This is a genomic window from Parasutterella secunda (assembly GCF_016901835.1).
In the GTDB taxonomy this organism is placed as follows: Bacteria; Pseudomonadota; Gammaproteobacteria; order Burkholderiales; family Burkholderiaceae_F; genus Aphodousia; species Aphodousia faecavium.
This window is the reverse complement of the sequence record NZ_JACJKX010000005.1, coordinates 1-109,004: the sequence shown is the minus strand read 5'-3', so window position 1 is coordinate 109,004 and position 109,004 is coordinate 1. Positions and strand designations below refer to the sequence as shown.

Genomic DNA, 109,004 nt, shown 5'->3' with positions numbered 1-109,004 from the left:
ACACCGATACGGCCGGAACGGCCGTGCGCTGGAAAAGGAAGCGATTCCTTTTTGAAGAGTTCCCCCGAGGAGAAACCCGTCGGTGCGGGTTCCTCGGCGAGAGGCTTGAGCCTGAACGGCTCAAGCGGGTCGCGCGAAGCTCCGTCCTTTTAGGACAGTGTAGTTCACTGAGCGGCCATCATGGCGCAGGCTGTATCGAGCATGCGGCAAGAGAAGCCCCATTCGTTGTCATACCAAGCCGTCACCTTCACCAAACGAGTGCCGGAGACTTTCGTCAACGTGGCATCAAAGATCGAAGAGTGAGCATCGTGGTTGAAGTCGATGGACACGAGAGGTTCATCGTTGTAGCCCAGAATGCCTTGGTTTTCAGGCAATTCTGAAGCAGCCTTCATCACGGCGTTGACTTCTTCAACCGTCACGTCACGCTTGGCCTCAAACGTCAGATCAACGAACGAAACGTTAATCGTCGGAACACGAACGGCAAAACCGTCAAGCTTACCGTTCAAATCCGGCAACACAAGACCCACGGCAGCGGCAGCACCGGTCTTTGTCGGGATCATGGAGTGCGTAGCAGAACGAGCGCGGCGCAAATCCTTGTGATAAACGTCTGTGAGAACCTGGTCGTTGGTGTAAGCGTGAATGGTCGTCATCAAACCACGTTCCACACCGATCGCCTTATGCAAAGCGTTGACAACCGGAGCCAAGCAGTTCGTTGTGCAGGAAGCGTTGGAAACAACGGTCATATCCTTGGTGAGAACGTCCTGGTTAACACCATAAACCACCGTTGCGTCAACACCCTTACCCGGAGCAGAAATCAAAACCTTCTTGGCACCGCCTTCCAAGTGAGCCAAGCATTTTTCCTTCGTGCGGAAAGCACCCGTGCATTCGAGCACCACATCCACGCCCAATTCCTTCCACGGGAGGTTGCGGGGATCGCGGTCGCAGAACACGCGCATACGGTCGCCATCAACAATCAGATACTTTTCGGTATCGGAAACTTCTTCAATCTGGACATCATGGTTGAAATGTCCGTGAACCGTATCATGACGCAATAAATGAGCATTGGTCTTAAGGTCACCCATGGCGTTAATGGCCACGATTTCGATATCGTGCTTTTTGCCCAATTCGTAATGGGCACGCAACACGTTACGACCGATGCGGCCAAAACCCGTAATGGCAACTTTAATGGTCATTTTGAATATCCCCTCTTAAGAATTAACGATTAATAGCTTTCATAGCGGCTTCAACGACGCGATCAACGGTAAAGCCGAATTTTTCCCAAAGCACAGCGGCAGGAGCCGATTCACCGAATGTATCGATACCGACTACTTCACCGTTTTTAACGTACTTGTACCACAGACCCGTTACGGAAGCTTCAATAGCAACCTTCGGGGCATCCGTGAGAATGGCGTGCTGTTCTTCACTAGACAGTTTATCGAAAAGTTCAGTACACGGCATAGAAACCACGCGAGTGCCGATTCCCTTTTCTTCAAGTGCTTCACGAGCTTTCACGGCTAAGGGGACTTCAGAACCGGTTGCAATCAACACGCAATCGATTTGTTCTGCACCCTTACCCGATTCCTTCATCACATAAGCACCGGCATGCAAAGCCTGAGCCGCATCGGCTTTAACTTCGTCAACATCACGAGCGATGAATTCAATATTTTGACGAGAACCGATAATAATCGAAGGCGCATGGCGCGAGTCAATCGCACTTTGCCAAGCCACCAGCGCTTCAACCGTATCACACGGACGCCAGACATTTAAATTCGGGATCAAGCGCAAGCTCGGAATATGTTCAACGGATTGGTGCGTCGGACCGTCTTCACCCAAACCGATTGAGTCATGAGTGAAGACAAAAATCGAGCGTTGCTTCATCAGTGCTGCCATACGGATGGCATTTCTCGAATAATCCGAGAAAGTGAGGAAGGTGGCACTAAACGGAATAAACCCACCGTAAAGCGCAATACCGTTTTGAATGGCCGACATACCGAATTCACGCACACCGTAATTGATGTGACGACCCAGATAGGTATCCGGGCGCATGGCCTCCACTCCGGTCCAATTCGTGAGATTGGAACCCGTTAAGTCAGCCGAACCGCCGAGAAGACCGGGAAGGTGCGGGGCAAAGGCATTCAAAGCCTTCTGACTGGCTTTACGAGTGGCCACGGTTTCCTGAGCTTGAGCAGCCTTGGCAATCGCTTCTTGCATGACTGCGTCGAAATTGGCCGGCAAATCGCCCTTCAAGCGACGAGAGAGCTCCTGACTCAATTCGGGGTAAGCCTGGGAATAACGAGCAAACATTTCGTTATAGTCGCCCTCAAGCTTTTGACCGGCTGCACGAGCATCCATGGCGTCATAGATTTCCTGAGGAATCACAAACGGATCCCAGGTCCAGCCCAGAGCTTCTCGGGTGAGTTTCAATTCCTCTTCACCCAAGGCTTCACCGTGCACTTTGCTCGTACCCTGACGATTGGGAGAGCCCTTACCGATTACCGTACGGGCGATAATGAGCGTCGGCTTATCCTCGCTTTGCTTAGCCTGAGCAATCGCGACATCCATGGCGTCAATATCGTGACCGTCCACCGGACCGATGACATTCCAACCATAAGACTCAAAGCGTTCGCGAGTGTTATCCGAGAACCAATTGATCACCTTGCCGTCAATGGAGATACCGTTGTCATCATAAATAACGATGAGCTTATTGAGTTTCCAAGTACCGGCCAACGAGCAGACTTCGTGGCTGATGCCTTCCATCAGACAGCCGTCACCCAAGAAACAGTAGGTGTAGTTGTTAATAACATCAAAACCCGGGCGATTAAATTCAGCGGCCAACATTTTTTCAGCCAACGCCATACCGACGGCGTTGCCGATCCCTTGACCCAAGGGGCCTGTGGTGGTTTCCACCCCAGGTGTCACATCCACTTCAGGGTGACCCGGCGTCTTGCTGTGCCATTGACGGAAAGCCTTCAGATCTTCAATCGTGAGATCGTATCCGGTCAAATGAAGCAGCGCATACTGCAGCATAGAACCATGACCGTTACTGAGAATGAAACGGTCACGACCGATCCATTTCGGATCGACCGGGTTGTGGCGCAAATGTTTTGTCCACAGAGCCACGGCGATATCAGCCATGCCCATCGGCATACCCGGGTGACCGGACTTGGCTTTTTGAACGGCATCCATAGCCAACGCACGGATAGCATTGGCCATCAACTGAGGAGTGACATTACAGGTCATGTTATTCAACCAATATCAAAGGGAAAAACCATTGAATAGACAAAGAAATTTTTGTCCGACTTAAACAATTAGATTGTACTGAAATTGCGCGGTAATACAGTTAATTTTCGTAATCTTTTTTCTACGAGAACGATTCTCATCGCTCCTTTTTCAGAGTCTTGACAATACGGATAAATCCCTAGGCGTTTTCCCGCTCAATCTAAGTACTTCGGCGTAGGATATTGGGCGGCTGGGTGACCTCTGACTCAGCCGAAAATTTGAGGAGTATTTCATGTTTAAAAAAGCTGCATTAGTGGCCTCTGTTTTGGCCGCTTTTTCTTCGATGAGCTTGGCTTGCACGACCGTTTTGGTCGGTCCTGAAGCAACCGCTGACGGTTCTTTCTTTGTGGGCCGCAACGCCGACAGCGATGCTTTAAAAGCTCAACATATGGTGATTCACCCCGCCAAGAAGAATCAGAAGGGTATGTACCGCACACAAGACTACAAGGGTGCCACCAATTTTGAATATCCTTTGCCTGAAAACGCCATGCGTTACACGACCGTTCCGAACTGGAAGACGCAATTGCACGGTGCTGTAGGCTTTAACGAAGCCGGCGTCGGTATCTCCGGTACGGAATCCATCTACGCAAAGGATGAACTGCTGAAGCTTGACCCCTACAATGAAGCCACCGGTATCACCGAAGACGACATCTTGGATGTGATTCTGCCTCGCGCTAAGACCGCCCGCGAAGGCGTCCAAATTCTCGGCAGCATTGTTGAATCGATCGGCGCAGGCGAAGGTTTCGGTGTGGCTTTCGTTGACGAAAAAGAAATGTGGTACCTCGAAACCGGCACGGGCCATCAATGGATTGCTCAACGCATCCCGCGTGACCAATACTTTGCCTCCGGTAACCAAGGCCGTCTGCAAGCCTACGATCCGAAGAGCGAAGACTTCATGGCGAGCAAGAACCTCGTGAAGTGGGCTGCTGACAACGGCTTCTATAACGAAAAGAAAGACGGTGCTTTCAATTTCGCCAAGGTTTACACGCGTGACGATGAACGTGACCGTGTGTACAACGACCCGCGCGTCTGGCAAGTTCAAAAGATCCTCACGCCGAGCCTGAAGCAACCGGTTCAAGAAGGTCGCTCCTTCCCGGTCTACGCCAAACCCGACAAGAAGGTCACGCTTGAAGACATGAAGTCGATTCTTCGTAACCACTACGAATCCGGCGAACTTCAAAGCCACGACCCGTACACGAAGGGCTTGCGAGGTGATGAAGAATTCCGTCCGATCAGCGTCTTCCGCACCTACGAATCTCACGTGATGCAAGTGCGTCCCTGGATGCCGCGCGAAATCGGTTCTGTGATTTATGTGGCCATGGGTATGCCGAATCTGTCGGTCTATGTCCCGTACTATCACGGCCTTGACGCCTACCCGGCCCACTATGGCATGGGTACGAACGAAGCCGACAGCCAATCGGTGTACTGGAAGTATCGTAAACTTCAAACGCTCGTGATGACTGACTATCCGAAGTTGGCTCCGATCGTTGAAAAGGCTTACCACGAGTTCGAAGCCGACACGGCTAAGAAGCAAAAGGCCTTTGAAGAACAATATCTGAAGACCTACAAGAAAGATGCCAAGAAGGCCGATAAGATGCTCAATGAATTCAACCTGGGCATTATGGCCAGCGCTGAAAAGTTAGCCGAAGATTTGACCAATCAGATCTTTACGATCCGTACGGCTGACATTCAAAAGGCCAACTTCTTTGCTAACCGCAGCAAGAAAGACTAATTGATCTTAGGCTTTAAACTGTAGTTTGAGCGGGCTCGTGAAAACGAGCCCGTTTTTTTGATATGCTCGTCAGAGCGCAAAAAAGCCCGAATCGTAATCCAAAGATCCGATCCAGGCCCAAACATGACTTTTGTCTCTATGAGGACTACTTCAAAAAGTCACGTTTAACCCAGGCAAAAAGCAGTGCCGCGAGCAAAATGGCATAGCACACGCATGCGAGCATGCAGCATTCGGCCATGTCCATAAACTTCCACTGCGGGAACAGATACCAGCCGTCGCTCGCCTGATAAATCTCAATGAGCCAACGCTGGAACTCTCCCAACTGCGTCCCATCGGGCACTACCGGTGCATCGTAGCCGCAGTCACCGGTTTGCTTAAACCATTCCGGCCACCACTTATCAAGCGGCAGACCGAAGTGATACGTGGGTTCTGTCGAGCAGCCCTGCATCCCGAACATTGCCAACGGATCATCCGAGTGCACCGCGTCATGAATGCCCATCAATTTCCACGAGCACATCATCGTGTAAATGAGCCCGTAGAGGAACACACCGATGCCCACAATCTTCGACCAAATCACCTTAGGTTTGATCGCCACGATAAAGCCGCCGATGGCCATTACGATGTTGCCGTAGCGGATGTATACACACTGCTCGCACGGCAGCATGTGCAGCCAGTTCTGAAACAGGTAGTGTGCCAGGAGCACCAAAATGATGGACGTGACGGCAAAAAGCAACCACGGCTCACGCGTATCCTGCCACGCAGCCAGCGTCCCCATGGGATCTTTTTTAAAGCTCGAACAAAACCCTTTCATCGACTCATTCCTTATTTCTTAGCCAATTCACGGATGTTTTCAACCATGCTGTCGATCGACGTGATCGAGGCGGTCTTCAACAGATACTTGCCGTTGACGACAAAAGCGGGAACGCCTTGAATCTTGGCAACGTCATACGTGCAGTCTTTCCAGGACTTCACAAGAGCCTGCACCTTGGGGTCAGTCTTTTTCTTATCGAAGTCGGCTCGGCTCATGCCTGCAGCATCCAGAGCGGTCTTGATGAAAGCATCTTCACCGGCGTCCCAGCGTTCTTTTTTGTCGTGATAGGCCTGATAGAGGGCAAACTTAGCTTTCTTGTGCAAAGAGCCTTCATCGGTGGGATCGCGCCCTGCAGCTTCGTCTTCGACCCAAAGCACAGCGAGGACATCATCGCCTTGATTGCCGTACTTACCTTTGGTGTGAAGGTGATAGTCCTTGAAGGTGAGTTCCTTGCCGAGCTTTTCTTTCAGAATCGGTACCACACCCTTGTCATAGCGGTAGCAGAAGGGGCAGTCGTAGGAATAGACCTTGATGAAGGTGTTTTCGGCATTGACAATCGGTTTTTCCAAAACTACATAATCTTTGCCTTCAACCGGGGCGGCAGAGGCAGAAACGGTGAAAGCCAGACCGACAGCAGCGGCAGCGGCTAAAAATTGACGACGCAACATGTTTACATTCCTTTCTTATTCAATACAAACTTCTATCGATGGGGCGAAGATACCCATCCCCGCCCCTTCGGTTTGATGACGATTACTTCGTGTTAAAAGCCTTGTTTACATCAATCGGCATAGCCTGGTAGCCTGAAACGTTGTGCAATTGAATTTCAAGAGACGGTTCCTTGGCACCCCACTTGAATTCTTCAATGAAGGGATTCGGAGCCGATTCAAATGCACCGCTTTGCAGGTTATACGTGGCACCGGCTGTGGCGGAATACACAAAGATGGAATCCTTATCCTTGTGGTATTCGGTCAAAGAGGTCACCGGGCTGTACCATTCATGACCGCGTTCCTTGCCGTATTCCCAAACCTGTTGAACAGTCATCTTCTTTTGGTCAATCTTGTAGACCACGGCACGGCTGTACTTCATGGACGGAATAGCAGGTTGTTCCATGCCGCGGGCATCACCGTTGTCGAACACGCTCAGATAGAAGACATTCTTGTCAGACTTGGAGTCAATACGCCAACCGGTATGCTGCGTCCAGGTCCAATCGAACGTGCCTTCGCACTTGCTGTTTTCACACTTGATCTTCTTGCCGTTCTTATCAACCGGTGTGAGCACTTTCTTGGCGAAGTCGCCCTTCCAACCTTGCGGAGAACCCATGATCCACTTCACCTTCTTGTCGCGACCGATCTTGATCACAGCCGATTGGTGACGAGAGGAAATGATGATGGAGTCATCGGTCGGGTCATAGTCAACGGAATTGATGTGAGCCCAGTTGCGGCCCGGGCCGGAACCCACGATATCGCCGAAGCGGTCGGATTCGTCCATCTTGGCAAGGTCTTCAGCGCTTAAAGTCTTACCGGCTTGGCTCGCGTCAATATTGAGGCACACGGCGCCTTGGTCAAGCACCTTCAACACATCGTCACGATACGGATCGAGAATGTCGAAGAGGCGCCACTCGTCAACCACTTCACCCGTGGGACTGACTTCAATGATCACGTCACGGACGGTGCGAACGTGTTTACCGTCACCGCGCAATACATCAGAGGAAGCAACACGCAACAGGAAGTTGCCGTTTTGCATGGCATCCATGGCGTGAGAAAAATCGTTATAGCCGTCGGGCAAACGACGATTGAAGATTTCGCGACCCATCAAGTCATACTTGGCATAGCGCTGACCATAGCCCCAGGAGAGTGCACCGTCTTCATTCTGTCTGAAGCCCATCATGATGCCGGCCTTGTAGATATTGGTCGCATCGTAAATGGCATCCGGATCCATGTACCAACGAATTTCACCCGTGGTATCGATGATGGCGTTTTGTGCACCGTAGTTCCATTCAAGAGCGCCGCCCATCGGGTTATTCCAAACCACTCGAGAAGCGTTGGCAGCCGGATCAGCAGCCAAGTTGTTAATGAGAATCAAGCGGTCCTTAAATTCCGGATCCAATTTCTTAACGGTCGCCTTAAAGAGCGGTCCGACGGCAGAACCCGGTTGTTCAAGAGAGAAGGGCTGAGCGTAGATCTTGTAGACTTCTTTTTCTACGCGTTCGCTCTTACCGTGATTGGTACGCGTGTAAGAAACTTCCACAGAGTTGACATAGTCGGGATAAAGACCGAAGACCGGAATACCGCCGTGCGTGCGGACTTGCTTATCGCTGACTTTGTAGGCAATCTCTTGACCGTTTTCTTTCGGCACGATGCGAACAGAAACATCGGTCACCACATAGCCGCCGTTACGGATCACAGCAGTCAGGGGAGCGATCTTGTAAGGATTCATAATGACCGCACCCAACTTCCCCTTAACCGGATAGGTAACCTTGGGACCGGAAGCACCGCCGATAGCAAAAGCCGACGAGGCAAAGGCAAAAGTCGCTGTCACAATAGCGCCGGCGATAAGCGATTTTTTAAACATAAAGACTGTCCTCCAAAGACAAGAAAAGGCTCGCGAAACACGAGAACAAAAAGCTTGAGCTACTAAGCGGAGATCCATTAAAACTGCGCTTTAGAGCTGTTTCTCAGTGTAAAATGAGGCTGTGAATTTAAAAATTCTGACTTAAACCCAGACAATTTCGAGCTGTGACAATAAGCAGTTACCAAAAAACGAAAATCTGTTCTCTGTCGTTTCCGGAATTGGAGTTTTTTCTTCGTTTATACGAACTTCGATCCATCACGGAAGTTGCTAACTGCATGCATCTGACGGTGCCGGCGGCTTCACGTACACTCAAAAAACTCCGGACAACGTTTGACGACACCCTGTTTATTCGATCCAATCCCCTGTTCTTGCCTTCAGCAAAGGCCAATGAGCTTTACCCTCAGGTCAAAGATATTTTGCAAAAACTGGGGCAACTCATCGATCCGGAGGAGTTCTCTCCACAGCGCTTAAAAAGAACGTTTCGACTCGGTGTGGTCGATAATGCCATCCACACTGTGCTGACTGAATTTATTGAGAATTTTTATAAAATCGCCCCCGATTGCACGTTGGAATTTCAGTATCTAGACTCTCGAATTTTTGACAAACTGGAGGACAACCGGCTGGATGTGGCCATTTTGCCTACAACCGAAGAAGTGCGCGGCAAAATCCGTCAGTTTTTACTTTATCCAAACCACTTTGTACTCTGCGTCAGACGTTGGCATCCGCTTGTTCAGTACTATAAAGAGCACGGTTCAGTTCCTGCCTCTGAAATTGCCAAATATCGAAAAGTGATTGTTTCAAACTGCCTGGATGTGGCTAAAAGAACGTACACGATGGACGAGACGACGTTTGATGACGAATTCAAACAGGAAATCGCCTGCAGTACGCCTTACTTCACGTCAGTGCCCAACTTTCTGATTCATTCGGACTTTACGGCTTTCCTGCCCGATGACACCGCCTTCTTGTTTAAAGAACTCTATGGTGCAGACATCGAGATTTTGCCCTTTACCGATAGTGAAAAATTTACCTACCATACAAGGCTCATTTGGCACGAAAGAACCGACAACGACATGGTTATGCAATGGTTCAGAAGTTTATTCGCTCTTTATGCGGGTAAATCGTTTCTTCTTCGGGCAATCTCTCGTCCCTACACGAAGATGTATGCGAAAACTGCCTCAAACGAAAATTTATTTTCTCAACCTGTGTCCGGCACTACCCATAAAAAAACAAAAAGTCCGATAAAAACACGATTAACGCAAAACAAAAAATCTTAACTTTTGTCTTCACCGCATAAAATGGCTCCACGATTTTACGTTGACTCTGAATTCAAACCCGATAGCGTTCTGGTTTTACCTGAAAAGCCGGCTCACCATGCTTCACGCGTGCTTCGTATGCGAGACGGTGACTGCGCTCACTTATTTAACGGTAAAGGAATCGAAGCCCATGCAGTGTTGCATTTTTTCTCAGATCGAACCGAAGCACATATTGATTCAGTGACCCAAAGTGAGACGGAAAGTCCCTTACACACGGTGCTGATTCAGTCTTTGGTCTCTCAGGAAAAGTTGGATTGGATTCTCGAAAAAGCCACCGAACTCGGCGTCGTGAAGATTGTTATCGCGCCGAGCGAGCGCAGTGTCACAAAACTGGACGAAAAACGTCTTCAAAAGCGTCTGCTTCAATGGAAAAATACCGTAATCAGTGCTTGTGAACAATGTGGCAGAGGACTGATTCCCGAAGTGTTTTTCTGCGGTAAGCTTGAGTCTGCTTTGACCGAACACAAAAGCGAAAAAAATCTGATTTTAGCGCCCTCGGCTCACAAAACTTTTTCCCTTGAGAATGTTCATAGCGTCACGTTTGCTGTGGGCCCCGAGGGAGGATTTAGCGAAGAGGAAATAACACTGGCCCAACAACTGGGCTATGATTCGACCCTTCTCGGACCGCGAGTATTAAGAACAGAAACCGCAGGATTAGCTGCTCTGGCTGTTGCGCAAAGCCTGGCGGGCGATTTTCGTTAGAAGAACAGGCCTGCAAGCCCCAGGAAGATTAAAAAGCCGCCGCTATCAGTGATAAAGGTCAGGAGTACGGAACTGCCCATAGCCGGGTCTTTGTCGAGCTTTTTCAAAGTGAGAGGAACAATTAAACCCACAAGAGCCCCCACAATGATGTTAAGCATCATGGCAAGAAACATCACGAGCCCCAACTTCATTCCAAAAGCGGAGTCATAATACAAAAGCCAAGCGCCCAGACCTGCGACTGCTCCCCACATCAGGCCGTTGATGATAGCCACACATAATTCTTTTTTAAAGAGATCAATGGTGTTGCTGTCGGTGACCTGCCCCATGGCAATAGAACGAACCAAAAGCGTTAACGTCTGATTACCGGTATTGCCGGCAATATTGGCTGCAATAGGCAGAAGCGCTGCCAAAGCAACCACCCGAGAAATCGTTCCTTCAAAGCAGCTGATCACGCGCGAGGCAACAAAAGCTGTGCAAAGGTTCACGCCCAACCAAATCCAACGGCTCTTGGCAGCTTCCCAAACGCTTCCGAACAAGTCTTGCTCATCGCTCAAACCGACGGCTGCGTAAGCGTCTTCGTCGCTACTTTCACGAATCACGTCCATCACTTCGTCGACGGTAAGGCGCCCCACCAAGCGTCCGGTTTCATCCACGACCGGAGCACTGACCAGGTCATAACGTTCAAAGGCCTGTGCCGCATCGGTGGCTTCATCCAAAGGATTCAGTGTGAGCACGTCGCTTTTCATCAATTCGCGAACGCTTCGCTCCGGATCACTGATGACAATCTTTGAAACAGGCAAAGCCCCTTTCAATTTCTGATTGCGATCAACCACAAAGACCATATCGGTCAATTCGGGCAGTTCTTCAAAACCTCTCAGATAGCGAAACACCGTTTCAAGCGACCATTCTTCCCGAACGGAGACAAATTCGAAATCCATGCGCGCACCCACGGTCTCTTCCGGGTAGCTCATGGCCGCGCGCAACTGTGCGCGCTCTTTGGTGGTCAAGCCTTCTTGAACTTCTGCCACCACATCAGGCGGCAGGTCTTCGACCAAGTCAGCGATCTCGTCCGTGTCCAATGTTTCCATGGCATCGACGAGTTCTTCGCGATCCATGGCGTCAATCAAGGTTTCACGAACGCCGTCATTGACTTCCACCAACACATCGCCGTCTTGGTTATTGCGGACCAAGTCCCAAACTAACAGACGATCATCGGTCGGAAGGGCTTCAAGAATATAGGCAATATCGGCAGGATGAAGGGGCGCAAGAATCTTGGCGATTTCTGCCTTAATCTGGATATTGAAGCTGTCTCGGATTTCAGCTTCTTGTTCGTTGGTGAGTGCGCCGCTTGCGCTGATTCGATGGCGCTGATCCTCAGCCTTTTCTATGCATTTTTGAATGCGAGCGAGGGCGCGACTTGCGAGTTCAGGCTCGCGAGCCGAAGCAGACGGTTGAGCAGCCACTGCTGCCGAGCCAACCGTTTTGTTTTCCATGTCTCGTGCTTGTTCAGCCATCGAGGCACCCCGTCATTCATCGTCAATCACCATCAAGTGAAAAATACTAAAGCCTTGGGATTGTACCACTGAGTCGAGAATACTCCCCCATATTTCAACCAAACAGGGCCAAATTTCACCGAAATTTCATAGTTTGCTGCAAAAGTCAGTTATTTTGAGCAATGACAGGCCGCCTGACTGATCGCGACTCCTCCGTCTAATGACGGGCAAAACCCGACGAGTACTTTAAACATTTCCGTACCATACTTTTCAACACCGTCGTGCAACGTATTAAGCACACAAATATCGCCGGCAATGCCGCAAATTTCAATCTTTTCAATGTCGAAATCTTGAATCAGACGATTCAGTTGTTGAGCCGAACTTTCATTCTTAAAAATGGAATACTCTTCAAGCTCTTCTTTATCGCCTTTGTACAGGCATACGACCTTTCCACTTGTTTGGAAAAGAGCTTCAAAAAGTGGTCCAAAAATCGCAGCACCTGCTGTGTTTTGAACACAATGTCTGGGCCATTGACCACCGTTATCTTGGAAAGAACAATGACCGTATGGATGCCAATCCATGGTCACGACTTTGAGTCTATAGTCTCCATCCTTTTGCCGAACATAACGGGCGAGTTCAAGCATTTTTTCTTCTGCTTTTTCTACCGCTAACGTTCCGGAAATGAAGTCTACTTGAGGATCAACCACCAAAAGCATTTTGTTCATCACGGTTCTCCTCACAACACCGCCTCGGGAATTTTTTCTCGAGGCGGCGTTGTCTACATACGGACAGTTAGATCAAACTTTCAGTCGCTTATTTGACAATTTTCACGGTATCAAAAGCGGCAATCGGTTCTCCGTCAACTTTGGTGAAGAGAACGAGTTCGGTCTTAACGTCCTTAAAGGTCGTTGCAACAGCGCCCTTCACAGGGAACGTAATCACGGCGTCTTTCAAACCGTCGCCATCAACGTCTTTGAAGACCACCTTAACGGGTTTGGCACGTTGACGATTGAGTTCGTCTTCGCCGTCAGACCAAGCTGAGCCGAATTCAGTGACGGATTGATCAAGCTTAGTTGCATCAAAACCCTTTTGAGACAGAAGCACCACATCCACCGTTCCCTTTTCATCCGACAGGCTCAACGTATCCTTCATGATCACGATGTCCTGTCGATTGACCTTTTGCAGGATCTTGGAGGCGGCGCCCAATGCTTCGTTGTAATTGAGCACATTGAAGTTGTGCATGAATTCAACTGCACGATCGGGGTCGATCGCAGCCAGGGATTGAGCACGGGCTTCAATCGCACCCAATTCTTCAGCCTTGCGTTCTTCATAGTCCTCGATGTCGTCAATGACGTCTTCGCGAGCATCCGGCATCCAATCAAGGAATTGTTGTGCCAAGACAAACGTGAACACGTTCTTATCCAACGAGAAGCTCATCTGCTCGGGCGTGGCATGGAATTGTGCACGCGTGCCTACTGCCGGGCTCATAAAGGCTTGAGCAGCTGCAGGTTTTGCAAGCGGGAAGGAAGGCACAAACGGTGTTTCATACGGACGTGCGTTGCTTCTCCAGGAAACCGTCAGAAGCGGATTCTTCGTGAGTTTGAAGACTACGCTGTCGTGCGTGTCAATATTGCCGATGTCGCGCAAGTCATAGAGATGCCAACCGGTCACAGAGCGATCAACCTGATCGGACTGAGCACGCATAATCTTTTGCACATCCCAGGGCGTGACCTTTTCTTTCGGAATAATGGACTGCGGAATCGCATTGTGGTCTTCAATGTGTTCACCCGTCATGATCTTCATGAAGGTTTGTACACGTTGCTTATTCCAATCGGCCGCACGACGGCGATCGGGTTGATAGGCTTCGCGGAAGTTGAAGTCAGAGTAGTCACCAGCCTTAGCGGGTTTGTAAGTACCCATCTTGATGGCGTGTTCCACTAAGTCCGGAGAAGCAATGACATTTTCCTTGTCATTGAGATCCACATTCGTCAACGAGTAGGAGTTGGCAAGGAACGCGACTTCGTTGTCTTTAACCTTGCGGGCAAGATAGCGGTGTCCGCGCAGGATGGCCATTTGCCAAGCTTCATTGTGGTCAGCAAAAGTATAAGTGCGGCCTTGGTGCGTGTAGCCATACTTTTCAACTAACTCGATCGCAATCTGCACAGCTTCGCGAGCCGTGTGAGCGCGTTCTGCCGTGATACGACGAATACCGTAACCGATACCGCCGTTTTTCACCTTCTGATCCTTCTCGATCGTGTCGCCGCAGTTATTGGACGTGATCAAAACGCCCGCTTCATTGAAGAAACCGTCCGAGAAGCTGTAGCCTTCCGGAGCCAACGTTTGAGTCCACCAATAACCCAGAGTCTTAGACACTTGAGGAATCTTAGCTGCCGTCGGTTCGTACTCAATCAACGTTCCTTTTTTGTGCGTTGCTGCCGGCACCCAGTACTGGCTCATCAAAATACGACGATCGTTATCTTCGTTGTGACCGATGAGAATTTCACCGGTTGAAGAAGCATCCTTACCGACAATAACAGTAAAACAAGCTTGAGCAGACATTGCCGTCCCCAACATAAGAGCTGCAACAGATGCAGCCATGAGAGTTTTTCGAAGGATCATAAGTAAACTCCTCTAATCGTTTTTTGGCCAAATGCCTCTGCTAGTGTATGCCTAAAGCGAACTATTTAGGCTATTGATATAGGAGGAGTTTCCCTGATTGCTTTTAAGAATTTTCGTCTTTTTCAGTGCCTTGAGCTGCTTCAGATTCAGCTGAGACCTCTTCAACCGCGTCCTCGTCTTCAAGAGCCTCTTCGTCGGTTTCATCGAGCACTTCTTTGAGTCTAGCCTCCAGGAGCACATCAACATAATCGACGCCCAAAATATCGAGCAGGATCTTCTGCCCCCTCGGCAACTCGGGCAATCCGGGCATTCTTTGCATGAAAGGCAAGCCTTCGATGCGAATTAATTCGCCCTTGACAACAACGGCCTCGATGGTCTTGAGTCCTTCTTGCTCAATCCAGCGCAAGCTCCAGTAGCGCTCCATCTTGCGTTGGAACTCTGAATAAGCACCGTACGTTAACGTGAAATTGGAAACGATCGTAAAAAGATCGGTGTCACTGGGACGATAGCTCGGCGTGCGATCGAGCGCCGCACTGATTAATTGACGTTGATTGACAAGGTCAACATACCGGCGCAAGGGCGACGTACTCCAAGCATACTGAGCCACTCCCATTCCATCGTGGGGCCCCGGCGTAGTGCTCATTTTTACGCGACCCATGCTTTGAGAGCGGTAGATACCTGCAACATTCATTTCCTCGAGCCAGCCGCCCCAAACCGTATTGGCAAAAATCATCAATTCGCCTACGGCCAAGTCCAAGGGCGAACCCCGGCGACGGGATTTCAGATGAATGATCGCGTTCTCGTCTTCGCCTTCAAGATCAAAGCTCCATTCCACTCGACCGAGGATTTCAGGCTTACCTCGTACGGCCTCGCGGTCAGCCAGACATTTTTTGGCAAACTTCCACAACCAGGTAATTTCTTCGGCAAAGGGATGATTAACAGTGCCTGCTAAAAGTTTTTCTTCGGAAAATTCGTCTTCAATCTGATCGTATCGGATGTTGCTTGCAACACGGATTCGTTCCAAGTGCGTTTCGGTGGCACTGACTTCGAGCGTGTCTTTATCCACGAGTGCGTAAAGCGACAGGCACGGCACGGCTCGCCCCTCATCAAGGGAGAATTCCTTAATCCAGCTTTCGGGCAACATGGTCGTTTTGATGCCGGGCGCATAAACCGTAGATAATCTGCTACGCGCAACCCGATCGATGTCGCTGTCACGCTCAATTCCAAGGCCCGGAGCAGCGATATGAATGCCGATACGAAGAAGCTTGTCGCTTACATGCTCCACGCTTGTTGCATCGTCAATTTCCGTAGTTGAGGAGTCATCGATCGAAAAAGCCTTTACATTGGCAATCGGCAAATCTTCCCAACCGTTCTCTGAAGGTAAACTCAGATCGGCAGAAAAGCCCTTTCCCTTCGGGAAGTACTGAGCATAAAAACTGTCTACGTGCCAGCGATAGGCCGAACCGATTGCTCCTAGCGACAAAAGAAGTCTCAGAGGCGTCATACGAGATTCGCTTGCCGCATCCGAGAGCGCTTTCCAGATATTGCTGTTTTTATCAGGTGAAACCAAAAGGGTGATCGCTTGAGAAGCAATTTCTTTAGGCACGGTCATTTCATCGACCATCTGCCGAACCCAGGCCTTTTTCTGCTCTTCTGCCAGACGTTTTTTCTCAACCGCAGCAAGGGCGGCTTTCAAAATTTCCTCAGGGGCCTTGCGGTAATTGCCGCGACCTTTTCGGTGAAAATAAACCGGATGACCATGAAGCGTCAGCAACGTTGCGATGCGTTCAATAACGCCAGCCTCTTCTCCGAAATAGTCTCCTGCAAGAGATTCAAAACGGAACTCTCCGTCCGGTGCCACTTCCCAAAGAAACTGCGGATCCATCTCTGCTGCCGTTTGCTCGGCTTTAGCCATCACTTCGGAGGCCGCGGGCGACTCAAACTCAAAAAAGACGTGACCGCCTTTGACCTTCGTGCGGCGTCCTGTCACAAGTTCCACCTGATAGGCACTGCCCGTCTGCGATAAAACGGTGCCGACCTTAAAGGTGCCGTCTTCTTCAAAAAAGAGATACATCAAATCGCCCCTTTCAGCGTTGTCTGGATAAATTGAGTAATACCGGTTAAAAACATTTGGACGGCCATTGTAGCCAAAATCAAACCCATGAGACGTTCAAAAGCGGCTGTCGTTCTTTCTCCGACCAACTTTTGCACTCTTTCGGCAAATACCAAAATAGCGGCACTGATGGCGCACGTTAACACGACAATAAGAAGCCACTCGGTGATTCGTGTGGGGTCGCTGCCGACCAAAAGAAGAATGGTAGCAAGTGTTGAGGGCCCGGCAATAGCGGGCACAGCAAGGGGCACAATAAAAGGCTCTCCGCCCGGCGCTTCTCCAAATACACCTTCCTTGGAAGGAAAGACCATTCGGATCGCCATCAAGAGCACAATCAATCCACCGCCGATGGAAAGAGCCGCCTGACTCAGTCCCAACGAATCCAAAAACGCTTTGCCGCCGAAAGCGAAAATACACAAAATGACCGCTGCAATAAAGCACTCACGGATCACCACCATCGAGCGCCTGTTCTCAGGAACGGACTTCAACGAAGAAATAAAAATCGGGATATTTCCCAAAGGATCTGCCATCAAAAACATCAGCAACAAGGCAGAAACAAAAGAGTGTTCCATTTCAATGAGCCTTTATCGAGGGGTTTCAACCAAGAATTTTTCAATTTCCGGCAAACACTGTTCAAAATGATTGATTTCATGTGTATTGCCGGGCAAAAGAATTTGAGGGCAATCAGCGTATTTTTTCTGTGCTTTTTTCCAATCCAACACTTCATCAGCGGTGGACAAAAAAACCAAATACCGTTCAGGATGAATGCGCTCGCAATTCATCTGTCGCGCCTGTTGGGCAAACTCAGGCAGAACCTCAATCGTGCGATCGGTGTTGGCAATCGTTTGCACACCTAAATAATCATTGATCACACACCAAGGTTCTGTTGCCGGATTCAAAAGCACGGCTCTGCAGCTGATTCTTTCGGCAAGCCACGTTGCATAAAAGCCCCCTAAGCTTGATCCCACCAAACACAATTGTGAAGGATCCAGGTTTTGGGTAGCCTCAATCAAAATCTTCTGAGCCTCTTTCGGTCCAACATTCAAATCAGGCGCTTCAAACGTGAGTTTTTCTGAAAACGCCTCACGCATGATCTGTCCTTTTTTACTAAAGGGGGTCGAGCGAAACCCATGCAGGTACATTAAAACCATGTCAAGCACCTTTTTTCAGAAGACCTAGGATTTTCCAGTGAATGCCTCCGAATCCACCGTTACTCATCACGAGTATGCTGTCACCGGGAGCAGCCAAGCGTGAAGCCACAACGGCCGTCTCATCAATGCTGTGAAGTACATGAAGCTTTTCGCCCAAGGGAGCCAAAGCTTGTTCGGCATCCCAACCGAGCTTCGGGTCGGCGTAACAAACCACTTGATCGGCCTCTTTTAAACTGCCGGGCAAACGATCTTTCATCGTACCCATTTTCATGGTGTTACTTCTGGGCTCAAGCACCGCGATAATTTTCCCACTATCTCCCATTTTGCTGCGCAAGGCCGCGATGGTTTCGTAAATAGCGGTCGGGTGGTGAGCAAAGTCATCGATGACTGTGACACCGTTTACCTCACCCTTAACCTCCATACGACGTTTGACGCCTTGGAAAGTCTTCAACGATTCAATCGCGTCTTGTGGCTCAATACCGATATGAGTAGCGGCAGCCACGGCCGCACTGGCATTTAAAAGGTTGTGATGACCGGGCAGGGCCAACTTGAGCTCACCGAAAGACTTATCTTTATAAAAGAGTTCTTTCCCTTCCAAATGCCATCCACGCTGATCATTAAAGTAAACGCATTCGCTGTAAAGTCCCCGGTCAAGTACCCGCCCTAAAGCTTCGCATTGTCCGTTAACCACCACTCGGGCATTCTGCGCCATGGTTCGCACCAAGTGGTGAAACTGCGTTTCAATGGCGTGCAAATCCGGGAAGATATCTGCGTGATCGTATTCAAGGTTATTTAAAACGGCAGTTTTGGGTCGGTAGTGCACAAATTTTGAGCGTTTATCAAAAAAGCAGGTGTCGTACTCATCGGCTTCGATAACAAAATAGCGAGAGTCAGTGAGTCTGGCTGAATGACCGAAATTAGCAGGGACCCCTCCGATCAAAAAGCCGGGATTTTTTCCGCAAGCTTGCAAAATCCACGTCAGAAGTGAACTGGTGGTGGTTTTTCCATGAGTGCCTGCCACAGCCAGGACATGATGCGAGCGCAGCAGGGTTTCTCCGAGCCACTGCGGACCTGATGTATAAGGAAGCTGATCGTTGAGGATTTTCTCCAAAAGGGGATTACCTCGGGAAATGGCATTACCGATGACATATAAATCAGGTTTAAGAGCAGTCTGCGCGGGATCAAACCCTTCGATCAAATCAATACCGGCAGCCACCAACTGATCACTCATCGGCGGATAAACATTGGCGTCACACCCGGTCACTCGGTGACCGGCTGCACGAGCCAACTGTGCCACCCCACCCATAAATGTTCCGCAGATACCCAAAATGTGAATATGCATAAGAAAAGCCCAAAACCATTGAAAAACTTGAGTATTTTATCGATTTTTTTTGAACATATACTGAAATATCTTCAATGACAAACAACAAAACGGTACTCGGAAACTGATCGTCCTTGTCGCTTCTATTGTCGCCTGTATTAATATCGGTAGCTCAACAAATCTGCGAGAAGCCATCACTGCTTAAATATTATGCAACATGCCCAAAATATCAGCACACCGATGGACAATGCAGCAAACTTGTCGTTATTTCCCGTCAATTCTCACGATTTTCTTTAACACAGATTCACACCGTCCGAATAGTCGAATACGTCAGGACTACCATAAATGGGTGATCGAAAAATAGAGAAAAATCGAAAAATTAAACGAAATTACTAGACTTTTAGCGAAAAAAGCATGAAAATGCAGTTTAAATACTGTTTTATTAGCCCGACGAGTCCAATTATTGCTTCCCTGAAAGAGATGACGTCGGAGCATTACATTTATATGAGGTCTGTGAAATGGATTTACGCAAACTGAAAACGTTGATCGACTTAGTAGCCGAAAGCGGTATCTCTGAGCTGGAGGTCACCGAAGAAAACGATAAAGTGCGTATTGTCAACAAAGTCCAAACCGTGGCTGTTGCGGCTCCCGCTGTTGCCCCGGTTGTCGCCGCAGCTCCGGCTGCTGCCCCCGCTGCCGCCCCTGCCCAACCGGAAGCGGCTGCTGAACCCGTTGTGCAAGGCACAACCGTGACCTCTCCGATGGTGGGTACGTTCTACCGTGCTCCGAATCCGGGTGCCGAACCCTTTGTGAAGGTAGGCGATCACGTCGAAGCCGGTCAGACCTTGGGCATCATTGAAGCCATGAAGCTTTTGAACGAAATTGAAGCGGAAACCTCCGGCACGATTAAAGAAATTTGTGTTGAAAACGCTCAACCTGTCGAATTCGGTCAACCCCTCTTTATCATCGGCTAAAGACTATGTTCGGAAAAATCTTAATCGCCAACCGCGGTGAGATCGCTCTGCGCATTCAAAGAGCTTGCCGTGAAATGAATATCAAGACGGTGGTGGTGCACTCCACGGCTGACGTGGATGCCAAGTATGTCCGCTTGGCAGACGAGTCTGTCTGCATCGGACCGGCTCCCTCTGTTGACAGCTACTTAAATATTCCTGCCATCATCAGCGCCGCAGAAGTCACCGATGCAGAAGCCATCCACCCGGGTTACGGCTTTTTGTCTGAAAATGCTGACTTTGCCGAAAGAGTTGAACGCTCAGGTTTTGCCTTCATCGGCCCTCGCCCGGATTCGATCCGCATCATGGGCGATAAAGTCTCGGCCAAGAAGGCCATGATCGAAGCCGGTGTTCCTGTCGTTCCGGGCTCTGACGGTGCACTGCCTGACGATCCTGATGAAATCATCCAGATTGCCCGCAAGATCGGCTATCCCGTCATTATTAAAGCATCCGGTGGCGGCGGCGGTCGCGGTATGCGTGTGGTGCGCACCGAAGCTGCTTTGATCAATGCGGTATCCATGACCCGTCAGGAAGCACAGGCCGCTTTCGGCAATCCGACGGTTTACATGGAAAAATTCCTTGAAAACCCGCGTCACATTGAAATTCAGGTGCTCGCGGACAATTTCCACAATGCCATCTATTTAGGTGAACGCGACTGCTCCATGCAGCGCCGCAACCAAAAGGTACTCGAAGAAGCTCCCGCTCCGGGCATTCCCCGCAAACTGATTGAAAAAGTAGGCGAACGCTGTGTTGAAGCCTGCAAACGCATCGGTTACCGCGGCGCAGGTACTTTTGAATTCCTCTATGAAAACGAGCAGTTCTATTTCATTGAAATGAACACCCGTATTCAAGTGGAACACCCTGTAACCGAACTTATCACAGGTGTTGACCTCGTTCGTGAACAAATCCGAGTGGCTTACGGCGAACGTTTGCAATACAAGCAACGTGATATTCAAATTCGCGGCCATGCCATCGAATGCCGTATCAACGCTGAAGATCCTTTCACGTTTGTTCCGAGCCCCGGACGAGTCACAGCCTGGCACACCCCCGGCGGTCCCGGCATTCGCTTTGACAGCCACGTGTATTCCGGCTACTTTGTGCCGCCTTACTACGACTCCATGATCGGTAAGCTCATCGCTTACGGCGATGACCGCGAAACGGCCATTGCTCGTATGAAGATCGCTTTGTCGGAAATGGTCGTCACCGGAATTAAGACGAACTTGCCCTTACACCGTGAATTGATGATGGATGAGAAATTCCGCCAAGGCGGCGCCTCCATCCACTATCTGGAAGAACGGCTTAAGGACCTTCAAAAACAACGCACCACCCACGAGGACAGCCTCTAAGATGCGTGAGATTACTTTATTAGTGAATGACCGGGCCGCGGAAGTACTGGGCGATGCCCTGATGGATGCCGGCGCTTTATCTGTTTCTATTGAAGACGCAGACGCCGATACGCCTGATGAACAACCGCTTTACGGTGAACCGGGACTTGAGCCTACCAAACTTGCTTGGAAGAACTCATACCTGAAAGTTCTGGTTAACGATGACTTCGATTTCGATCTCGATATGGCCATTGCCGTTAAGGGATTAGGAATTGAGGAACCGAAGCTTGTGAGCGATGAACAGGTTGAAGATGCGGACTGGGTACGCATCACTCAAGCTCAATTCCAGCCGGTTCGAGTTTCCGACCGTTTGTGGATTGTGCCGACCTGGCACGAGCCGCCCGCAGGCGACACCGCCATCAACATCCGCTTAGATCCGGGCGTTGCTTTCGGCACGGGCAGTCACCCAACCACTCATCTTTGCCTGCAGTGGCTTGATGCCAACGTCAAGGCCGGTGAAAGTGTTTTGGACTACGGCTGTGGCACGGGTATCCTCGCTATTGCCGCCAAGAAAGTCGGAGCCGGCGAGGTCTTGGGCACGGACATTGATCCTCAGGCTGTCGAAGCCGCTGTCGACAATGCCAAGGCTAACGATGCGCCCGCTACTTTCGTTTTACCGAAGGATATGCCCGAAGGGACATTTGATATTGTGGTGGCCAATATTTTGTCTAATCCACTCAAGCTGTTGGCCCCTGCCCTCTTGGCTCGCGTCAAGCCCCAAGGCCACTTGGTGCTCTCCGGTGTTTTGGCTCGTCAGGCCCAAGAAGTCATGGATGTTTACAAAGAACACGATCCTTCTGTGAAGCTTTCCGTATGGAAAGAAAGTGAAGGATGGGTTTGTATCGCCGGTCAAAAACAATAGCAATATCGAATCCGTAGAAGGCGGCCATTGCTTGATGCGGTGGCCGTTTTCTTTTGCAGACTGAATTCTTGTATTTCCTTCGTTGAAAAAGTTTTCTCAAAGGACACACTTCGTGCACAAAATCAGTATGATGATTCGTCGTTAATGGTGTAGTCCAAATAATTTTTTTCTTGTGTAGCTATGACGGTTTATATCACTCGTTGCCCGGCTTGCCAGCAGGCTTTCAAAATCACCGAAAATGTTCTTCAGGCCAAAAGCGGTAAGGTTCGTTGCGGCTTTTGTCAGAATGTTTTCAATGCTCGTGAACATTTGTATAAATCCATTGACCTCGAAGGCAGTTTAAACCGCATTGAACGTGAAGCCGAAGTCGAGCGCCAAGGTATTGCCAGCATGAAATCTTTGGCCGACCAGTTAAAAGGCTTTGACTCCGTCGATGATAATCAAGGATTAGTCGGTATCCGAAGTGAAGTGCGTAACGGCCCCGAAAGATTGGATATCATCAACGGCGGCTCCAACATTAAGGTCATCAGTCATCCGGCTCCCTCTGCTGCGACGAGTGAAAACAACAGTGACAGCGCCGCTTATGAAACGGACGATGAAGAGCAGGAAGAAAACGAAAAGAAATTCTCTTCCAAGACGTGGCTTTGGGTGATTATTGCGCTCGTAGCCGTGATCGGCATCGCTGTCAAACTGCTCGCTTCTAATCAAAATGCCGTATTAAATAAAATTCCGCAGGCTGAGCCGCTTTTTAATTTACTGTGTGAAAACATCACGTGTGAACCGCGCCGAACACTCACGCCTCTTGATGCCCCTGTTAAGAATGAGGCAACGGAAAGTCAGCCCTCAGCAGATCAAGGAGCTGCTACTGCTGCCGAGACCGCCCCGGTTTCTATCCTTTCTCATCAACTCAATCAAGTTGAAGGCAATCGGTATGCGATCTCCGTTGAACTGAAAAACAACACCGACAGCGCCCAAGCCTTTCCGATCTTAACGGTTGTACTCAAAGGTGAAAAAGAAGACATCATCACCCGTCGCCGGATCAATCCGAGTGAATACCTCACGGATGTCAATCAAACGATTGCTCCTCAAGCTTCACAAACCGTATCCATCGCTTTTGATATGACCGACGGTGATCCGGCAACACTTGCTGTTGAAATTGAACGTATTCTTTAATTTTTTCTCTCCCGTTTACTTGTGGTAAGCGGGATTTTTTTACCATGAGTATTTTTATTTCCGGCTCCGTTGCCTATGACACTATTCTGAGTTTCAACGGTGTATTTGCCGATCACCTTCTTGAAGGCAGTCTTGAGAAAATTAATTTGACTTTCCAGACGCCTGTCATGAGCAAAAATTTCGGCGGCTGCGCGGCCAATATTGCCTACGGCCTTAAAGCCGCAGGGGGCGAACCGCTCATTGTCACAGCAGTCGGAAAAGACTCGGCAGAATACTTCAATCATCTTAAAGAGCTTGGTATTCGTACCGATGCCATCAAAGTGATTAATGAGGCGTTTACCCCTCAGGCCTTCATCACCACAGATAGCCTTGGCAACCAAATGACGGCTTTTCACGAGGGCGCTATGGCCTTTGCCGATCAGGCGCTCCCCGCTGAAGATGAAAAGCTTGACTTCGGTATCATCACGCCGACCGACACTCGGGTAATGAAGGCTCATACCCGGTATCTCAACTCACACAACACTCCCGTAATCTGGGACATGGGGCAAGCCAGTGCCTATGTCACAGGCGAGGACATCGAATGGTTTATTGAGCATGTCGATATCGTGACGCTTTCAGCTTATGAGTGGGACGTTCTCAGTCATAAAACCGGTCTGTCTCAAAGAGCTGTCGCCTCCCGTCTTCGTGCACTCATCATGACTGAGGGAGCTCAAGGCGCAACACTTTTCACAAACGGCGATTCTTTTCACTTTGACGCTTTGCCCGTGCAAGGACCGATTTATCCTGTCGGATGCGGAGATGCTTTCAGAGGAGGACTCTTGCGAGCCCTGAGTCTGAGCCTTGATTGGGACGATACCATGCGCCTGGCATCTTTAATGGGCGCCATAAAAGCCCAACATCCTCAAGCACAAGGGTATTGCGCGAACACAAATGAAATTGCGCGCCTTTTCAGACGCGCATTCAATAAAGAGATTTCGCTTTAGACTCGTCAGAACCAGGCGCTAACAAAGTAGCCTTGAGAGAGCGGTGTCACCCAATATAAAAGGGCGTTAACGATGAGGAAAATCACGATCGGTGAAAGGTCAAAACCGCCCAAGCGCGGCATGCGCTCGGAAATCGGCCCTAAAATCGGATTCATCAGGCGCCAAACCATACCGTAGGCAGGCGAAGAGGGTTGCAGCCAGGATAAAAGCACGTAAATAATCGTGCCCCACAACACCAACTCCAGCACCCAGCGAAGTAACAAAAAGACCGCACAGACGGGTACTCCCAGCCAGCTAAGCGGTAAGCCAGTGACCTGGCGGGTGACAACCGCCACAACGGCAGCCATCACAAAAGCCGATACAACCGAGGCCCACTCCCAACGTCTTCCCGGTCTGACCAGACGCGAAACCGGTATTACCAGCCAATTGGTACCGAACCAAGCCAGGCGAGCCACCGGGTCAAAAATAGAAAGACGTTGATAGAAAATATAGGTGCGCAGAATCAACAGGCAACCGACAAAGGTCGTCACCATATTGAAAATAAAGGCAATGAAACTGGCTAACATGGTTCTTTTTCAAATAATTGTGTAGTCGAATATTTTAGCTTTTTTGCCAACTCGGGGTTTCGCAGCGCCCTTGCCCAATCAAAATAAGGACCCGGATCAGTCTTTCGGCCCGGGGCAATGTCACTGTGACCGGTGATATAAGCCAATTGCGGCTCTGCTGCAACCAGCGCTCGTAAAAGATTTTCTAACGCATCGTACTGCTTAAGAGCAAACGCGACAAAGTCCGACCCTTCCATTTCAATACCGATGGAAAAGTCATTGCAACGACTCATTCCCTGAAAAGTTGAAACGCCTGCGTGCCAGGCTCGCTTTTTTGTACTGACAAATTGCGTGATGCGACCGGCTCGATCGATGAAAAAATGAGACGAGACTTTTAATCCCCGCAAAGACTCAAATCCGGCAATTTCCGTCTCTAAAAGCTCTCCTTTAAAAAGAGCCTGAACGTAACCCAAGCCAAAAACGCCGGCAGGCAATGAGATGTTATGAATTACCACTAAATCAGTGGGGCGGGTACCCTCACGCTCATCAAAAAAAGGGCTCGGAATGCTCTGCACTCCGTCCCCTTTAATCCAACCGTCAGAATCAATCGTGATCATGAGCGGGCCTTTGCTTTATCTGCACATTGCCCGCTGCAATACATCTTCCCGTTGTACCAGACCCCGTCCACTTCCGCAAAATGCACGCCACAGATCGGACACTGAACCATTTTCTTTGCTTCGGGAACCTTTTTGACAGGTTCTTCGCGTCGAATTCGAGCAACACGCTTTTTCTGCCAAAGAACAAACAGCAGCAACCCCAGCAAAATAAAGAAAATCAGTTTACTCAGCATATCGCCACCTTATTGAAGTACATCCAGTACAAAACGGTAAGCGAAGAAAGCAATGACCTGAAGCGCCACGGCAATCCAGAAAATGGTGAGCGCCTTTTTGCTTCGCCAGCCCAAAAGCTTGCGCCCCAGAAGCAAAATACCGAAGACCGTCCAACTTAAGATCGTCAAAACAGTTTTGTGGTCAAACGCAAGGATTGCATCAAAGTAATGAGCCGTAGAAACCATTCCCGTCAGAATGGTTAAAGACAAAACCACCCAGCAAGCCAGAATCACTCGAAAGAGGATTTTCTCCATGGTCATCAGGTTCGGCATGGAGGCAACAATTCCTTCGGGCTCATCGAGAGCAGCGTGGCTTTTCAGACGAGAGTCCAGAATCCCCATCAGAACAGCCTGAACCACACTCATCAACATAAAGCTGTAAGCGAGCAGGCCGAAAGCAATATGCAGTCTGAAGCCGAAGGTTGAACCGACGATGGGCTGAGCCTCGGACGGAAAAAGCAACGGGCTCCAAATCCCGAATCCAGCTACTATCAAAATGATGCCGTAGAGTGCGTGCACACGTGAATAAAGGGCACCGAAAAAGAGAATGAGCGTACTGAAAAAGCACATGGCCGAGACGGAGTTACCGAACGTGACCAAAATGGTTTCAGGTGCACAGAAAATATTGGACTGCAAAACCCAGAAATGCGCCACAACGGCCGCCGCAATCACCGGCAATGACCACATGGGGGCCTGATCACCGCGTTTTTTAAACGTGCTGACAATTTTTCCGCCCACAAGCAGATAAAAAATTGACGCAACACCGTACAATATGATGTTTAAATCCATTTGACGAGCTCACCTATCCGACATTGTCGCTGATATGTGTTTTTGACAGTGTCTCATTGTAAGGGATCGGGCCGTCATTGTTGTGCACTTATTTCCAATTATTTGAAACGAAATGCTCAATACGTTAAGCCAACGCCTCTCGCGCGTCATCAAAACCATGCGTGGTCAGGCCCGCCTGACCGAAGAAAATACCAAGGAGATGCTCCGAGAGGTGCGAATCGCGCTGCTTGAAGCTGACGTTGCCCTGCCTGTGGTGCGCGAACTGATTGCTCGCATCAAGGCCAAAGCCATGAACGAAGAGGTGATCGGCAATTTGAACCCCGGTCAAGCCTTAGTGGGCATTGTTCAGAAGGAATTGACCAACATCATCGGCGGCAGCCTCTCGGAAAAAGAAAAAGAATTGAATCTGGCTACTCAGCCGCCTGCGATCATTCTGCTCGCTGGCTTACAGGGTGCCGGTAAAACGACCTCGGCCGGTAAGTTGGCCCGCTACCTTGTTGCAGACAGAAAGAAAAAAGTTCTGACCGTCTCCACCGACGTTTACCGTCCGGCCGCTGCCGATCAATTAAAGGTCATTACCGAGCAAGCCGGTGCGGACAACTTCCCGATGGATGCCTCGTTGAAGCCCTTGGCCATTGCGCGCGATGCGCTTGCTCATGCCAAGCGCTACTTCTACGATGTGCTCATTGTCGATACGGCAGGTCGCCTCTCAATCGATGAAGCCATGATGAATGAAGTGGCCGAGTTGCACGATGACTTAAAACCGTCGGAAACGATGTTCGTGGCCGATGCCATGCTCGGTCAAACCGCCGTACAAGCCGCTCAAGCTTTCAATGAAAGGCTTTCATTGACGGGCGTCATCCTCACCAAGCTTGACGGCGACAGCCGAGGCGGTGCGGCGTTATCCGTTGCATACACAACGGGTAAGCCCATCAAGTTTGTCGGTGTCTCTGAAAAAATTGACGGCCTTGAACCCTTTAACCCCGAGGGTATGGCGAGCCGCATTCTCGGCATGGGCGACATTGTCGCTTTAGTCAAAGAAGTTCAAAAAGCCGTTGATGTCGAACAAACGCAAAAACTGGCTCAAAAGATGAAGTCAGGGAGCAAGTTCGACTTAAACGACTTTAAAGCCCAATTGGCACAGATGAAAAACATGGGTAGCTTCTCAGGCCTGATGGAAAAACTGCCTTCCCAATTTGCCGAGGCAGCTTCCAAAATCAATGACGAAGACGCTCAAAAAGCCATTGCTCGCACTGAGGGCATCATCAATTCGATGACACCTTTTGAACGCACGCATCCGGACATCATCAAGGCAAGCCGCAAGCGGCGCATTGCCGCCGGTGCCGGCGTTCCGGTGCAGGAAGTCAACAAGTTACTCAAGCAATTTGAACAAACCCAAGCCATGATGCGTACGATGCAAAAAGGCGGTCTGGGTAAAATGATGCGAGCCTTAGGCGGCTTGAGCAAATTCGGAGGCGGCTTAGGGGGCTTGGGCGGTTTCGGTAATTTCGGCAGGCACTAGATCGTGAGCGATCGGGTTCGAATCATGGGCGTGGACCCCGGTCTTAACCACACGGGGTTCGGTGTGATTGACGTCACAGGCAGTGAACTCAAATTTGTCACCGCCGGCGTCATCAACGTTCCCAAAGGCGAGTTGGCCGAAAGACTGCGCTTTATTTTTAACGAAGTCGGAAAAATTGCCCGCGAAACAACGCCCAGTTTTGCTGCGTGTGAAAAAGTGTTTGTGAACATGAATCCGTACACAACGCTTTTGCTCGGCCAGGCAAGAGGAGCCGCATTAACTGCGCTCGCTAATGAAGATCTTCTGGTCAATGAATTTACGCCGACAGAAATCAAGCAGGCGACAGTTGGCACAGGCCGAGCCACTAAAGCCCAGGTTCAGGCCATGATGTCGCATATGCTGGGGCTGCCTGAAAAAATTCAGGCCGACGCTGCTGATGCCCTGGCCTGTGCGGTCTGTGCGGCCCAATCTTTCAGGATGATGGGGGCGATGAAGGCTCCTAAAACCAGTGCCGGACACGCCAGACGCCATTCGGGCGCCAAGAACCGCGCAGCTTGGGAAGTGCATTTAGGACTATCTAGGAAAGAATAAAATGATCGGACGTATTAAAGGACAATTGGTTGAAAGCAATCCCCCGCATATTCTCGTTGATGTGCATGGAGTGGGCTACGAAGTCGATGTCCCGATGTCAACCTTTTATAACCTCCCTGCTCTCGGCTCTGAGGTCACGCTTCTCACGCATATGGTTGTCCGTGAAGATGCACAACTGCTCTACGGTTTTCTCACCGCTGAAGAACGGGAAACTTTCCGTCAACTTTTAAAGGTCTCGGGAATCGGTGCGCGTACGGCTCTGTCGATTCTTTCGGGCATGTCCGTAGCTGATTTGGTCAACGCTGTTGCTCTGCAACAGGCCTCTCTTTTGACCCGCGTGCCCGGTATCGGTAAAAAAACAGCCGAGCGCCTGATTCTGGAACTTAAAGACAAACTCACGGCAACCTTATCCGGTGTGACACCCTCGGCTACCAACTCCAATACCGCTGATATCATCAATGCCTTGATCGGTTTGGGCTACAGTGAACGGGAAGCTAATCTGGCTGTTAAGAAATTGCCTGAAGACATCTCGGTCTCCGACGGCATTCGAATGGCCTTACAAAATATGTGAGAGTGAGTGTTTATGCAAACTGTCGAAAGAATTGTCACTGCACAATCGACTTCTCCGAACGAAGAAAGTGTGGATCGTGCGCTGCGCCCGGTGCGTTTGGCTGACTACGTCGGTCAACCCAAGGCTTGTGAGCAGCTCTCTGTTTTCATTAAAGCGGCCAAATCCCGCCACGAAGCGTTGGACCACTTGTTGGTTTTCGGTCCTCCGGGATTGGGTAAAACGACACTTGCTCACATTGTGGCCAATGAAATGGGGGTTAATCTTCGCCAAACATCGGGCCCTGTGTTGGAGCGCCCCGGAGACTTAGCCGCCATTTTGACCAACCTTCAGGAAAACGATGTGTTGTTTATCGACGAAATTCATCGTTTATCTCCTGTTGTTGAAGAAATCCTTTACCCGGCGCTGGAAGATTTTCAAATTGACATCATGATCGGTGAAGGACCTGCTGCGCGCTCGATCAAGCTCGATTTGAAACCGTTTACTCTGATCGGCGCCACCACCCGTGCGGGGATGCTCACCAATCCTCTTCGGGCACGCTTCGGTATCGTGGCTCAGCTTCAGTTCTACAGCAACGAAGATCTCGCAAAGATCGTCAGACGAAGCGCCAAACTTTTAAATGTAAAAATTGATGATGAAGGGGCCTTTGAAGTAGCCCGCCGCAGCCGCGGCACCCCTCGTATTGCCAACCGTCTTCTTCGCCGAGTCCGTGACTACGCTCAAGTCAAGTATGACGGCATTGTCACTCGGGAGGTGGCCGATAAAGCCCTTCAGATGCTTGACGTGGATCCCCTGGGTTTTGACCTCATTGACCGAAAGTTCCTTCTGGCGATTATTGAAAAATTCAACGGCGGTCCGGTCGGTATTGATAACTTGGCAGCCGCAGTGGGTGAAGACCGAGAAACCCTCGAAGATGTCGTCGAGCCCTACTTAATCCAACAGGGACACTTGCAACGTACCCCTCGGGGGCGTGTGGCCACCATGTTGGCATATCGCCATTTCGGTTTTGAAATGCCGGGGTCTGCCGGACAAACTTCGTCACTTTTTTAACAAAAACAACCTGTTATAATGCCTAACCTTGTTTCTAAAGAATTTTTATGGGATGCCCGTGTCTACTTTGAAGACACCGACGCGGGCGGCGTGGTTTATCACGCCAACTATCTCAAATTTTTCGAACGGGCACGCACGGAGTTTCTTCGCAGCTTAGGCTGGAGCCAGCGTGACCTGTTGGAAATGAAAACGTGTGCTTTCGTGGTATCGGATTTGTCCATACAGTTCAAGCGTCCTGCGAAGCTCGACGATGAACTGCAAATCCGCACGACACTGAACACTTTAAGGCGAGCCAGTTTTGTGTTCGATCAACGCGCTTTCAAAGGTGATACTTTGATGGCTGCAGCGCAAGTGCGAGTTGTTTGCATTGATCCGACCAAGGGTTTGCCCACGGCGATTCCGTCGCCCATTTTTGACACTATTGAACGATTGTTGACCGTTGATTGCCCGCAATCAAAATAAAAAAGGATTTTTATGAACGCCAGTGCCGATATGTCAATTCTGTCCTTGCTCACACACGCCAGCGTGGTGGTGCAGGCTGTTTTGGCCATTTTGATTATCCTGTCTTTGGTCAGTTGGACTCGAATCTTTCAGAAATTCTTCCAACTCAAACAAGCCAAACGTTTAAGTGAAGACTTTGAAAGCCGCTTCTGGAGCGGGGCTGAGCTCAATAAGCTCTATGAGCATGCTCAAAATCACCGGGAACATTCGGGCACGCAAGAAAGAATTTTTGCCTCCGGCATGACCGAATTTTTGAAACTCTCCACCCGAGGTTCAGCCGAAGCCTTGGACGGTGTGCGCCGCGCCATGCGAGCCACTTATCAACGTGAAATGGACAATCTTGAGAGCGGCTTACCGACCTTGGCTTCCATCGGTTCGGTCTCGCCGTACATCGGTTTGTTCGGCACCGTTTGGGGCATCATGAATGCCTTTACAGGTCTGTCTGCGCTTGATAACGCTTCCCTTGCGACCGTGGCTCCCGGTATTGCCGAAGCACTTGTTGCCACCGCTATCGGTTTGTTTGCCGCCATTCCGGCAGTAGCGGCCTATAACCGTTTTGCCAACGACGTGGAACGCTTATCAAACCGTTACGAAAGTTTTGCTGAAGAGTTCCAAAACATCCTTCAGCGTCAAAGAGGCTGATCATGGAAGGTTTGCGTTCATCACGCCGCTCCTCTCGCCGTCTGATGGCCGAAATTAACGTCGTTCCCTATATCGACGTGATGCTCGTGCTCGTGGTCATTTTGATGGTGGCCGCTCCGTTTGTGAACCCGTCACTGGTGAATTTGCCGAGCGTGAAAAAAGCTGAAAAAGCGCCAGAAGCCATCGTCGAAGTGATCGTTCACCCGACCGGCGCCATGTCTGTGAGAAAAGGCAAAGAACTTCTGGCCGTAGACATGCCGGGGTTAATTGCTACCGTGAAAAAAGCCCAGGAAGGCAATGCTGACATTCCTGTTGTCATTGCCGCCGATAAAGTGGTGCAGTATGAACAGGTGGTCAATGTTATGAAGCAGCTTCAAGCAGCCGACATTGCCCGCGTGGGTCTGTCATTGAAAGTTGAAAAGTAAGCCGTGAATCCTCTTAAGAAAAAGAACAAACCGGCGGTTTCTCAAACCCAAGCTCAAGACAACCGCCCGCAACAAGAGCGCGAGCCCAACGGTTGGGGCTTGCCTTTTGTGCTTGCTTTGTTCATGCATGCGATTCTCTTCGTAGGGCTTTTCTTTGTCTTTCAATGGAACACGGAAAGCACTGAGGTGATTTACGCAGAGCTCTGGTCTCCCTCTCAGATGAGTGCGACCACTCCCGTCACACCTCCTAAAGAGCTTGAGAAACCCCAACCGGTCAAAGAAGAACCCGAGCCTGAACCGGAGCCGGAACCGGAACCTGAACCCGAGCCCGAACCTCAGGCCCAACCCGAAGAACCTCCTCCTGCGAAAGTAGAAGAGGCTGCCAAGCAAGTGCCTGACGAAAATGTCATTCGTCAACAGGAAGAAGAAAAGAAAAAGCTCGAAGAGCAGAAAAAATTAGAAGAACAAAGAAAACTTGAAGAGCAGCGTAAGCTTGAGGAGCAAAAGCGACTCGAGGAACAAAAACGCCTGGAAGAACAAAAGCGTTTAGAAGAGCAAAAGCGCATTGAAGAAGAAAAGCGTAAAGCTGAAGAGAAGAAACGCCAAGAAGAGGCTCAGCAGCGCCGTCGCGAACAGGCCAAACGCCTGGCTCAACAGATGCGTAACGAACAATTAAAAGAGTTGCAAGCGTCTTCACAGCAAAATGCTGCCGGTGTCACGGTACAGGCCGGAGGACCGCAATCGGCCCTTTACAGCTCCCGTATCATCGCCTGCATCCGCCCCAATATTGCCTTTGCGGTTTCCCCCAACATGAAACCCGGTCAATATAAGGCGGTCTATGAAGTGCACCTTCTCAATGACGGACGACAAGCCGGCGCACCGCGCCTGATTCGCCCGAGCGGCTTACCCGCATTTGACCGAGCGGTTGAGCGCGCCATCCAGGCTTGTGATCCGTTCCCGAATCATCCGACGGGCAATCCCCCGAAGACGATTCAATTGACATTCGATCCGGTCGACAGTAAACATTAATTTCATTAGGTTAAAAATGAGCAAAATCGTCACCAACCAATTTGCAGAAGACTTAGGTTATACGTTCGGAGGCAGCATCCGCGACCTGGTTCGCTTCACAGCCCGTGAAGCTGCCCGCATTTCAAAAGCCAAGCTTCCCCTGTTTGATTTCTTAAATCCCGGGCCCTTCATTATGTTTAAGGCTTTGTGGAGCGCGCTTTTGCAGGCTGTGGCCATTCGGGTCACATTGGACAATTGCCCGGAATATTTGGAAAACGAAAAATTATTGAAAAAAACGCTTTTTCAAATGAATTACCACGGCGAAGAAGTCATGGCGGACAAAATCTTCAAGCGTTTAAGTGACGATCAACTCAACGAGTACGAAGAAGCCAAACGCAAGTTGATTGCCAAAGCCATTAAACCGGATACGGTCAAAGGGGAGCTGTCGGACCTTTTCCTTGAAATTCTGCACGCTAAGGATCCGAGCCGCATCAATGAAAAGACTCGAGCTGCCGTACTCAAGCACGTGATGCTTTCAGCTGAAACATTCCGTCGCTTAGTTGAGGTTTCTAAGAAGAATCCCTCGTTAACGAAAGCGGTTGCCAAGTGAACTACACCGTCCTGAAAGGGCGGAGCTTCGCGCGACCCGCTTGAGCCCCCGTGGCTCAAGCCTCTCGCCGAGGAACCCGCACCGACGGGTTTCTCCTCGGGGGAACTCTTCAAAAAGGAATCGTTTCCTTTTCCAGCGCACGGCCGTTCCGGCCGTATCGGTGTTTGTCTGATTCTGAGAGCTTTACCCAATGACGTAAGTTTCGCGCGGCTGCCTCATCCCGGTCATGCTTGCTACCGCATTTCGCACAGCACCACTCACGCTCCTTCAATGTCAAACTCTCTTTCTTAGTCCCGCACTCCGGGCACCGTTTACTGGACGGGTACCACCGACCCGCCACAATCAGGTTCTTTCCGACCGCCTCTAATTTGTATTGAAGCGTCCGGTAGAAGTTGCCGATCCCAACATCAGATACCGCTCGAGCAAGGTGATGATTCTTAACCATCCCTTTTAAATCCAGATCTTCAATCACATAGGTTGTCACTTGGCTATCGATGACTAACCGATGAGTGATTTGATCGATCCAGTTCTTTCGACTATGGCGAATTCTCTCATGAGTGCGGGCTAACTCTTTTCTCACCTTCTCATAGCGTTTTGAGACGGTGACTTCCTTAACTTTTTCTCCTTTTTCATTTTTCTTAACGTTGACGATACGCAGACATCGAGCCAATCGCTTTTGTTGTTTTTCAGTTGCTCCGAATGCTTTTTCAAAAACGTCGGATTATCAATTTTTTCTGTTCCGCTCTGACTGACTACAGTAAAGGCCGTTTTAATGCCGGCATCTATGCCTGCTGTACGTTCAAAATCAACCGTATCCGGTGTAACTTTGGGTTGTGCATTATCAACCAGAACACTGGCGAAATACTTGCCTGATGCTTCCCGGACAACTGTCACCGTTTTGACCGTACCGTTGAATCGCCGATGCAAAATAGCTTTGACCGGACCGATTTTGGGTAAAACGATATGACCTTTTGTTCCTATTTGCGGGAATAGAACTTTACAGTTCTGAGGACAATGAAAAGACTGCCTGCCGGAATGTTTGCTTTTAAAACGAGGAGGTTGAGCTCGTTTTTCAAAGAAATTCACAAAGGCGCGATCAGCGTTGCGGGCTGCCATTTGAAGCGATTGTGAATTGACTTCCTTGAGCCATGGGTATTCTTTTTTCAATTTGACCAAGCGAACAATGAAATCGTTACACCGCATGGCTTTACCGGTTTGTTTGTAACAATCATCAGCCTCAGAGAGGTAACGGTTGAAAACCCAACGGGTGCAACCGAAGTGATCAACCAGAGATTGACGCTGCAGGCTGTTTGGATAGATCCTAAAACGATACGATACATATGACATAGTACAATCGTATCATAATCAGATCTTAGAATTCAACAGGCTTTACTTTAAAACAGATTTAGATTACATTTTCCGTTTATTGCAATCCTTTGGATTGCCGTCTTATATCCACCGCATAAATGCAGTGGTTTTACGACGATGGTGATAATCTTTTCGACTCAAGAAAGCGCTCGGATACATCCGGTTTCTGAGCGCTTTTTTCAACCTCAAATCTCAACCGAAAGCCCGCCAAATAGGCCATCGGCTGAATTCGCTGTCTCCTTTTTGCGACATTTTTTCTGTCTATTTAACGTATATCAATAAAAATGAGGGTTTATAGGCCATTTTTTCGCGCAACCCTCTGGTTTTAAAGGGAATAGATGGAGTATATTAGGGTTGTTCATCGTTAAGATGCTCATTTTTTTAGGAGAATTCCAATGAACAAGCAAGAACTCATCGCCATCGTTGCTGAAGAAAACGAATTGTCTAAGGCTCAAGCCGGTCGCGTTGTTGACTCCGTGTTTGACGCCATCGTTAAGGCTGTTGCCAAGGGTGACGGTTTCCAATTGATCGGTTTCGGTACGTTTAAGGCTGTTAAGCGCGCCGCTCGCGAAGGCCGCAATCCCTCTAACGGCGAAACGATCAAGATCCCGGCCACGACGTTGCCGAAGTTCACCGCCGGCGCCGCCTTCAAGGCCGCTGTTGCTTCCAAGAAGAAGTGCTGCAAGCGCTAATTCAGCGACGAATTATTAAAAAACCGCCTGAGTGTTCGGGCGGTTTTTCTTACATTGAAAAGCCTCCTAACCAAAACGGCCGGAGGCTTTTTTTTTAGGTTTCAAAAGCAATTAGCGATTCAGAATAAAATCAACAATGGCTTCAGTCTTCACCATTTGTTTTTCTTTAATGGTACGACGATAAGCGTATTCGACCTCACCGTTCTTTAAGCCTCGTTCGCCCACGACGATGCGGTGCGGTACACCGATCAGTTCCCATTCGGCAAACATGACGCCAGGACGCATTTCACGGTCATCCAAAATCACGTCCACTCCGGCGGCCTTGAGATCCTCGTAGATCTTGTCGGCTGCTTCACGAACCATTTCGCTCTTGGAGTAATTCATCGGACAGATAACAGTCGTAAAGGGTGCAATGGATTCAGGCCAAATAATGCCCTGCTCATCGTGTCCTTGTTCGATGGCTGCACCTAAGAGGCGAGACACACCGATACCGTAGCAGCCCATTTCCAATACCTGGGGCTTACCGTTTTCATCCAGATAGGTCGCATTCAATGCTTGGGAGTACTTCGTTCCCAGGTAGAAAACGTGACCGACTTCGATACCGCGTTGCAGTCTGATGGTACCTTTACCATCGGGGGAAGCGTCGCCTTCAACCACGTTACGAAGATCGGCGACCTTGGGTTCGGGCAAATCTCGTCCCCAGTTCACACCCGTAATGTGATAGCCCTCTTCGTTGGCTCCGCAAATAAAATCGCTCATCTTGGCTGCCGTCAGATCGGCATAGACCACGATGTCACTCTTGATACCCACCGGTCCGAGATAGCCCGGCTTGCAGCCGAAAGCCTTAATGATTTCGGCATCGGTTGCAAAACGGAATCCGTCTTTCAATTCGGGCAACTTACCGGCCTTGACTTCGTTGAGATCATGATCGGCGCGCAGCAAAATCATAACGATCTGCGGTTCAACGGCTTCACCTTTTTCGTTAAATCGCTCGGCAGCGAGCACAACGGACTTCATGGAACTCGTCAACTCACGACCGAGCAACTCCACCACCGCTTCGCACTTTTCACGACCGGGCGTGGGCACCTTTTGCATGGCTTCTTTGGGCTCTTCACGCTTTTCAATCACGCACGGAGCCGGAGCCAATTCAATATTGGCTGCGAAGTCACTGTCCGGGCAGTAGGCAATCAGATCCTCGCCGGTATCGGCAATGACCTGGAATTCATGCGAGCGGTCGCCACCGATCGAACCCGTATCGGCTGCCACAGCACGGAACGTTAAGCCTAAGCGCGTGAAGATACGCTGGTAGGCAGCGTACATTTTGTCGTAAGACTTCAGGGCTCCTTGCTGATCACGGTCAAAGGAGTAACCGTCTTTCATCGTGAATTCACGGCCGCGCATCACGCCGAAACGCGGACGACGTTCGTCACGGAATTTCGTTTGAATCTGATACAGATTGACAGGCAGTTGGCGCCAGGAACGAATTTCCTGACGGGCAAAGTCTGTGATCACTTCTTCGGACGTCGGTTGAATGACGAAGTCGCGTTGGTGGCGGTCCTTGAAACGCAAAAGTTCAGGGCCGTACTTTTCCCAACGACCGGACTCCTGCCACAATTCTGCCGGCTGCACCATCGGCAAGAGCAATTCAATCGCGCCCGCGCGATTCATTTCTTCGCGGATGATATTTTCAATCTTGCGCAATGAACGCAAACCCATCGGCATGTAGGTATACACACCGGCGGCCAGCTTTTTGATCATGCCGGCGCGAATCATCAACTGTTGGCTCACGATATCGGCATCAGCCGGAGCCTCTTTCAAGGTAGAAATAAAAAAGGAACGAGCGCGCATTGTTTTCTCGCTAATTAAGGTACAATTTTTCGATGTGACTTTTTACCACGCATTGGGTAAAAGTAAAAGAGTAATTTTAGAGATTTTGAGGCCTTTCATGTTGGACAGTGACGGTTACCGTCCGAATATCGGCATTATTTTAACGAATGCCGACAAGAAGGTATTTTGGGCCAAACGGTTGAGAAAGCCCGCTTGGCAGTTCCCACAGGGAGGCATTGACGAAGGGGAAGACATTGAGACGGCGCTTATGCGCGAACTCAATGAAGAAATCGGTTTAACGGCCGATGATGTCGAGATTATCGCTCATACCAATGAGTGGCTTTACTACGATGTGCCCGAACCCTTCAGACGTGCCGACCGGTCCATATACCGCGGACAAAAACAAATTTGGTTCTTACTGAAATTGGTGGGACCGGAATCAAAGATCAACCTCTTTGCTTCCAACCACCCGGAGTTTGATGCCTGGCGCTGGAACGATTACTGGGTGCCGCTCAGAGACGTCATTGATTTTAAACACGACGTCTACCGAAAAGCCCTGGCAGACCTCGCTCCCCACCTTTTCGGCCAGAACGACCGACGGTCAAAACCCAGCCAAGATTGGTTACTGTACGGTTTTTAATTTCTCCGACCCGCCTCATCCGGCGGGTTTTCTTTTACCCAAAAATCCTCTGACATTTTTGCGAAATCAAAGATAAATAATTCCTTAATCTTTGCAAAACAATATATTTTTACATAAATATATCTATTCAATTTCGCTATATTTTGAAATTAATATTTATTATTTATCAAATAGTTATATTTGTTAAATCTTAATATAATGCAAAATACTTATTGACACAAAAATAGCGAAGTCGTAAATTCTATTCATCGCAAAATCCGCCATTTTTGCTTTGAGGAGCGACTTTATGTCCATTCATCAGGATCCGAACAAAATCATTATTTTTGACACCACTCTCAGAGACGGCGAGCAAGCCTTGCCGCAAAGTTTGAGTACGCAGCAGAAACTGCAAATTGCCATGGCGCTTGATCAGTTGGGAGTTGATGTCATTGAGACAGGATTTCCGATTTCGTCCGAGGGAGACTTTCAGTCGGTTCAAACCATCTCGAAAAGCCTCAAACATGCTATTCCCTGCGGCCTTGCCCGTTGCGTGCCTAAAGATGTTGACGCCTGTGGCAACGCTATGAAAGGTGTTGATCACTTCCGCATCCACACCTTTATTGCTACGTCCGATATTCACGTGCAGGATAAACTCAAGAAAAGCCGCGATGACATCATGGCTATGGCCACGGCCTGCATCAAACAAGCGAGAAACTACACCGACGATGTGGAGTTTTCCTGCGAAGATGCCGGCCGCACGCCGATTGACTACCTGTGCCGAATGGTTGAAAACGCCATTAAGGCCGGAGCCACTACCGTCAACATCCCTGATACCGTGGGCTACACCCTGCCTGAAGAGTTCGGTGCCATTATCACCAACCTCTATAACCGCGTCCCCAATATTGATAAGGCCGTGATTTCCGTTCACTGTCACAACGATTTGGGTATGGCGACGGCAAACTCCCTGACGGCCATCAGGCACGGAGCCAGACAGATTGAATGCTGCATGAACGGATTGGGCGAAAGAGCAGGCAATTGCTCACTTGAAGAAGTCGTGATGGCGATTAAACTTCGTGAAAAATTCCTCAATGGTCTCTACACCGATATCGTTGCGAAAAATATCGCCCGAACGTCTACCCTTGTCTCCAAGATCTGTAACGAACCCGTTCCGCCTCACAAAGCCATTGTCGGCTCCAACGCCTTTGCTCACAGTTCCGGCATCCATCAGGACGGTGTGCTCAAAAATCGCGAGACTTATGAAATTCTCACTCCTGAAAGCGTGGGCTTTACGGGCAACACCATGCACATGACCGCCCGCTCGGGCCGCCATATGATTCGTGCCTGCTTGAGAAACCTGGGTTACGAAGACGACAGCTACGATCTCAATGAAATCTACGATCGATTCCTGAAACTTGCCGACCGCAAAGGTCAGGTTTTTGATTATGACCTCGAAGCGCTGCTCTTTTTCCAGAAACGCGACCATGAGCAAGAAAATTATTTCAAACTCGACACGATCAATGTCATGAGCGGCGGTGCCCACGGTGCAATCCCCACAGCGAGTGTGCGACTTAAAGTCGGCAAGCGTACCCGTACGGAATCAAGTATCGGTAACGGCCCGGTTGACGCGGTTTATAACTGCATCACTCGTCTGACGGGCATTCGCTGCAAACTCACAAGCTACACCATTAAGGCAAACGGCGCCGGTATGGATGCTTTGGGTCAGGTCAATGTCAATGTCGATTATGAAGGGCGAATTTTCCATGGTATGGGGCTTTCCACCGACGTAATTGAATCCTCTGCCCTGGCGTTAATTGATGCTTGCAACAGTATCGAGAGAGCGCGAGAAATCGAGAAAAAACGCGAAAAGAAAAGTGCCTAACCAATCCCGAATAAAAAGGAATGCCCATGTCCAAGAATTACCATATTGCAGTGTTGGCCGGTGACGGCATCGGCCCCGAAGTGATGCGCGAAGCCATTAAAGTGATGAACGCTGTCGGTCAGAAGCACGACTTTACCGTCACGTATGAAGAATGCTTCGTGGGGGGCGCGGCTATTGATCACTGCGGAACCCCGCTGCCAGAAGAAACCATTAACGCATGCGACAAAGCTCAGGCGATTTTGTTCGGTAGTGTCGGCGGCCCGAAATGGGACCACTTGCCTCACAGCCAGCGTCCCGAAGCCGGAGCCTTGCTTCCCCTTCGTAAGCGTTACGGGCTCTTTTGCAATCTGCGCCCGGCTCGAATCTTTCCGGGATTAAATGCTTTAAGTCCGCTTCGCGCAGATATCTCCGCTCAAGGTTTTGATGCCATGGTCGTGCGCGAGCTCACGGGCGGCATCTATTTCGGCACACCCAAGGGCCGGGAAGGCGAAGGTGACAATGAACGGGCTTTTGACACGGAAGTCTATACACGAGCAGAGATCGAACGCATTGCTCGCGTCGCCTTTAAGGTCGCAATGGGACGCAAAAAGAAAGTGACTTCCATTGATAAATCCAATGTCCTGGCCAGTTCCGTTTTGTGGCGTGAAGTGGTCATGATGGTGGCGGAGGATTTCCCCGAAGTCACGCTTGAACATCTCTACATTGACAACGCCACCATGCAGCTCATTAAAAATCCGGCTCAGTTTGATGTGGTGCTCTGCTCGAATATGTTCGGTGACATCCTCTCGGATGAATGCGCCATGATCACCGGCTCCATGGGGCTGCTTGCCTCTGCCTCACTGGCCTCAGGCAGTTTCGGTCTTTATGAACCTGCAGGCGGCTCAGCTCCCGATATCGCCGGTCAAGGTATTGCCAATCCGATTGCCCAGATTCTTTCGATGGCTTTAATGCTCAGACACTCTTTCGGAGAAATCGAGGCGGCCGAAGATGTTGAAAAGGCCGTTGCGCGAGCGCTTAAGGATCAAATCGTCACAGCCGATCTGGCTCGAGCTATGCCCGACGCTCACATAGTCAATACCGTTCAAATGGGTGATGCAATCGTTGAGCGCTTAGGAGACTAAAAATGGGAAAGACGCTTTACGAAAAAGTCTACGACGCACACGTCGTTTATGAAGCCGAAGGGGAACTGCCGCTTCTTTATATCGACCGACATATTGTCCACGAAGTCACCAGTCCGCAGGCATTTTCGGGACTGCGTGAGGCCGGCCGCAAATTGCGCCGACCGGAACTGATGATGGCGACGATGGATCACGATATCTCCACCCAGGAAGCGACGATTGAAGCCTGCTCGTGCGTAGCCAAAAAGCAAGTGACGACGCTTATGAAAAACTGCGAAGAGTTCGGAGTTGAACTCTTCGGGCTGGGTCACCCCAATCAGGGCATTGTGCACATCATCGGACCGCAAACAGGTTTTACGTTGCCCGGAACAACTTTGGTGTGCGGAGACTCCCACACGGCTACGCACGGCGCATTCGGCGCATTGGCTTTCGGTATCGGTACCAGTGAAGTCGAACACGTTATGGCCACGCAAACCCTCAAACAAGCCAAACTTAAAACGATGCGCATCAACTGCGTCGGCAAACTCTCAAAAGGGGTTTACGCCAAAGATCTGATTTTGGAAATCGCTCGGGTGCTCACCACCGCGGGCGCAACCGGATATGCCATTGAGTTTGCCGGTGACGGAGTCACCTCATTGTCGATGGAAGGTCGCATGACATTGTCCAATATGGCCATTGAGATCGGTGCTAAAGCCGGAATGATTGCACCGGACGAAACAACTTTCGAATACTTAAAGGATCGCCCCTTTGCTCCTAAGGGAAAAGATTGGGAAGAAGCAGTCCAATACTGGAAATCACTGAAAACAGACGACGATGCCGTTTTCGATAAGGAAATCACGATTGACTCCGGGCACTTGATTCCGATGGTCACCTGGGGCACCAATCCCGGTCAGGTCTGCCATATCACCGATAACGTTCCCGATCCCGCTCAGTGTAGCAACGAGCAGGAACGACACGGTATCGAGGCGGCTTTGTCCTATATTCAGATTGAGCCCGGTCAACCGATCGCCGGCGTAGCCATTGATACGGTATTTATCGGCTCGTGCACCAACGGGCGAATCGAAGATTTCAGAGAAGCTGCCAAGGTACTGAAGGGTAAACATGTGGCCGAGGGTGTCCGTGCACTGGCTGTACCGGGTTCGATGGCTGTCAAAGCGATGGCCGAAGAAGAGGGGCTCGATCAAATTTTCAAAGAAGCTGGCTTTGAATGGCGTCTGCCCGGCTGCTCGATGTGTCTGGGCATGAACGATGACATTGCAGCACCCGGCTCTCGCGTGGCTTCGACCTCTAATCGAAACTTTATCGGCCGACAGGGACGAGGCAGTCGCACACACCTGATGAGTCCGGCGATGGCCGCTGCTGCAGCCATCAATGGCAAAATCGTTGACGTTCGCGATTATCTGAAATAAGGAGCAGCTTCATGCAAAAATTTACCAAACTGACTGCTGTGGCGGCTCCGATGGACGCCTCCAACATCGATACCGACCAAATCATTCCCAAACAGTTCTTATTAGCTGTTGATCGCAAGGGGTTCGGTAAGCACCTTTTCCATAATTGGCGCTACCTCGATGAGGCCGAAACGATGCCTAATCCCGACTTTGTGCTCAATAAACCGTGTTATCAAAACGCGAAATTTATTGTGGCCCGCAACAATTTCGGTAACGGTTCAAGCCGTGAGCATGCACCATGGGCCTTACTGGATTTTGGCATTCGGGCCATTATTGCATCGTCTTTTGCGGATATTTTCTCCAACAATTCTTTAGGTAACGGTCTGCTTTTAGTCCGCTTAAGTGAAGAAGAAATTGAAGAAATTATGCAAGCACTCAATGATCAGCCCGGAATGGAAATTTCGGTTAATCTTGAGGATTGCGCGGTAACGGTGGGAGCCAAGCACTATAGCTTCACCCTGGATCCCTTCAGAAGACACTGCATTTTGGAAGGGCTCGACGCCATTTCTCTGACGCTTGAACACGAAGAGGCCATCGCACAATATGAAGCCCGACGGCCGACTTGGATGAAAAAAGGCATTCTTTCTTAATTGAAAGAAATCGAAAACCTCGCGTTTGTTTAGGAAGGCAAACGCGAGGTTTGTGTTTTTACTGATTAATTAATTTTTTGAATTCTTCGATGTGGCTGCAAGCCTGATCCAGGCACTGGTTCCAGAAGTCCGGAGTCGTTGCATCCAACCCCATGTGCTTGGCAATCAGCTCATCGACCGTCATACGACCTGTATCACGCAAGAATTCGCGATAAAAACGCGGGAAATCCTTGCCACGCTTTTCCTGCTCCCGACACAGACCTTGAGACAGGAGGTAGCCGATCGTATAGGCATAGTTGTAGATGTACTGGTCGGTCATGTAAAAATGCAATTTGTAGCACCAGAGATACTCATCACAGTCTTCAATGGCATCGCCCATGTACTCGTGCCAAACTTCCCGCATGATCTGTTCAGCCTCAGCCTGTGTCACCAATCCCTTTTGGCGCTTTTCAATAAACCGCGTTTCAAAGCCCATGCGGATCGGCAGTTGCAGACAGAAGTTTGCGCAGCTCACCAATTCCTGCCACAGGATCGCCAGGCGTTCCTCTTTACTTTGGCTATTGGCCGCACAGTAACGGCGAACATTGGCTTCGTTAAAAGTACTGGCCACTTCGGTGAGCGTCATCGGAAATTCCGTTTCATTGGTCGGCATATCACGCATCACCCAATAGTGGAATGCATGTCCCAATTCATGAGCCTGCTGCAACACAGAACCGAAACTGCCCAAATAGGTCGTGAAAACACGAGGCTGCTTCAGTCGATTAAAGCGGGAATAAAATGCGCCGCCCGCCTTCTTCGCATCGACTCGGGCATCAAGCCAATGGTTTTGAAGCATCATGTCGATAAAGGCCGGAATTTCTGGATTAACCTCTACCAAAGATGCTTTCACGGTTTCAATAGCTTCTTTGTACGGAATATAAGGAGCCTTCCCTTGAGATTTCACAGGAACGGGAGCGAAAAAGTCACAGGCCTTCATCACCGGACGACCGAAAAACGGCGCCCGAACTTTAATAGCCTCTTGAATTTCTGCCTGACGATTTTTAATGGCATTAAGAGCCGCCTCAAGGGCTTGGCGACTGATACGGTTTTGTTCAAGGCTCGGTCGCATCCAATCGTCGAGCCCCGCCAATTCAAACTGGGTCTTTCTGAAACCGTGCAAGAGATTGAGTAAGTCCACATAAAAACCGGCATGCTCTCTGTACCACTCGTTGACCGCCGTTTGTGCAGTTTCTCTCAACACGGGATCATCGGCCCCCTTTAAAACGCCTACGCACTGCGAATGCGTCAAAGTGACGGTTTCCCCGGCACTGTTTTTAGCCTTAACCAACATTGATTTGTTTAAGCGCTTATACATGGCGTCGACCGGGAAAAAGTTGGTAGCCGCAAAGGCGTTGATTACGGCGTTATCCTGAGAGGACAGTTTGGCGCGCCACGAGTTCTTCTTTTGCATTGCACCGAAGCGCCAGTGGCTTACTTCCTTGCGGCTCCAGAATTCATCCTTTTCATCAATTTTTCCCAAAGCGGAAAAAAGCGGTTTTGCAGTGGCTTCGAGTTCTGCCCAAAGACTTTGCATCTGAGCATAAGCGGCCGAAGCGGCCGTATCGGAAATATCTGCACTTGAGGCACAGTAAGAAAAGGATATTAAGGATGAGATGCTTTCTGCTGCATCTTCGTAGATCGGCATCAAAACCGCAATGTCGTCTTTTTGAGGTTCTTCAACCAGGGCTTTTTGCAGTTCACCCATTCGTTTATGAGCGTTTTCAAGTTCTTTTTTATATCGCTCATCGCTCACGCTTCCGTAGGCATCCTCGAGTGTCCAGGCCGGCAGTAATTCTTGATCTGTAGTGGGCATTTTTTTCTCCGCTTTTGAGTTGAACGCCCAAAATTCTAAAAAGAAAGGGAGTACTCGCGCACCCCCTTTTCTAAAAATAGGTAAAAATACTTACTAGTTATGCTTCAATGAGGCGCACCTCATCGTCTTCAATCTCAATGCGCTCATCGCCCATGTATTGATTTTCACGACGTCGTTCCGAGTCCAGATATTCGGCAATAGCCGATACCAATTCCGGACAACCTTCGCGAGTGGCTGCAGAAATGACAAACACTCTTTCGTCAGCCGGAACTTCAAGTGCATCCAATAAGTCATTGATGCGCTCTTCCTGCTCTTCTTCAGCAATTAAATCGACTTTATTGAGCACCAACCAACGAGGCTTGTTATAGAGCTCTTCATCGTACTTTCTAAGTTCTTCAACAATGGCCTTGGCTTCGAGTGCGGGATTAACACTTTCATCAAAAGGTGCCATGTCAATCACGTGCAAAAGCAGCTTCGTGCGGGAGAGGTGTCTGAGGAACAAATGACCGAGTCCAGCCCCTTCCGAAGCCCCTTCAATCAAACCGGGAATATCGGCCACGACAAAGCTTTGCTCAGGACCGACTCGAACGACACCCAATTGAGGATGCAATGTGGTAAACGGATAGTCGGCAATCTTCGGACGAGCGTTAGACACCGCAGAAATAAAGGTGGACTTCCCGGCATTAGGCATCCCTAAAAGACCGACGTCGGCCAAAACCTTCAATTCAAGATTGAGGAAGCGATGCTCGCCTTCTTCACCGGGCGTGCACTGTCTGGGGGCGCGATTAGTACTGGACTTAAAGTGCAAATTACCCAAACCGCCTTTGCCGCCCTTAGCAAGGAGATAGCGTTCCCCATGGCGAGTGAGGTCAGCGACCAATTCACCGGTATCGGCATCGGTCACCAGCGTTCCCACCGGCATTCGCAGTTCAATATCATTACCGGCTGCACCGTAGCAGTCCGAACCGCGTCCGTTTTCTCCGTTTTTGGCGAAATGTTTGCGAGCATAGCGGTAATCAATCAATGTGTTGATATTGCAATCAGCCACTGCATACACATCACCGCCGCGACCGCCATCACCGCCGTCGGGGCCACCTTTAGGAATAAATTTTTCACGGCGAAAAGAGGCAACTCCGTTGCCGCCCTTACCGCCGGCGACTTCAATGCGCGCTTCGTCGACAAATTTCATTTCTACCTCGATGCGATTTATTTTCGCTGAGTATATTGGGAATAATTTCAGACTTTAACACACAGAAAAAGCCATGTCACCGACATGGCCTTTTCGTTTTTAAACAGTTTCTCGGATGAAACCAATCATCCGATTCGTGTCGCCGTCAATTAAGCGGGGATCACTTTGACGAAACGATGATTTTGAGGTCCCTTGACTTCAAACTTCACCGTGCCGTCCACCTTGGCAAACAAGGTGTGGTCACGACCCATACCGACATTGTCGCCGGGATGGAATTGCGTGCCGCGTTGACGAACGATGATGCCGCCAGCGTTAATGGCTGCGTCACCAAAAACCTTCACACCAAGACGCTTAGCTTGGGAGTCACGACCGTTGCGGGTAGAACCGCCGCCCTTTTTATGTGCCATTTTCTTACTCTCTTAGAAAAGTCCAAATTAAGCCGCGATCGATTCGATCTTGAGCTCCGTGTAGTTTTGACGATGACCAGCGCTCTTGATGGAGTGCTTACGACGACGCATCTTGAAGATGCGAACCTTGTCGTGACGGCCGTGAGAAACAACCGTAGCCGTAACAGAGGCGCCTTCAACAAAAGGAGCACCGACCTTGAGTTCATTGCCATCGGAAACAGCCAAGACTTCAGAAAGGGTCACTTGGGAGCCGACTTCGGCGTTCAAGGATTCAACCTTGAGCTTGTCACCAGCGGCAACACGGTATTGCTTACCACCGGTTTTGATAATTGCGTACATTATTAATTACCTCGCCCGTTTCGCTCAGCCAACGCACTGTCTGCGAAACCTTTTTATAGTTAATCGGCAGGGACAATCCCCACCTACTCATGCGTGGAAATGCGGATTATTTCACAAATCAAAGAGTTATGCAAATTTTCCGACTGCTTACCGACAAACACGACACAAACGCTGAAAAATATCCCTTTGGCACATCGTTTTGTCACATTATTGTCATAATTGTGTCATAAACTTCGCACAACGTTACATAACGTTGACTATTCTTATACAAACGGACGGAATCTTCATGGAATATTACTATATAGCGATGCTGGTTTTTTTAGCCGGCCTCGCCTGCTTTGACCTTTTCGTTGGCGTCAGCAATGACGCTGTAAACTTTTTAAATTCCGCCATGGGATCCCGCATCGCAAGTTTCCGTACGACGATGTGGGTGGCAACGTTCGGGGTGTTGTTCGGTGCAACATTCTCCTCGGGCATGATGGAGATCGCGCGATCCGGCATTTTCCATCCGCAGATGTTTAATTTCACTGAGGTGATGATTATCTTCTTTGCGGTTATGATCGCGGATATCGTTTTACTTGATACCTTCAATTCCCTCGGCCTTCCTACTTCTACCACCGTTTCCATCGTCTTTGAATTATTGGGCAGCGCCATTGCCGCAGCCGCTATTAAGCTTTATATGGAAGGCGGTTCCATGGAGATGGTTTTCGACTACATCAATACCAGTAAGTCGCTCACCATTATTTCAGGCATCCTGATTTCCGTCGTTGTTGCATTTGTTTCAGGCGCTGTCATTCAATACATCATGCGTCTGATCTTCTCTTTCCATTTCGAAAGAGTCTATCCCTATGTGGGCGGTGTCTTCGGCGGTCTGTCCATTACCGCCATTGCCTACTTCCTGGTGATGAAGGGTGCTAAGGGTGCAAGCTTCATGCGTCCGGAATGGATCGATTGGATTCAAGTCAATACCGGCATATTGGTCGTGGTTTTGTTCGTGGGATTCTCAATCCTTTTCCAAATCCTCATCATGGTCAGCAAGTTTAACGTTTTCAAAATCGTTATTCTGGCCGGTACCTTCTCCTTGGCTTTTGCCTTCGCCGGCAACGACTTGGTGAACTTCGTCGGCGTGCCGCTTGCCGCTTACGACAGCTTCAAGATCTGGATTGCCTCGGGCGCCAATCCCGATGACCTCATGATGCAAGGTCTTTTGGTTTCCACGAAGACCGATACTTTCTTCCTCGTGGCCTCCGGCATCGTCATGGTCTTCACCCTGTGGTTCTCCAAGAAGGCCCACCGCGTGCTGCAAACCGCATTGAATCTGTCTGCTCAACAAAGCGATCACGAACAATTCGGCTCTTCTATTCCCGGCCGTGTCATCGTTCGTGCGTCCATGGGATTGGGTAACATCGTCAATCAATTGATTCCGGGATTGGTTAAGAAAAAACTGGACTCCCGTTTTAAACCGAGACGACTCAAGCGAGGTGAAATTCCTCTGCCCTTTGACTACGTCAGAGCCTCTGTGAACCTTGTGTTGTCGGCTGCACTTATTTCTTCGGCCACTTCACTGCAGTTGCCGTTGTCTACGACATACGTCACCTTCATGGTTGCCATGGGTTCGTCCTTTGCCGACGGTGCTTGGGACCGCGAAACTGCCGTTTACCGTATTTCCGGTGTGCTCACCGTGATCAGCGGTTGGTTCGTAACTGCCTTGACTGCCAGTACGTTAGCTGCCTTGGTTTGCGGCATCATCTTCTTAGGCGGTGGCTTTGTAGCATTCGTGCTTGCCATTTTGTCTTTCGTTCTCATTATTCGAAGCAATATGCGCTTTAAGCAACAGGAAGCCAATTACAAGGCCGAACAAGCCGTACGTTATGACGTTCAAAAGATTCGTGAGATTCTCAATCAACGCGTCGGCGAAAATCTTTTGTCTACCGTTACGCTCTATAACAACATCGTTGAGACGTTCTTAAACGATGACGAAAGCGGATTGCGCAAGCTGAAGCTTCAGGCCAATGAAAACTTTGATCAACTGACCCACGAACGCAGCATCTACTACAAGATGGAAAATTCCGGTTATGTTCCGAACAAAGAAGACCTGGACGCCCGTTACAGCTACTTCCGCACCTTTACCAACCTGCGTGATGTCGGTCGCTACCTGCAAGCTTTGGCTCGTGTCTCCAAAGACCATATTGCCAACCGTCACCGTACCTTCCAAGGTGAATTAAGTCAGGATTTGGCTGATTTGTCGCAGCTCTTGCTTGAGATTGTCGGCAACCATAACGGCAAAGCCGATGTCAATGCGCTTCATGCCAACGCTCAAACCCTTTTGAGCCGCATTGAAACGATTCAGGAAAAGCTTCTGCGCAACGGTCCGGATAAAGGTTTCTCGGCTCGTGGTTGCGAGTTGTTCCTCTCGTTCATCCTTTTTGCTCGCGAACTAATCAATCACTATGAAATCATTGCGATGTTGCAGCAAAAGCTCAATGAACCGACTTCTGGAAAAGAAGGAAGCAACAAACCGCAATCGGCTCAATAACAATTAGCCGGAAAGCTACAGGAGGATCTTCAAAATAGGTCCTCCTTTTTTGTTCCCACCCGCAGGTATAATGAGGCCACTATGACATCCAATACCTCTTCTCAAAAGAAATCCGCTTTGGCGGTCTTAGCCCCCATTGCCGAAGATTTAAAAGCGGTCGATGGAATTCTTGCCCGTGAGTTCGCTCACAGTCAAAGCCCGACCATTACCAAAATCGCTTCCTACATCACGCAGGCGGGCGGCAAGCGTATGCGGCCGGCCCTTTTGATGCTTATGGCTCGCGCACTGGGTTATCAAGGAACCGATCACCGCGAGTTGGGCGCTACGATTGAAATGCTTCATACGGCTACCCTTATGCACGACGATGTCGTGGATGAAGGGATGATGCGCCGCGGCCGTCCTACAGCGAATGCCCAATGGGGCAACAACGTTGCGGTATTGGTGGGTGACTTCATGTACACGCGTTCATTTCAAATGATGATCCGCATCGGTAACCTTCGCGTCATGCAGGCCTTGGCGGGCGCGGCCAACACGCTCAGCGAAGGGGAAGTCATCCAGATGAAAAACGCTCATGACCCCAGCGTGGATGAACCCCGCTATCTGAAAGTCATTGAACGAAAAACATCCGTACTGTTTGCGGCCGCTGCCAAAATGGCCTGTGCATTGGTCGGTGCTGATGAAAAACAGGAACAGGCTTTGGTTGACTACACCATGGCTTTAGGCAATGCGTTTCAGATTGCCGATGATATTCTCGATTACTCCGGCAACCCTGAAGAGAGCGGAAAACAAATCGGCTCAGACTTCGCAGAAGGCAAAGTGACGCTTCCTGTTATTTATGCCATGCAACAAGTGAGCGCAGAAGATAAGGCATTTATTGAAGAGGCGATCCGACAAGGTCACGGCGATTTCCAGAAAATTTCTCACATCATTCAGCAAAGCGGAGCCATTGAAAAGTGCAAAGAGCGCGCACAACAGGAGCTGGAAAAAGGGAAAAATGCATTAGATGCACTTTCCCCTTCCATTTTCAAAAATTCTCTGATAGAATTGTTGTCCTTCGTTGTTGAGCGGAAAGCTTAACAACAAAAGATGTCGGGGTGTAGCTCAGCCTGGTAGAGTACTACGTTCGGGACGTAGGAGTCGGAGGTTCGAATCCTCTCACCCCGACCATCTAAATTCTTAAAGCGACTGCCCGAGTCGCTTTTTTGTTATTCACTCGCCTCAAATCGTAGCAACGATGCCGAATGAATAATCACCAATACGGACCCCGCATTGTGTACGAGCGCTCCTACTACCGGTCCCATCCAGCCTCCCATAGCCAAGACAATGGCTACAAAATTAATCGTCATCGCCAATGTCAGGTTAATCCTGATGACCTTCATCATTTTCCGTGACAATCTGATTAGCATTGGGATGCCTTCGATGCGGTCACTCACAGCCACAATATCGGCCGCTTCTACGGCAATTCCGCTACCGATTCCTCCCATTGCAATTCCAACATGGGCACACTTGAGAGCCGGTGCGTCATTAATTCCGTCGCCGACTATCAATAGTTTATGATTTTGGCGGTCTTCATTTTTTACGTAGGCCAACTTTGTTTCAGGCAAACATCCGGCAATTACTTTCTCAATACCGACAGTCTGCGCAACGTGTTGGGCTGCCGATTCTTTATCTCCGGTGAGAAGAATCGGTTCTGTGCCTAAAGAAATCAATTTTGAGACAACCTCTCCGGCAAACGGCCTGATTTTGTCTTCCAGAGCCAGAAAGCCAACTATTTGAGAATCTAACAGTACATACGAAATACTTTGACCGTGACGCGAAGCCTCTTCGGCTTGCTTGATCATCTCTTTCTCTTGTGGATCAAACGATCGATTTTCGTTGACCAGTTTCAGACTTCCGACTTCTACGAGCCGATTCTGTATGATCGCTTTAACTCCCAAACCCGGTAACATCTCAAAACCGATCGGTTCAAAAAGCTTGCCTGCATCTGCCTGACTGTTATAACTTTTGATAATTGCCTTTCCTAACGGATGTTCGCTGAGCTTTTCCACAGAAGCCGCCAACGTGTAAACCTCTTTTGCTGTGAAACCTTTTTTCGCTACCACCTGTACCACAACCGGTTTGCCTTCTGTGAGGGTTCCTGTCTTATCAAACGCAGTTTTTCTCACCTCTGCCAATCGCTCAAGTGCATCACCGGCTCTGACTAAAAAGCCCTTACGCGTGGCGTTTCCGATTGCCGCCATCACGGCTGTCGGCGTCGCCAGCACCAATGCACATGGACAAAAGACCACCAAAATTGTCACTGCTCGAACAACTTCATCGGTTATATACCAAGTTATCGCTGCTGAAGTTAACGCAGCTACGACAACCCAAGTTGCCCACTGATCGGCCAGGCGAACAATTTTCGTTTTATTGGCATCTGCACTTTCGACCAAGGCAATGAGACGATTGACCGAACTCTCCTTACCTACTTTGGTCGCACGCATTTCAAAAGCCCCGAAGCGGTTAAGCGTTCCGCTCATGACCTCATCTCCGACTCCTTTATCTACGGGCATCGGTTCTCCCGTCATCACCGATTCATCGATTGCCGTTGTCCCTTTGATAACCACTCCATCGGTCGGCACTTTTTCCCCAGGCAAAACCTCAAGAACATCATCGACCAAAACCTCATCGGCTGGTATTGTCATTGTTTTTGACTGTCGTCTAACTCGAGTCGTTTCAGGAGAAAGTTTGACTAACTCCGCGATACCGGCACGGGCTTTTTCAACGGTTAATTCTTCAAGAAATGAACCGATGGTCATAATCCAGGCAATTTCACCTGCTGCAAAAGTCTCACCAATAATGACAGAGGCGATTAATGCCATTGAAACCAATACGTCGGCTTTTATATCAAAGCGGCTCACCAGCCCTTCTATGGCCTCTTTGATAATGGGAATTCCACACAAAACAATACTTACCCAAGCCGGATCAACAGGGCAGGATCCTTCGGGCAAAAAGAAACTGACACCCAGGGCCAGTCCGGAAATAATCAGAAAAACAATTGTTCGTCTTTCTTCGCCATTGACCCATTCGGGCACACGCCAATTCATAACACTCTCCATTTTTAATACCTATACCCCTATAGGTATTAATAAAGTCTAAACCTGAGCTTAAGTACCTGTCAATTAATCACTAACGATTAAGAAAGGCGAGAGAAATGTTCAATAGCTTTGGCAAAGTCTCGAATTGTCTTATCGACATCACCGTGCTCTATGCCTTCTTTGACACAGTGATTAAGGTGACCCTCCAGAATGATTTGACCGACTTTGTGAAGAGCCCCCTTGGCAGCGTTAACTTGCATAAGAATATTTTCACAAGGGACGTCCTCATCGATCATCCGATCAATAGCATTGACCTGACCCATGATTTTTTTCAATCTTTTATGAAGATTGTCAGCATCCATACATTGGCGCACAGAAAGCACTCCGAGAAAAATTTTCTTAAGTATAACTAACCGTTTCAGTTTCAGAATCTTTCTTTGTTTTGCCGAGCCAAAGAGAAATTTGTTCAAATGCTTTCCTGACCGCTATCGGCAACATATTGTCAACAGACTGGTTATAGGGGTTTTGAGCAATAATTTCTCCCAAGAATCCAGAATATTCTGCTTTCTTTTTCTCAAGTTTGCGTTTTAGATCCCTCGGGGCCAACGCCATCATGCGCTCGTACTGAAGGTGCTTGGATTTGGGCGAAGTGTTTGTTGAACCGTTACAGGCCCAAAGTGCATCGTAAATTTCGCGCTTAAGTCCTGTCTTGTAAACCAACTCGCCTTCGATTGCCAAACCGGGAGAGAGGAAAAACACTCCGCTTTGATTGTCCTGTGCTCGGCTGTGAACCCTTCTTTCCGTGTCACTTAATTGTTTCAGGACCACATGTCGGGCATCTCCGTCATTATCACTGATCACACAAAACGGCTTTTTAAGACTGAGCGCCAACATTAGAAACGGTGCATAACTTTTACCGTCCACCCCGATGATGCTGATCCCATAGGTGCTGGGATCTTCTCCAAAATAAGCCTGAAACATCCCTCGTATGAGTTGCTCTTCGGTAACCCCTTCCACAAAAATCAGCCCCGTAGCAAAGAGTACTTCGGCTCTGAAACGCAAAATAAGCCGTTTAATGACCCGAGTTTCCATAGGATCAATATTTTGAGGTAACCACTGTACCCGAATGTCTTCACCAACCCGCAACATGCTGCGAAACTCATGAGGCTCAGATACTGAGGCTACGTACGGTGAATGGGTGGAAACTACACATTGGTGAGATAGCGATTTGAGCCGAGTCATCAGTGCGCGTTGAGCGTTAGGGTGCAAATGAATTTCCGGTTCCTCTGCAGCAATCAGCATAAAAAGCGGCTTCTGAGATAACTGTGCATGCTTTGCCAACAAATCCACTAAAACAACAATAGACAGAATGGCGACGCTTTTTTGACTGCCCTTACCCTGAAGGACCGAAAACGGAATGATTTTCTCGGAGTCACTTTTTACTAAAGAGAAGAACGCTTCAATATTATCAGCCGTCAATGCGACTCCCTGAGGCAAGCCGGTTCCAGGTCCTTCTAGTGTTTGACTCAAAGAGTCCAACATCGCCTTTAAGTCCTCAATCGGCTTAACTCCATAATCAGGGTGTTTTTTCAGTACAGTACTTAACTCATTGACCGTCAGACTGACAAACGATTTTTCATTTTTAAGATCTTCTCTGAGGTTTTCCTCAGCATCAATACTCACAAACTGAATAGCATGGGGTAGCACATCGATAGCCTCTCCGAGCCGGGCGGCATCCCAATGCAGTATCTCATAGCGTGCTTTTGTGATTACCCCATTGTCATGGCGAGTAAACACTGTCCTGAAAGCCATGTATTCGCGTCGATAATGGTCCCTGCGAATTAAACCCGCAAACTCTTTTTGCCACTGATCAGGAAACATCGACAAACGATTCGATTGCGGGTTAATCGGCACAAAACGCACATCGACCCATAATTCTTTGGCAAAGGTGCCGACAGCATCCATGTGAAAATCTTCTTTCTGAACGGAAGTTTCATCACTCAAAGCCAATTCAAGCGCTTTTAAAACCGTGCTTTTGCCACAATTATTCGCACCAAGCAAAACCGTTGTGCGACCCAAGGGCATCTGCAAAGTGCGGATGCTTCTGAAGCCGTTAATGCGTATGCGATCGATAACAATCATGATGGATCAATCCTGTCTTTTTTCCATTGTAGCGTTTTTGAGTTCTGGCAATCTAGAGCTTTCCGATGGACTCCCCTAAAATAAAAATGAGGTGAAAAGGAGCCCTTTATGCGCGAATACACAGAAATTGAAACCATCACTCAGTTGTTGGGACTTGTCACAGAACCCGGTCACATTGACCATCATGTTTTTCAAAATATTGACTTCACAGATCTGGCTGATTTAGCTGCTCAGTCAACCTACTCAGACTGTCTTTTCCTCGGATGCGTCTTGCCTGAGAGTTTTTCCAAAACGCTTGATAAATCCAATCTGATCTTTCCTAAATTGGATGCGCCTTTTGACATTTACAGAAGCTATCTGTATTCCTCCAATTCACTTTATTCGGGCTTCGATATCCGAGATGAGAGCAGCATTGAAAATACCTATGACCGTCGCGTCTACCGGCACTATCTGCAAACCGGGGTGTTTTCCAAAAACATTAAAGAAACGCTCTCGCGGTACCTTCACGACCACTCAATGAGCAATGCAATCAAAGATTTTCTGTCCAATTACCATGAGCGGCAGATTGTGGGAATCATGGGCGGTCACGACTTACTGCGTACAGATCCCTTTTACCGCCAAATTGTGCTCTTAAGTAAACGTCTGACCGAGATGGGATTCATCATGGTGAGCGGAGGCGGGGCCGGGGCAATGGAGGCTACACACTTGGGAGCGTGGTTAGCCAAACGCTCTTTGAAAGAAGTTGATGAAGCACTGGAAATTCTGTCTGAAGCGCCAAGCTGGCAGGATGCGGGATGGTTAAAGACGGCTTTCATTGTGAAACTGAAGATGCGTCAGACGCACTTCATCAGCCTGGGCGTTCCCACGTGGCTCTATGGACATGAGCCGGCAACACCTTTTGCCACACATATTGCTAAGTTTTTTGATAACAGTATCCGAGAAGACACCATCCTCAATATCACCCGAGGCGGTTTAATTTACACACCGGGTAGTGCCGGCACCGTTCAGGAGATTTTCCAGGCAGCTGTTCCGAACCACTATAAAACTTACGGATACTCAAGTTTAATGGTGTTCCTTGGAGTTGATTTCTGGCGCAAGGAAATGCCGGTTTACCCACTCATTGAACATTTGGTCGAAACCGGAAAGTACAACGGTTTACGAATATCCATCACCGACAATATTGAAGAAGTGGTGCAAACCGTTAAAACTTTCAGACCACAAAAAGGTCAATAATGCCTAGCGGTTGAGTGTTTTTTCCAACGAAAGCGCAATCGCTTTTAAGTGTTTTTCTACCCGATCAAGTTCCTCGCGTCTTTTGGCTACTTGTTGCAAATAGCCTTTGACCTGGGCGAGCAACCATTCGTTGCCGAGAGAGGGATTATCTCGGTATTCTAAAAACCGCTCGATACACTCCAATTTCATGCCGTTGGTGCGACAATCCATAATAAAGCGCAAACGCTCTACATCCTTTCCCGAATAACTTCTTTGCCCGCCGAGGTTCCGAGCGATATCGGGCAACACCCCTTTTTGCTCATAAAAACGAATAGTTCCGATCGGACAACCGGTCAATTTTGATAATTCACCTATTCTCATATCAACAAACTTGAAGCTATAGTAGCTTTAGATTTTAAACTCTCTTTACACAAAAGCACAAAGAGAGGATATACCATGCAATTTCAACAAATTCGAAGTGCGACCAGCATCGTTACGTTCGGTGGGGTTCGTTTTTTGATTGATCCGATGTTGGCACCTGCCAATACTTATCCTGTTTTCCCAGACACTCCGGTTTGTGCCCAAGGCAATCCAACGATTGAGTTGCCGTGTCCGGTTGAAGAGCTTTTTAACGTTGATGCAGTCATCGTCACCCATTGGCATCTTGACCATTTCGATGATGTTGCCATGCAAATTTTGCCCAAGACACTTCCCATTTTCGCTCAAAACACCCAAGAAGCGGAAATGATGAATGCGCTGGGTTTTAACAAAATCATCGTATTAAGTGAAGAGGGAGTGGCATTTAAGAACATCACTTTAACGAAAACGCCGTGCGATCATGGTCGCACCGATCTTGTCACTGAGCACTTTTATAAATTAAGCGGTTATACCGATCAAGCAAGTGGTGTTTTATTTAAAACCGCAGCAGAAGAGAGGATTTTTTACCTGGCTGGTGACACCGTTTACTACGAAGGAGTTCGCGAGACTATCGAAAAATACAAACCCGATGTTGTTGCCGTTAATGCAGCAGGAGCTCAAGCTCCCAAAGGTCATCCTTTGATTATGAACGAATATGACATTTGGGCCTTGATGCAGGATTTCCCACAAATTCAAGTCATTGCTACTCACGTGGAAGGTGTCTCTCACGCAACGGTCACCCGGCAATCATTAAGAGAGTTTGCTGAGGCTAAAGGTCTTCAAAAACTCTTTATTCCTGCCGACGGCGAAGTATTGAGTTTCTAAAATTCTTCAGCCTTGATTGTCAGGGAGCGGCAAAAAGCCGCTCTTTTCATTTCCGCAGCCGGGACAAGTAAAGTAGTCCGGTAAGTCATTAAAAGCCGTTCCCGGCGGTATATCAAATTCTTCACAACCCTCTTGAGGATCGTAGACATACCAACAGACCTTACATTGCATTTTGGTTTGTGGACCGATGCGCTCCCGATTCAACCGATCCAATACTTTATCTATTGTTTCTTGTGGCATGAACTCGCCTCAGAGTCTACCGCTAGCCAAATCTTCTTTGAGCCAACTTAAAATTTCGTCGCAACGCTTAGCACCTGATTGCATCTGCTCAATCGACTCTCCGACTTCCGGGGGCATCTTCGTCACAACGTAGGCATCAAAAAGTGCTTTACCCGCATTATTGAAGATTCGATTACGCCATATGCCTTTTTTGGCTGTGCTTTGGATATGAGCTCTGGCAAAACCGGAAATACTGATATCGATAACGCCTTTACCCAACACTTTTTCGATAAATTCCCCATCAGCCGGACTTAACGGTTGTCTGGAAATCTCAACCGTATAGGGTGGTTCAAATGATAGTGATTGCAGATCTTCAGTCCGTTGAGCACTTGATAGCTCTTGAAGAATCGCAGAAGCGGCAAAGACACCCTCGGGCGTCTGAGTCGGCACCGTCAAGAATTCATCAGACAAATTCTTTAAAAGCACATCAGGAACACAAACCACTTCAAAACGGTCGACTCCGTTTTCCTGAATTCGCCACAGGCCTTCAATCATTGTCTCTTCCAGACGGATACTATCCCCCACTGTCGCCCGAACTTCACCGCTACCGACCGTAGCCAAAATAAATTGAAGGTGGTTGGGATCAAATCGGTCAAACGGTACCGTCAATAAAGGCTTGTTTTCTTCAGAACCTTTCGAAAAAAGCGCCGCTTGCACTTCTAGCAAAAATTTCACTGTCGCCTCTGCAGCAGCATGCTCCGTTTGCGCATCCAAGTCGACATTAATCCAACGATTCGATGACATCTGAGTCATTTTTCACCTCAAAATTCAATCACGCATCACATCGGGCAGATTGCGCCGGCATGATAGCAATCGTGCGCGCAGCAGGTTTATCCCGAAGGACAATTTCGGACAAAAGCGAGCAATACTCACTCCAGGTCTTGAGCCCTTGAACTGCACCGAGAAAATCACTGTCGCGGAAAATAGCCACCGCAGGCATCGAGCGCAATCCCCAACGCGAGGCCATGCTTCGGGCTTCTTTAAATTGAGCCCATGCTGTAGCGGCCAGCGTCCCGCTGAAAGCTTTTTTCAGCTCCGGCGCAATCACCGCCATATCCATGGTTGTTTTTCTTTCATTGGGATCATCAGCAAAAACCAGCATCTTCAATCCCTCAATTTTGAGAAATTCCTCCAACTGAGATGAATCAATGAGACTGAAGCCTGCCTGACCGAACAGACGCTTAAAGGCCGGATGCTCGGCTATATCCAAACGATTGATTTCTGCTGTAACGGCGTTGAACGCTTTGGGCATTGTCAACTCCTTATTCAATCACTTTCTTACCGACTAAAGCAGCTAAATGAGGCGGCAATCGGGATGAGTCGCTTTGCAAATCCGCAAAACTATTCTCTATCTGCGCTTCATCGGCTTGTCCTTGCATAACCTTTTGCACACAATTGAGCGCGGCTTGAATTTTCATTGCTTCCTCTGCCTGAACGACACGCAAGGCGTTGCCTCTGAAAACCAGGACGTAATCACCCACCGCAACGGATTCAATCAAGGAGGTATCCACCCGTTCGACTTGATCGCCGTCTTGCACATCGGCACTGGTTCCACTGGCTGTGTTATGCAAGGAAATCACTTTTTTAGGAATCGCTATACACATTTCTTCACCGACTATCGAGCAGTTAAGACTTACTTCAAAAATCGCACATCTGCAAAGCGACAAGCCTCGTTCTCGGACGGTCGCCCTTCTTCATAAGGTGTACGCTCAAGTGTGGCTTCTCCGAGCGGTACAACCTCTTCGTAGGCATCTCGTTTTCGTGGAGCAAACCCCCACGCAATCATTTGCTCTTGGGCGGCTTGAAGAGCAGGCTCAATTTGCTCGTTGACAATGCCGGTCAAACTGCCTCCGTAATCTTCAAGCTCCAGAGGTTGAACACCCACCACGGTGATGGCTTGCGGCTCATAACCGGATAAAGAGGCTGTAACCAGAACATCATTCATGCCGGCCTGATGGGCCGAAATCTTAGTTGATGCCCAAAGCCTGATCTCTTCATTTCTCAAGACTTTCAGCGTGCCCGGTTGATCTTTAAAGTCACAACAGTCAAAAATCAAAAGACGCTTAGCCTCCATCACCTCATTGATAAGATAAGCGCCCAACGTCCCTCCGTCAATGACTCTGACCACCGGATCATCGGCAAAGCGACGATGGTAGGCTTCTACCGCCCTAACGCCGAATCCTTCATCGGCCCAGAGAATATTGCCGATTCCAATAACAAGCACTTCATATTTAGGCATCTCAGATCCGTCTACAAGCATCTGCAAAAAGGTTGCTCTAGAGCAAGAAAGAGGCTTGAGAAGCAACTCACTGACAACTTCTCAAGCCCAAGTCTCATCAACAGCTGTCTCAGTGATGAGTTTCTTTAAACATTCTCAAGCCGGTTGACATAGACGACAGAGTCGTCGCCCCTCCCATCACATCCTCTCTAAAGGACATGTAAATATGGGCAATCGAAAAGAGAATGAACACGTACATACAGGCATGGTGGACTGTACGGACGGTCTGAGCGTCGCCTGCGAGACTAAAGACCCAGCCGAACCAAGCCATCCAGCTGACATCCCAACCCCAAGCCTGTGCATAAAGAGCAAAGCCCGTGATAATCACCACAAAACTGCCCAACACAAACATGGCAAACATAGCTAATTGTGCCAAGGGGTTGTGCCCGGCGTACTCCGGTGCCGTCTTCTTGATAAAGAGGTAGTACAGCACTTGGGCTATAACCCCTTTCCACCACTTCACGGACCAAAGCGGCGGAATAAAGATCATGCGGGCGTAGCGATTACCGACAATTGCCCAAAAGATCCGGTAGATAAAGAGTACGGTAAAAATCATGCCGGCAATAAAATGGGCCAAACGGATATAACCGAAATCATATGTCGACCAAGTATCTCCCAGATTGGCAACCATGGGGGCTCCGATCAAAAAACCGGTCACAATCATTACCGCCATGCACAGGGCCATCGCCCAGTGCCAAATTCTCACCGGGGCTTCCCACACATAAATGGGGTGAGTTCCGCCCGTCGGATCAACTTCAAAAGTGACAGGATCAATTCTCATAAACGATCCTCCTAGCGAACCCGCACATTGCAAAGCTCGTGTCCCTGCGGATCCAGAACGTGCGTAGCACAAGCCAAGCACGGGTCAAAACTGTGAATCGTGCGGATGATTTCCAAAGGCCGTTGCGGATCGGCAACCGGCGTCCCGATTAAGGACGTTTCAAAGGCTCCTTGAAGTCCTTCGGGGCTACGGGGCGAGGCATTCCAGGTTGTCGGAACAATCGCCTGCCAGTTTTCGATACGTGTATCCTTAATGACACACCAGTGACCCAGTGCTCCGCGAGGGGCCTCGCAGAAACCGACACCACGACACTCTTTAGGCCACGTCTTCGGTTCCCACAATTCCATATTGGCTGCCGTTTCATCGCCCGACTTGATATTGGCAATCAAGTCATCGACATACTGCACCATTTTGTGGGCTGTCCAGTCGCACTCCAACGCACGCGCTGCATGGCGACCCAATGTAGAGTAAACAGCCTCAAGCGGCAAATTGAGTTCTTTAAGAAGCTCAAGGGCAGGTTCTTTAAAGGGCTTAACATCCTTGGCAATGGAAACAATAAGCCGGGCAAGGGGGCCCACTTCCATCATGTGGCCTTTCCAACGCGGGCTCTTAATCCACGAATATTTACCTTTTTCACCCAGCCATTCAAACTTGGTCTTCGTGCCTACCGATCCTTCAGGTAATTCAAAGGCCTGATCCGTCACACCTTCCCAGGGGTGCAGACCTTGTTTACCTTCCGGGTATTTGTACCAGGAATGATCCACAAATTCCTGAATTTGCGTCGGATCGCGCAAATCCACTTCGTGCACATGCGTAAGATCCCCATCAATGATGGCACCCGAAGGCATCTGAAGCGACTTTTCGGACCAATCGTTGGCGATTTCAGGGAAATCACCGTAGCAGAGCACATTCTTTTTGACGATGCCACCGCCGTATTTGAACCATTCCGGATAGAAGGAGGCAATGGCTTTGATATCCGGCAGATAAACATTGCGAACAAATTCCACGGACTGCTTAGCAATATCACGCATGTAGTTCATTGTGACTTCATTGATCATATTGCCTGCGGCACCGGAGTCGTGCATGTTAATCGGGCAAGCGACACCACCCACCAAGTAGTTCGGATGAGGATTTTTCCCACCCAAAATCGTGTGGATTTTGATGATTTCACGTTGGAAGTCTAACGCTTCCAAATAGTGAGTGACCGCCAAAAGGTTCACGGCAGGGGGCAATTTCATAGCCGGATGTCCCCAGTAACCGTTGGCAAAAATGCCCAACTGACCGGAGGCCACAAACTTCTTCATACGATTCTGTACATCGCGGAAGTAGCCCGGTGAACTCAGCGGGTGATGAGGGCTGATTTTCTTTTGCAGCTCTGAGACCTCACGGGGATCGGCCGACAAAGAGCTGACCACGTCCACCCAGTCCAGAGCAGACAACTGATAAAAGTGAACAATGTGATCATGCGTATAAAGCGTTGCATTCATCAAATTGCGAATGATGTTTGCATTTTTCGGAATTTTGATCCCGATTGCGTCTTCCACGCTTCTGACCGCTGCCAAAGCATGAATACCGGTGCACACCCCGCAGATACGTTCAACAAATGCCCAAGCATCACGCGGGTCTCGTCCCTTGAGAATCACTTCCAACCCACGCCACATCGTCCCTGTACTCTGGGAATCCGTAATGACATTGCCGCCATTACCCAAGACGGCCTGTACACGCAGATGACCTTCAATACGCGTAACAGGATCAACAACAATACGACGGTCTGCCATTATTCTTCCCTCCCGAGATCTTTATTGGTCTTTTTGGCTCGCGCTTGAGCGACAGCTGACAATGCTGCATGAGCGATAGCTGCGGCGCCGACCACCCCAACTGTGGCCAGGCCCACCTTATCGACAGTCGATTCAATTCCACCGAAACCGGGCGGCAGAATCGTCGTTTCGTGTTCGTAAAACGATCCTTTATCAAAGAAATTCGGTTCAGAGCAACCGATGCATCCATGACCGGACTGCACCGGCCAAGACAAACCTTCGTTCCACCGAATTGTGGAGCAAGCATTGTATGTCGTCGGACCTTTGCAGCCGACCTTGTAGAGGCAATACCCGAGTTTGGCACCCTCATCGTCGAATTTTTCGACAAATTGACCGGCATCGAAGTGCGCTCTGCGGTAGCACTTATCGTGAATGCGCTGCCCGTAGAACATCTTGGGACGACCCAAACGATCCAAAGGCGGAATCCGATCGTAAGTAAGAATATAAGTCACGACGGCCGTCATCACTTCAGGAATCGGCGGACAACCGGGCACCAACACAATGGGCTTATCCGTAATAATTTCTGTAATAGGGACTGAATGCGTGGGATTGGGTTTGGCAGCCTGCACGCATCCCCAGGCCGCACAAGAGCCCCAACCGATCACGGCTTTTGCACCGGCTGCTACGTGTTTAATCTTTTGCAGGAAAGTTTCTCCCGCAGGAATGCAATTGATGCCGTCTTCATTCAAAGGCACATTGCCTTCTACGGCCAAGATGTAATTGCCCTTGTACTTAGTGATTGTCTCTTCGAGCGCTGCCTCTGCCTGATGGCCTGCTGCTGCCATAATCGTATCATCGTAGTCAAGAGAGATCATCGACAAAACCAAGTCTTTGGCTACAGGATGATAGGAACGGATAAACGATTCCGTGCAACACGTGCATTCCAAACCGTGAAGCCAAACCACTGGCATTCTCGGCTTCGTTTCAATGGCCTGGGCAATTTCCTGAGCGCCGGCGCTGCCCAAACCCAAACTGGCAGCCGTCAGTGAGCAAAATTGCAAAAAGCTGCGGCGGCTGACTCCTTGGCGTCGCAACGCTTCATATTGAGTTTCATACATAAAGGGGTTCTCCTTAGCCTTTCGCCTGCCATGATTCAAACAAAAAGGCCTGCTAAGTAAGACGTTCTCTCGTCCTTGATTAGATTGTATGACACGAAAAGTCCAACACTTACAGGCAAACGCAGTGTTTTATTACACCAAAGGGGTATGTTTTGCTCAATTTGTTATATTTTCTTTTATTTTTATACGATTTTTCAAAATCTTCTTGAAATATGTCCGAATCGGTACGGTTTTGATCACTATTTAAAGTTAATTCAGAGTAGTCTGAAAAAAAGCTTTTTTAAGAGGTTGTTGTGCTTGACCGTAATCATTGCCCGGCCGGTGAATTCGAGGCCGAATTTACCCGAATTTATAACCAGCACATGAAGAGTCTGCCCATCTGCAACAACCGATTGCAGGTGAGGGCTATTGACTTTCAGCCGTATAGGAAACACTGGATCGGAGCGTTAGTGACTCCTTGGTCAATTTTGGTCGTGCTTGCCCGGGGCGAGTATTCAACGTGGCCTGACATTTTGGAAGGGAAAATTGCTCCTGTTACCCTTCCAGCTGGGCAATTCAGTTTTCTTGGCATGAAAAGTGAGCGCCTGGGGTCTTTTTTATCCTGTTCGCTGATGAGCCCGGTCGATCCTCTTTATAACCAAAGAGCGGCTGAGAATTTTGCTGCCCGGGCACTTAACCTAATGCTCAGTACCTCTTCGGAGCTTTCTGAAAAGGAGAAAATCAAACCGGCAAGTCTGCCGCAATCTCTGTCTCGACGAGATTTCTTCAGCCCCGTACCAAAGGAGGTGAAGTAAATTGCATAGCCCCGATTTGACCTCAGTGTCTTTACTCGTTAAAGAAAAAAATCATGCCCTGCAGGTTGATCTGCATAACCACCGGACTACGGTTATTTCGAAAACCGTTCAATCTCTGGGAGCAGACAAAGCACCTGACATTCTTCGATCGCTACTGGGGCTTTGTCCCATTGCTCAGGTTTGTGCATTTGAAGCTGCCCGAGAAGCTGCCACCGGTCAAACTATCAAAAATTTAAGTAATCGCAACAAACTGATCACCGCCGAGGCTGTTCTTGAAACGATCCGCGTACTGAGCATGGATTTACAGCCCTTTACCATTCACGGGAAAGTGAGCCCGGAGAGTCTTCGAACAATCGGAGAGCTCCGAGGCAGACTTTGGGAGCTATCGAAGTCACCGACTCAAGATAATGTCGCTTTAGAGAACTTTTTAGCCGACCTTAAAGCGCTTGTCATCTTGTGGTTTGCACGTGAAAAAATTGCCATCAATGCCATCAAACACACATTTGAACGGTTCGATGACATGCCTATGAGCGGTCAAGCACTTCTTTTTCCTGAAGAGATTCATAAAAAAGAAATTTTGAAGCTTTTCGTAAACATCCTTCAGGACTATCCTGATTGGGCAGTTTCTCCTCAGTGGGCAGGGGCTCGTATTCCCGGAGCCTTGGCTCGGATCAGAAGCGTACAAAATCAAGGAAGACGCAATGATTTTCGGGTCAGGGACCTGGTGCTGGCAAGACTTGAAGAGCTAAAGAACTACGCCTCAGGTCTGCTACCGGCCTTTACCATTGAGAGCTATTCTTTGGAGCAGGGTTGGGGGGCTGGAGTCGTTGAAACCGCTCGCGGAACACTCATGCATTTTCTTCGCTTTGAAAGCGGACAAATGCAGTACCACATCGTAGCCCCCACTGAATGGGCTTTTCAGGAAGAAAGTCCGATGGTCGAAGTCATGAACCGCTACGCCAATAAAAGAATCGGAGCCGTGAAGTCAATTGTGACCGGTATTAACCTCATAGCCTGCGCCTTTGATCCTTGTACCCGCGTGACCGTTCAGTGGCCTCAAAAGGAGGTCTGATGCACGAATTATCCATTGCCGAAGGCATCATCGAGATTGTGCAACGAACGGCACAGGCTAACCATGTCAACCGAGTAAAAAGCGTGCGCATCGCTGTCGGTGAGCTTGCCGGAGTTGATATTGAAAGTCTGCGCTTTGCCTGGCAATCCGTCACGCAAAACGGTTGTGCTCAAGGTGCCGAACTCGTTATTGACAGGCCACCCGGCAAAGCCTGGTGCATGGACTGTTCACTTGAAGTGCCCTTAAAACGCTACGGAGAAGCTTGTCCACACTGCGGCGGATATCACCTGACAGCCACCGGCGGAACTGAATTGAAAGTCATTGACATTGTGGCCGATGACTAAAACGAATAATTAGTTGAGAATAAGGAGTTCAATGATGTGTACGACATGCGGTTGCGGCGGCAACCACCCTCATACTCATACGCACGTCGATGAAAACGGCAATCTCATCACGCACACGCACGAGCATCATGAACATCAGCACGGAGAGTCGGACTTGCACTCTCACGATGCGGCTGTCGGCACCGAACGCGCCATTGCGATTGAAGAAGACATCTTGTCACGCAACAATGCGGTGGCCAATGAAAACCGTGACTATTTCCGACAAAAGCATATCCTCGCCCTGAATTTTGTCTCCAGTCCCGGCTCGGGCAAGACAGAGCTACTTTGTGCAACGATTAAAGCTGCCGGTGAGAAACTCACCATCAGTGTCATTGAAGGCGACCAACAAACCAGCAATGATGCCGAGCGGGTTCGGGCTACTGGTGTTCAAGCCCATCAGATCAATACGGGTAAGGGCTGTCACCTTGATGCCGAACAGGTTCGTCACGCACTCGGCCATATGCAGCTGTCCGATAACTCAGTGCTCTTTATTGAAAACGTAGGCAATCTCGTCTGCCCTGCCGAATTTGATCTCGGCGAAGCCCATAAGGTAGTCATTCTCTCGGTAACCGAAGGCGAAGACAAACCGCTCAAATACCCCGACATGTTCAGAGCGTCCGACGTGATGATCATCAATAAGGTCGATCTTCTTGACTACGTCAACTTCAATATCGAAGCCTGTGAAGAATATGCCCGGCGAGTCAACCCGAAAATTCGGATTCTCAGAGTTTCCTCAACCAAAGGCGATGGGCTCGATAAATGGATCACGTGGCTTGAAGCTCAAAAAACCTTGGCCAGCCTATAACGGGAAAAAGCCATGATCGCAAAATTTTTCCGTATTAACGGATTGGTTCAAGGAGTCGGTTTTCGACCGACGGTCTATCGCATCGCCAGAGAACTCGGACTCAATGGCGAAGTATTTAACGATGCTGAAGGAGTCGGGGTGGTACTCGAAGGTGAAGACAACCAAGTATTAGCTTTTCCCGAAGCCATGCGTCAAGGTAAACCGCCTCTGGCCCGTATTGACTACATACACATGTCGGATACACCGGTTAAAGGCTACACAGACTTCACCATTACCGAAAGTCAGGAAGGTAAAGTCAAAACGGCTATCACGGCTGATGCTGCCACGTGTAAGGCTTGTCTCGAAGACATGTTTACGCCCGGCAACCGCCGTTACCGTTACGCCTTTACCAACTGCACCCACTGCGGTCCGCGCTTTACGATTACCAAACACCTGCCCTACGATCGGCCGCAGACCACTATGGCACCTTTTAAAATGTGCCCGCAGTGTCAAAAGGAATATACAGACCCCTTGGATCGACGCTTTCACGCTCAACCCAATGCTTGTCCGGTTTGCGGTCCTGAACTTTGCTTTGAAAACGCACGAGGCGAAGCGATTGAAGGCGACCCGATCGATCTGACAATTGATGCGATCCGTGCAGGGAAAATTGTCGCGGTCAAAGGTTTGGGGGGCTTTCACCTTGTGTGTGATGCCCGTAATCCGCAAGCCGTTGCTGAACTGAGACAACGGAAAGGGCGCGATGAGAAAGCGCTTGCGGTTATGATGGCCAATGCAAAAAGTGCCGCACTTTACGCAGAAATCAGTGAAGCTGCACGCTCAATCCTCGAAAGTGTTGCCAGACCGATTGTTCTTTTACCCAAAAAAGCAAACATTGATTTACCGGGCATTGCCGATGGCTTATCCGACATCGGCATTATGTTGCCTTATACACCTGTGCATTGGCTGCTTTTTCATTCATTGGCAGGTAAACCCGATGGTGCTCAGTGGACCGAATCATTGTGCTTAAATGAAATGCTTGTGATGACCTCGGCTAACCGCTCGGGTGAACCTCTGGTCATCGGCAATGATGAGGCCTTGGAGAAACTGTCAGGGATTGCCGATTTCTTCCTTCTTCATAACCGTGATATTCTCACTCGCTGTGATGATTCCGTTGTCCGTATGGTGGGCGAGAAGCCGATCTTCATCCGACGATCGCGCGGCTACGCACCCGAAGCCATCAAGTTTGACCAAGCAATTGAGCCCACTTTTGCCGCAGGTGCCTATCTGAAAAACACGGCTGCGCTCACACGAGATGAGGATGTCTTTTTAACCCAACATATCGGAGACTTAGAAAATACCCAAACCACTGAAGCATACCGAGAGGCTGCTTCTCATCTTGCCCACCTCTATGAGATTAAACCACAAGTTGTGGTCTCCGATGCGCATCCGGACTTTTTCAGCACCCGTTATGCTGCCAAGCTCGCTGATGAAACTCATGCCAAGTTTTTCTCCATTTACCATCATGCTGCGCATATTGGGGTAGCCATGGCGGAGCTCAACCGTAAAGAGCCCACACTCGGCCTTGCGCTTGACGGCGTCGGACTGGGTCCCGGTAAAGAAATTTGGGGTGGGGAGCTACTCATGGTGAAAAGAACCGGCTTTGAACGTTGGGGAACGCTTTTACCCTTGCCGCTTCCGGGCGGCGACATCGCCGCACACGAACCTCGCCGCATGGGCGCTTCGGTCTTGACTCTTCTTAAAAAAGAGTCTCTCATTGAAAAATTTTTCCCCACCCTGCCCAACGCTGCACACTTCGGTTCGCTCGTCACGAATTGCAAACTCTCGCCTGCGAGCTCGTCAGTTGGCAGACTTTTTGATGCACTCAGTGCACTTTTGGGGTTGTGCGACATCCAACACGATGAAGCCCGTGCGGCCATGCTGTTGGAAAGTACGGCCTACAAAGCTGTGCCTCATGTGCATCGCGACGGTTTTGAGATTAAAGGCGGGCAACTGAACCTGCTACCTTTTTTAGACAAAATAGTCTGTGCGCACAGCTCGCTTGACACCCAAAGCGTTTCGCAATGGGCGGCCGACTTTCATGCGACACTGGCATGTGGCTTGGTGCAATTGACGCTCAGAGCCTGCCGACAAACGGATTACAGGGGTCCTATCGCTTTAACGGGCGGCTGCATGGCCAATCGTATCCTGACGGCTTGTTTGGTCAATGAGTTACACGCACAAAACATGGAAAGCTACTACCCGCAGAAGGTCCCCGCCGGAGACGGAGGACTGGCGTTAGGGCAGGTGTGGTTGGCGCATCTTGCACTAGAAGCTCAGGCCGATCAATTTATTTTTGAAGGAGACCGTTGAACACGTTTCATCGGAAAAAGACTATGTGTTTGGCTGTACCGGCAAAAATCATCAAATTAATTGACAGTGAAAATGCTCTGTGCGATTTCAATGGCATAGAAAAAGAGGTCAACGTTTCGTTAATTGAAAATCCCGCTGCAGGCGATTGGGTTATCGTTCATGTGGGTTTTGCACTGAATCGTATTGATTCGGCTCAAGCCCGCCAAACCCAGGAGTTACTCAAAAGTATTGCAGCCGAGGGAAAAAAAGAGGCGGAGTTCATGTAATGCAATACGTAACGGAATACCGTGACCGGGAAAAGGCCGCTGCCCTAAGCGAGGAAATTGCCCGCCAAACCCGCACCGACCGCTCCTACCGTTTCATGGAATTTTGCGGTGGTCACACCCATGTACTGTCGCGTTGGGGACTGACTGACTTGCTGCCCCCAAATGTCAAAATGATTCATGGGCCGGGCTGTCCGGTTTGTGTTTTACCGGTCGGGCGAATCGAGATGGCGATCAACTTGGCATTAACCGAAAAAGTGATCCTTTGTACTTATGCCGATACCTTGCGTGTGCCCACCTCCAAAGGGCTGTCGCTTTTTAATTGCCGCGCTCTCGGAGGGGATGTACGCATGGTTTACTCTCCCATGGACGCCTTAAATCTGGCAAAAAACAATCCCGACCGGCAGGTCGTCTTTTTTGCAATCGGATTTGAGACCACGACTCCGCCCACTGCCGTTGCGGTGAAAACGGCAAAAAATTTGGGACTTAAGAATTTTTCTGTTTTCGTCAATCACGTGCTCACGCCCGCTGCCATGGAGCATATTCTCAAGAGTGCTTCGAAGAACTCTCCGGCGGGCCTTTTAGACGGGCTGGTGGGTCCGGCTCATGTTTCGACTATCATCGGCTCAAATGCCTATGAAGGCTTTGCCAAAAATTGGGAAAAGCCTGTTGTGATCGCCGGATTCGAACCCATTGATATGCTTCTTGCCATTTTGATGCTGATTAAACAAACCAACGAAAAGCGTCACTGTGTGGAAAATGAATTCACAAGAGCGGTAAGCCCTGAAGGTAATTTAATCGCCAAAAAGTTGATGAAAGACGTTTTCACACTTCGGAAGTCGTTTGAATGGCGAGGATTAGGACAAGTGCCATTTTCTGCGCTGAAACTTGCCGACGAATTTCAAGACTTCGATGCTGAAAAGCGTTTCAATATGCCCGAACTTCACAGCCCGGACAACAAGGCATGCGCATGCGGGGCGATTTTACGAGGAGAAAAAGAACCCCGAGACTGCAAGCTTTTCGGTACGGTTTGCACGCCTGCTCACCCGATGGGCGCTTGCATGGTCAGCTCTGAAGGGGCATGCGCGGCCTACTGGCGTTATGCACCCAAAGGTTCCGGAGTTCAAAAAACAACAAAGTAAGAAGGATTCAAATGTCATCCATTAAACCCAGCTACGTTCGCCATCTCGATCTGAAAGGCGGCCGCATCGAAATGACTCACGGTGCGGGCGGCCTCGCGAGTGCCCAATTAATTGAAGAAATTTTCGCACGCCACTTCACCAATGATTGGCTCGATGAGGGACACGACGGTGCGGTTCTCCCGCCCATGAAACGACCTATAGCCGTTTCGTGCGATGCGCATGTGATCTCACCCTTATTTTTCCCAGGCGGAGACATCGGGCGACTCGCAGTTTGCGGCACGGTCAATGATGTAGCAATGTGTGGTGCCAAACCCTTATACATTGCTGCGAGTTTCATCCTTGAAGAAGGCTTTGCTTTGAGCGATCTCAACAAAATCGTTGAGTCGATGGCAAAAAGTGCGAAAGAGTCACACGTTGCCATCGTCACCGGTGACACCAAAGTGGTCGAAAAAGGTCACAGCGATGGCATTTATATCTCAACGACCGGAATCGGAGAAAAAATAACGGATTTCCCGATTTCCGGTAAGAATGCTCGGCCGGGAGATGTGATTTTGATTTCGGGATCCATGGGTGACCACGGAACAGCCATTTTGTCCAAACGGGAAAACATGTCCTTTTTAACAGAAATTGAAAGTGACACCGCCCCCTTAAATGATCTGATTGAAAAAGTGTTGTCAGCAGTCCCCGACATTCATGTCTTACGTGATCCGACTCGAGGCGGATTGGCAGCAACGCTTAACGAAATTGCCCATCAAAGCGGTGTCGGGATTTTTCTGAACGAAGAATCCATTCCCGTTAAACCTTCGGTTGCTGCCGCCTGTGAATTTTTAGGGCTCGATCCTCTTTTTGTCGCCAACGAAGGCAAAGTCATCGTGATCTGTAACCCCAATGATGCACAGAAGGTTTTGCGCATCATGAAAGTGCACCCTCACGGTCGCGATGCAGCCATTATCGGAGAAGTCACACAAGAAAATGCCGGTTTTGTTGAAATGAAAACGCTTCTGGGTGGCCGCAGAAGCGTTGATTGGTTAAACGGTGAGCAGCTGCCCAGAATCTGTTAACGGTTAGTCCAAACAAGACCCACGCCGAATAGGGAAAAAGCGCTCCTGTCTTGTCCTGAAAAAAAAACGTCATTAACTGCATTACGCGTGGCTACCTAGGACATGAGGAAAAACATTTTCTTTTTTCAATTGACGACTCCAAAGAACGTATAATTTGTGAGTCTTTCAATTATTCTTTCATAGGTTTTTTCATGACATGGATTGTGGGCTTGACCGGCGGAATCGGCTCCGGGAAAACTCAAGCCAGTAACGCTTTTGAGGCATTGGGTGTGCCCGTTATTGACACGGATTTGATCAGCCACGCGATCACTGCTCCCAACGGTTTGGCCATTCCTGCCATTCGTGAGGCATTCGGCGATGAGTTGATTGATCCTTCGGGGCGGCTTGATCGAAATAAAATGCGCGAATTGGTCTTTAAAGATCCCGAAGCCCGTCATAAGCTGGAAGCTATCTTGCACCCGATCATCGCTAATGTAACGATGGCCTCGATCTCTCAGCACTCACAAGCCCCCTATGTTGTGCTGGTTGTTCCCCTTTTAGCGGAAAGTCCTCAGTGGATCAGTCGTTGTGACCGTATTTTGGTGATCGACTGTGAAGTTGAAACTCAAGTGGCTCGTGTCATGCAGCGCTCTAAGCTTTCTGCCGAAGAAGTCATGGCCATTATCGCAACTCAGGCTACTCGCGATGCCAGAAAAGCTATTGCCAATGAAGTCATCGTCAATGAGTCCACGGTGGAAGCGCTCACTCAACAAGTGCGTCGATTGCACGACTTTTACCTCAACATGGCGCGCCAGTCGCCTAAATCGAGAGAACCCGTATGATTGTCAAGTGCCCGACTTGTAAGAAACCGGTTGAATGGTCAGAAAAAAATCCCTGGCGCCCGTTTTGCTCGGAGCGATGCAAACTGATTGACTTGGGCGAGTGGGCAAGTGATGCTTACGTTATTCGCGGCAATTCTTACGCCCAAACAAACGAAAGCGAAGCCGACAAACTGGCCCAAGAGCTTTTTTCTCATTTAGAAGAAGAGAAAAAAGACTCTTCAGGCGAGACTAAATAGTTTCAATCCAACCGTGTGCCCCGTGCGGTCTCAATAACTTTTCGTCATTGATCTTTATATTCGTGAGAAAGAGCGGTACGGGGTTATCGGCCATTAAACGAAGCCAGGCGCTTGAAGCAACCCGTACTGCTGGATCAACCCAGGCAAAAAGAGCGCCTTGGGCAGCGATTTCATCCCAACGACTGATATCAGCCTTGACGGCAAAACGTTTATTTTCAATAGCGTCACTGCTTTGGTTGTCATCGACAAAGACGCCGTCGGCTTTGTGCTGAACATCCGCTTTTGCCTCGGCATCCACCCAAATCTCACGAACCCCCAAAGGCGCTAATTTTTCTTTCCAAGTCTCAAATTCTGCGGCGTGCTCACCACATAAAATAGCCCCGTCAAAAGTTCTGCCTTTTTGTGATTCAAAAAAATCCGCCGCCTGAGCCGACTTAATTTTGAGCCAGTGTTTGGGGCATTTGAGCCATTCTCTCAAGGGCTTACTTGCCTCCAGAAGCGGTTCGGGCCATTCATTCGGTGCAAAGAACCCGAACGAGTCCTGTCTTTCGAGTGCTTTGGGCGTACCTCGCCACTTCCAGGAGCGCAGGAAATGAACCCGAACCAAAGCATGCGGATAATCATGAACGATCGTCACCCAAGGAACCGCCTCTGCAATATCAAGGCCCAACTCCTCTCGCACCTCGCGCTTGGCCGCTTCTTCAGCTGTCTCCATCGCTTCAAGCTTTCCACCGGGGAACTCCCACCAACCGCCATAAACCTTGTCTTGCGGTCTGGAATTCAACAGACAACGTCCCTGCTCATCCATCAGGACTGCACAGGCAACCAATGTTTCAATTCGATCTGTCATTTTTCGGCACTTCTGAAAAAAAGAGCGCCCGACTTGAGCGCCCTTAGGTTAAATGTTTCTGAAATCAGTCAATGTGACCGTGGCAATTCTTAAACTTTTTACCCGACCCACAGGGGCAAGGATCGTTGCGAGAAACGCCTCGCCAATCGACTTTATCGAGATCAACGCCGGCGGGTGATATGCCGGTAAAGGACAATTCGTGCCCTTCATCGTCATGCACCACCTTTTGCTTGGCCTGCTGTTCGGCTTGGGCCCGAGCTTGGGCCTGAGCAATTGCCTGAGCACGTTCCAGCGCCTGCTGCTGAGCCCGTTGCTGTTCAGCCATGGCTTCTTCACGAGTCTGGATACGAACAGTCATCAACACACGCATCACGTTTTCGCGCACACGATCAAGCAGCGTTTCAAACATGGAGAAGGCTTCACGCTTGTATTCCTGCTTCGGTTGCTTTTGAGCGTAACCACGCAGGTAAATACCCTGACGCAAAGCATCCAAAGCCGTGATGTGGGCACGCCAGATGCTATCCAAAACTTGCAGCGTCACTTGTTTGGCAAAATCGTGCATAGCTTGAGGACCGGCCAACTCCACCTTTTCGTTATAAATACGATCCACTTCATCGATCAAGGCCTTGAGCAAATCTTCATCGGTGGTTGAGTTACTCTTTTCAAGCATGCCGGCAAAGTCCAGATCAATACCCCACTCACTCTTGAGAATCGTCGTCAAGGTGTTGAGATCCCATTGCTCTTCAACGGTATCCACCGGCACATACGTTCTGAAAAGATCCGTGAAATAGCCATGACGCAAATTGGTCACCATTTCGCTTAAATCGGAACTTTCCAAAATTTCATTTCGCAAGCGGTAAATTTCACGGCGCTGGTCATTTTGAACGTCGTCAAATTCAAGCAACTGCTTACGGATATCGTAGTTGCGGCCTTCGACCTTACGCTGAGCACTTTCGATCATGCGCGTAAGCATATTGGATTCAATGGCCACACCCTCTTCAAGTTTAAGTTTGTCGGCAATCGCACGCATACGGTCACCGCCGAAGATTCTCAGTAACGGATCTTCCATCGAGAGGTAGAAGCATGACGAACCCGGGTCACCCTGACGACCGGCACGACCACGCAACTGGTTGTCAATACGGCGGGACTCATGGCGTTCACTGCCGATGATTCGAAGACCGCCTGCGGCCACCACCTTGTCGTGTTCGATCTGCCACTCGGCTTTAACCTTTTCAATCTGAGCCTGTTTTTCCTCTTCACTCAGATCGGGATTGGTCTTAATGTCATCGATATGTTTATTGATGCCACCGCCCAAAACGATATCGGTACCGCGGCCAGCCATGTTCGTAGCAATCGTCACTACACCCGGGCGGCCAGCTTCCAAAACAATCTGAGCTTCACGTTCGTGCTGCTTGGCGTTCAACACATTGTGTTTGATTCCTTCTTTATCAAGCAGTTGGCTGAGCGCTTCAGAGTTTTCAATTGAGGTCGTACCCAACAGAACCGGTTGCTGGCGCTTGTTGCATTCTTTGATGTCTTCAATGATCGCGCGATACTTTTCATCGACCGTGCGGAACACCTTGTCTTGCTGGTCATCACGAATCATCTTCTTATGAGTCGGAATGACAACCGTTTCCAAACCGTAAATATCCTGGAATTCGTAGGCTTCCGTATCAGCCGTACCGGTCATACCAGCCAGTTTTTCATACATACGGAAGTAATTCTGGAAAGTGATCGAGGCAAACGTTTGGTTTTCCTGATTGATCTTGACACCTTCCTTAGCTTCAATGGCCTGATGCAAACCTTCGGACCAACGGCGACCCGGCATCAGACGGCCCGTGAATTCGTCCACGATGACGATTTCACCGTTTTGAACCACATAGTGCTGATCACGCTTAAATAGTGAATGCGCTCTCAAAGAAGCCATCAGGTGGTGCATCAAAATAATGTTTTGACCCGAGTAGAGGCTTTGTCCTTGAGGGATAAGGCCGCGTTCAGTCAGGATCTGCTCGATGTGTTCGTGGCCTTGTTCGGAGATATAAACCTGGTGCGCTTTTTCATCAACCCAGTAATCCCCTTCACCCTTTTCCGTTGCCTGACGGGTTAAAAGAGGCGGGATATCGTTGATCTTGGCATAGAGCTCAGTGTTGTCGTCAGCAGGCCCTGAAATAATCAAAGGGGTACGAGCTTCGTCAATCAAAATGGAGTCCACTTCGTCGACAATCGCATAGTGCAGACCGCGTTGACGACGATGATGGATGTCGTACTCCATGTTGTCACGCAGATAGTCAAAACCAAACTCGTTATTGGTACCGTAGGTAATGTCTGCAGCGTAGGCCTGGACCTTTTCTTCATTGGGTTGTTGGCTGTAAATCGTTCCGACAGTCATCCCGAGGAAGTTGTAAACTCGGCCCATCCATTCGGCGTCACGTTTGGCCAAATAGTCATTGACCGTCACCACATGAACACCCTTACCCGGCAGAGCGTTTAAATACACAGCCAAGGTTGCGGTGAGCGTCTTACCTTCACCGGTACGCATTTCAGCAATCTTGCCATCGTTTAACACCATGCCGCCGATCAACTGTACGTCAAAGTGGCGCATCCCCAAAACACGTAAACTGGCTTCACGAACAACGGCAAAAGCTTCAGGCAGTAATGCCTCGAGCGTTTCACCTTTTGCGAGTCGATCACGGAATTCTTGAGTTTTGCCTTTGAGCTCTTCATCACTCAAAGCTTTGATCGTCGGTTCCAACTTATTGATCGCAACGCACTGACGACGGTACTGTTTAATCAAGCGGTCATTGCGACTGCCGAAAATTTTCGTTAAAAGCTCAGAAAACATCTTTTTTACCCTGTGCGAGAGTGATCAGACACTTCGCGTTCTTGTTAATTTTGACGACAACTTTTGTCAATGAGACAAACCATAGCTCGAGATTATCGCATATTGACAGATCAATTTCGCTTTGAAATTTCTTAGTTTTTTGAGTTTTGCGAGCTTTTTTTGTAACTTTTGTGCTCATTTCTCATTGGCAAGCTATCTATGAGAAAATGCCGATCAGAGGAAAATCATGTACGGTCTGGAAAATATCAAAACAGTTTTTAATTCACTCGACGGTGACTCTTTTATCGCTCGTCAAATGGTGGCATCCAAAGTGACACTGGTGCTCGAGCATGCCTGCCGTAAAAAACGTATTAACATCGATTTTCAGCATTGTGTGCATATTGAATGCTCTGCTCAAGGCATCATCATCAACACAACCACGGCAACCATTGCCAATCGCCTCAAACAAATTCAACCGACACTGGAAAAAGCGCTTTTTGATATCGGTTTAAATTTCCCGATTCAGGCAATAAGAGCCGGCAAAATCAAACCACTGCCCGATTTTGAACCCTATCCTAAGGACGCCCCCCGTGTGGCCCAGCCCGGAGCCTCTGAAGCCGTCTACGCCAGTGCCAAACGCACCGAAGATGAAAACGTCCGTAAGGCGTTGGAAAGACTCGCCGAAGCGTTAAAGCTCTAGTTCTCTAGAGAAAATCGCTCACTGCAAATCCCAGTACTAAAAAACCGATGATGAAAAATACGCAGGCGGTCGCCCGATTAATGATCTGAGAGCCTTTTGGCCCTGAGAAAAAGCGTCTGGCCCTTTCAGCCAAAATCGAATACATCACCAAATTGATGAAAACCAAAACGGCGTAAACAACAATCATCAGAACAGACTGTGCTACATAGGACTGGGCCGGGTCCACAAATTGCGGCAAAACACTGATACCGAAAATGATGGGCTGAGGATTGCATAAAGAAATCACTACCCCTTTTGAAAAATTGTTCCAGGCATCTTTCGGCACTTGAGTTTCTGAAGCAGGCCCTTGTTGATCGCCTTTTGTTCCGAAATGCATCCCGGGCTTATGCCAACTGCGCCAACCCAAATAGAGAATGAAGAAAGCACCGCAGATTTTGATTATCGAAAAAAGAGTGGGACTGGAAGCTAAAATAACGCCCATTCCGGACATGGCTGCCGTAAAAAGCAGTGCAATACCAACAGCCTGACCTAAAGCAAAAAATGCGGTTTTATGCCACCCTTGCTGCAAAGAAAGCACAATGGCAAAGATCACACCCATGCCGGGCGAGAGAATGTTTGCTAAAGACGTGATCAGAAAAAGCGTGAAAAGAGACATCAAATGAGCCGTTTTCTATCGGTTTGCCACAATCAGGATAGTACTCCGATTGGGCTCAATTCGAAAAAACGGCTCACCCGGATGCCAATCACATGGCTTTGACCTTTTCAAAAGAGAAATCCTTGGGGGCATCATTTTTTTCAAACGTTGCCCATTCCCAAGATTCGGGATCAGCCAAAAGCGCACGCAGCAATTTATTATTGAGACCATGACCTGACTTATGGGCGCTGTAACGAGCCAAAAGCGGATGGCCTAATACATAAAGGTCGCCCATTGCGTCGAGAATTTTGTGTTTGACAAACTCATCCTGACTACGCAACCCCTCGGGATTGAGTACCCTATACTCATCCATCACCACCGCATTTTCAAGCGTACCGCCCTGAGCCAAACCGATTGAGCGCAGCATCTCCACATCCTGCACAAAGCCGAACGTACGGGCGCGGCTCACCGAGTGCGCATAATCGACGGTAGAGAAATCAACCTCAGTAAATTGCTTTGTACTGTCGATGGCAGGATGGCCGAAATTAATGCTAAAGGCAAGCGAAAAACCCTCGTGAGGCTCAAGCTGCGCCCACTTGTCCCCTTCAGTGACCCGAACCGTTTTAGTCACGCGAACAAAACGCTTGGGGGCGAACTGTTCAACAATGCCTGCGGCCTGAATAAGAAATACAAAACTCGCGCCTGACCCATCCATAATGGGAATTTCCGGCGCATCCACGTCCACGTAGCAGTTATCGATCCCCAAGCCGTTAAAAGCACTCATTAAGTGCTCAATAGTGGAAATCTTGACCGGACCTTCGTTTAAAGTGGTCGCCATTCGGGTGTCATTGACGCGGGTGGCTTCAGCAGGCATCACGACCGGCGGATCCAAATCGACTCGCGAGTAAACAATGCCGGTATCGGGTTCTGCCGGTCGCAAAGTTAAATGCACCTTGCGACCTGAATGCAGGCCAATACCCACCGTACGGACGACTTTTTTAAGTGTTCGTTGTTTAAGCATAAATAAATGAGTGCTTACTTCGTGTCGTGGCGGATGGCCCACCAACCCTTTTCCCACTCATCCTGAGTCTTTTCCTCAGCAGCGGGTTGCTCGGGTTTCGTTTCAACGACGGGCGTCGACTTTTCCTCTGCTGGCTTAACCTCAGCCGGCTGTTGCGTTTCATTCAAAGTGCGCACAGGTTGCTGAGTGGATCCGCCCGGTTGCGAAGCAGGCTGGCGAGACTGCCAAGGATCGGCCTGCTTAGGCTCATCAAAAGTACGCTTATTGGATTCCCAAACCGAAATTTCTCCGTCAGGCTTATCAATCGGAGCGACCTCTTTTTCCTTGCCGCCATCCAAGCCGGTGGCCACCACCGTCACACGCATAGAGTCACCCATGCTGTCATCGTAGGCAGAGCCGTAAATCACTTGAGCGCCCTTAGCCGTGAAGTTGGTGATGATATTCATCACGGTCTTGGTTTCCTTCATCTTCATCGTCTCTTCACTGGCGGTGATATAGACCAAGACGCCACGAGCGCCGTTGAGCGTCACGCCTTCAAGAAGCGGACAAGCCACGGCATTTTCAGCAGCAATGCGAGCACGATCGGGACCGGAAGCCATGGCTGAGCCCATCATCGCGGTACCGCGTTCGCTCATCACTGTACGAAGATCTTCGAAATCAACACCGATCAAACCCGGAGTTTGAATAATTTCCGTAATGCCTGCACATGCCTTGAAAAGAACATCATCAGCGGCTGCAAAGCATTCACTCACGGAAGCATCTTCACCTAATTCGTCTTCAAGCTTATCGTTGAGAATCACAATCTGGCTATCAACACATTGCTTGAGTTTCACCAAACCTTCTTCTGCGCGCTGCATACGCAAAGCGCCTTCGTAACTGAAGGGCTTGGTGACGACTGCGACCGTCAGAATACCCATTTCACGGGCAATTTGAGCCACAACAGGAGCGGCTCCCGTTCCCGTGCCGCCGCCCATACCGGCTGTGATAAACACAAGGTTTGCGCCCTGCAGAAGTTCTCTAATACGATCTTTGGCTTCAATGGCAGCCTGCTCACCGACTTCGGGACGTGCGCCGGCACCCAAACCGGTTTTACCGATTTGCAGCGTTGCATGAGCCCGTGAGTGCGACAAAGCCGTGTAGTCCGTATTAATTGCAATAAATTCAATGCCTTGAGCACCACGCTCAATCATGTGTTCCACGGCGTTACCACCGCCGCCACCCACACCGACAACCTTAATCACCGTCTGGCGAGGATCATTATCACTGAGTACTTCAAACATGGGAATAGGCCTCCAAAACCAATCCCATAATTATGTATGAAGTAAGCGTTTTTTGCTTAGATTTTCAACAAAAAATTTCAATGTTATTAGGGACTTTTCGAGGTCTAGCCCGAACTGTCGGGCTTGGCAGGGATATGACAAAATCAGTATTGTCCGATAAAAAACTCGACGACGTAGCGTTTGGTTTTGGACCATAAGGAATCATCGGAAGCCGCAGCCTCTCCTTCATCCTCTTCGCCTTCTTTAAATCGCATGGCTTCATAGCTGATGAGGCCCATGACTGCACTTTCTTTGGGAGAATTCAAACCGATGCAGGCATCTCCCGTGTAACGCGAGCGCCCCAGGCGTGTGCTGAATGTGTAAGCCAAAGGACCGGGCATTGAGGAAAACAGCTCCGTAATACCCACCAATAAAGCCGAACCCCCGGTCAAAACAATTCCGCCCGGCAAGGTATTGCAAGGCATACCGTTTTGAGACACGTACCAACCGGCTTCAAAGAGCTTTTCGCCGATCGCCATATTCAGGTTTCGGACTTCGCGATAGACAACTTGTGAGATGTCTAATTTGGAATACTTTTTATTGCCCTCTTCCAACGGTGTGCGATACAAAATCACATCCGCATCTTCGGGGCGGCAGCGCAAATCCACCTTTGTTTTAATCGATTCGGCTTCCTGCATCGTACAGTGCAGATAACCGCTGATGCGTTGAGTGATACGTCTGCCGCCGTAATTGAGCGTAAAAGTAAAGCGAGGATGACCGCCTAAAAAGACCGCCACATCGGTTGTGCCTGCTCCGAAATCAATGACAACAACCCCATTTTGCATCTCATCCTGAGTCAAGACAGCATAACTGCTTGCCCAGGCTTCTGGCAGAATCTGAGTGATATCCATCCCACTTCGGCGGATGACCTTGGCACGATTAAGCGCACTTGTTGAATTGGTGACGGCCGAGTGAAGATGAGCCGAAATTCTTGAGCTTTTGGCATCGAGCGTATTCTGAGCCGTGAGCTCATCGTCTTGATTATCGAGTGTGTAGTAGAGCAGGTCCGATTTAATGAGCTGCTGATCGTCGCGCAATTCAAGAGCGTCCTGAGCCATGCTTTGGACATTTTTCATGTCCATTGCCGTCACCGTGCGGCCTCTTAAAGGCATCTCCGCACTGGAGTCTTTCCCTTCCAGGGATTTGCCGGAAATATTCGTGCACACGTCAAGGCTCGGCATCTTGCCTGCAATGCCGAACGCTTCGACTAAAGCCGCTTTCACCTGAGGCAGTGCCTCTTCCGGACTGATGACATTGCCGTCGAGCACGCCTTGAGATTCGGCACGTCCCTGGGCCAACACCCGAAACGTTCCGTCTTTGTATATCTCGGCTACGACAGCAAGGATTTTGCTCGATCCGATATCCAATGCGGTGATAACTTTTTTATTTTCTTTCATCGCGCACTACTTTGTCTGTTGGCCTCTGCAATAGACTCAGCCGCTTGCCGACGTCCGGCCTGCGAGCGGTATATCCGCAGACTCTTTTCGGGCAGCGTAGCTGAGAAGGCCAACTCATACCTGGCGTCAATACTCGAGGGCGCCCCTTTCATTAGTTTCACTATATCCGGATATTGTACGATAACCACACCGAAACGATCTTCAAGCGTCCAATCCTCGTGCTCAACTCCCAACTCAATGCGTGTAGGAGGAATTTTGTCGGAAGCAATGGCCAATGCCCAGCTGTTACGGTCATTGACGCTCACTTCTGTCACGCGCGCTTTAGGCATCACCACCTGAAGCATTTTATTGAAGCGTTTATATCGGCGCGTAACTTCCTGGACCATTTCCGAAGGTCCGAAAAATTCAGGCAGCGCCATAGGGTTATCGACCTCTTCAGGGTTGGCGGCAAAAAGTTCTCCATCGACAGAGACAAGCCTGCCGTCTTCCCAAAGCGCCAATGCCTTGTACTCTTTGATTTCAATATTGATTTTGTCAGGCCAAACCCGCCTGACGTTAACCGACTTCACCCAAGGGGCTCTCAGAGCCGCTTCGCGAATGGCATCCAAATTGATATTGAAAAAAGTTCCGTTTGTGGTGTTACCCAAGGCCCTTCGAAAATGTACGGACGAAATATGGTCAATCTCTCCGGTCAATTCCACGGCACGAATGGTGAAAAACGATTCCGCATAACGAGGAAAGCTGCTCACTGCGACCGCAGCAAGCAGCAGGAGCATCGCCAAAATAATCAGAACCGCTTTAAAAAAACGCTTCATGCAAAAAAAGACCGACGCTTAGACCTAGGGGCGTACAAAATCCAATTTTGCTTCGGCCAAAACCTGAAGCACCAGTTCCTTGTAGCTTAAGCCTGCATTTTTCGCAGCAAGCGGCACCAAAGAGTGAGCCGTCATGCCGGGCGAAGTGTTCATTTCCAACAGGCAGAACGAACCGTCATCGGCCAAAATGAGGTCAATACGGCTCCAGCCGCGGGCGCCCAAAGCACGATAGGCACTCAGGCAGGCACGCGAGATATCTTCGCGCAGATCGTCAGAAAGCTTAGCCGGGCATTCATAACGGACGTCGTTCGTGAAGTACTTGTTCTGATAGTCGTAGTCTCCGTCAGGAGCAATGATTTCAATGATGGGTAACACCTTGGCATCTTGCCCGGACCCCATCACGGCAACCGTTAATTCTCGACCGAAGATACGTTCTTCAACCAACACATGGCGATCCAGGACAGCCGCTTTTTCAATCGCAGCGTGCAACTCTTCAATTGTGGCATCCTTGAGCTTTGTCAAGCCGATGCTCGAGCCTTCACGGGCGGGTTTGACCACCAGGTCGCGTCCCAATTCCTGCATGACATAATGCAAGTCACTGTCAAGCGACACGAGCATGCCCTTGGGCGTCGGAATCTGGCGTTCACGCCAAATTTGCTTCGTGAGATTTTTGTCAATTGCAATGGCGCTTGTCTTCACACCCGGTCCTGTGTACGGAACGCCCAAATATTCCAATACGCCTTGAATCGTACCGTCTTCACCGTAGCGGCCGTGCAAAGCGATAAAGGCGCGATCATAGCCGCCCTTTTCCAACTCAGAAACCTTTTGCTCCTGCGGATCAAAACGCGTGACATCGACCCCGGCTTCGGTCAAGGCATCGTAGACACCCTTGCCACTCATGAGCGAGACTTCACGTTCGCTCGACATACCGCCCAAAAGCAGCACCACCTTACCCAAGCTTTCAGGTTTAATTTCTTTTTTCGTTTCTTGCATTTGTTTTCCTTACTTTTCCGAGATACCGGCACGTGCTTTCAAACGACCGGGCACACCTCCGACGCTACCCGCACCCATGGTCACGACCACATCTCCGTCCCGGGCTAATTTCATAATGGCCTCGTCCATTTCCGCAGGGGTGTCGACAAAGACGAGCTCCGTCTGACCGACAATACGGATGGCACGAGCCAACGAGCGCCCATCGGCTCCTACAATGGGGGTTTCGCCTGCCGGATACACATCGGCCAAAACCAAAGCCTCAACACTGCTTAGTACTTTCACAAAGTCCTCAAAGCAATCTCTGGTGCGAGTATAGCGATGCGGTTGGAAAGCCACCAAAACCCGACGTCCGGGGAAAGCTCCACGCACGGCTTCAAGCGTTGCTTTCATTTCATGCGGATGGTGACCGTAGTCATCAATGAGAGTGAAGTGGCCGCCCTCAGGCAAAGCAATCTCTCCGTAGCGGCTGAAGCGCCGCCCCACACCGGTAAAGTTTTCAAGAGCCGTCTTGATACTTTCATCGGAGACATCGACCATCGTTGCGATGGCAATCGCCGCAAGACTGTTTCGGACATTGTGCATGCCGGGCAAATTCAGGCGAACATCCAGAGGTTCGCGTCCCTGTCTTAAAACCGTATAACACATCTGAGTGCCTTCGGCTCGGATGTTGATCGCGCGCACATCGGCCTCTTCAGAAAGACCGTAGGTCACCACCGAACGGGGTACGCGGCCGATGATGGAGCGTACATTTTCATCATCCAGACAAAGCACCGCTTTCCCGTAAAAAGGCAGACGAGTTAAGAAATCGACAAAAGCCTGCTTGAGTTTATCGAAGTTATGATCATACGTATCCATATGGTCTGCATCGATATTGGTCACCGCCGCAATAACGGGCGACAAGTAAAGGAACGATGCATCGGACTCATCGGCCTCGGCCACAAGAAATTCGCCTCGGCCCAAACGGGCATTGGCGCCGGCTGAATTCAATCGTCCCCCGATCACAAAGGTGGGATCGAGGCCCCCTGCGGCCAACAAGCTTGCAACCAACGAGGTGGTGGTTGTCTTACCATGAGCGCCGGCAATCGCAATACCGCTTCTGAAGCGCATGAGTTCGGCAAGCATCACGGCTCGGGGCACCACCGGAATTCTTGCTTGGCGTGCCGCGACGACCTCAGGGTTATCGGGCTTAATGGCCGAAGAGATCACAACCACATCAGCCCCTTTGACGTTTTCCGCGCTGTGCTCATGGAAAATCTCCACGCCCAGACCACTTAAGCGTTCCGTGGCAGCATTGGTTGCCATGTCGGACCCGGTCACCTTGTAGCCAAGCGTGACCAACACCTCGGCAATACCGTTCATACCGGTGCCGCCGATGCCTACAAAATGAATCTTATTGACCGCAAATCGCATTGTTTTTGCCTTCAAAAACTCAAAACTTAAACTAGTATTTTGCCAAACGTTCAATCGTATCGGCTACTGTCTTGGCAGCTCCCCGTTTAGCCAGGCTTCTGGCCTTGACTGCCATTTTGACTAAATCGCTGCGATTGAGGCTACTCAGTTTCTCATAAAGACTGTCGGGCGTGAGGTTTTTCTGTTCCAACAAAATCCCTGCCCCTTCATCCTGCATATAGCGGGCATTACCGAGTTGGTGTTGGGTAGTGGAAACAACAAAGGGCACCAAAATAGCCGGAATTCCGCCTGCCGTAAGTTCGCTCACTGTTGTCGCGCCTGCGCGACACACCACCACATCGGCCTCACGATAGGCGCTTGCCATATCGTCAATGAAATTAATCACGTTGGCTTCAATTCCGTATTTGACATAAAGCGCTTTAACTTCTTCAACAGCATTTTTACCGCACTGATGGGTAATGATCGGCCGCGTTTCATCATCGAACTTAGCCATTGCTGCCGGCAGCGTTTCATTGAGCACCTTAGCTCCCAGAGACCCCCCGAACACCAAAAGATGAAGTCTGCCTGTGCGATTGGCATAACGCTCTTCGGGTTCCGGTAAAGCCAGAATATCTTCCCGAACGGGGTTACCGGAGACGACGGCTTTGCTGCCAGCCCGATGCGCACACTCACCGTCAAAGCCGCACATCACCGCTTGTGCCCAAGGCATCACGGCTCTTACGCTCATGAGGCTGCCCGCATCGCAATTCATCATAATGAGGGGCTTATTTTTACATCTGGCCCCGAACGCCGCAGGCACAGCAATATAGCCGCCTGTGGAAAAGACTGCACTCGCCTGTCTCTTTTCAACCAATCCTTTTGCGGCAAAGCAGGCTTTCACGAGCTTTAGAGCACCCGTGATCATGTGTTTGAGCCCTTTGCCCCGCATGCCGGTAAAGTCCAGCGCATCAAATTCAATATTTCGTTGACCGACCAAGCGCGACTCCATCCCCACCGGCGTTCCGATCCAGGAGACAGTCCAACCGCGCTTTTTCATTTCTTCGGCCACGGCCAAGCCGGGCATAACGTGTCCGCCCGTTCCGGCTGCCGCAATAATCAAATGTTTTGTCTGCATCTACCGTCTCCTCTTTCCTCTCATCAGAAGGCGATTTTCATAATCAACCCGCAGTAACAGGGCTAATGCACAGAGTGTCACCACTATAGACGATCCGCCGTAGCTCACAAGCGGAAGGGTCAGACCTTTGGTCGGAAACACGCCGATTGCCACACCGATATTAATGAGCGCCTGCACGCCGATCCAAACCCCTACCCCCTGCGCAACCAGGCCTGAGTAAATCAGCTCCAATCGCACGGCCTGTCGACCGATCTCAAAAGAGCGACGCACCAACCAATAAAACAGTAAAAGCACAACCGTAAATCCCACGAGCCCTAATTCCTCACCGATCACAGCGAGAATAAAGTCGGTGTGCGCTTCAGGCAAATAGTGCATTTTTTCGACACTGGCGCCGAGCCCGACGCCGAACAGTTCCCCGCGACCGAAAGCAATCAGCGAGTGCGTGAGCTGATAGGCTTTACCTAACTGGTTTTCAATATCCCACGGATTAAGATAGGCAAACACACGGGCGGTACGCCAGGGCGAAAGCGCAATGGAAGAGACAATCACGGTCAAAATCACAATGCCGAAGGGAATGATGATGCGCCAACTCAAGCCCCCGAGGAAAACCACACCCATCACAATAGCACTGATCACCACCGTCGCTCCCAAGTCAGGCTGCAAGGATAAGAGCATGGCCACCATGCCGATATAGAGCATGACAGGAATCAGGCCTCGCGTATAGGAGTGCATGTACGCCTGACGCTTCACTACAAAGTGCGAGATCACCAAAACGGATACAAATTTGACGACTTCCGAGACCTGAAGATTAACAGGGCCGAATCCGATCCAACGGGTCGAGCCGTTCACCTCATGCCCTAACCCGGGGACGAACACGGAAATGAGCAATAAAATGCCCAATGCGCCTAAGGGATAACTTAACGTGTACCAGCGGTGAAGCGGCATTTTGAAAACAAAAAAGGCTGCCACCATCCCAATGACAATGTAGATGGCATGTCTGACGGCAAAAAAGCCCTCGGAGGTTTGATATTTCGGTGAGTCCCCTAAAGAGATGGAAGCCGAATACACCATCACGAGCCCCAGAATCAAAAGAGCCGTAATGGTGGCAATGACGCTGTAGTCAATCGATGAAATGGTCGCAAAAGAGCTTCTGGTCGTCCAGTCCCCGCTTTTTTTCTCTTTTTTTTGAAAAAGCTGCTTCAGACTAATCATTGCTGATTTTCACCGGCCAGGGCCTTTGCACTGGCAATAAAAATAGCGGAACGTTCAGCGTAATCTTTAAACATATCCCAACTGGCGCAGGCAGGCGACAAAAGCACACAGTCATGGGGCTCGGCCAGATCGGTGGCCTTGCGCACAGCCTCGGGCATGTCTTTTGCATGAACGATCGGGTACGTCGCCCCGGCAAGCGCCTTCTCAATCAAAGGCGCATCGCGCCCGATCAATACGGCTCCCCGAGCATATTTGGCCATGGATTCGGCAATGGGAGCAAAGTCCTGTCCTTTTCCATCACCGCCCAAAATTACCACCAAGCGCGAGCCGCGAGCACCCAATCCTTCGAGCGCCGCCACCGTTGCCCCGACATTGGTTCCCTTACTGTCATCAATGTAATCAATGTCATTGACGGTCATCACGTATTCAACGCGGTGAGGTTCGCCCTTGTATTGAGACAAGGCTCGCAAAGCGTCACTGATGGAAAGGCCCGCTGCATAAATCAAAGCAAGGGCTGCGAGCGCATTCATGGTGTTGTGGCGACCACGAATATGCAAAGCCTCTTCGGGCATCAAGCGTTGCAGCACATGGCCTTCGAGTACCTTGCGTTTACTGAGCTGAACCGAGTCATCCTCATTGAACGCCAGCCACAGGATGCCGTCGCTTTCAACCAACCCCCATTCATTGGAGCGAGTAGGCTCGGACGCACCGAAAGTGAAAACGCGCCGGTCTTCAACGGCAAAATTCATCACCGTTGCATCATCACGGTTGAGGATACGGGCCGTTTTTTCGTGAGCAAAAATTCTTGCCTTGGCCGCCACGTACTCATTCATGCCGCCGTGCCAGTCCAAGTGATCCTGCGTGATATTTAAAAGCGCCGCTGCATCGGGCACTAAACTCGAGGTGGTTTCAAGCTGAAAACTCGATAACTCCAACACCCACACATCGGGCAGGTCATCTGCCTCAAGGTACCGATCCAACTCTCTGACGGCATTGGGACCGATATTGCCTGCTGCGACTGCTTTTAAGCCACCGGCAGCCGCCATCTTCGTGGTCAAAACCGTTGTCGTCGTTTTGCCGTTGGTACCCGTGATGGCAATCACCTTAGGCTCATAGCCTTTTTGAGCTTTCAAATTGGCTAATTCTCTGGCAAAAAGCTCGATTTCTCCCACAAGCTCAATCCCCATCGAGCGGGCTTTTTCAACAAGGGGCGTCACAGCCGAATGCCAGGGGCTGATGCCCGGAGACATCACAAGAATTGAAACACCCTCAAGGCTATCCTGAGCCCGACTCAACTCTACAAAATCAAAGCCCTCGGTTCCGGCCAGACGCCCCAAAGCGGGCGGCTGCTCACGAGTATCGGTTGCCGTCACCTGCCAGTCGCGTTTGAGTAAAAACTGGGTACAGGCCTCGCCCGAAGCGCCCAAACCGACCACTAAAGCTTTCTGTTTTTGCATCGTTTATGCCTCTTAACGAATCTTCAATGTCGACAAACCGATCAACACCAAGATAAACGTAATGATCCAGAATCGGGTCACCACTTGTGTTTCTTTCCAGCCCTTTAATTCAAAGTGATGGTGAATCGGAGCCATGAGGAACACGCGCTTACCTCCTGAGAGACGGAAGTACGTAGTCTGAATCATCACCGAAAGGGTTTCCACAACGAAGATGCCACCCATAATGGCTAAGACCAATTCCTGACGGGCGATCACAGCGACCGTACCGAGCGTGCCGCCCAAAGCCAAGGCTCCCACGTCACCCATAAAGACCTGTGCGGGGTGGGCGTTAAACCACAAAAAGGCAAGACCGGCTCCTGCCAACGCCGCACAAACAACCACCAACTCACCGGCGCCCGGTATGTACGGAAAGAGTAAATAGCGGGCAAAGTCGATGCGGCCTTCCACGTAAGCAAACACGCCCAAAGCGCTGCCCACGAGCACCGCAGGCAAAATGGCCAATCCATCCAAACCGTCGGTTAAATTCACGGCGTTACTCGTACCCACAATCACAACGAAGGTGAGCGCAACAAAACCGAAAATACCCAACGGATAGGCAAAGTGCTTGAAAAACGGAATGATCAAATCAGCATGCGAGGGCATTTGCATCGGGAATCCCGACTCCACCCAACCCACAATCATGTGCACCACATGAATATCGTTAGGCGCGCTGATCGCAAAAGCCAGATAGACAGAGGCGACAATGCCGATCAAAGATTGCCACCCGAACTTTTCTTTGGCACTCATTCCCTTGGGGTCATGGTGCACGACTTTGCGGTAGTCATCGACCCAACCGACCCAACCGAAACCGAGTGTCACAAACAGTACCACCCAGACAAAGCGGTTACTTAAATCCATCCACAACAGTGTTGACAAACCGATGGAAATCAAAATGAGCACTCCGCCCATGGTCGGCGTACCATCTTTAACCATATGGGTCTTTGGGCCGTTGGTACGGACTGCCTGTCCCATCTTCATTGCCCGCAGATAACGGATCGTTGCGGGACCAGCCATAAAGCCGATTGCCAAAGCCGTAAGCGCTGCCATCACGGCACGCAAACTCAAGTAATTGAAAACCTGAAAGGCTCGGATATCCTCTCCGAGCCATTGGAATAATTCCAGAAGCATCCTTAATCCTTCTTTTCTTTGGGCGCCTGCGCTTCAACAAGCGCCTTAACCACCTCTGATAATTTCATGAAATTGGAAGCCTTCACACTGACCACTCGGTAGTTTTGGCTTTCTTTGAGTACCGCATCCATAAATTTTTCACGATTGGGTTCCCAAAGTGCATGCGCCTTGGGAGCAAACGCACTGAACCGCTTGACGGCGTAGCGCATGTTATCGCCGATTGCAAAGAAACCGTCAACGTGTTTCTTGGCTGCATACTCACCGATTTCTTCATGGTACGAAATGCTGCGCGCACCCAACTCTCCCATGTCGCCGGCTATCAACAGGCGCGGCCCCGGATAACTCGTGAGCAAATCAATGGCCGCCTTCATACTGTCGGGGTTCGCATTATAGGCATCATCAATCACGGTAAGCGAGCCGCAATTGTGCACCTGCCCGCGGCCCTTGATCGCTTCAAACGATTCAAGCCCTTGGCGAATCAGATCAAGCGAAACATTCATGGCTAAACACACCGCAGTGGCAGCCAGAGCGTTTTTGAAATTGTGCTCCCCGCGAACTTTCAATTTCGCTTCAAAGGAGCCCGTCGGCGTATCGATCATGGCCACCATGCCGTCGGGACCGGTCCTCACACAACCGCTGACATCGGCCGAGGCATCAATACCGAAAGTCATGATATTGGCCTGCTGGGCCATTTCCAACCAAATCGGACGGCAGGGATCGTCACAAGGGATCACCGCTACGCCGCTTGAAGGCAGAACTCGAAGAATTTCACCGTTTTCCCGGGCGGTGGCTTCAATCGACTGTAAAAATTCCTGATGTTCGCGCTGGGCGTTGGTCACAACTGCTACCGTCGGCTGAACCAAACCGCTCAAATAGCGCATTTCTCCTACGTGATTCATCCCGGTTTCAACCACAGCGGCTTCGTGATGATCTCTTAAGCGCCAAAGGGTAATCGGCACGCCGATATCGTTGTTGAAATTACCCTCGGTTGAAAGTGCGTTATCACCGTAGCGAAGCCTCAAAATCGTCGCGATCATCTGCGTGGTCGTTGTTTTGCCGTTACTGCCTGCGACAGCTGCCAAAGCTAACGACCGCCCGCGACGCCAATAAGCCGCAGTTGCCCCTAGGGCAAACTTCACGTCTTTAACAACAATCTGCGGTAACGGGCTATAGACTTCATGATCGACGACTAAAGCGGCAGCGCCCGCGTGCATGGCTTGATTGACAAAATCGTGTCCGTCAAAGCGCTCGCCTCGCAAGGCAAAAAATAGCGACCCTTCGCGCACCAAACGCGTATCGGTACAGACGTTGGTAAAGGGAACATCACTGCCCACAAGGTGCGAACCCGGCAAAAGTCTCGAAAGAAACTTAACGGTCAAGAGTGCATCGGCCGGAGGATTTTTCATCTTTTGGGCATTTCGCGCTTCAATCACATCTCCGAAGGGGTGCTTCACACCGTTGATTTCCTGATAAAGCTCATGACCCTTACCGGCAATTAAAACCACATCTTCGGGCTCGGCTTCCTTAATCGCCGTAAAAATTGCCTCGCGCCGATCGACAATCACGCGCTGCGGGGTACGAAGTCCCGCGCACATCTGACGCAAAATCTCTTCGGGATCTTCGGTGCGAGGATTGTCACTTGTGAGAATCACCCGATCGGCCCCGGCCTCAGCGACCAGAGCCATAATGGGGCGCTTACCGGCATCGCGATCGCCACCTGCGCCCAATACCGCCCAGAGTTTACCGCGACGCACCTTCGCTACCCCTCTGAGAGCCTCGAGTGCTTTTTGCACGGCATCAGGCGTGTGACTGTAATCAACAATTGCCAAAGCTGCTCCCGGATAGGGAACCCTTTGCATACGGCCTGCGGGCGCCACCAAATGAGGAAGTTGTTCGACAATGTCAGATAGCGCAAAGCCTCGACACAAAGCAGCGCCGACCACTCCCAACATATTGGAAATATTAAAAGCACCGAAAATGGGTAAATGAACCGTGTGCCGCTCGGCCTCAAAAACAATGTCAAATTGCATGCCTTCGGGCATCGGACGAATATTTTCCGCTGCCAAAAGTCTCGTCGCCGGCAAAGCAATCGTTCCCTTAATGGTCGTGACGATCGTATGAATGGCCCGATGAGAGGTCCCTTCAGCCAAACGCACCCCCGCTTCGTCATCAATATTGATTACGGCGTGTTGCAGTTGAGGCCAATTAAAAAGAATGGCTTTAGCCTTCTCATAGGCTACCATATCGTGGTGATAGTCCAAGTGGTCACGCGTGAGATTGGTGAAAACAGCCACATCAAAACGCGTAGCCTGCAGCCGCCCCTGCTCCAAACCGATAGAGCTTGCCTCTAGGGCCACTGCTTTGGCTCCGGCCTTGGAGAGATCCTTGTAAAGCCCCTGAAGTGTGAGCGAATCGGGCGTTGTCAACGGTGCACTTTCAAAGGCCTTTCCGTCCATGAAACAACCGATCGTGCCAATTGCTGCACACTTTTGATCTAAAAGAGTAAAAAGCTGAGACAACCAATGCGACGAAGTGGTCTTTCCGTTTGTACCCGTAATACCAATCGTAAAAAGCTTAGCGCTCGGATCACGATAAAAACCCGCCGCGAATTCCCCCAAATGTACGCCCAAGGATGGTACGGCAATGGTAGGTACAGAAAACGTACGGCGCATACCGTCGTCTTCATAAACCAGTGCACTGGCTTTTTTTGAAGCCTCTTCTAAAAATTCGCGTCCGTCTCGATGCAGACCGGGCACGGCAACAAAAACATCGCCCTCTCGCAAATTACGGGAATCCAGCGTCAGACGCTTGGCTTGAGGCACCAACCGCCTTAATAAACTGACATAAGATTGGATATTGTCCGTCATAAGGAATTTACTCTCTTGGATATTCAGTCCATGCCGCATTCATTTGATTTTCAATAACGGCATTTCTGCTCTAATGGGTTGTCCTGGCCATGAGTCCACCGCCGGCGACCATCATCGGATCATCGGGGTTAACAAGCAGCGTACGCAAAGCCGCCTCGACCACTTCACCGAACACGGGAGCCGCGACCACGCCACCCACGTGACCGGAATCTTTCGGTTCATCAATCATCACCGCTACCACCAAACGCGGCTGGGTTGCCGGTGCCACCCCGACAAAAGAAGCAACGTAATCTTTGACATATTCACCGTTTTTCACTTTGTAAACAGTACCGGTCTTACCGGCTACGGTGTAGCCCGTCACCTTCAGACGCGATGCCGTTCCACCGCGGTGAACCGTGGTCATCATCATGGCGCGCATCTGGCGGGCAATTTCAGGACGATAAACCTGTTCACCCACAGCCGGATGATCCTGCTTCATTAAGGTCAACGGAATCACGTCACCGTTTCTGGCAAAGACCGTATAGGCCTGAGCAATCTGCATTAACGAAGTCGACAAACCGTAGCCGTAGGAAATGGTCGCTTGTTCAACCGGCCCCCAGGTCTTGGCAGGACGCAGGCGGCCCGCTACCGCTCCGGGGAAACCTACCTGAGGGGCCTGTCCAAAGCCTAAACGGCTATACGTTTCCCACAACACTTCGGGCGGAATCTGAAGCGCAATTTTGACTGTGCCCACGTTTGATGATTTGGCAATGACCTGAGAAACCCTCAACAACCCGAAATCCCTTGTGTCGCTGATCGTACGGTCAGCCACTCGAATCTTACCGGGCGCCGTCTGAATCAAACTGTCCGGACGGACAATACCCATATCCAGCGCCTTGGCAATCGCAAAAGGCTTCATGATTGAGCCCGGCTCATACGTATCCGTGACTACTCGGTTGCGGATTTTTTCGAACACAAACGTGCTGCGATCATTCGGATCGAAACCGGGCCAACTCACGAGAGCCAAAATTTCGCCGGTGATGGAATCGGCCACAACGACGGCACCCGCCTTAGCCTGGTGTTTTTCCACCGCATTTTTCACAGCAGAATAGGCAATGTATTGGATACGGGAATCAATCGAAAGATGCAGATCCTGACCTGGCACCGGCTCCTGCGTCCACATTTCTTCAATGACGTGTCCCAAACGATCACGGATTACCCGACGAGCACCATTTTTGCCGGTGAGGGTCCTGTCGTTGGCCAGTTCCACCCCTTCCTGACCATGGTCCTCACGGTTATTAAAGCCCACGATATGCGCGGAGACTTCTCCACCCGGATAGTGGCGTTTCACGTCGGGCGAATAGGTGAGACCCTCCAGATGCATCGCCTGCACCTGACGAACAACGTCCATATCGACCTGGCGAGCCAAGTTGACAAAAGCGTCCTTACGTGACAGACGTTTTTTAAGTGTCGTTTCGGAAACACCCAAAAGGTCAGACAACTGACTTAATTGCGCAGGCGTTGCCGTCACCAAATTCGTTGTCGCCCAAATACTTCGTGCGGGCAGCGTTGCGGCCAACACTACACCGTTTCGGTCAAAAATCTGACCGCGGCCGGCTGCAATCTCAAGCGTTCTGGCATAACGGACTTCGCCTTGTTTTTGCAGGAATTCCGTATTAAAGCACTGTAAATACCCGGCACGCAGGAAGCAGACGACAAAAATCCCCACCAACACTCCCAAAACCACGTGAGAGCGTTTTTGAGAAATTTCCAAGGCCAACCACTCTTTTTCTCTTTCTTTGGAGCGCTTGGGCATGCGCGGAGTCGTATCTTCACTCCAGAATTCGTGGAAACGCTTTCTCAAGAAGTTAAAGACCCGAGTACTTAAGGGTTCACGCATCGTCATGACCGATCCCCCTCTTTACGGGTTACAAAGCGCGGAACAGGTTTGGGCTGCAAAATGACGGTATTTTCATTTCGCGCAGGCTCAAGTCCCATATCACGTGCTCGCGAGGCAATGTAACCGGGCAACGTTACCTTGGCCAATTCAATATTGATTTCACGCTGCTCATCCAAAAGCCTTCTGTATTGTTCCTGCTCCTGTTCAATTTCTGAAGTGAGTGCCCTGACCTTGTATTGGTTATTCACAATCAAGAGCGCAACCCAAACCACGGCCAATGTCAGCGACACAATGGCAATCAGATTAGCGTTTTGGCGAAGAAGCCGCAGCATTTCAAAACGAATCATGCCGGCCTCCCCGTGCGCACACGCGTGGCCACACGCAAAATAGCGCTTCGGGCACGCGGATTAGCCGCACACTCTTCTTCGGTGGGAAGGATGCGCCTGATATCGGTTAATTCAGGCGCAGGCAATTCACTCGCGCGCAGGGGCAGGCGCGAATCAAACCGTCTTTCCGGATGAGCTTTTTCATCGAAAAAGCGCTTAACGATTCGGTCTTCTAGCGAATGGAACGTAATCACGGCGATTCGACCGCCGTCTTCGACCAAATCCATCGCTGCTTCGAGCGCCTGCGAGAGCTCATCGAGCTCGCTGTTGATGTGAATGCGAATTGCCTGGAAAGTTCGGGTCGCCGGATTTTGAGTGGGATCTTTCTTATTGGCAGGAACGACCTGAGCCACCAATTTAGCTAATTGTTGGGTGGAGACAAGGGGATCAGTCACGCGACTTTGAACAATCGCGCGGGCAATCTTTTTGGCAAAACGCTCTTCGCCCAACGTGTGAATCACTCGGGCAATTTCTGTTTCCGAGGCACTTGCAAGCCATTCGGCTGCCGTCTGACCGCAGGAGGTATCCATGCGCATATCAAGCGGCCCGTCCATACGGAATGAAAAACCGCGAGAGGCATCATCGATTTGCGGACTCGACACGCCGATATCCATAAAAACACCCGCTACCCGATCGACATTTTTGAGCGAGAGCTCTTCACGCATGTGGGAAAAAGGAGCATGAATAATGCTGAATCGTTTGTCGTCGATTTCTTTTGCGGATTCAATGGCTTGGGGATCTCGATCGAAGGCAATGAGTCTGCCTTCGGGGGAAAGAAGCGAGAGAATACGGCGCGAGTGACCTCCGCGGCCAAACGTCGCGTCAACGTACGTCCCATCAGGATTTGTTACCACCATAGGCGGCGCCACCTCTGCCATAACGGAGAGGTGAGCGAAGCGCTTTTCCATTCCCCCTCTCCTACAGCACCAGGTCAAACACTTCGGGCGGTAGTCCTTTCTGTAATTCAGCTTGTTCAAATTGCATGTACTTCGCCTGATCCCATAATTCGAAGTGATTACCCATACCGATTAACGTCACTTCGCGATTGAGTCCGCACAGACTTCTGAGATCACCGGGAACGAGAAGTCTGCCGGAACCGTCGGCATTGACATCAATGGCGCTACCCAACATCACACGCTGCAGCGCACGAGCCGAGTATGGTAAAGAGGCGAGCTTGGATCGCAATTCAACCCAAATAGCTCGGGGATAGATCAGCACGCAACCGTCCGGATGGCGAGTCAGGGTCACCTCTCCCTGGCAGGGTACAAGAAGGCTCTCCCGATACTTTGACGGTAACGAGAGACGGCCTTTTGCATCGAGCACCAGTAAAGATGTGCCTTGAAACATCAGTCCACCCAGAACAATTCAGACAAAAAACGAAAGGCTGTTTGCACCTTTACGGCACAAACCTCCACTTTTTCCCACTTTCTTACACTGCAATTTAAAAGGATCGGCGGACTAAGTCAAGAATTTTTCAATAAATATTTCGTAACTTAATGGGGTGCTTGAAGTGAAAAATCCAAAACCATACAGGATGTAGTTGGTTTCAGTTAAAGAAGAACTATAAGTGGTTTTTATAATTATTTTGTTATTCACTCGATTTCAAAAAAGGGCGCCGATTCCGACGCCCCTTATGACGGTTAAAGTTTCTTGAGATTAACTTTGATGCGACCGTCTACCGCAATACCTTCTCCGTTTTTCTCACTGATAATGAGCGGATTGATATCGAGCTCAGTGATTGCCGGGAAGTCGCTCACCAATTGAGAAATTCTCAAGAGACACTCTTTGAGTTGACCCATCTGAGCAGGCGTCGTGCCGCGAGCGCCTTCAAGCAACTTGTAGGCCTTAACACCACGGATCATCTCATCGACATCCACATCGGTCAACGGCGCCATGCGGAAGGTGACGTCTTTCATCACTTCGATGAAAACGCCGCCTAAGCCGAACATCACCATGTGCCCGTATTGGGGATCGGTTGCGACGCCGCACACCATTTCTCGAGAACCCTTCACCATTTCCTGAATGATGACGCCTTCCAAACCGTCAAGAAGGTTCTTTTCTTTAAGTTTGGCAATCAAGTCGCGGTATTGAGCACGCAAATCATCGGCATTTTGAATATTGACACGAACACCACCCACATCGGTTTTGTGAGAAGTAGTCTTGGAGGTCATCTTCATCACAACGGGGTAACCCACCTTGTCAGCCACCGCAACTGCTTCATCTTCATTGACTGCGAAACCCGAGCGGCAGACACGGATGCCGTAAGCATCCAAAACGTCAATACTTTCACGCGTCGTCAACTGTTCACGACCTTGAGAGGCGCTTTGCATGATGATTTCACGGGCGCGATCACGATTGACTTCAAAAACGGGGCTCGTGCCGATCGGTTTTTCATTCCAAACGCGCTGCTGATTGAGGCGATTTAAGCCATCAGCGGCTTGTTCGGCATACATGAAAAACGGCACATTGACCTGCATGTCGGACAATTGAGAGAAGAATTCGCTCTTCGTCATAAATACGCCCACAATCGGTTTTTCCGGGTGCTGGGCTTTAATTTCCATAACCGCACGGGCCACGTCAATGTCCTTCAAACCAAGGAAGGGCAGATAAATCACAATGACCATGTCCACATTGTCGTCGGCCAAAACCGTCTCAAGCGTTTGCTTGTAGTGTTCAATCGGAGCCGAGGCAATCATGTCCACAGGATTTTTAACAGAGGCCGCTGCAGGCAGGAAAGAGCGCAAATTTTCTTTCGTCGCGTCGCTCAAAGGTGCCATCTTCATGCCGTACTCACTCACAGCATCCGTTGCCATGATGCCGGGACCGCCGGAATTGGTGATGATGGCCACGCGATCACCCTTCGGAATCGGACAGTTGGCAAAAACCTTGGCTGTCGCAAAAAGGTTTTCAAGTGAATATTCACGAATCACACCGGACTGAGCCAAGAGAGCATTAGCAGCCTTATCGGCACCGGCTAAAGACCCCGTGTGAGAAGAAGCGGCGCTGGCGCCAGCTGCGCTACGACCGGCTTTAAGAGCGAGAATCGGTTTTTTCTTCGAAACGCGGGTAGCCAATTGGCGGAAATTAGCAGGATTTTGAATGGATTCCATGTAAAGCAGGATTTGCTTCACATCGTCTTCATTTTCCCAGTATTCGATAGCGGTTTCGGCATTCACGTCGGCCTGGTTACCGATAGAAATGAACTGAGCAAAACCCAAATTCAAGTCTTTCAAAATATTGAGAATGCCGCCACCCAAAGCACCGGACTGAGACACAAAGCCGATGCCGCCACGCTCTGGCAGGCTTTCAGCAAAGCAGCCATCCATGCGAATATCCGGATGGGTGTTCACCACGCCCAGGCAATTGGGGCCGACGCAGCGCATTCCATAGGCACGAACCTTTTCCAGCAAAGCCTTTTCAAGTTCCGCCCCGTCTTTACCGGTTTCTTTAAAACCGGCACTGATCACACAAAGACCGCCCACACCCTTTTCGTGGCATTGATCAATCGTTGAGAGCACAAACTTGGCATTAACCACCACAATGGCTAAATCTACTTCACCGGGAACGTCCAAGACCGTCGGGTAGGCCTGCAGACCTTCAATCACTCCACCCTTGGGATTGACGGGATAGATTTTTCCCTTGAAACCGTACTCCTGCAATCGCTTCATGATGTCAGAACCGATTGTGTGAGCTTTAGTAGAGGCACCGATCACTGCGATGGCGCGCGGCTTCATAATTTTGTCCAAGTTTTGCATCTCGTATCCTTTTTTCAAAGCGTGAGCATTAAAAAAACACCCTTATCATACAGAGGGAATTGGGAAAATTTAACCCCCAAAAAATCATCCTTTTGACTAGAAAACAAAATGGCGATGTATTGTTCCTCCCCTACAAACAAACCGACCGAAACTCCAAGTGTGAAAGTTGTTGAAGTTTCGGTCAAAAATGTTTTTTAAACGTTATATTGTTACGTCTGACAGCTGTAACGCGTTCGCTTTATTCTCTGGGTAGGTAAACTTTCGTCACTCTACTGTTTGTTGACTTGGTAGCTTTACTTCTTGTGCACTGCTACAGGTTCCGGGAACAGCAAGTTTGCACTCTTGCATAGCTCGCATAGCTGTAGCCTTATCTACTTGTGTTAAAGCCGCTCCGCCAACAAACACCCCCATTTTGAGAAATTGCTGAATATAGTATTTTTCGTTAGCTTTTGTATAGATAAAGAGATGATTGGGCGAAAATTCGGATTCTGTCGACACGAAGTGGTCTTTGTCCCCTTCAACATCTGCATAAAAGAAAGTATTGGGAGCCGATTCTCCCAAACATTTCCCATCGATGTAAATATCCTTGTACAAAGCCGCTCCCAACACATCATCTCTATAGACGTAAATCCGTGCTTGTCCTTCCGGAGGATTTCCATTTATTGCTTCTACAGCAGCAGCCTGGTCCATAGTAGAGACGCTGGCGCAACCGGAAAGACAAGCAGTCAATACAGTTGCAACAATCAAGGCTTTATTCCTTAGGGAAATCATTTTTAGCTCCTTTTTGATATGTTTTTTTCTATACTACGCCACCATTCCTTTGATTAAAAGCCTTTAGTTTATTTGTACTTCAAGAGGCTCCGCATAAAGCCGTACAAGACCAACAACGCTATCGATATTCTCCCCAAAAACAATTTGATTCGGTGTTGCGTATAAGTTCATATAGATTTCTTCATCCTCAAAGCGATGCAGAATGACTTTCATTTTCAGGATCTTTTCTCCCAAAAATGTAGTGTTTTCTGTCGCTAACACTGGAGATGCTAACTCAAAATATGTTGAGTATTCTCTTGGGAAAATCGCCACCATCCCCTCTGTCGAAATTTTGATTCCCGGAAAATCTTTTTCCATTTTATTAGGATTGTCCTTCAAAAACCGTGAAAGCTCAGCCTCATATAAAGCTCCTTCCGTAATCGTGAATGTTTTGACTGGCTGTTTATCTAATTTTTGTGCGCTGGCGCTGATACGGAAATAAAGTTCTTTCCCTGGTACTAAAAGCTCTTTCTTCAAATAAAAATCGGGGACCACGGCAGTAATCAGTGTTTCACCAACGGCAAGAGCCACCTCTCCGCCTATCTTATTAGGCCATGTGCAGGTTGAAAGAATTTTAGCTTTACAGACCATTCCTTCATATTGGGGGATCTGCATTTTGAGCATGACTTTCTTTTCAACAGGATCTTTTGCAATATAAAAGGCTATATGTTGCCGTCCCCACGATGACGAACTCTTTAAGATTAAAATTTCTTCCCCTGCAATTTGCCTTTGCGAGTCCTGAACAACTTCTGCGCTTTCAATTACTGGTCCTAAAAGTTTCTCAAACTCTTCCTCGGTTTCACACAAGGCGCTCAGCACTCCATCCATGTCTTCTTCGTGTTTACTGGGAAAAACATCTGCATCACCATCGAAAATGAACTTACCATTCTCTTCGGTTTCGGTTACAGTTTCAGACTTCTTTTGACCAGAATAGGCTTTAAACTTCCCAACTGCGTGATCTTTCATATATTCCAGATCATTTCCTTCAAGAACTATTTCAAATTTATTAAATCTTGTTTCAATTCGAAATCCAGCAATCCATGTTGCGTCTTTTGCCATAGAAGGAATGAGCCAATGCATAAAACGTTGATCTGTCTTATCCCTAAAGACAAGAGCAAAGTGGGGTTCCCCAGTTTTTACATCCCGAATACCGCAATAATTGATTTCATATTTATCGTAAACCAATGGTCGCATTGCTTCTAAAATAGCCTCTATCCCATAAGCTTTCATTTTTCCATCAACTAACATGATTGAATCACGCCTCAGATACTTTGAAATCAGTCGAATAGAGTGCGTATAGGCAGAGCTTCTGAGGAGTTGTCCCAAAATTAATTCATCCCAACGCATGCCTTCACTAAACTCTCCTGTTCTTGCGTCGCCTATCAGCAAACCACTAACAGAAACAATCAATCCCTGACTATTCAATAGTTCTTTACTTTTATCAGATAAAAGACTCTCCCGAGTCAGGACACTGACATTACCAAAGGGGGTTTTACAAGTTAAAAGCCGCATTGGTTCTGTTGTAAAAGCTTTTTCAGAAGTGTCAGCAAGCTGCGGAAGTTTGACTGACGGTATCAGACGACTGTCTATGATTTCGGCCGATAAATGAATGCAATCCTCATTTTCTTCCGAACAATATTTACCCAAAATCATTTTTAGTGCAGAAAACTCATGCGGAATGTGAACTGTTTGACTCTGATCATCCAACTTGCCTGGTCGCAATATCCGGATTTGATCTGCAAGAACAAATACTTTCAGACGTACCTGTTCAATTGAAATAAAACTAGGCAACAACCATGGATGGACTACTTTGACCGGTACGAGCTGTCCGTATTCACGATTATCTGTAAGAGCACGCATCCATATACATCTAGGATCATGAATAGGTCTGATTGGCTGATTATTGTCAATCACAAAGGACATTTCGGTACAGACATTAAAACTGAAATTCGGTTGAACATGCTTGACCTCTGTCGGCACCGCGTCTTCATTCCAACGGTTGGGTGCTACGTGATCGATAAGCGTTAGACCATTTGGAAGTAACTCGTCTGCATAGGCTCCCCAGTATGCTGGGATTTTTTCTTTAGCATTCAAAGCGATTTTGCGTATTGCCTCATCACTTAAATCAGCCAAACCAAAAGCCGCTTTCTTGTCGAGTAACATATTCAACCTCATGCATTAGAAATGTTCACAATCTTATTTTCTTACTAGTTACTTCACTTTGAGATGGAGTATCAAAAATAAATTCACTACAATTAAGTACAGGTAGATGGGATAGATTGGGGTATGATCCAAAATCCAAAATCATTTGCCGGTTGCGCCAGTAGAGTACTGGTCTATCCCGTAACCAGCCTTTGATCCTTTTAAATTTCAACCAACAGCTAAGGATCAAAAGTGAGCATCTAAGTATCTCAATCATTGAATCAATATAAATTTTCCATTTATCATCAGCAGCATCTTTTTAAGCTGTATAAAGACAAAAATTTTTATCTATATCATTAAAACAAAATTAATCTCTTCCGCTCTAAATTCTTAAGATACAATTGAAGAGTCGGCAAGATTGCTATTTGCCATAAGTTCCGGCAGCAAGGGCGTTCTGCCTAACAGTGATCCGACCGCAACATCTCAAAAATCAAATCCATTACTTAAGCATTTTTCTTTTCACCAAAGAACTTTGGCTGAACTTGAATTGCTTCAACAGTTCAGGCTACAAAATAGGAGATACCGAAAAATGAGCAAATATTCATTAACTCCGTACGACATGACCCATTGGGAAGGGCTTTATGGGCAGATTATCGGCAACGGTCCCTACGCAAGAGTAGAAAACGGCCTTGCTCAAGAGTGGGTTCCCGGGTATGGGTGGTATTGGTGTCTTTGGGTCGAGGAAGATATCAGTGATTCAATCAACTTTATCCCTAAATCAAAGGAATTCGTTGAAGGCAAAATCGCTGAAATTGAAAAAGACTTTTCGAATAAACTCAAAGGGCAGCGAGAACTGGTCATTAAAATCGCAACGCAATGTCATAAAGGGCAAAAAGACAAGGGCGGCGTTGATTACATCAATCATCCATTGAAGGTTTCAGAGCTATGTACTCACGAAATCAGCAAGTGCGTAGCAATCCTACACGATGTAATGGAGGACGGAGGCGAAACTTACGACAGCCTAAAGGAAAAAGGCGTACTAAAGGAAATATACAATCGAGTCTCAACATTGACTCGTTGGGAGGGGGAAAGTTATTCAGACTACATCGAACGAATATCGCTTGATGCCGTCGCACGCGAAGTAAAAATGGCTGATCTCACGCACAACATGGATATCAGTCGTATCCCCGATCCTACAGAGACAGACTTTAGTCGTCTGGAAAAATACCGAAAGGCATTGAATTATCTAAAAAAAGTCAATTATTAAAACTTGAAATTCTGCGATAGAGAATTTCATTCAGTCGAATTTGTTAAACCGAACAAAGTTGACAATCAAACAATAGTTAAGCGACCATCAGGCGATTGTTTGGTACAGGGCAGGACATTAACGGAAGTGTTGGATGTAAGTCACACGTAACTCCTACCCTATCAACTGTATTGATTTAATTGAATTTATGTCAAACTCAGTACAAGTTCGCGCATCATCTTTGTTTTTGACCACTCAGAAATACAACCTGAAAAGTACAGGTAACACTTCTTACAGTGTCGACTCTGAATACTTATTCCAAAGGTGCCCCAAACGCCCGTTTGACTTCATCAGAACTTTTACCTGAAATACTTCTGCCTGTAGCTATTTCAATCGCATTAAGAAGTTTTTTGGCTCTGTCAATAATAAAATCCTGAAATTCATCATTTCTTAGTAAAGAATGATCAACATAATGAGTTTCAATATATTCATCCAAATCTAACTCTTGTACAGAACCTTTCTTTTCTAACTTTCCAAGGTAAACGGATGGCGCAACTCCTCCAATTTCTCGATTACTTCGGGCAGAAATCGGGGTCTTATTAACAATACTGTTCCATTTTATCTTCTCATAATTTTGCTGCACACAGTAATCTCTAGGAAAGATATGATGAATATCGATTTTTTCAGCTGAGTATATTGAGAAATCCATTTCACTACCGGAAATAAAATCACGAGCATGATTCTTTAAAATTAAAGCCATGATTCCTTTGTAAGCTGCCGATTGTCTGGATTGCAAACTAAGCAATCGAGTGGGATTAAAGAAGAAATCTGTAACTGTCTTAGGTAAGTCCGCATCATTTGATATCCACTTGAGAACCTGTGTTATATCGTTGGCATATCTTGTCTCGTTAGCAGACCCATATAACTCACCAAACACACCGCACCAATACCACTGCTTTACTTTATTTTTAATAGTCGTTGTATAAATCTTGTTCCCTTCCATTAACACGGTACAAATCGTCGCAAGAGGAATAAGCTGAGTACTATATGGAAGGTCTTTGCTTGAAAATACACGTTCCTCCTGTAACAGTTGGGCAGCTATAGTGAATCCCTTGCAAAGATCATCCGCATATTTGATATAAGCTGCTAACTTTAAAGCTAACACATCTTTCTTCTTGCAACTTACTGTTCCTCCTGTTTTGTACGAAGCAAGGAGAGTGAGAGCCGTTAAAAAGTCTGTTGCCGTAACAATATTTAATAGATCATTTTTGAAATACTTTTCCTTACGATCTTCCCAATCTTTTCGCAATGGAAAATCATCCATAGCAAAAATCGCGGTAACAAGCTCAAAAACCGTTAAAGAAACACCACCGGTATTCACATTTTCAAAGACTTGGCACACTGCCTCTCTAGGAGTCTCTTTATCAAGAAGAATAACTGGCATGGAGTACTTTTGAGTTGGCATGATAATTTTCGTGAAGAGCTCCGTAAACTGTCGTATGACTGCCGGATCGTAGTTGTAGTATGCGTAATAATCGTTTTGCCAACCCTGTTCCTCACTAGAATCGAGAATGATATTAAGTGGGAACATTTTCAACCTAAATTCATCTTGCCTTGTAGACAAATCTTTTTCAATTCTTCTGCCAAAATCTGAAGTAATCTGCTTTGTTGTTGGAACAGAAATAACTACTTGTCCATCGTCTGCTTCCAAATCAAGAGCTTTTTCAATGTCTAAATAATAGTATCTATCTATTTTTTTGCCTTTATCTGTTTTCGTACGAACAGGATTTTTGCTGTATAACGCATTGTAAAGTGAGGTTAATCTTTGTTGTCCATCAAGGATAAGCTCATCTGGAACAATGTTTGAGTCTGCACGAGAACCTTCTATTGGTTTATGTTTAAAACGAATAGTTTCGTTCCCATATTCAAGAAACATTGCTGCTCCTACCGGGAAATTATGAATAACGCTAAGAATTAATGCCTTTATGCGTCCATCGTCCCACACCCAACCTCGTTGAAAATCAGGTAACTGTGCTGCCCCAGTATCTACAGATTGCATTAATTCTGAGAGAGGTCTGTCATTAGTCTTCATATATGTTCTCGGTAGTATCCAAATCAAACTTAAAAATGCCGTTAAGCTGTGCTTGTTTCCTTTATGGAAATAACTGACAGAAAAATAACGGTGATTTCAAAATTTTAAGTTACTGAGATAAAAATAAGAAGTCAAAATAACTCTAATAATGATCGTTGGTCTAAATACTTAAGTAACGATCATAAATTAACGCTAACTTATGCGTACTCTTGATTTGAACACCAGTGATAACATTTGGCAAAAAGCACTTACTCGGTGCTTTTTCCAAAACGTAATGACGACAGAGAAGTTAAAATACTTTGTAAAAAAGCAAGTACATAAAAACCGTGCTTTATGGAGTTAGGTATGCCAAACCAATCAGCCACGCTGTTGAAACCTGAGGAACGAGCGAGGATTTGGATTGATAGAAAGTTAGAGCAATCTGGTTGGAAAGTGATCAATCGTGATGAATATCACGATGGTTTAACAGCCGTGGCTATACGTGAAGGACTTCTAGAAAGGCATAAAGAGGCCGACTATTTGATGATGCTAAATGGGAGGGCATGTGCGATTATTGAAGCTAAACGCCCCGAAATCCCTTTGGATAATGAAAAGCTGATTAAGCAGGCAGAAAATTACACTCAAATTATTCCATCGACAATTAGAACCCATGAACGTCCATTAAAACTAGTACTGCTATCAAATGGGAAAAAGATTGCATTTAAGAATGGACACGAGTCAAACCCTCAGTACAGATTAATTGATGATTTTCCTCGACCTAAAGACATTGCACGAATTCTAAAACTTGAAAATCCGTATTCGGGACTGCCTACTCTGTCTCGGCAGGGACTTCGAGATTGTCAGTATGAAGCGATAAGTGCATTTGAAGATAGTTTAAGAAATGGACAAAAACGAGCATTAATGGTGTTGGCTACAGGTGCAGGAAAAACGTACACCGCGTGTTTAGCTGCATACAGAATGCTTAATTACTGTCGTGCTAAACGAGTTTTATTTTTAGTCGATCGAACTAATTTGGGAATTCAAGCAGAAGCTGAATTCAGTAAATTCCGCCGTACTGAAAATGGGAGACGTTTTTCAGATAATTACGTTGTCGAACGAATAACTCGTCCAGAAATCAGTAGTTCCTCAGAGGTCGTTATTTGTACTATACAGAGGTTATTTTCAGTATTAACGGGATATGAGGACGAGTCAGTCCAAGAAAATGAAAATACTGAATCTGCCAGTCAGGTGGGGCATAAAGTAGAAGTACCTGCAAAACCTAGATTACCTCGAAATTTCTTCGATCTAATCATTGTAGATGAATGTCATCGTTCTATATATGGTGATTGGAAAGATGTTTTAACTTATTTTGAAAGTGCTGTCATTTTAGGATTGACTGCGACTCCAATCAAAGAAACCGAAGAATTCTTTAACAACAAAATTATTGATTATTCATTAGAACAGTCTATTGTTGATGGGGTTAATGTTGACTGCCGTATTTATTTCATAAAGTCGCACATGTCACAATCCGGTGCAACTGTAAACCCAGGAGAAAGAGTTAAAACTGAAGCAAAACTAAACCAAAGTACAGAAACAAAAAGAGCTGAAGATGAAATTTTCTTCTCAAAAGGAGATTTGGGACGTAGCGTGATTGCACCTGACCAATACAGAAAAATTTTAACCAAATACAAAGAAGACGTTTATACAAAGTTATATCCTGAACGTAAAGATAATGAACGGTTTGAGAGTTTGCCTAAAACGCTAATTTTTGCTCCCTCAGAGGCTCATGCTCGAGAGGTCGTAAAAATCGCTCAGGAAGTTTTTGAGCATAAGGACGATCATTTTGTTCAACAGATAACTTATTCAGTCGGAGACTCGGATAAGCTGATCAGAAGTTTCCGTAACGACAAAGATTTCAGAATTGCGGTTACCGTTACGTTAGTCGCAACCGGTACAGATATCAAACCGTTAGAAGTACTTATCTTCTTAAAGGATGTTCAGTCCGACCCCCTTTACAAGCAAATGAAGGGTAGAGGGGTAAGAACAATAAGTGATGAAAAATTAAGAGAGGTTACTCCAAACGCCACGTCAAAGGAATTTTTCTATTTAATTGATGCGGTTGGGGTTACGGAAAGTGAAAAAAGACAGCCAATTTCCAATTCTGTCTCTCAATTTCATATAAGTTTTAAAGATCTTTTTGAAAAAATGGCTCATGGAAATGTTCAGGATGAATATCTTCAGCTGCTAGCAGACAAACTTTCCTCATTATTAAATCGTGCGGAGCCAGAAAAAATAGCGGAGCTAAAAAATATTGTTTCGTTTGAATTAAAAGAGTTTGTTCTCAAAATTTTTGAGGTTTTAAAAGATAATTCCCTTCCTCCATTTGAATCAATTGACGATGATAACGAAGAGAGAATGACGTTAATTCGGCCATTGATTTCTAATATCCAAGCTCGAAAAAAAATCATCGAAATTGCAGCTGGCTACGTTAAAACATTGGTTGATACGCTTGATGAACTTGATGAAGTTGGATTTGGTGAAGAAGTAATAAAGCAAGCAAAGAGTGCAACTCAGAAGTTTGAAGATTTCATTGAAAAACATAAAGACTCTCAAGAGGCCCTTCGAATTATTCTGGATGCAAAAGATGTTCCTATTACTAAGGAATTACTTCAAGGGTTAGATTCAACCATTAGGGCAGAAATTCCAGGTTTTTCTACAGTGACTTGGTGGAAATATTACGGATTGTTAAATCCTGATAGAGTAGTGATGCTGAAAAGTAGCGATGAGGCTCACGCTCTAACTAATCTAATCCAATTAGTACGCTTCGCATATCGTTCCATTGAGAAGCTTTGTTCAGTACCATCGCTTTGTGCTCAACTTTTTGCATTGTGGTGTGGTCAGGTCCAGCGAGTTTTGACGGACAAGCAAAAGATTCTTTTTAATAAAGTTGCTCGATATATTGCTCAAAATGGAGCGATTACTACGGTCAATGTTTTTAAGAATAATGATCCCGAATTACGTAGAGCGCTAACAAAAGAAATGGGGTCTTTAGTTGCAGCAAATGACGCAGTTATCGGTTTGTCTGCATTCTTACTTAATCGAAAGGTTGCTTAAAAATGGTAAATAAACAAAATTCAACGCAGTTAGCAAAAAAAATATGGGCAATGGCTGATGTTTTATCCGGGCAGGGAGTTGCGTTTACCGATTACATCACTCAGTTGACTTATTTGTTATTTCTGAAAATGGATTATGAAAATGTATGCATATATGGTGATGAAAGCGCAATCCCTCAAGGGTATCAGTGGGGAGATCTTTTAGAACTTAATGGTGACGACTTGGTAACTCACTACCGTGAAACGTTAGAAGTATTAAGGGATTCCCCCAACGAACTGATTTCAACCATTTTTGTCGATGCGCAAAATAAGCTTACGAAATCTGCATATCTCAAAAAGCTGATTGGAATGTTGGATGAAATTCAGTGGACAGATGTAGACGGAGATTTAAAAGGAGCAATTTATGAAGAAATTCTGGATAAAAATGGTCAGGACAAAAAAAGCGGTGCAGGGCAATACTTTACTCCCCGTGCTCTCATTAAGGTCATGGTTGATGTGACTAAGCCTCTGATTACAGAAAAAGTAGCTGACCCAGCCTGTGGAACAGCAGGTTTCCTATTAGCGGCTTACGACTTCATGAAGGAACAATCTTACGACGTAGATAAACAAAACTTTTTAAGAACTAAAGCATTATCAGGAAACGACAATACCGCACTTGTTGTAAGCCTAGCATCTATGAATGTGTATCTCCATGGTGTAAGCACTGAACATGCCCTAATCCATTGGAAAGATTCTCTTGAAAACCCTCCGACAGAATTGTGTGATGTGGTTTTAACAAATCCACCATTTGGAGACAGGCCCACTGGTGCTGTCGGGTTAAATCGTGAGGATTTTTGGGTAAAAACAAATAATAATCAATTGAATTTCTTGCAACATATTATGGTGATGTTGCGCACCGGGGGACGCGCTGCAGTCGTTTTGCCAGACAATGTACTTTTTGATAATGCAGGTAAAGAAATCCGTCGAAAATTGCTCAAAGAGTTCAATTTACACACCATATTACGGTTACCTAACGGAATTTTTTACGCTCAAGGAGTTCAGGCAAACGTCCTTTTCTTTACAAAAGGGGAGCCTACAAAAAACATCTGGTATTACGACTACCGTAAAGGAATTAAACATACTCGAGTTACTAATCGCCTTAGACGTGAACATCTTGATGAGTTTGTGAATTGCTATAACGCTGACGACATAAGTAATAGGGTGGAGACTTATAGTGAAACAAACCCTAATGGCCGTTGGCGTAAATTTCCAATAACACATTTTTTGGGAAGTGATGATTTAAGTCTTGATCTCCCTTCGTGGATTCAAGATAAAAAATCTGAGATTGAAGAAATGACGATAGAAGAAATCTTATCGGCGCTCCAAGAAAAAAGTGATCAAATTGCTAAATCTATTGCATTCCTTAGGGAGGAACTAAAGTGATAGATTTTCAAGCATTGAGAAATAAAATTCTCGATAAAGCTATTCGTGGTGAATTAGTTCCTCAGTTAG

General features: G+C 48.6%; 96 protein-coding genes, 1 tRNA gene and 1 pseudogene. 42 read left to right on the top strand and 56 right to left on the bottom strand.

The genetic code is table 11. The features are described 5' to 3' along the window. Positions 1-164: 164 nt before the first annotated feature. Both gap and tkt read right to left on the bottom strand, forming a co-directional pair. Entirely contained in the window at positions 165-1,193 is a 1,029-nt protein-coding gene (gene gap, locus H5985_RS04160) for a type I glyceraldehyde-3-phosphate dehydrogenase (protein ID WP_205050055.1), read from the bottom strand. 22 nt (positions 1,194-1,215) lie between these two features. Beyond that, positions 1,216-3,240, bottom strand: a complete 2,025-nt coding sequence (gene tkt / locus H5985_RS04155; protein WP_420892573.1) for a transketolase — start codon at positions 3,238-3,240, stop codon at positions 1,216-1,218. A 271-nt stretch (positions 3,241-3,511) separates the two neighbouring features. Between tkt and H5985_RS04150 the strand changes: the two genes are divergently transcribed. Beyond that, entirely contained in the window at positions 3,512-5,011 is a 1,500-nt protein-coding gene (locus H5985_RS04150; RefSeq protein ID WP_205050054.1) for a C69 family dipeptidase, read from the top strand. A 145-nt stretch (positions 5,012-5,156) separates the two neighbouring features. Here H5985_RS04150 and dsbI read toward each other — a convergent pair whose 3' ends face one another. From dsbI to H5985_RS04135, 3 genes are all read right to left on the bottom strand, one after another. After that, positions 5,157-5,822 (bottom strand): protein-disulfide oxidoreductase DsbI, encoded by a 666-nt coding sequence (gene dsbI, locus H5985_RS04145; protein WP_205050053.1) that lies wholly within the window; start codon positions 5,820-5,822, stop codon positions 5,157-5,159. 11 nt (positions 5,823-5,833) lie between these two features. Then, positions 5,834-6,490 carry a thiol:disulfide interchange protein DsbA/DsbL gene (locus H5985_RS04140; RefSeq protein WP_205050052.1) on the bottom strand — a complete coding sequence of 219 codons (657 nt, stop codon included), beginning with the start codon at positions 6,488-6,490 and terminating at the stop codon, positions 5,834-5,836. A gap of 82 nt (positions 6,491-6,572) precedes the next feature. Further along, the gene (locus H5985_RS04135) at positions 6,573-8,393 is read right to left on the bottom strand and encodes an aryl-sulfate sulfotransferase (RefSeq protein ID WP_205050051.1); all 1,821 of its coding nucleotides are present in this window, start codon (positions 8,391-8,393) and stop codon (positions 6,573-6,575) included. A 164-nt stretch (positions 8,394-8,557) separates the two neighbouring features. Between H5985_RS04135 and H5985_RS04130 the strand changes: the two genes are divergently transcribed. Continuing rightward, on the top strand, positions 8,558-9,667 hold the full coding sequence (locus tag H5985_RS04130; protein WP_338124954.1) for a LysR family transcriptional regulator: 1,110 nt from the start codon (positions 8,558-8,560) through the stop codon (positions 9,665-9,667). A gap of 21 nt (positions 9,668-9,688) precedes the next feature. Then, the gene (locus tag H5985_RS04125) at positions 9,689-10,408 is read left to right on the top strand and encodes a 16S rRNA (uracil(1498)-N(3))-methyltransferase (protein WP_205050049.1); all 720 of its coding nucleotides are present in this window, start codon (positions 9,689-9,691) and stop codon (positions 10,406-10,408) included. Here the strand turns inward: H5985_RS04125 and mgtE are convergent. The 7 genes from mgtE to mpl form a co-directional block, all read right to left on the bottom strand. After that, positions 10,405-11,922, bottom strand: coding sequence for a magnesium transporter (gene mgtE, locus H5985_RS04120; RefSeq protein ID WP_420892572.1), 1,518 nt, complete (start codon positions 11,920-11,922; stop codon positions 10,405-10,407). The genes H5985_RS04125 and mgtE overlap by 4 nt on opposite strands. A gap of 149 nt (positions 11,923-12,071) precedes the next feature. Then, positions 12,072-12,626, bottom strand: coding sequence for an isochorismatase family protein (locus tag H5985_RS04115; RefSeq protein ID WP_205050048.1), 555 nt, complete (start codon positions 12,624-12,626; stop codon positions 12,072-12,074). Between the two features lie 88 nt (positions 12,627-12,714). After that, positions 12,715-14,520, bottom strand: a complete 1,806-nt coding sequence (locus H5985_RS04110) for a C69 family dipeptidase (protein ID WP_205050047.1) — start codon at positions 14,518-14,520, stop codon at positions 12,715-12,717. A gap of 103 nt (positions 14,521-14,623) precedes the next feature. Continuing rightward, positions 14,624-16,594 carry a ribonuclease catalytic domain-containing protein gene (locus H5985_RS04105; protein WP_205050046.1) on the bottom strand — a complete coding sequence of 657 codons (1,971 nt, stop codon included), beginning with the start codon at positions 16,592-16,594 and terminating at the stop codon, positions 14,624-14,626. After that, complete coding sequence (locus tag H5985_RS04100; protein ID WP_205050045.1) at positions 16,594-17,205, bottom strand: MarC family protein; 612 nt, start codon at positions 17,203-17,205, stop codon at positions 16,594-16,596. The genes H5985_RS04105 and H5985_RS04100 overlap by 1 nt, the downstream gene beginning before the upstream one ends. 12 nt (positions 17,206-17,217) lie before the next feature. Then, on the bottom strand, positions 17,218-17,775 hold the full coding sequence (locus H5985_RS04095; RefSeq protein WP_275096240.1) for a YqiA/YcfP family alpha/beta fold hydrolase: 558 nt from the start codon (positions 17,773-17,775) through the stop codon (positions 17,218-17,220). A 10-nt stretch (positions 17,776-17,785) separates the two neighbouring features. After that, positions 17,786-19,126 (bottom strand): UDP-N-acetylmuramate:L-alanyl-gamma-D-glutamyl-meso-diaminopimelate ligase, encoded by a 1,341-nt coding sequence (gene mpl / locus H5985_RS04090; RefSeq protein ID WP_205050043.1) that lies wholly within the window; start codon positions 19,124-19,126, stop codon positions 17,786-17,788. 497 nt (positions 19,127-19,623) lie between these two features. Here mpl and accB point away from each other — a divergent pair, with 497 nt between their 5' ends. The 5 genes from accB to H5985_RS04065 all read left to right on the top strand — a co-directional run bounded on the left by accB (position 19,624) and on the right by H5985_RS04065 (position 24,518). Beyond that, positions 19,624-20,079: an acetyl-CoA carboxylase biotin carboxyl carrier protein gene (accB, locus tag H5985_RS04085; RefSeq protein WP_205050042.1), complete on the top strand. Its 456-nt coding sequence runs from the start codon at positions 19,624-19,626 to the stop codon at positions 20,077-20,079. Positions 20,080-20,084: 5 nt separating this feature from the next. After that, positions 20,085-21,461, top strand: coding sequence for an acetyl-CoA carboxylase biotin carboxylase subunit (accC, locus tag H5985_RS04080; RefSeq protein WP_205050041.1), 1,377 nt, complete (start codon positions 20,085-20,087; stop codon positions 21,459-21,461). Position 21,462: 1 nt separating this feature from the next. After that, positions 21,463-22,362, top strand: coding sequence for a 50S ribosomal protein L11 methyltransferase (gene prmA, locus H5985_RS04075; RefSeq protein WP_205050040.1), 900 nt, complete (start codon positions 21,463-21,465; stop codon positions 22,360-22,362). A gap of 180 nt (positions 22,363-22,542) precedes the next feature. Next, positions 22,543-23,535, top strand: coding sequence for a zinc-ribbon and DUF3426 domain-containing protein (locus tag H5985_RS04070; protein WP_205050039.1), 993 nt, complete (start codon positions 22,543-22,545; stop codon positions 23,533-23,535). A 44-nt stretch (positions 23,536-23,579) separates the two neighbouring features. Then, on the top strand, positions 23,580-24,518 hold the full coding sequence (locus H5985_RS04065; protein WP_205050038.1) for a carbohydrate kinase family protein: 939 nt from the start codon (positions 23,580-23,582) through the stop codon (positions 24,516-24,518). Between the two features lie 5 nt (positions 24,519-24,523). Here the strand turns inward: H5985_RS04065 and H5985_RS04060 are convergent, their stop codons facing one another. Genes H5985_RS04060 through H5985_RS04045 form a run of 4 tightly spaced genes read right to left on the bottom strand, consistent with a single transcriptional unit; the run spans position 24,524 to position 26,741 of the window. Beyond that, positions 24,524-25,084: a YggT family protein gene (locus tag H5985_RS04060; protein ID WP_205050037.1), complete on the bottom strand. Its 561-nt coding sequence runs from the start codon at positions 25,082-25,084 to the stop codon at positions 24,524-24,526. Further along, complete coding sequence (gene ampD, locus H5985_RS04055) at positions 25,078-25,680, bottom strand: 1,6-anhydro-N-acetylmuramyl-L-alanine amidase AmpD (protein ID WP_205050036.1); 603 nt, start codon at positions 25,678-25,680, stop codon at positions 25,078-25,080. Before ampD ends, H5985_RS04060 begins: the two co-directional genes overlap by 7 nt. Further along, entirely contained in the window at positions 25,677-25,913 is a 237-nt protein-coding gene (locus H5985_RS04050; RefSeq protein ID WP_205050035.1) for a PP0621 family protein, read from the bottom strand. Before H5985_RS04050 ends, ampD begins: the two co-directional genes overlap by 4 nt. 9 nt (positions 25,914-25,922) lie before the next feature. Then, positions 25,923-26,741 (bottom strand): cytochrome C assembly family protein, encoded by an 819-nt coding sequence (locus tag H5985_RS04045; protein ID WP_205050034.1) that lies wholly within the window; start codon positions 26,739-26,741, stop codon positions 25,923-25,925. A gap of 112 nt (positions 26,742-26,853) precedes the next feature. Between H5985_RS04045 and ffh the strand changes: the two genes are divergently transcribed. From ffh to H5985_RS04000, 9 genes are read left to right on the top strand one after another with little or no spacing between them, the layout of a single operon-like run. After that, complete coding sequence (gene ffh / locus H5985_RS04040) at positions 26,854-28,263, top strand: signal recognition particle protein (RefSeq protein ID WP_205050033.1); 1,410 nt, start codon at positions 26,854-26,856, stop codon at positions 28,261-28,263. A gap of 3 nt (positions 28,264-28,266) precedes the next feature. Then, a complete protein-coding gene (gene ruvC / locus H5985_RS04035; RefSeq protein WP_205050032.1) occupies positions 28,267-28,854 on the top strand; it encodes a crossover junction endodeoxyribonuclease RuvC in 588 nt (195 codons plus the stop codon). 1 nt (position 28,855) lies between these two features. Beyond that, a complete protein-coding gene (gene ruvA / locus H5985_RS04030) occupies positions 28,856-29,425 on the top strand; it encodes a Holliday junction branch migration protein RuvA (RefSeq protein ID WP_205050031.1) in 570 nt (189 codons plus the stop codon). A gap of 12 nt (positions 29,426-29,437) precedes the next feature. Next, the gene (gene ruvB / locus H5985_RS04025) at positions 29,438-30,472 is read left to right on the top strand and encodes a Holliday junction branch migration DNA helicase RuvB (protein WP_205050030.1); all 1,035 of its coding nucleotides are present in this window, start codon (positions 29,438-29,440) and stop codon (positions 30,470-30,472) included. Between the two features lie 18 nt (positions 30,473-30,490). After that, a complete protein-coding gene (gene ybgC / locus H5985_RS04020) occupies positions 30,491-30,934 on the top strand; it encodes a tol-pal system-associated acyl-CoA thioesterase (protein ID WP_205050029.1) in 444 nt (147 codons plus the stop codon). Between the two features lie 12 nt (positions 30,935-30,946). Next, positions 30,947-31,615 carry a protein TolQ gene (gene tolQ / locus H5985_RS04015; RefSeq protein WP_205050028.1) on the top strand — a complete coding sequence of 223 codons (669 nt, stop codon included), beginning with the start codon at positions 30,947-30,949 and terminating at the stop codon, positions 31,613-31,615. 2 nt (positions 31,616-31,617) lie between these two features. Next, positions 31,618-32,040 carry a biopolymer transporter ExbD gene (locus tag H5985_RS04010; RefSeq protein WP_205050027.1) on the top strand — a complete coding sequence of 141 codons (423 nt, stop codon included), beginning with the start codon at positions 31,618-31,620 and terminating at the stop codon, positions 32,038-32,040. A gap of 3 nt (positions 32,041-32,043) precedes the next feature. Further along, entirely contained in the window at positions 32,044-33,069 is a 1,026-nt protein-coding gene (tolA, locus tag H5985_RS04005; protein ID WP_338124953.1) for a cell envelope integrity protein TolA, read from the top strand. A gap of 16 nt (positions 33,070-33,085) precedes the next feature. After that, positions 33,086-33,658: a hypothetical protein gene (locus H5985_RS04000; protein ID WP_205050026.1), complete on the top strand. Its 573-nt coding sequence runs from the start codon at positions 33,086-33,088 to the stop codon at positions 33,656-33,658. A gap of 109 nt (positions 33,659-33,767) precedes the next feature. Here H5985_RS04000 and H5985_RS09425 read toward each other — a convergent pair. Continuing rightward, a pseudogene (locus tag H5985_RS09425) lies at positions 33,768-34,981 on the bottom strand (RNA-guided endonuclease InsQ/TnpB family protein); the annotation flags it as partial. A 440-nt stretch (positions 34,982-35,421) separates the two neighbouring features. Between H5985_RS09425 and H5985_RS03985 the strand changes: the two are divergent. After that, entirely contained in the window at positions 35,422-35,718 is a 297-nt protein-coding gene (locus tag H5985_RS03985; protein WP_205050023.1) for an HU family DNA-binding protein, read from the top strand. A 111-nt stretch (positions 35,719-35,829) separates the two neighbouring features. Here H5985_RS03985 and H5985_RS03980 read toward each other — a convergent pair whose 3' ends face one another. After that, a complete protein-coding gene (locus H5985_RS03980) occupies positions 35,830-37,566 on the bottom strand; it encodes a proline--tRNA ligase (protein WP_205050022.1) in 1,737 nt (578 codons plus the stop codon). 97 nt (positions 37,567-37,663) lie between these two features. Here H5985_RS03980 and H5985_RS03975 point away from each other — a divergent pair, with 97 nt between their 5' ends. The 5 genes from H5985_RS03975 (at position 37,664) to leuD (ending at position 43,199) form a co-directional block, all read left to right on the top strand. Then, positions 37,664-38,185: an RNA pyrophosphohydrolase gene (locus H5985_RS03975; RefSeq protein ID WP_205050021.1), complete on the top strand. Its 522-nt coding sequence runs from the start codon at positions 37,664-37,666 to the stop codon at positions 38,183-38,185. A gap of 286 nt (positions 38,186-38,471) precedes the next feature. After that, on the top strand, positions 38,472-40,043 hold the full coding sequence (gene leuA / locus H5985_RS03970) for a 2-isopropylmalate synthase (protein WP_205050020.1): 1,572 nt from the start codon (positions 38,472-38,474) through the stop codon (positions 40,041-40,043). A gap of 26 nt (positions 40,044-40,069) precedes the next feature. Then, positions 40,070-41,164, top strand: a complete 1,095-nt coding sequence (leuB, locus tag H5985_RS03965) for a 3-isopropylmalate dehydrogenase (protein ID WP_205050019.1) — start codon at positions 40,070-40,072, stop codon at positions 41,162-41,164. 2 nt (positions 41,165-41,166) lie between these two features. After that, the gene (gene leuC / locus H5985_RS03960; protein WP_205050018.1) at positions 41,167-42,570 is read left to right on the top strand and encodes a 3-isopropylmalate dehydratase large subunit; all 1,404 of its coding nucleotides are present in this window, start codon (positions 41,167-41,169) and stop codon (positions 42,568-42,570) included. Positions 42,571-42,581: 11 nt separating this feature from the next. Then, the gene (gene leuD, locus H5985_RS03955; protein WP_205050017.1) at positions 42,582-43,199 is read left to right on the top strand and encodes a 3-isopropylmalate dehydratase small subunit; all 618 of its coding nucleotides are present in this window, start codon (positions 42,582-42,584) and stop codon (positions 43,197-43,199) included. A 58-nt stretch (positions 43,200-43,257) separates the two neighbouring features. Here the strand turns inward: leuD and H5985_RS03950 are convergent, their stop codons facing one another. The 4 genes from H5985_RS03950 to rplU all read right to left on the bottom strand — a co-directional run bounded on the left by H5985_RS03950 (position 43,258) and on the right by rplU (position 46,986). Further along, on the bottom strand, positions 43,258-45,051 hold the full coding sequence (locus H5985_RS03950; protein WP_205050016.1) for a M3 family metallopeptidase: 1,794 nt from the start codon (positions 45,049-45,051) through the stop codon (positions 43,258-43,260). 97 nt (positions 45,052-45,148) lie between these two features. Beyond that, positions 45,149-46,240, bottom strand: a complete 1,092-nt coding sequence (gene obgE / locus H5985_RS03945; protein ID WP_205050015.1) for a GTPase ObgE — start codon at positions 46,238-46,240, stop codon at positions 45,149-45,151. Between the two features lie 149 nt (positions 46,241-46,389). Further along, entirely contained in the window at positions 46,390-46,647 is a 258-nt protein-coding gene (rpmA, locus tag H5985_RS03940; RefSeq protein ID WP_022472943.1) for a 50S ribosomal protein L27, read from the bottom strand. Between the two features lie 27 nt (positions 46,648-46,674). Next, on the bottom strand, positions 46,675-46,986 hold the full coding sequence (gene rplU / locus H5985_RS03935; protein WP_205050014.1) for a 50S ribosomal protein L21: 312 nt from the start codon (positions 46,984-46,986) through the stop codon (positions 46,675-46,677). 286 nt (positions 46,987-47,272) lie between these two features. Between rplU and H5985_RS03930 the strand changes: the two genes are divergently transcribed. The 3 genes from H5985_RS03930 to H5985_RS03920 all read left to right on the top strand — a co-directional run bounded on the left by H5985_RS03930 (position 47,273) and on the right by H5985_RS03920 (position 50,689). Beyond that, positions 47,273-49,522: an inorganic phosphate transporter gene (locus tag H5985_RS03930; protein WP_205050013.1), complete on the top strand. Its 2,250-nt coding sequence runs from the start codon at positions 47,273-47,275 to the stop codon at positions 49,520-49,522. Positions 49,523-49,603: 81 nt separating this feature from the next. Continuing rightward, a complete protein-coding gene (locus tag H5985_RS03925; RefSeq protein ID WP_205050012.1) occupies positions 49,604-50,599 on the top strand; it encodes a polyprenyl synthetase family protein in 996 nt (331 codons plus the stop codon). Between the two features lie 13 nt (positions 50,600-50,612). Continuing rightward, positions 50,613-50,689 (top strand) — tRNA-Pro (locus H5985_RS03920). Between the two features lie 38 nt (positions 50,690-50,727). Here the strand turns inward: H5985_RS03920 and H5985_RS03915 are convergent. The 3 genes from H5985_RS03915 to H5985_RS03905 form a co-directional block, all read right to left on the bottom strand. Further along, positions 50,728-52,608, bottom strand: a complete 1,881-nt coding sequence (locus tag H5985_RS03915; protein ID WP_205050011.1) for a heavy metal translocating P-type ATPase — start codon at positions 52,606-52,608, stop codon at positions 50,728-50,730. A gap of 89 nt (positions 52,609-52,697) precedes the next feature. Then, entirely contained in the window at positions 52,698-52,961 is a 264-nt protein-coding gene (locus H5985_RS03910) for a metal-sensing transcriptional repressor (RefSeq protein ID WP_239481595.1), read from the bottom strand. Positions 52,962-52,998: 37 nt separating this feature from the next. Continuing rightward, positions 52,999-54,741 (bottom strand): ATP-dependent nuclease, encoded by a 1,743-nt coding sequence (locus H5985_RS03905; protein ID WP_205050009.1) that lies wholly within the window; start codon positions 54,739-54,741, stop codon positions 52,999-53,001. A gap of 108 nt (positions 54,742-54,849) precedes the next feature. Here H5985_RS03905 and H5985_RS03900 point away from each other — a divergent pair, with 108 nt between their 5' ends. Then, positions 54,850-55,974, top strand: a complete 1,125-nt coding sequence (locus tag H5985_RS03900) for an LOG family protein (RefSeq protein ID WP_205050008.1) — start codon at positions 54,850-54,852, stop codon at positions 55,972-55,974. Between the two features lie 3 nt (positions 55,975-55,977). Here the strand turns inward: H5985_RS03900 and H5985_RS03895 are convergent, their stop codons facing one another. Further along, entirely contained in the window at positions 55,978-56,334 is a 357-nt protein-coding gene (locus H5985_RS03895) for a MerR family transcriptional regulator (RefSeq protein ID WP_205050007.1), read from the bottom strand. A 75-nt stretch (positions 56,335-56,409) separates the two neighbouring features. On the opposite strand from H5985_RS03895, the gene H5985_RS03890 reads away from it, so the two are divergent. Then, positions 56,410-57,195 (top strand): MBL fold metallo-hydrolase, encoded by a 786-nt coding sequence (locus H5985_RS03890; RefSeq protein ID WP_205050006.1) that lies wholly within the window; start codon positions 56,410-56,412, stop codon positions 57,193-57,195. Positions 57,196-57,201: 6 nt separating this feature from the next. Here H5985_RS03890 and H5985_RS03885 read toward each other — a convergent pair whose 3' ends face one another. From H5985_RS03885 to H5985_RS03850, 8 genes are all read right to left on the bottom strand, one after another. Next, entirely contained in the window at positions 57,202-57,435 is a 234-nt protein-coding gene (locus tag H5985_RS03885; protein ID WP_205050005.1) for a rubredoxin, read from the bottom strand. Positions 57,436-57,444: 9 nt separating this feature from the next. Next, positions 57,445-58,227, bottom strand: a complete 783-nt coding sequence (locus tag H5985_RS03880) for a hydrogenase expression/formation C-terminal domain-containing protein (protein ID WP_205050004.1) — start codon at positions 58,225-58,227, stop codon at positions 57,445-57,447. A gap of 19 nt (positions 58,228-58,246) precedes the next feature. After that, positions 58,247-58,726 (bottom strand): thioredoxin domain-containing protein, encoded by a 480-nt coding sequence (locus H5985_RS03875; RefSeq protein WP_205050003.1) that lies wholly within the window; start codon positions 58,724-58,726, stop codon positions 58,247-58,249. A gap of 10 nt (positions 58,727-58,736) precedes the next feature. Next, the gene (locus H5985_RS03870) at positions 58,737-59,078 is read right to left on the bottom strand and encodes a HypC/HybG/HupF family hydrogenase formation chaperone (RefSeq protein ID WP_205050002.1); all 342 of its coding nucleotides are present in this window, start codon (positions 59,076-59,078) and stop codon (positions 58,737-58,739) included. 29 nt (positions 59,079-59,107) lie between these two features. After that, positions 59,108-59,713, bottom strand: coding sequence for a HyaD/HybD family hydrogenase maturation endopeptidase (locus tag H5985_RS03865; RefSeq protein WP_239481594.1), 606 nt, complete (start codon positions 59,711-59,713; stop codon positions 59,108-59,110). A 109-nt stretch (positions 59,714-59,822) separates the two neighbouring features. Further along, complete coding sequence (gene cybH, locus H5985_RS03860; RefSeq protein WP_205050001.1) at positions 59,823-60,533, bottom strand: Ni/Fe-hydrogenase, b-type cytochrome subunit; 711 nt, start codon at positions 60,531-60,533, stop codon at positions 59,823-59,825. Between the two features lie 11 nt (positions 60,534-60,544). Continuing rightward, on the bottom strand, positions 60,545-62,311 hold the full coding sequence (locus H5985_RS03855; protein WP_205050000.1) for a nickel-dependent hydrogenase large subunit: 1,767 nt from the start codon (positions 62,309-62,311) through the stop codon (positions 60,545-60,547). Next, the gene (locus tag H5985_RS03850) at positions 62,311-63,408 is read right to left on the bottom strand and encodes a hydrogenase small subunit (RefSeq protein WP_205049999.1); all 1,098 of its coding nucleotides are present in this window, start codon (positions 63,406-63,408) and stop codon (positions 62,311-62,313) included. The genes H5985_RS03855 and H5985_RS03850 overlap by 1 nt, the downstream gene beginning before the upstream one ends. Positions 63,409-63,701: 293 nt before the next feature. Between H5985_RS03850 and hybE the strand changes: the two genes are divergently transcribed. The 10 genes from hybE to yacG all read left to right on the top strand — a co-directional run bounded on the left by hybE (position 63,702) and on the right by yacG (position 72,334). After that, positions 63,702-64,202, top strand: a complete 501-nt coding sequence (hybE, locus tag H5985_RS03845) for a [NiFe]-hydrogenase assembly chaperone HybE (protein ID WP_205049998.1) — start codon at positions 63,702-63,704, stop codon at positions 64,200-64,202. Between the two features lies 1 nt (position 64,203). Then, positions 64,204-65,274: a hypothetical protein gene (locus tag H5985_RS03840; RefSeq protein ID WP_205049997.1), complete on the top strand. Its 1,071-nt coding sequence runs from the start codon at positions 64,204-64,206 to the stop codon at positions 65,272-65,274. Next, positions 65,274-65,618: a hydrogenase maturation nickel metallochaperone HypA gene (gene hypA / locus H5985_RS03835; RefSeq protein ID WP_205049996.1), complete on the top strand. Its 345-nt coding sequence runs from the start codon at positions 65,274-65,276 to the stop codon at positions 65,616-65,618. Before H5985_RS03840 ends, hypA begins: the two co-directional genes overlap by 1 nt. 31 nt (positions 65,619-65,649) lie before the next feature. Beyond that, positions 65,650-66,462: a hydrogenase nickel incorporation protein HypB gene (gene hypB / locus H5985_RS03830; protein WP_338124952.1), complete on the top strand. Its 813-nt coding sequence runs from the start codon at positions 65,650-65,652 to the stop codon at positions 66,460-66,462. A gap of 12 nt (positions 66,463-66,474) precedes the next feature. Further along, entirely contained in the window at positions 66,475-68,811 is a 2,337-nt protein-coding gene (gene hypF / locus H5985_RS03825) for a carbamoyltransferase HypF (RefSeq protein WP_205049995.1), read from the top strand. Positions 68,812-68,834: 23 nt separating this feature from the next. Beyond that, positions 68,835-69,077, top strand: a complete 243-nt coding sequence (locus tag H5985_RS03820) for a HypC/HybG/HupF family hydrogenase formation chaperone (RefSeq protein WP_205049994.1) — start codon at positions 68,835-68,837, stop codon at positions 69,075-69,077. After that, positions 69,077-70,216, top strand: a complete 1,140-nt coding sequence (gene hypD / locus H5985_RS03815) for a hydrogenase formation protein HypD (RefSeq protein ID WP_205049993.1) — start codon at positions 69,077-69,079, stop codon at positions 70,214-70,216. The genes H5985_RS03820 and hypD overlap by 1 nt, the downstream gene beginning before the upstream one ends. 11 nt (positions 70,217-70,227) lie before the next feature. Next, complete coding sequence (gene hypE / locus H5985_RS03810) at positions 70,228-71,277, top strand: hydrogenase expression/formation protein HypE (RefSeq protein ID WP_205049992.1); 1,050 nt, start codon at positions 70,228-70,230, stop codon at positions 71,275-71,277. A 191-nt stretch (positions 71,278-71,468) separates the two neighbouring features. Then, positions 71,469-72,098, top strand: a complete 630-nt coding sequence (gene coaE / locus H5985_RS03805) for a dephospho-CoA kinase (protein ID WP_205049991.1) — start codon at positions 71,469-71,471, stop codon at positions 72,096-72,098. Then, positions 72,095-72,334, top strand: a complete 240-nt coding sequence (yacG, locus tag H5985_RS03800; protein WP_205049990.1) for a DNA gyrase inhibitor YacG — start codon at positions 72,095-72,097, stop codon at positions 72,332-72,334. Before coaE ends, yacG begins: the two co-directional genes overlap by 4 nt. Here yacG and H5985_RS03795 read toward each other — a convergent pair. Together H5985_RS03795 and secA are read right to left on the bottom strand one after the other, a co-directional pair. After that, positions 72,327-73,184: an NUDIX domain-containing protein gene (locus H5985_RS03795; RefSeq protein ID WP_205049989.1), complete on the bottom strand. Its 858-nt coding sequence runs from the start codon at positions 73,182-73,184 to the stop codon at positions 72,327-72,329. The two genes, yacG and H5985_RS03795, sit on opposite strands and share 8 nt — an antisense overlap. A 64-nt stretch (positions 73,185-73,248) precedes the next feature. After that, on the bottom strand, positions 73,249-76,026 hold the full coding sequence (secA, locus tag H5985_RS03790; protein WP_205049988.1) for a preprotein translocase subunit SecA: 2,778 nt from the start codon (positions 76,024-76,026) through the stop codon (positions 73,249-73,251). A 226-nt stretch (positions 76,027-76,252) separates the two neighbouring features. On the opposite strand from secA, the gene H5985_RS03785 reads away from it, so the two are divergent. Continuing rightward, positions 76,253-76,705: a hypothetical protein gene (locus H5985_RS03785; RefSeq protein ID WP_205049987.1), complete on the top strand. Its 453-nt coding sequence runs from the start codon at positions 76,253-76,255 to the stop codon at positions 76,703-76,705. Positions 76,706-76,709: 4 nt separating this feature from the next. Here the strand turns inward: H5985_RS03785 and H5985_RS03780 are convergent, their stop codons facing one another. The 19 genes from H5985_RS03780 to H5985_RS03690 form a co-directional block, all read right to left on the bottom strand. Beyond that, positions 76,710-77,360, bottom strand: coding sequence for a LysE family translocator (locus H5985_RS03780; protein WP_205049986.1), 651 nt, complete (start codon positions 77,358-77,360; stop codon positions 76,710-76,712). A gap of 88 nt (positions 77,361-77,448) precedes the next feature. After that, a complete protein-coding gene (gene lpxC / locus H5985_RS03775; RefSeq protein ID WP_205049985.1) occupies positions 77,449-78,360 on the bottom strand; it encodes a UDP-3-O-acyl-N-acetylglucosamine deacetylase in 912 nt (303 codons plus the stop codon). Between the two features lie 14 nt (positions 78,361-78,374). Further along, on the bottom strand, positions 78,375-79,640 hold the full coding sequence (gene ftsZ, locus H5985_RS03770) for a cell division protein FtsZ (RefSeq protein ID WP_205049984.1): 1,266 nt from the start codon (positions 79,638-79,640) through the stop codon (positions 78,375-78,377). Positions 79,641-79,783: 143 nt separating this feature from the next. Then, positions 79,784-81,076 (bottom strand): cell division protein FtsA, encoded by a 1,293-nt coding sequence (gene ftsA / locus H5985_RS03765; RefSeq protein WP_205049983.1) that lies wholly within the window; start codon positions 81,074-81,076, stop codon positions 79,784-79,786. Then, complete coding sequence (locus tag H5985_RS03760; protein WP_205049982.1) at positions 81,073-81,891, bottom strand: cell division protein FtsQ/DivIB; 819 nt, start codon at positions 81,889-81,891, stop codon at positions 81,073-81,075. The genes ftsA and H5985_RS03760 overlap by 4 nt, the downstream gene beginning before the upstream one ends. Before the next feature lie 24 nt (positions 81,892-81,915). Next, a complete protein-coding gene (locus H5985_RS03755; RefSeq protein ID WP_205049981.1) occupies positions 81,916-82,884 on the bottom strand; it encodes a D-alanine--D-alanine ligase in 969 nt (322 codons plus the stop codon). 9 nt (positions 82,885-82,893) lie between these two features. After that, positions 82,894-84,294: a UDP-N-acetylmuramate--L-alanine ligase gene (gene murC / locus H5985_RS03750; RefSeq protein ID WP_205049980.1), complete on the bottom strand. Its 1,401-nt coding sequence runs from the start codon at positions 84,292-84,294 to the stop codon at positions 82,894-82,896. A 31-nt stretch (positions 84,295-84,325) separates the two neighbouring features. Next, the gene (gene murG / locus H5985_RS03745) at positions 84,326-85,408 is read right to left on the bottom strand and encodes an undecaprenyldiphospho-muramoylpentapeptide beta-N-acetylglucosaminyltransferase (RefSeq protein ID WP_205049979.1); all 1,083 of its coding nucleotides are present in this window, start codon (positions 85,406-85,408) and stop codon (positions 84,326-84,328) included. Beyond that, entirely contained in the window at positions 85,409-86,620 is a 1,212-nt protein-coding gene (gene ftsW / locus H5985_RS03740) for a putative lipid II flippase FtsW (protein WP_205049978.1), read from the bottom strand. After that, positions 86,617-88,077: a UDP-N-acetylmuramoyl-L-alanine--D-glutamate ligase gene (gene murD, locus H5985_RS03735; protein WP_205049977.1), complete on the bottom strand. Its 1,461-nt coding sequence runs from the start codon at positions 88,075-88,077 to the stop codon at positions 86,617-86,619. Before murD ends, ftsW begins: the two co-directional genes overlap by 4 nt. Positions 88,078-88,089: 12 nt before the next feature. Further along, the gene (gene mraY, locus H5985_RS03730; protein WP_205049976.1) at positions 88,090-89,244 is read right to left on the bottom strand and encodes a phospho-N-acetylmuramoyl-pentapeptide-transferase; all 1,155 of its coding nucleotides are present in this window, start codon (positions 89,242-89,244) and stop codon (positions 88,090-88,092) included. Positions 89,245-89,246: 2 nt separating this feature from the next. Then, on the bottom strand, positions 89,247-92,111 hold the full coding sequence (locus H5985_RS03725) for a UDP-N-acetylmuramoyl-L-alanyl-D-glutamate--2,6-diaminopimelate ligase (protein ID WP_205049975.1): 2,865 nt from the start codon (positions 92,109-92,111) through the stop codon (positions 89,247-89,249). Between the two features lie 70 nt (positions 92,112-92,181). Further along, a complete protein-coding gene (locus H5985_RS03720; protein WP_205049974.1) occupies positions 92,182-93,996 on the bottom strand; it encodes a peptidoglycan D,D-transpeptidase FtsI family protein in 1,815 nt (604 codons plus the stop codon). Continuing rightward, complete coding sequence (locus H5985_RS03715) at positions 93,993-94,337, bottom strand: cell division protein FtsL (RefSeq protein WP_205049973.1); 345 nt, start codon at positions 94,335-94,337, stop codon at positions 93,993-93,995. The genes H5985_RS03720 and H5985_RS03715 overlap by 4 nt, the downstream gene beginning before the upstream one ends. Next, positions 94,334-95,284, bottom strand: a complete 951-nt coding sequence (gene rsmH / locus H5985_RS03710) for a 16S rRNA (cytosine(1402)-N(4))-methyltransferase RsmH (RefSeq protein ID WP_205049972.1) — start codon at positions 95,282-95,284, stop codon at positions 94,334-94,336. Before rsmH ends, H5985_RS03715 begins: the two co-directional genes overlap by 4 nt. A 10-nt stretch (positions 95,285-95,294) precedes the next feature. Next, on the bottom strand, positions 95,295-95,723 hold the full coding sequence (mraZ, locus tag H5985_RS03705) for a division/cell wall cluster transcriptional repressor MraZ (protein WP_205049971.1): 429 nt from the start codon (positions 95,721-95,723) through the stop codon (positions 95,295-95,297). A 293-nt stretch (positions 95,724-96,016) separates the two neighbouring features. Then, positions 96,017-98,131, bottom strand: coding sequence for an acetate--CoA ligase family protein (locus H5985_RS03700; protein ID WP_205049970.1), 2,115 nt, complete (start codon positions 98,129-98,131; stop codon positions 96,017-96,019). A gap of 264 nt (positions 98,132-98,395) precedes the next feature. Continuing rightward, a complete protein-coding gene (locus H5985_RS03695; RefSeq protein WP_205049969.1) occupies positions 98,396-98,878 on the bottom strand; it encodes a DUF2846 domain-containing protein in 483 nt (160 codons plus the stop codon). Positions 98,879-98,965: 87 nt separating this feature from the next. Then, positions 98,966-101,104 carry a hypothetical protein gene (locus H5985_RS03690; RefSeq protein WP_205049968.1) on the bottom strand — a complete coding sequence of 713 codons (2,139 nt, stop codon included), beginning with the start codon at positions 101,102-101,104 and terminating at the stop codon, positions 98,966-98,968. A gap of 568 nt (positions 101,105-101,672) precedes the next feature. Between H5985_RS03690 and H5985_RS03685 the strand changes: the two genes are divergently transcribed. Beyond that, positions 101,673-102,350 (top strand): hypothetical protein, encoded by a 678-nt coding sequence (locus H5985_RS03685; protein ID WP_205049967.1) that lies wholly within the window; start codon positions 101,673-101,675, stop codon positions 102,348-102,350. Between the two features lie 292 nt (positions 102,351-102,642). Here the strand turns inward: H5985_RS03685 and H5985_RS03680 are convergent, their stop codons facing one another. Next, on the bottom strand, positions 102,643-104,421 hold the full coding sequence (locus H5985_RS03680) for a DUF262 domain-containing protein (RefSeq protein ID WP_205049966.1): 1,779 nt from the start codon (positions 104,419-104,421) through the stop codon (positions 102,643-102,645). Positions 104,422-104,766: 345 nt separating this feature from the next. On the opposite strand from H5985_RS03680, the gene H5985_RS03675 reads away from it, so the two are divergent. Further along, on the top strand, positions 104,767-107,514 hold the full coding sequence (locus tag H5985_RS03675; protein ID WP_205049965.1) for a DEAD/DEAH box helicase family protein: 2,748 nt from the start codon (positions 104,767-104,769) through the stop codon (positions 107,512-107,514). A gap of 2 nt (positions 107,515-107,516) precedes the next feature. Then, a complete protein-coding gene (locus tag H5985_RS03670) occupies positions 107,517-108,935 on the top strand; it encodes a type I restriction-modification system subunit M (RefSeq protein ID WP_205049964.1) in 1,419 nt (472 codons plus the stop codon). The last annotated feature ends 69 nt before the right edge of the window (positions 108,936-109,004 follow it).

Coding starts and splice junctions, on each gene's coding strand:
- gap (WP_205050055.1), bottom strand. CDS start 1,193: ATGACCATTAAAGTTGCCATTACGGGTTTTGGCCGCATCGGTCGTAAC.
- tkt (WP_420892573.1), bottom strand. CDS start 3,240: ATGACCTGTAATGTCACTCCTCAGTTGATGGCCAATGCTATCCGTGCG.
- H5985_RS04150 (WP_205050054.1), top strand. CDS start 3,512: ATGTTTAAAAAAGCTGCATTAGTGGCCTCTGTTTTGGCCGCTTTTTCT.
- dsbI (WP_205050053.1), bottom strand. CDS start 5,822: ATGAAAGGGTTTTGTTCGAGCTTTAAAAAAGATCCCATGGGGACGCTG.
- H5985_RS04140 (WP_205050052.1), bottom strand. CDS start 6,490: ATGTTGCGTCGTCAATTTTTAGCCGCTGCCGCTGCTGTCGGTCTGGCT.
- H5985_RS04135 (WP_205050051.1), bottom strand. CDS start 8,393: ATGTTTAAAAAATCGCTTATCGCCGGCGCTATTGTGACAGCGACTTTT.
- H5985_RS04125 (WP_205050049.1), top strand. CDS start 9,689: ATGGCTCCACGATTTTACGTTGACTCTGAATTCAAACCCGATAGCGTT.
- mgtE (WP_420892572.1), bottom strand. CDS start 11,922: ATGGCTGAACAAGCACGAGACATGGAAAACAAAACGGTTGGCTCGGCA.
- H5985_RS04115 (WP_205050048.1), bottom strand. CDS start 12,626: ATGAACAAAATGCTTTTGGTGGTTGATCCTCAAGTAGACTTCATTTCC.
- H5985_RS04110 (WP_205050047.1), bottom strand. CDS start 14,520: ATGATCCTTCGAAAAACTCTCATGGCTGCATCTGTTGCAGCTCTTATG.
- H5985_RS04105 (WP_205050046.1), bottom strand. CDS start 16,594: ATGTATCTCTTTTTTGAAGAAGACGGCACCTTTAAGGTCGGCACCGTT.
- H5985_RS04100 (WP_205050045.1), bottom strand. CDS start 17,205: ATGGAACACTCTTTTGTTTCTGCCTTGTTGCTGATGTTTTTGATGGCA.
- H5985_RS04095 (WP_275096240.1), bottom strand. CDS start 17,775: ATGTACCTGCATGGGTTTCGCTCGACCCCCTTTAGTAAAAAAGGACAG.
- mpl (WP_205050043.1), bottom strand. CDS start 19,126: ATGCATATTCACATTTTGGGTATCTGCGGAACATTTATGGGTGGGGTG.
- accB (WP_205050042.1), top strand. CDS start 19,624: ATGGATTTACGCAAACTGAAAACGTTGATCGACTTAGTAGCCGAAAGC.
- accC (WP_205050041.1), top strand. CDS start 20,085: ATGTTCGGAAAAATCTTAATCGCCAACCGCGGTGAGATCGCTCTGCGC.
- prmA (WP_205050040.1), top strand. CDS start 21,463: ATGCGTGAGATTACTTTATTAGTGAATGACCGGGCCGCGGAAGTACTG.
- H5985_RS04070 (WP_205050039.1), top strand. CDS start 22,543: ATGACGGTTTATATCACTCGTTGCCCGGCTTGCCAGCAGGCTTTCAAA.
- H5985_RS04065 (WP_205050038.1), top strand. CDS start 23,580: ATGAGTATTTTTATTTCCGGCTCCGTTGCCTATGACACTATTCTGAGT.
- H5985_RS04060 (WP_205050037.1), bottom strand. CDS start 25,084: ATGTTAGCCAGTTTCATTGCCTTTATTTTCAATATGGTGACGACCTTT.
- ampD (WP_205050036.1), bottom strand. CDS start 25,680: ATGATCACGATTGATTCTGACGGTTGGATTAAAGGGGACGGAGTGCAG.
- H5985_RS04050 (WP_205050035.1), bottom strand. CDS start 25,913: ATGCTGAGTAAACTGATTTTCTTTATTTTGCTGGGGTTGCTGCTGTTT.
- H5985_RS04045 (WP_205050034.1), bottom strand. CDS start 26,741: ATGGATTTAAACATCATATTGTACGGTGTTGCGTCAATTTTTTATCTG.
- ffh (WP_205050033.1), top strand. CDS start 26,854: ATGCTCAATACGTTAAGCCAACGCCTCTCGCGCGTCATCAAAACCATG.
- ruvA (WP_205050031.1), top strand. CDS start 28,856: ATGATCGGACGTATTAAAGGACAATTGGTTGAAAGCAATCCCCCGCAT.
- ruvB (WP_205050030.1), top strand. CDS start 29,438: ATGCAAACTGTCGAAAGAATTGTCACTGCACAATCGACTTCTCCGAAC.
- ybgC (WP_205050029.1), top strand. CDS start 30,491: ATGCCTAACCTTGTTTCTAAAGAATTTTTATGGGATGCCCGTGTCTAC.
- tolQ (WP_205050028.1), top strand. CDS start 30,947: ATGAACGCCAGTGCCGATATGTCAATTCTGTCCTTGCTCACACACGCC.
- H5985_RS04010 (WP_205050027.1), top strand. CDS start 31,618: ATGGAAGGTTTGCGTTCATCACGCCGCTCCTCTCGCCGTCTGATGGCC.
- H5985_RS04000 (WP_205050026.1), top strand. CDS start 33,086: ATGAGCAAAATCGTCACCAACCAATTTGCAGAAGACTTAGGTTATACG.
- H5985_RS03985 (WP_205050023.1), top strand. CDS start 35,422: ATGAACAAGCAAGAACTCATCGCCATCGTTGCTGAAGAAAACGAATTG.
- H5985_RS03980 (WP_205050022.1), bottom strand. CDS start 37,566: ATGCGCGCTCGTTCCTTTTTTATTTCTACCTTGAAAGAGGCTCCGGCT.
- H5985_RS03975 (WP_205050021.1), top strand. CDS start 37,664: ATGTTGGACAGTGACGGTTACCGTCCGAATATCGGCATTATTTTAACG.
- leuA (WP_205050020.1), top strand. CDS start 38,472: ATGTCCATTCATCAGGATCCGAACAAAATCATTATTTTTGACACCACT.
- leuB (WP_205050019.1), top strand. CDS start 40,070: ATGTCCAAGAATTACCATATTGCAGTGTTGGCCGGTGACGGCATCGGC.
- leuC (WP_205050018.1), top strand. CDS start 41,167: ATGGGAAAGACGCTTTACGAAAAAGTCTACGACGCACACGTCGTTTAT.
- leuD (WP_205050017.1), top strand. CDS start 42,582: ATGCAAAAATTTACCAAACTGACTGCTGTGGCGGCTCCGATGGACGCC.
- H5985_RS03950 (WP_205050016.1), bottom strand. CDS start 45,051: ATGCCCACTACAGATCAAGAATTACTGCCGGCCTGGACACTCGAGGAT.
- obgE (WP_205050015.1), bottom strand. CDS start 46,240: ATGAAATTTGTCGACGAAGCGCGCATTGAAGTCGCCGGCGGTAAGGGC.
- rpmA (WP_022472943.1), bottom strand. CDS start 46,647: ATGGCACATAAAAAGGGCGGCGGTTCTACCCGCAACGGTCGTGACTCC.
- rplU (WP_205050014.1), bottom strand. CDS start 46,986: ATGTACGCAATTATCAAAACCGGTGGTAAGCAATACCGTGTTGCCGCT.
- H5985_RS03930 (WP_205050013.1), top strand. CDS start 47,273: ATGGAATATTACTATATAGCGATGCTGGTTTTTTTAGCCGGCCTCGCC.
- H5985_RS03925 (WP_205050012.1), top strand. CDS start 49,604: ATGACATCCAATACCTCTTCTCAAAAGAAATCCGCTTTGGCGGTCTTA.
- H5985_RS03915 (WP_205050011.1), bottom strand. CDS start 52,608: ATGAATTGGCGTGTGCCCGAATGGGTCAATGGCGAAGAAAGACGAACA.
- H5985_RS03910 (WP_239481595.1), bottom strand. CDS start 52,961: ATGGATGCTGACAATCTTCATAAAAGATTGAAAAAAATCATGGGTCAG.
- H5985_RS03905 (WP_205050009.1), bottom strand. CDS start 54,741: ATGATTGTTATCGATCGCATACGCATTAACGGCTTCAGAAGCATCCGC.
- H5985_RS03900 (WP_205050008.1), top strand. CDS start 54,850: ATGCGCGAATACACAGAAATTGAAACCATCACTCAGTTGTTGGGACTT.
- H5985_RS03895 (WP_205050007.1), bottom strand. CDS start 56,334: ATGAGAATAGGTGAATTATCAAAATTGACCGGTTGTCCGATCGGAACT.
- H5985_RS03890 (WP_205050006.1), top strand. CDS start 56,410: ATGCAATTTCAACAAATTCGAAGTGCGACCAGCATCGTTACGTTCGGT.
- H5985_RS03885 (WP_205050005.1), bottom strand. CDS start 57,435: ATGCCACAAGAAACAATAGATAAAGTATTGGATCGGTTGAATCGGGAG.
- H5985_RS03880 (WP_205050004.1), bottom strand. CDS start 58,227: ATGACTCAGATGTCATCGAATCGTTGGATTAATGTCGACTTGGATGCG.
- H5985_RS03875 (WP_205050003.1), bottom strand. CDS start 58,726: ATGCCCAAAGCGTTCAACGCCGTTACAGCAGAAATCAATCGTTTGGAT.
- H5985_RS03870 (WP_205050002.1), bottom strand. CDS start 59,078: ATGTGTATAGCGATTCCTAAAAAAGTGATTTCCTTGCATAACACAGCC.
- H5985_RS03865 (WP_239481594.1), bottom strand. CDS start 59,713: ATGCCTAAATATGAAGTGCTTGTTATTGGAATCGGCAATATTCTCTGG.
- cybH (WP_205050001.1), bottom strand. CDS start 60,533: ATGAGAATTGATCCTGTCACTTTTGAAGTTGATCCGACGGGCGGAACT.
- H5985_RS03855 (WP_205050000.1), bottom strand. CDS start 62,311: ATGGCAGACCGTCGTATTGTTGTTGATCCTGTTACGCGTATTGAAGGT.
- H5985_RS03850 (WP_205049999.1), bottom strand. CDS start 63,408: ATGTATGAAACTCAATATGAAGCGTTGCGACGCCAAGGAGTCAGCCGC.
- hypA (WP_205049996.1), top strand. CDS start 65,274: ATGCACGAATTATCCATTGCCGAAGGCATCATCGAGATTGTGCAACGA.
- hypB (WP_338124952.1), top strand. CDS start 65,650: ATGATGTGTACGACATGCGGTTGCGGCGGCAACCACCCTCATACTCAT.
- hypF (WP_205049995.1), top strand. CDS start 66,475: ATGATCGCAAAATTTTTCCGTATTAACGGATTGGTTCAAGGAGTCGGT.
- H5985_RS03820 (WP_205049994.1), top strand. CDS start 68,835: ATGTGTTTGGCTGTACCGGCAAAAATCATCAAATTAATTGACAGTGAA.
- hypD (WP_205049993.1), top strand. CDS start 69,077: ATGCAATACGTAACGGAATACCGTGACCGGGAAAAGGCCGCTGCCCTA.
- hypE (WP_205049992.1), top strand. CDS start 70,228: ATGTCATCCATTAAACCCAGCTACGTTCGCCATCTCGATCTGAAAGGC.
- coaE (WP_205049991.1), top strand. CDS start 71,469: ATGACATGGATTGTGGGCTTGACCGGCGGAATCGGCTCCGGGAAAACT.
- yacG (WP_205049990.1), top strand. CDS start 72,095: ATGATTGTCAAGTGCCCGACTTGTAAGAAACCGGTTGAATGGTCAGAA.
- H5985_RS03795 (WP_205049989.1), bottom strand. CDS start 73,184: ATGACAGATCGAATTGAAACATTGGTTGCCTGTGCAGTCCTGATGGAT.
- secA (WP_205049988.1), bottom strand. CDS start 76,026: ATGTTTTCTGAGCTTTTAACGAAAATTTTCGGCAGTCGCAATGACCGC.
- H5985_RS03785 (WP_205049987.1), top strand. CDS start 76,253: ATGTACGGTCTGGAAAATATCAAAACAGTTTTTAATTCACTCGACGGT.
- H5985_RS03780 (WP_205049986.1), bottom strand. CDS start 77,360: ATGTCTCTTTTCACGCTTTTTCTGATCACGTCTTTAGCAAACATTCTC.
- lpxC (WP_205049985.1), bottom strand. CDS start 78,360: ATGCTTAAACAACGAACACTTAAAAAAGTCGTCCGTACGGTGGGTATT.
- ftsZ (WP_205049984.1), bottom strand. CDS start 79,640: ATGTTTGAAGTACTCAGTGATAATGATCCTCGCCAGACGGTGATTAAG.
- ftsA (WP_205049983.1), bottom strand. CDS start 81,076: ATGAAAGAAAATAAAAAAGTTATCACCGCATTGGATATCGGATCGAGC.
- H5985_RS03760 (WP_205049982.1), bottom strand. CDS start 81,891: ATGAAGCGTTTTTTTAAAGCGGTTCTGATTATTTTGGCGATGCTCCTG.
- H5985_RS03755 (WP_205049981.1), bottom strand. CDS start 82,884: ATGCAAGAAACGAAAAAAGAAATTAAACCTGAAAGCTTGGGTAAGGTG.
- murC (WP_205049980.1), bottom strand. CDS start 84,294: ATGCGATTTGCGGTCAATAAGATTCATTTTGTAGGCATCGGCGGCACC.
- murG (WP_205049979.1), bottom strand. CDS start 85,408: ATGCAGACAAAACATTTGATTATTGCGGCAGCCGGAACGGGCGGACAC.
- ftsW (WP_205049978.1), bottom strand. CDS start 86,620: ATGATTAGTCTGAAGCAGCTTTTTCAAAAAAAAGAGAAAAAAAGCGGG.
- murD (WP_205049977.1), bottom strand. CDS start 88,077: ATGCAAAAACAGAAAGCTTTAGTGGTCGGTTTGGGCGCTTCGGGCGAG.
- mraY (WP_205049976.1), bottom strand. CDS start 89,244: ATGCTTCTGGAATTATTCCAATGGCTCGGAGAGGATATCCGAGCCTTT.
- H5985_RS03725 (WP_205049975.1), bottom strand. CDS start 92,111: ATGACGGACAATATCCAATCTTATGTCAGTTTATTAAGGCGGTTGGTG.
- H5985_RS03720 (WP_205049974.1), bottom strand. CDS start 93,996: ATGACGATGCGTGAACCCTTAAGTACTCGGGTCTTTAACTTCTTGAGA.
- H5985_RS03715 (WP_205049973.1), bottom strand. CDS start 94,337: ATGATTCGTTTTGAAATGCTGCGGCTTCTTCGCCAAAACGCTAATCTG.
- rsmH (WP_205049972.1), bottom strand. CDS start 95,284: ATGGAAAAGCGCTTCGCTCACCTCTCCGTTATGGCAGAGGTGGCGCCG.
- mraZ (WP_205049971.1), bottom strand. CDS start 95,723: ATGTTTCAAGGCACATCTTTACTGGTGCTCGATGCAAAAGGCCGTCTC.
- H5985_RS03700 (WP_205049970.1), bottom strand. CDS start 98,131: ATGCAAAACTTGGACAAAATTATGAAGCCGCGCGCCATCGCAGTGATC.
- H5985_RS03690 (WP_205049968.1), bottom strand. CDS start 101,104: ATGTTACTCGACAAGAAAGCGGCTTTTGGTTTGGCTGATTTAAGTGAT.
- H5985_RS03685 (WP_205049967.1), top strand. CDS start 101,673: ATGAGCAAATATTCATTAACTCCGTACGACATGACCCATTGGGAAGGG.
- H5985_RS03680 (WP_205049966.1), bottom strand. CDS start 104,421: ATGAAGACTAATGACAGACCTCTCTCAGAATTAATGCAATCTGTAGAT.
- H5985_RS03675 (WP_205049965.1), top strand. CDS start 104,767: ATGCCAAACCAATCAGCCACGCTGTTGAAACCTGAGGAACGAGCGAGG.
- H5985_RS03670 (WP_205049964.1), top strand. CDS start 107,517: ATGGTAAATAAACAAAATTCAACGCAGTTAGCAAAAAAAATATGGGCA.